Origin of the sequence: Haloferax denitrificans ATCC 35960 (genome assembly GCF_000337795.1) — an archaeon.
In the GTDB taxonomy this organism is placed as follows: domain Archaea; phylum Halobacteriota; class Halobacteria; order Halobacteriales; family Haloferacaceae; genus Haloferax; species Haloferax denitrificans.
Map to the genome: position 1 here is coordinate 276,726 of NZ_AOLP01000009.1, position 111,734 is coordinate 388,459.

The window sequence follows — 111,734 nt, forward strand, 5'->3', positions numbered from 1 at the left end:
AGGAGGTCGCTTCCGACGACGTCGTCGGCGTCGTAGCCGAACGCCGACTGGAACGCCCGGTTCACGTCGCGGACCGTGAGCGCGCCGCCCTCAACGTCGTAGGCGACGGCGGCGTCGGAGACGTGTTCGAACAGCGCCGTCGAGCGGTCGCGCTCGTCTCTGAGCCGCGACTCGGCGCGGATGCGCTCGGCCGTGACCGCGACGTGCGCCATGAGGAGTTCGGTCAGTTCGGCGTCCCGCTCGTCGAACGCGGCGGGCGTGAACGCGGTCGCCTGAAAGACGCCGATGTCGCCGATTGGCACGCTCAGAACGGCGCGGTACATCCGCTTGACCGGCCGCGCCTCGGGGTGGTCGCGCACGTCGTCGGTGATGTTCGTGGTCCCCGACAGGTACACCTCGGCCGCGATGCCGCCGTCGTCGAGCGGGACGCGCTCCGCGCCGTCGGCCGGGGCGTCGGACGAGATGGCCGTCGGGACGATGTGGCCGTCTTCGACGACGCCCACGTAGCTGATGTCGAACTCCAAGATGTCGTCCGTGATTTCGACGGTCCGCTCGAACAGCTCGTCGAGGCTCGTCGCCGCGGCCAGTTCGGTGGCCCCCCGGTGGAGCCGTTCTATCTGCTCGCGGCTCTGTCTGACGGCGGCCTCCGACTCGATGCGGCTTCGCGTCTCCGAGACGTACGACACGAGGAGTTCGGCCAGCGTGAGGTCGGTCTCGTCGTACGCGCCGACCTCGTTGGAGATGGCCTGAAACACCGCGTCGTCGCCCGCGGGCACGCTCAGCGCCGAGCGATACGCGGGGTCGTTGGGGTCGGCTTCCGGGTGGTCGCGCACGTCGTCCACGAGAAACGAGCGTCCGGTCCGGTAGGTCCGCCCGAGCAGGCCCGTCTCGTCGGATATCGGTCCCGTCCCGGCCAGACCGTCGTTGTTGGCGACGACGTAGAACCCCTCGCCGTCGTGGCGGAAAAACGAGGTGTTGTCGAATTCGAGGATGTCCTCGGTGAGTCCGATGGCGCGTTCGTACAGTTCCTCGACCGTCTCGGCGGCGATGAGCTCCGTCGTCCCCTCGTAGAGCCGTTTGAGGCGGTCCCACTCGGGGTCGTTCCTCGGCTCCGCCGCCCGCTCAGCGTCTTCGGCGTCCCCGCTTGCGCCCGCGTCGCCGCCGGACGCGAGCAACCAGCGGACCTGCGATTCGAGCGCGGCGCGGTCGCCGCGTCTGACGTAGGCGTCGAATCGGTCGGGACGGTCGACGGCCTCGGGCGGCACGTCGGTGTACAGCACCGTCGGCACGCCGTCGGGAACCTCCGCGTCGGGGTCCGCGACGACGACGCACGCGGCGTCGCTCGGACCTTTCTCGTCACTCGGTGACGCCACCGTGACCCCGTCGCCGAGGTCGATGCCGTCGAAGTCGTCGTCCACGAAAACCGTTGGGTCCGTCGCGTGCACGGCAGTCTCCCTATCGAACGACAACGAGAACTATAATCGTTGCGGCATGTTTTCAATGAGCAAGAACGCGCCGCGAGCGCTCCGATTCGGCGACGCGGCGCGTTGACCCCGCCGGATTACTCAGTTTAGCGACCAGAAGCCGTAGTTGAGCGCGGCGGCGAAGCACGTCCACAGGAGATAGGGGGCGAGGAGGCCCGCGGCGCGCCGGTCGACGGCGGCGAACTCGCGCATCGTCGCCAGAATCGCCGCGATGAGGACGACGATGACGGCGAGGCCGGCCGCGGGGGACTGCAGTCCGAAGAACGCCGCGGACCACGCGACGTTGACGACGAGGTGGCCGACGAAGACGGCGAGCGCCCGTTCGCGGCGGGGGTGGTCCCGTCGGGAGACGAGCCACGCGGCGACGCCCATCAGGGTGAAAAGCGTCACCCAGACCGGGCCGAACACCCAGTTCGGCGGGGCGAACCGCGGGCGGGCGAGCGTCGCGTACCACGACCCCACGGCGGTGACGGTGAAGACGCTCCCGAGCGCGCCCGCGAGTTGCGCGAGGACGACCCACGCGAGCAGTTCGACCGCCGGTCGCCGCCGGAGTGAAGCGAGTTCCATACCCCTCATTCGCTCGGGAGGGAAAAGAACGACGCGGCCCGTGCGGCCGAAATTGAGGGGAATCGGGCGTCTGCATCCATTTCCCGGAACTGTTTTACCCGACGGTAGACCAGAGTTTGGCAATGAGCGAACTCGAAGCGGAGTACCGCCTCGACTACTTCGAGGAGGAGGGCTTCTACCGGAAGCAATGCCCCGTGACGGGCGTCCACTTCTGGACACGAGACCCCGACCGCGAGACATGCGGCGAACCGCCGGCCGACGACTACACCTTCATCGACAACCCCGGCTTCGACGAGGAGTACACCCTCGAGGAGATGCGCGAGAAGTTCCTCTCGTTTTTCGAGGACCACGACCACGAGCGCATCGACCCCTACCCGGTCGCCGCGAACCGCTGGCGCGACGACGTGCTCTTGACGCAGGCTTCTATCTATGACTTCCAGCCGCTCGTCACGTCCGGCGAGACGCCGCCGCCGGCCAACCCGCTGACCGTCTCCCAGCCCTGTATCCGGATGCAGGACATCGACAACGTGGGCAAGACCGGCCGCCACACGATGGCGTTCGAGATGATGGCCCACCACGCGTTCAACGCCCGCGAGGAGGCCGGCGACAAGTACGCCTACGAGGGCGAGGTCTACTGGAAAGACGAGACGGTCCGCCTCTGCGACGAGTTCTTCGAGTCGCTCGGCGCGGACATCTCCGAAATCACCTACATCGAGGACCCGTGGGTCGGCGGCGGCAACGCCGGTCCCGCCTTCGAAGTCCTCTACCGCGGCGCTGAACTCGCCACCCTCGTCTTCATGTCGATGAAGCAGGACCCCGACGGCGAGTACGAACTCAAGGACGGCAACACCTACTCGCCGATGGACACCTACATCGTCGACACCGGCTACGGGCTCGAACGGTGGACGTGGGTGTCGCAGGGGACGCCGACGGTGTACGAGGCCGTCTACCCCGACATGATAGAGTTCCTGAAGGACAACGTCGGCATCGAGCACACCGACGAGGAGGAGGAACTCATCCACCGCGCGGCGAAGCTCTCGGGCCACCTCGACATCGACGAAATCGACGACCTCGCCACCGCGCGCGCCGGCGTCGCAGGCGAACTCGGCGTCGACGAGGCCGAACTCACCGCGTTGCTCCGCCCGCTCGAAGACATCTACGCCATCGCGGACCACTGCCGCACGCTCGCGTACATGTTCGGCGACGGCATCGTCCCCTCGAACGTCGGGACGGGCTACCTCGCCCGCATGGTCCTCCGGCGCACGAAACGCCTCGTGGACAACCTCGGCGTCGACGCCCCGCTCGACGAGCTCGTGGACATGCAGGCCGAGCGGCTGGACTACCAGAACCGCGACACCATCCGCGACATCGTCCGCAGTGAGGAGCGCAAGTACAGAAAGACGCTCGAACGCGGCTCCCGCAAGGTCCAACAGCTCGCCGACGACTACGCCGACAAGGACGAACCCATCCCGGTCGACGAACTCATCGAGCTGTACGACTCCCACGGCATCCAGCCCGACATGGTGCAGGAAATCGCCGAGGAGCGCGGCGCGACCGTCGACATCCCCGACGACTTCTACTCGCTCGTCGCCGACCGCCACGAGCAGGTCGACGGCGAGGACGAGGCCGAGGAGCGCGACGACCGCCTCGGCGACCTGCCGGCGACGGACAAGCTCTACTACGACGACCAGGAGCGCACCGAGTTCGAGGCCGTCGTCCTCGACGTGTTCGAGCGCGAGGAGGGCTACGACGTGGTCCTCGACCAGACGATGTTCTACCCCGAAGGCGGCGGCCAGCCCGCCGACCACGGCTCGCTCGCCACCGACGACACGACCGTCGAGGTGACCGACGTGCAGATCGTGGGCGACGTGGTGCTCCACCGCACCGACGAGGACCCCGGCAAGGGCGAGTTCGTCCGCGGCCAGCTCGACGCCGAGCGCCGCCGTCGGCTCATGCGCCACCACACGGCGACCCACGTCATCGGCCACGCCATCCGGACGGTCCTCGGCGACCACATCCGGCAGGCCGGCGCGTCGAAGGGCGTCGACCGCTCGCGGCTCGACGTGACCCACTACGAGCGCATCACCCGCGAGGAGGTAAAGCAGATAGAGCGCGTCGCCAACGAAATCGTGATGCGGAACATCCCGGTCAAACAGGAGTGGCCGGACCGCCGCGACGCCGAGAAGAAGTACGGCTTCGACCTCTATCAGGGCGGCATCCCCCCGGGCGAGCAGATTCGCCTCATTCACGTCGGCACCGACGTGCAGGCCTGCGGCGGCACCCACGTCAAGCGCACCGGTGACATCGGGGCCATCAAGGTGCTGACGACGGAGCCGGTTCAGGACGGCGTCGAGCGCGTCGTCTTCGCGGCGGGCGACGCGGCCATCGAGGCAACCCAGCGCACCGAGGACGCGCTGTACGGCGCGGCCGACGTGCTCGACGTGAACCCCACGGACGTGCCCGAGACGGCCGAGCGCTTCTTCACCGAGTGGAAAGAGCGCGGCAAGACCATCGACCGCCTGAAGACGGAGCTCGCCGAGGCGCGCGCCGCGGCCGGCGCGGACGAAATCGACATCGACGGCACGCCCGTCGTCGTCCAGCGCCTCGACGGCGACGCCGACGAGCTTCGCGCGACCGCCAACGCGCTGGTCGAGGAGGGCAAGGTCGCCGTCCTCGGCTCCGCCGCGGGCGGGAGCGCCCAGTTCGTCGTCGGCGTCCCCGACGACGTGGGCATCAACGCCGGGCAGGTCGTCGGCGAACTCGCCGGCAAGGTCGGCGGCGGCGGCGGCGGCCCCGCGGACTTCGCGCAGGGCGGCGGCCCCGACGTGGACGCGCTCGACGACGCGCTCGACGAGGCCCCCGACGTGCTCCGGACGGTCCTGAACGCCTGAGTCGGTCGCGCACCGACCCGCGTTCGCGGTTCGCTTTCGTGTTCGTTTTCGCGTTCGCATTCGCTTTTTCGTCGCCGAGACGGACGCCCTAAGTCGCTCGCCCGCCGAGCCTCCGGTATGCCCACGGCAGTCGCGGACGGGGTCGAACTGTACTACGACAGCGAGGGCGACGGCGAGACGGTCGCCTTCGTCGGCGACGCGGGCTACGGCGCGTGGCAGTGGGGCTGGCAACACGCCGCCGTCGCCGGCCCCTACGAGAGCCTCGTGACCGACCTCCGCGGGGCCGGCCGCTCCGACGCTCCCGCGGGACCGTACTCGGTCGAGACGCTGGTCTCCGACCTCGTGGCCGTCCTCGCGGACGCGAACGTCCGGAAAGCCCACCTCGTCGGGTTCGGTCTCGGCGGACTGGTCGCGCTGGAGGCCGCGCGGACGACGAACCGCGCCCGGAGCCTCACGCTCGTCGGCACCGCCGCCTCCGGGGAGGGCATCGACCCCGAACCGCTCTCTGCCGCGCCCGACGACCCGGCCGCGCTCCGCGAGTCGCTCGCGCCGGCGCTCTCCGAGGCGTTCCGCGCGGAACAGCCCGAGGTGGTCGACCAACTCGTCTCGTGGCGCGGACGCGAGGACGCCGACCCGGAGGCGTGGGCCGCGCAGGCCGCCGCCGTCGCCGACTACGACGCCGGCCCGCTGTACGAGGTGACGGTTCCGACGCTCGTGCTCCACGGCGACGACGACCCGGTCTGGCCGGTCGATGGCGGCCGCGCGCTGGCCGAGGGACTCCCGCGCGGCGAGTTCGAGTCGTTCGCGGGCGCGCGGCACCTCGTCACCGTCGAGCGGTCGCGGCTCGTCAACGACGCGCTCGTCTCCTTTCTCGAATCGGTCGGCGACGACTGAGCGTCGCTCCGGCGCGTTCGCCCCGCGTTCACCCCGTGTTCGCCGCCGCCGTCGCGCTCGCAGATGCCGGCAGTGAGCGGTCCGGGCGCAACTTCTTTAGAGCCCCGCCGATTGTCTCTCCACGATGACTCGCCCGCGACTCGCGTTCTTGGACGCCTCCCACGGCGATTCGAGCACGTCACGAAACTTCAGGCGCGAACTCGACGCCGACCTCGTCGAGTTCGACGTTACCGACGGCCGTCTCCCAGACCACTTCGACTACGACGGCGTCGTTATCAGCGGCTCGTCGTCGTCGGTCTACTGGGACGAGCCGTGGATTCGAAACCTCGTGTCGTGGGTCGCCGACGCCGACGAGCGCGGCGTCCCCCTCTTGGGCGTCTGTTTCGGCCATCAGGTCGTCGCGGCGGCCCTCGGCGGCACCGTCGAGGACATGGGCGAGTTCGAACTCGGCTACAACGAAATCGAGCGCACCCCCCTCGACGACGACGCCGACATCCTCGCCGGTCTCGACGAGCGATTCACCGTCTTCACCTCCCACGGCGACCGGGTGACCGAACTCCCGTCGGGCGCGGACCTCCTCGCCGAAAACGAGTTCGGCGTCCACGCGTTCCGCCGGAACCACGCCTTCGGGGTCCAGTTCCACCCCGAGTACGACACCGACACCGCCGAGACCATCGCCCGGCAGAAGGACTTCCTCCCCGACGAGCGGATTCAGTCGGTCGTCGACGGCATCACGCCGGAGAACTACGCCGCCGCCTGCGAGGCAAAGCGCCTGTTCGACAACTTCGTCGGCTACGTGAACCGGGCGAACGCGGGCGCGGTCGAATCGGCGGCCTGACGGCTCGACTGCCGTCCCGCGGTTCGGAGCCGTCTCTGAATCAGGACCGCCCCGTTTCCGTCTCCGGCTTTTCGACCGTCCGTCTCCGCGAACCTCGACCGAGCGAATCGCTTTTCACCGCGCCGAGCGCAGAAACCATCATGCTCGATTATCTGGAATTGGAGGGCGACCTGACCGGCGAAGAGAAACTCGTCCGCGACGAGGCCCGGCGCTTCGTCGACGAGCAGGTCAAACCCGACATCGGCGAGCACTACGAGGCCGGGACGTTCCCGACCGACCTCATCCCGAAGATGGGCGAACTCGGCTTCTACGCGCCCAACCTCGACGGCTACGGCCTCCCCGGTCTCGGCGAGCGCGCCTACGGCCTCCTGATGCAGGAACTCGAGGCCGGCGACTCCGGCCTCCGGTCGATGGCGAGCGTGCAGGGGTCGCTCGTCATCTACCCCATCCACGCCTACGGCTCCGACGAGCAGAAACAGCGGTGGCTCCCGAAGCTCGGGTCGGGCGAGGCGGTCGGCTGTTTCGGCCTGACCGAACCGCAACACGGTTCCGACCCGTCGGGGATGGAGACCCGCGCGGAACGCGACGCCGACAGCTACGTCCTCAACGGCTCGAAGACGTGGATTACGAACTCGCCCATCGCCGACGTGGCGGTCGTCTGGGCGCGCGACGTGTCGGCGGAGGGGTCGCCGGTCCGCGGGTTCCTCGTCGAGACCGACCGCGACGGGGTGACGACGAACAAAATCGAGGACAAGCTCTCGATGCGCGCGTCGGTCACGGGCGAAATCGGCCTCGACGACGTGCGGGTCCCCGAGGCGGACGTGCTTCCCGGCGTCGAGGGGATGAAGGGGCCGCTTTCGTGTCTCACGCAGGCGCGGTTCGGCATCGCGTGGGGCGTCGTCGGCGCGGCCCGCGACGCCTTCGAGGACGCCCGCCAGTACGCGAAGGACCGCGACCAGTTCGGCGGCCCCATCGCGCGCTTCCAACTCCAGCAGGGCAAGCTCGCGGAGATGGCGACCCAAATCACGAACGCGCAGTTGATGGCTCACCGCCTCGCCGACCTCAAAGAGCGCGGCGACCTGCGACACCAGCAGGTGTCGATGGCGAAGCGCCACAACGTCCGCGTCGCCCGCGAGGTGACCCGAACCGCCCGCGAGATGCTCGGCGGCAACGGCATCACGACGGACTACTCGCCGATGCGCCACATGGAGAACATCGAGACCGTCTACACCTACGAGGGGACCGACGACATCCACACGCTCGTCCTCGGCGCTGACCTGACGGGAATCGAAGCATTCGAGTAGGACTCGGGAGCGGACGCCCCCGGGGCGTTCGCGGTCGTGCGTGACGCATGACAACAGTACACATACATTTATGCCTCCCCGCCCATAGGTTACGATAGAGGCCCCACAATGACCACATCGGCCCAGGACCGTCCGACGGCGCTCGACCTCTCTCGCGAAGAGACGTGGGTCGTCCACGCCGCGTTGCTCGACGCCATCGAGCGGGCGGTCGATGCAGACGAAGAGCCGACGCCGGCCCCCGGCCTGCTCGCGCGGGTCGAGGCCGGCGACGAAGATTTCGACAGCGCCGAACTCGACTATCTCGTAGATGCCCTCCGTACGTATCGGACACAGGCGCCCGCCCGGGACGACCACCACATCTCGCGCGTCCTCGAACACATCGAGGCCGCGCGGGTTTAGTCGCCCGACCGACGTTCGCCCGCTGGTTTCCTTTCGCCGCCGAAGTTCCCGAGCGGCCGGCTTCTTCGGGCCCGTCGCCGACGCGTCCCGGTCGCCTCTCGGTGACCGGCCTCGCCCCGCCCCCCACGACCCTGCCTCCGTTCCCGCCTCGACCCCGATTCCGTCCCCGACTTCTCGCGTCGCCGATGCGGACGTTTTAGTACCCGGTGCGGCCAACGCCCGGCGATGGCTATCGACTCGAACTTCGACCAGAACCGGGAGCGAGCGGGCGAGGAAAACGGCGTCGCCGTCTGGGGACCCGTCGAACCGCCGGAGAAACTCGGCATCCACGGCACCCACGTCGCCGTCGACTACGACATCTGTCTCGCGGACGGCGCGTGTCTCGAAAACTGCCCCGTCGACGTGTTCACGTGGGTCGACACGCCGGACCATCCGGTGAGCGAGAAGAAGGTCGAACCGACCAACGAAGACCAGTGTATCGACTGTATGCTTTGTGTCGACATCTGTCCCGTCGACGCCATCGACGTGGACGCCTCGCGGCAGGCCTGACACGAAGACCAGACGTTATCTCTCCGCGCCGCGTCGCGTCGGCCATGGGTCTCATCCACACCGCCCTCGTCGTCTCGGACATCGACGCCACGCTCGACTTCTACGCCGACCTCGGTCTCGAACGGACCAACGAGTTCGAACTCGACGGCGTCCGGAACGTCTACGTCGGTAGCGACGACACCGACATGGAACTGCAGTTCAAGTACGACCCGACCTCGGCGGCGCGCGTCGAACCCGCCGGTATCGATCACGTCGCGGTCGAGGTCGCCGACGCCGACCGCGCGTTCGAGGACATCGTCGAGGCGCAGTCCCCGGAGGTCGTCAAGCCGCCGGTCGACATCGACCCGGCGAACGCCCGCGCGGCGTTCGTGAAGGACCCCGACGGCTACGTCGTCGAACTCGTCGCGCTCGAAGACTGAACTCCCGCGCCGCCGACCCGCCTCACACGCCGACTTTCGCCGACGCCGACGGGTCGACCGCCCGCCCGACTCGCCGCGGCGAACAGCTATTTGTTGCCAGAGCGTCAATACGAAGTCGCTATGTCCGAGGACGTAACCGCGCTGTTGAAGCGCGCCTATCAGGACGAGATCGAGACGGTGATGAACTACATGACGAACTCTATCGTCCTCGACGGCGTCCGGGCCGAGGAGATAAAGCAGTCCCTCCAGACCGACATCCAAGAGGAACTCACCCACGCGGAGCAACTCGGGAACCGACTGAAGCAACTCGACGAGAAACCGCCGGGCTCCGCGTCCTTCGAGGCACGCCAGCACGACCTCCAGCCGCCGGAGGACAGCACGGACGTGCTCGCCGTCATCAACGGCGTCCTCACGGCCGAGGAGGACGCCATCGAGACCTACCGCGCGCTCATCGACGCGGCGGAGGAGGCCAACGACCCCGTCACCGAGGACCTCGCCGTGACCATCCTCGCCGACGAGGAGGCCCACCGGACCGAGTTCCGCGGCTTCAAGAAAGAGTACGACCGCGAATAAGCCTACCAGCCCCCGACGCCGCAGACGCCGTCGTCACCGACGAGCGACCCGCCGCTCGCTGTCGTCCTCGCCCGTTGGTGACCCCAACGATTTTTCACTTTTTCAACGAATATGTCATGATAGATCCGTATCTAACAAACTATCATCTATTACAAAAATAGTACTCCCAGTTCTTCGAAATAGGGGTTTGTTTTTATCAATTCGTCGCTCGAACGACCGGTATGAGCACTGAACGCGGCAAGGGTACGGTCGCGGTGGTCGGCGGCGCCGGCGCAGTCGGGTCGAGCACGGCGTTCGCGCTGATGGAGAGCAGTCTCGTGGGCGAAATCATCCTCGTCGATATCGCCGAAGAGCGCGTCGAAGGCGAGGCGATGGACCTCAACCACGGGTCGTACTTCACGTCGCCGGTCCGCGTGCGGACGGGCGACTACGAGGACTGCTGGGACGCCGACGTGGTCATCGTCACCGCCGGCGCCAGCCAGAAACCGGACGAGACTCGCCTCGACCTGATGGAGCGGAACGCCGACATCTTCGCAGACATGATTCCGCAGATTACCGAGGGGCTGAACGACGACGCCGTGATGCTCATCGTCACCAACCCCGTCGACGTGCTGTCGTACGTCACGTGGAAGGTGTCGGACCTGCCGGCCGAGCGCGTCATCGGCTCGGGAACCGTCCTCGACACGTCGCGGTTCCGCCATTCGCTCAGCCGCGAGTTCGACCTCGACCCGGCGAACGTCCACGCCTACGTCGTCGGCGAGCACGGCGACAGCGAGGTGCTCGTCTGGAGTTCGGCGAACCTCGGCGGCATCCCGTTCGTGTCGTACGCCACCAGCCACGGCGTCGACGACGTCGACGCGCTCAAAGCCCGCGTCGAAGAGGAGGTGCGCGAGGCCGCCTACGAGATTATCGAACGCAAGGAGCGGACGAACTACGGCGTCGCGCGCTCGGTGGCCGCGACCACGGAACGCATCCTCGGCGACGACAACTCCATCCTCACCGTCTCGACGCTCGTCTCGGGCGAACACGGCATCGACGACGTCTACATGAGCCTCCCGTGTACCGTCAACCAAGGCGGCGTCCGCGACGTCCACGAGTTCGACCTCTCGGCGGACGAGACGGCGGCGCTCCGGGAGTCGGCGGACGTCATCCGCGAGTCCATCGAGCGGTTGGACCTACAGTAAAATAGCCGCGCCGCCGACTCAGTCGGCCGACGCGGGCGTCGTATCCGTGCCCGCTTCCGTCGCCGCGGCGGTCTTCGCGTCGAGCGCCTCAACGACGAGTTCGGCGATGTCAACGACGTCGATGTCCTCTTCGTAGTCGCCGGTCTTGCGGCCGTCTTCGTACATCGTCGCGCACATCGGGCAGGCGACGACGAACCGCTCGACGCCGCCGGTCGTGTCGTCCAGCGCCTCGCGCAGGCGCTCTTCGGACGGCTTCGACTCCTCTTCGTGGTCCATCCAGAGGCCGCCGCCGCCGCCGCCGCAACAGAACGACTGGTCGCGGTTGCGCGGCATCTCGGCGAGTTCGACGCCGGTCGCGCGGATGACCTCGCGGGGCGCTTCGTACTCGCCGTTGTAGCGGCCGAGGTGACACGGGTCGTGGTACGTCACCGTCTGGGCGGCGAGTTCGTCGCCCGCGAGACCGAGGCGGTCGTCGCCGACGAGGCGCTCGACCAGTTGGGTGTAGTGGTACACCGGGTAGTCGAACGAGTCGTCCATCTCCGGGTACTCGTTTTTGAACGTGTTGTACGAGTGCGGGTCGGTGCAGACGATTTTGTCGAACTCGCAGTCGGCCATCGCGGCGGCGTTGTCCTCGACGAGCATCTCGTAGAGTCCCTCCTCGCCGACGCGGCGCACGTCGTTGCCGTCGTGCCCTTCGTCCTCGTAGAGGATGCCGTAGGAGACGCCGGCTTCCTCGAAGATGCGGGCCAAAGAGCGGGCGACGGCGCGGTTGCGCTCGTCGTAGGAGGGGTAGTCGCCGACGTACCAGAGGAACTCGACCGATTCGTCGCGGGCGTCGGGCACCTCGAAGCCGAGGTCGTCGGTCCAGTCGGGCCGCTTGCGCTGGGGATCGCCGAAGGCGTTGCCGTTCTGGAAGATGTTCATCATCGCCTCCTGCACCGGCTCTTGCTGTTGGCCCGTCTCGGTGAGCCGGCGGTTCATCTCGGTGAAGTGCGTGAGGTGTTCGATATCGACCGGGCAGGCGTCCATGCAGGCCATGCAGGCCATGCAGGACTCCATCGACTCGGCGTCGACGACGGAGGTGCCGCCGTCGGCGACGATGTCGACGGAGTCGCCGCCGGCGTCGACCGACTCGCGGTAGGTCTTCAGGTCGAGAATCACGTCCCGCGGGTCGAGGTTGCGGCCGGAGGCCTTCGCCGGGCAGGCGTCGGTACAGCGGCCGCACTTCGTGCAGGCGTCCATGTCGAGCATCGCCTTCCACGAGAAGTCGTCTTCGGAGACGTAGCCGATTTCGTCCGGCGGCGTGTCCGCGGGCACCGCCGGGAGGCGCTTTCCGGCCTTCTCGTCTGCGGTGACGACGTTGGCGAAGGAGGTGAGCATGTGCAGGGGCTTGGCGTAGGGGACGGCGGCGACGAACGCCAAGGCGAGGAGCGCGTGGGACCACCAGCCGAACCAGTAGAGCGTCTGCGCGAGGCCCTGTCCCATGCCCGCGGTCTCGAACACGACGGCGACGAAGTAGCCGACGAAGCTCACCGTCTCGAAGTCGGGGAAGTCGGTGCCGACGATGCGGACGCCTTCGAGGACGTAGCCGCCGACGCCGAGGAAAAACAGCGTCCAGACGAACGCGGCGTCCTCGAAGCCGGTGTGTTTGCCCCACAGCCGCGGGTGTCGGACCCCGTAGCGCCGCCACAGCGCCATGCCGACGCCGACGACGAACGCGAGACCCATGAGGTCCATGACGAACGAGTACGAGAGGTAGAAGTCGCCGACGAAGAAGGAACTGCCCGTCACCCGCCGCCACACGTCGATGTCGATGGCGAGGATGGTCGTCCCGATGAGGAGCGTCAGGAAGCCCCACATGATAAACGCGTGCATCACGCCGGCGAACCGGTCGCGTTTGAACTGCTTTTCGTTGGAAAACACCACTTTCGCGGCCCGAACCGTCCGTCCCGGGAGGTCGGACAGCCGGTCGAACGGGTCTTCGCCGCCCCGCGCGTATCGCGCGAACCGCTCGTACACCCCGTAGAGGAAGACGAGCGACGCGATGACGGCCAGACCGTAGAAGAGCGCCTCGCCGACCGGACTAATCGTCCAGAACGTCTCCCGCGTAACATCCGCCTGTGCCGCAAAGTCCATAATCAATCACCGGAGAACGGCGGGTTAAATCTTGCCACCCGAGGCGTGTCGGTCGGCGGATTACGAGCGCCCCGGCGACCTCAGAACGCGAGGCTGGCGAGGAGCGCGGCGGCGAGGACGAGTCCGGGCGCGTCGCGCCGACCGAACCGAATCTCGGGGAGCGTCGGGTTCCACGCGAAACACCGCGCGCGGAGGGCGAGCGCGAGCGCGTCGGCCCGCGCGAACGACCGTCGGAGGCCGCCGGCGGCGACGAGCGAGAGCCGTTCGTCCAGCCGCCGCTCGCTCCCGAGGCGGGCCGCCTGCGCCTCGCGGACGCGAAGCAGGTCGCGGCGGACGAGGGGGAGAAACCGGAAGACGAGGGCGACGCCGACGCCGAGCGCGACGCCGAAGCGACCCGGCACGAGCCGCTGAATCGCCGCGCGGGACTCGCGCACGGGCGTCGTCCTGACGTACGCGGCCGCGACGAAGAAGACCAAGAGCACGCGGACGCTGGCGAGCGCCGGCTCGACGGCCGCCTCGGGGTCGAACCACGGCGCGCCGAGGCGGGCGGCCTCGACGACCGGGCCGAGCGCGAGGAACGGAATCGCATAGCGGAGGTCGCGGAGAGCCGCCACCGGCGACGCGTCGGCGGCGCGGAGACAGCCCGCGGCGACGACGCCGAGGGCGACGAGCCCGGCGGGCGTCGTATGTGCGAAGCCGGCCGCCGCGAAGGCGACCTGCACCGCGAGCTTGGTCCGCGGGTCGAGTCGGTGGGCGAGGCTGTCGCCCGGTTCGTAGGTCAACACGGCGGGCGAACGTCGAGGTCGGGGAGGCGGTCTGCGGCCTCGTCGGGCGCGGCGTCGAGGGCGACGTCGCCGTCGGCGAGGACGACCACGCGGTCGGCCAGTTCGGCCACGTCGCGCAGGTCGTGGGTGACGACGACGAGGCTCGTCCCCTCGGCGCGGAGGTCCCGGAGGCGCGCGAGCACGGAGCGCCGCGCGGGTTCGTCGAGGCCGGTGAACGGTTCGTCCAAGACGAGATGGTCGGGTCGCATCGCCAGCGCGCCGGCGATGGCGAGTCGCTCGACCTCGCCGCCGGAGAGGGCGTCGACGCGCTCGTCTTCCCGGCCGTCGAGGTTGACCGCGCCCAGCGACTCGCTGACGCGGCGGTCGATTTCGTCGCGGTCGAGGCCGAGGTTCTCCGGGCCGAACGCCACGTCAGCGCCGATTGTCGCGGCGACGAGTTGGTCCTCGGGGCGCTGGAACACCATCGCCACCGCGGTCCGGGCGGCGACGAGGTCGTCGGCGACGCTCCGTCCGTTGACCGAGACCGTCCCCTCGTCGGGGTCGAGCAGGCCGTTGAAGTGGCGGACGAGCGTGGTCTTGCCGGAGCCGTTCGCGCCCGCGACGATGACGCACTCGCCGTCGTCGATGGCGAGGTCGACGCCGTCGACCGCGACGGTGTCGCCGTACCGGTGGACGAGTCCCTCGACGCGAATCATCTACTGGGCGGCGATGGCGTCGGAGCGGACGATGCCGACCGCGGCGGCGATTTTGAACGCCTCGGCGGGGATGAACGCGGCGGAGGCCGTCCAGAACGCGGATTCGAGGCCGACGCGATTGACGTACGCGAAGCCGACCGTCCCGAAGGCGTAGACGACGACGGTGCCCGCGACCATCGCGCCGACGAGTCGGGCGGTGCGCACGCGGTGGTCGCCGACGCTGATGCCGCCGTGGACGACGAGGCCGACGACGGCCGCGGCGACGGGGTACGACCAGAGGTAGCCGGCGGTCGGTCCGACGAGGGGTGCGAGCCCGGCGGAGCCGCCGGCGAACACCGGCGCGCCGAGGCCGCCCGCGACGAGGTAGAGCGCGATGGAGCCGCCGCCCCAGACGGGACCGAGGAAGATGCCCGCGAGGAAGACGACGAGCACCTGCATCGTCACCGGAATCGGCGAGACGGGGTTCGGGAACGAGACGTAACCGCTCGCGCCCATGAGCGCCGCGAACAGGGCGGCGCGGGCGATGTTGCCGACGAGTTCGTCGCCGACGAGTTCGACTGACTCGCGTTCGGTTGCCATGCTCGTCGCTGTCTCGTAAACCCAGTTTAACTTATCGGTTTACGGAGTTCGCGGCCGGAGTGCCGGTTCGGGCCTCGTCGGTCGATTCGAGTCGTCTCGCCGGCGCTCGGGCGGCTCTCGGGTCAGCATCATTAAAGACGCTGGGCGTGCCATTCTCCGGGTATGGACGAGAAGACCGCCGAACTCCGCGACATCTTCATCGAGGCGACCGGCTCGGACACCGTGACCGAACAGCAGTCCGAGTCGCGCGGGTCGCTCGCCGACGTGGACGACCCCGAAGCGGTCCGCGAGGGCGTCCGCGACACCGTGGCGACGATGCGCGAGCGCTACGCGTTCGACACCGACCTCGACGACGACGCGCTCGTCGCGCTCGTCGTCGGCTACTTCGACGGCGACGCGGACGCCGACCTCGCGGTCGAACTCGACGCGTCGCCCGAGGCGGTTCGCACCGCCCGGTTCGACCTCCACCTCGTCCGCGACGCCGACCGCGAGTTCCCGTTCGACGCCGACCGATTCGACAACCTGCTCGTCGACGGCGCGGACGACGAGACCATCGCCGAAGCGCTCGACGTGCCCGCCGAGGTCGTCGCCGAGTGCCGCCCCGTCGCCGAGGCGGACATCCGTTCGAGTCGGGCCAACTACCGCTTCCGCGACGACTTCGCGGAGCTGTTGACCGACGACGACCTCTCGAACCGGATGGCCGAGGACGCCCGACGCGACGGCCTCCGCGAGGCGACAGAGGACATCGAGACCGACGTGTCACTGTAGCGGTCGGTCAGACGACGAAGGTTCTTAACCACTTGGGGACATACCCCTGTGCGATGGCGCAGGCCCCCCAGAACCGAGACCTGACGGAGCGGTTCATCGAGTTCTACCGAAACTACTACCGAGAGGAGATCGGGACGCTCGCACAGCAGTACCCGAAGGAAAAGCGGTCGCTGTACATCGATTACGACGACCTCTATCGGTTCGACGCGGAGCTCGCGGACGACTACATCACGAAGCCCGGCCAGTTCCAGGAGTACGCGGAGGAGGCCCTGCGCCTGTTCGACCTCCCCGCGGACGTGAAGCTCGGGCAGGCGCACGTCCGGATGCGCAACCTCCCCGAGGCGGTCGATATCCGGAACATCCGGGTCAACGACGACCACATCGGGACGCTCATCTCGGTGCAGGGCATCGTCCGCAAGGCGACCGACGTGCGCCCGAAAATCACGGAGGCCGCCTTCGAGTGCCAGCGCTGTGGGACGATGAGCTACATCCCGCAGGGCGACGGCGGCTTTCAGGAACCCCACGAGTGTCAGGGATGCGAGCGTCAGGGGCCGTTCCGCATCGACTTCGACCAGTCGAACTTCGTCGACTCCCAGAAACTGCGCGTTCAGGAGTCCCCCGAGGGCCTGCGCGGGGGCGAGACGCCGCAGTCGATCGACATCAACCTCTCTGACGACGTGACCGGCAAGGTCACCGCCGGCGACCACGTCACCGCCGTCGGCGTCCTCCACATCGAACAGCAGACCTCGGGCAACGAGAAGACGCCCGTCTTCGACTACTACATGGAGGGCATCTCGCTCACCATCGAAGACGAGGAGTTCGAGGACATGGAGATATCCGACGAGGACGTGGCCGAAATCGTCGAACTCTCGAACGACCCGGCCATCTACGAGAAGATGGTCGAGTCCGTCGCGCCCGCCATCTACGGCTACGAGCAAGAGAAGATGGCCATGATTCTCCAACTGTTCTCGGGCGTCACGAAACACCTGCCCGACGGGTCGCGGATTCGTGGCGACCTGCACATGCTGTTGATAGGGGACCCGGGTACCGGGAAGTGTGTCGACGGAGACACGCGAGTCACGCTCGCCGACGGGCGAGACGTGCCGATTCGAGAGTTGGTCGAATCGAACCTCGACGACCCGAAACCCATCGACGACGGCGTCTGGGACACCGCGGAGTTCACCGTCCCGTCGCTCGGCCCCGACGGAACGCTCACGCCGCGACAGGCGACGAAAGTCTGGAAGCGAGAGGCTCCGGACCGAATGCTCCGTATCCGGACGAACACCGGCCGCGAAATCGAGGTCACTCCCTCCCATCCGTTGTTCACCCGCACCGACGGGGTGACGACTGCGGTCAGGGCGGACGGCCTAACCGAAGGAGCGTTCCTCGCGGCACCGAACTCGCTTCCGGCGACGGGTCGGGACGAACTCGACGTCGACTTCCGGCGCTCGAAGTCTCACAACGCGATTCGACTCGAACTCCCAGACGAGTGGGAGCCTTGGCTCGCCCGGCTCATCGGCTACATCGTGGCTGAGGGGTACGTCGAACAGCGCGACGATGCGACCGGGTTCGTCTCCGTCACGAACAACGACCGCGAAGTGCTCGACGACGTGGCAGACGCGTTCGACCGCCTCGGCGTCAACCACTTCGAGCGGTCCTCGCACGAAGGAAAGCGCGCGCGTGAGGTCATCTGTGGGTCCGGCGAGCTCGTTAGCTTCCTCGAAAACCTCTCCCCGACGCTCTTGGCGGGCTCGGCCGAGCAACGAATCCCGGAGCAGATCATGTCTGCGAGCGCGGGCACCGGGCGGGCGTTCCTCCGCGCGCTCATCGAAGGCGAAGGCCACGTCTCGGCGAGTCAACGAGAGATAACGGTCGCCTCGATGAGCCGCGAACTCCTCGAAGACGTTCGAACGCTCCTGCTCACCGCTGGCATCCGGTCGCAACTGCGCCCCCGACACAACGGGAGCTACCGGCTCCGAATCAGCGGTGACGACTTCGAGACGTACGTCGACGAAATCGGATTCGTGACCGAACGGAAGTCGCTCGCAACCGCCGAATTCGTGGGAACGGACGGGAACACGAACACCGACTTGATTCCCGCCGGCGGAGAGCTTCGGGAACTCCGCGAGGAACTCGGGCTCACGCAGGCCGAATGCGGGCTTCCGCGGTCGACGTACCAGCACTACGAACGGGGCGACCGAACCCCGAGTCGCGGAAGCCTCTCCCGTGTCGTCTCGGCGTTCGAAGACGCACTACAGAGCCGAGACGGCGAGGGGGCACGAGCGGTCGCTGACGGGGGGCGCTCGGTTGTAGACCGCGTCTCTGAACTCCGGTCGCTCGTCGACGGCAACGTCGCTTGGGAGTGCATCGAGTCGATAGAGCGCGTCGAACCCGCCGAAGAGTGGGTGTACGACCTCGAAGTCGAAGGCACCCACAGCTACGTTTCCAACGGGCTCGTCTCGCACAACTCTCAGATGCTATCGTACATCCGCCACATCGCGCCCCGGTCGGTCTACACCTCCGGCAAGGGTTCGTCCTCGGCGGGTCTCACCGCCGCGGCCGTCCGCGACGACTTCGGCGACGGCCAGCAGTGGACGCTCGAAGCCGGCGCGCTCGTCCTCGCGGACAAGGGTATCGCGGCGGTCGACGAGTTGGACAAGATGCGGCCCGAGGACCGCTCTGCGATGCACGAGGGGCTCGAACAACAGCAGATTTCGGTCTCCAAGGCCGGCATCAACGCGACGCTCAAGTCGCGGTGTTCGCTCCTCGGCGCGGCGAACCCGAAGTACGGTCGCTTCGACCAGTACGAGCCGATCGGCGAGCAGATAGACCTCGAACCCGCGCTCATCTCCCGGTTCGACCTCATCTTCACGGTCACGGACGACCCCGACCCCGACGAGGACTCGAAGCTCGCGGACCACATCCTCAAGACCAACTACGCGGGCGAGCTGAACACCCAGCGGACGAACGTCGCCAACTCCGAGTTTACCGAACAGCAGGTCGACGCCGTCACCGACGAGGTCGCGCCCACCATCGACGCGGACCTGCTTCGCAAGTACATCGCCTACGCGAAGCGCACCTGCTACCCGACGATGACCGACGAGGCGAAGCAGGTCATCCGCGACTTCTACGTCGACTTCCGCGCCCGCGGTGCCGACGAGGACGCGCCCGTCCCCGTGACCGCCCGGAAGCTCGAAGCGCTCGTCCGCCTCGGCGAGGCCTCGGCCCGCGTCCGCCTCTCGGACAAGGTGACCCGCGAGGACGCAGAGCGCGTCACGGGAATCGTCGAGTCCTGTCTGCGCGACATCGGCATGGACCCCGAGACCGGCGAGTTCGACGCCGACATCGTCGAGACGGGTCGGTCGAAGACCCAGCGCGACCGCATCAAGAACCTGCTCGAACTCATCCGCACCATGCAGGAAGAGTACGAGGAGGGCGCGCCCCACGAGGAGGTCCTCGAACGCGCCAACAGCGAGCTGAACATGGACGAGAAGACGGTCAACGACCAGCTTGACAAGCTCAAGATGAAAGGCGACATCTACGAGCCCCGCGGCGACGTGTACCGCGCGACGTAGACATTCCTCGCCCGAGTCTTGGCCGATGGCGTCGATGTCAACCGGTCTGGGGGCCTGTGGACGGTCTCGATTCTCCCCTCTCACAAGCACCGTGATAGTCAAAACTGCAAAATCTATGAAATCACTCGCCGGAAATCTATCGTCGCCGAATTCTTAGAGGGGCCTCCGGAGGAGCAGTCAGAGCAATCTCTCTTTGATCACAACCCCTACTTCAGATCGAGACGGTTACACTCTCCTCGCTTCGAGTACACCGATGGGGTGTATCCGCAACATAAGGCTCGAACAGGGGTGTAGCCAGCTATCGCCCGTGGTGCTGTCGTGAAACGCTCGCCAGACACCCGTTTCGAGACGTCGACGTGAACCCGAATACTGGCTCAAACAGCGCTGAAAACTCTATCTACGACGATTTCAACCACTGGCAATTCGCTCTGATTCTCTGTCAGTATCGGGTGATTATTCGAGGGGACAGCATATCTCTACATCCCCGATACACCCCACCTACGTCGTGGTGTACCGGCAATACGGACTCTTGGTACAGTACAGAATCCGGGTTGTGCAGGAATCCAAAATTCACTAACTCAGAGGCTCAAGGCCTATCGCGGATATTCATGGCCATGTAGACTATCCACGAACTCATTCGAACAGATGTTGAAGACGCCTTGTGAACGTCTTGTTGCGGATACACCCGTGCCCTGTATCGGTGATATAGTACACACTCAGTCTTCGAGTCAAACTTGAGATTTTATTGGCAGCCGACAGGGGTGTCGGCTGCCTGAAGCGGTCGAATTCGTATGAATCGACGAAAATCAAACAACGTACACCGGCGGATGGGCATCTACAAACAACTGAATGAGGTCCCCTCTCGATCGCGACTAGAGCGGTTTGAATCGACGTTTGAAACACGAGATGTGTGGGATGAATTCGTCAAATCACGGAACCCCAATTTCGATTCGAACGCGTATCGTGCAACGTTGCGGAAAGCAGGGTCGGCATTCACGTCGTACATAGAGTCACGGGGTCGACATCATGCATGTGCAAGACCGACCGACGTGGAAGCGTGGCTTGCAGAGTTAACGGAGACGCGGACGCTCAACACAGTCTACTCTGAATACTGGATTCGTGTTGAAGAGTTCTTCACTTGGCTGCAGCGGCATCCAGGATACCCACACGTGTATCATCCCGTGTGGATGGCGGCGGCGAGCTATCCCACAGCAAAGGCGCTGTGGGCGAGGAAGACTGGCACAATGACGTCAGGAGGTGCACCGCAATGACCGACGACTATGACTCGACGGGCGATGCACTTCGCGACGAAATTGGTGCCGCGTTCGAACGGGAACGTGATCCCCTGTCGGTATACGAGTCGACCTTCGAAGCACTGACGGTGGATCCATTTGAGGTATTCCTGAAATGTGGTCTCGAACCGGACGACCCTGCTCCCAGAACCACACAAGCATACCAGCAACTCATCGACGAGTGGACCCACCATATGTCCAGTGTGGGACGTCATCCGGCATGCCCGAGCGAGGACCATATCCTGCGGTACGTGGAGAACTGTCTCTCAACGCGAGAGCTGAAGCCCGTGACAATTCGGACACGGCTTCACCGACTCAATCGAGTGTATCGCTACTGGCAGGCCGATTCAGTGTTTCCGCACGACCCTGGCTACAATCCGTTCCAGTATGTATTCGCGACAACGGATTTGTCACAGCCTCCCTCGAAAGACCCACCGAGAATTTCGCCAACGCGCCTCGGTGAAATCGTCCGCACGATCACCGATGTCCGCGACCGTCTCATTGTCGTCTTGCAACTCAAACTGGGTCTGCGGGCGGGTGAGGTGAGTAACCTTCGACTGGCGAACCTCGCAGTTGACCACGAGGAACTGAACACAGCGTACCCTGGACTTGGGACAAATCCTGTCGTTGAGGACCTTTCCCAGGTGGTTTACATCCCGTCGAGATACGAAGAACAGGGGAATAAGTCACACCGAGCGCGACTCCTCCCACTAGACGACGAGGTGTACCAGTCACTCGTGCAGCACTTATTGGTACGACCAGATACGGGGAGTCAGTGGGTGTTTCAGAGTCATACGACAGCTTCGCAAATCACCCCTGAAGCTATCAACCGCGTGTGGACTAGCGTGTTCAGGCCAGAGTACGACGAGACCGATGTTCATCGAGCGGTGACGAGTCATTACGGGCGGCATCGATTTAGCACATACTGGCAAGTCGAGTGTGAAATCCCACGTGAGTTGGTTCAGTATATGCGTGGAGATCGAATTGAGAGTGCTGACCCGAATCGAGAGACGATTGACAGCTATATACATACATACTATGAGGATATCGAGACTGTATATCTAGAAAATATGTACTCGTTGGGGCTTTCAACCGAATTCTCGTTGTGATGCGGTTGAACTCTGGGTTAAAATCCAACAATCACCAGCGATCGAGACGCACGACCGCTCTCCCAAAATAGTCGACGCCGCGCGCGCTCAGCGACGGACGTACTCGCCGACCGAGCCGAGGACCCCGTCGGTGGCGGCCGCGGCATCGATTTCGACGTCGAGGAGGATTTCCGCGACTGCGCCGACGCCCGCCGCGAGCTCGGCGTCGTCGCGGCACGCCGGCACGTCGGCGATGCCGTCCGCCTCGGTTTCGGGGACGACGACGTCCGCGTCGTCGAGTTCGCCGAACGTGGAGACGACCGCGTCGACGTCGGTGCCGATGTCGGCGGCCCGCGCGCTGAGTCGACCGACGGCGTCGGCACCGCGGTCCGTGGCGGGCGCGACGAGCGCGACGCGGTCGCAGGCCGCGGCGGCGGCGACCGTCTGATTCGACGCGAGAAGCGGCGCGTCGACGAGGACGTGGTCGAAGCCGTCTGCGGCCTCGGCGATACGCCCCTCGAACGCCCGCGCGGCGTCGGGCGTCATCGCCCGCGCGAGTCGCTCGAACGGGGCCGCGGCCGGACAGACGGCGACGCGCCCCTCGGTGTCGGGGGCGAACGCGACCAACCCCGATTCGAGCGGCACGTCCGCGGCGTCGGTGACGAGCGCCGTCGCGTCGGGGTCGAGCGTCCCCGAGACGTAGTCCGAGAGTCCCTGCGTGGCGAACGCCGCGTCGAGGACGGCCACGTCGCGACCGTCGTCCGCGAGCGCCGCGGCGAGTTCGAGCGTCAGTCGGGTCGTCCCCGCGCCGCCGGTGGCCCCGACGAGCGCGGTGGTGGTGGGAATCGACATACCGCGAGTGGTCGGGTGCTCAGATTAATAGCTTCGGTCGCCCGCCGTCGGTGCCACCGAACGCGCGACTACGCCGCCCACTCGCCGTCGGTCGTCACCGGGTCCGCTCCCGGCGCGTCGTCCGTGCAGGCCCGGTAGAAACAGACCTTGTAGGTCCGCCCGACGAGCGTGGTGACCGTCGAGGCGACGGCCACGACGGCGATATCGACCGCCGACATCGGCGCTTGGAACGCCGTCACCGCGCCGGCGACGGTGGTCGCCCCGTCGAGGGTGACGAACCAGAGCACCGGCAGGTCGACGACCGAGGTCGCGACGGTCGCCACGACCGCGTAGCCGACGACCTGCCGGAAGTTCCCGAAGACGAAGTCGACGCTTCTGCTGAGCGACCCGCCCGCGGTCTTCCCGTCGAAGACGACGGCGGTGTCGAAGAAGGTGAAGACGTAGACGACGGCCATCAGGACCGCGAGCGCCGCTCCGCCGCCGGCGAGTTCGACGAGCGTGAGGCTCGCGGAGCCGTTCAGCACCGCGTTGAGTCGGTCGAAGCCGATGTAGCCGACGACGCCGCCGCCGACGACCATCGCGACGACCATGATGACGAGGCCGGAAAGGACGCTCGCACCGAGCAGGCTGACGTAGTAGCGCTGTGCCGCGGTGGACGCGCGCAGGTCGGTGTCAGTGCCGGGGCGCGCGCCGTCGATGGCGGTGTAGAACGCGCCGATGAGCGCCGGTGAGCCGAACAGGAGCAGAATCGTCCCGACCACACTGACGAGGCCGGAGGCGTTATTCAGCGCGCCCATGGCCCCGAACGCGAGGGCGAACGCGACGAGCACCGGCGTGTCGGTGACGACTTGGAGGGTCGTTCGAAACGATTGGAGGACTGTCACGACTGGCGGTACTCGGGCCGCCCTCATATGTGTTCATATCTACACGTTCGGTGGGAGAGAAGTCGCGTCGGCTGAACCGAAAGCGGTGCGTCAGCCCGAGATGGCCGCTTCGATGTCGTCCAGTTCCTCGTCGGAGAGGTCGGGTCGCTCGCCCGCGACGGCGTGGATGGGACTGCCGCCGTCGCCCTCGAACCGCGGGACGATGTGGACGTGGACGTGGTCGACTTCCTGGCCGGCGGCGGAGCCGTTGTTGATGCCGACGTTCGTCGCGTCGGCGTCGACCGCCGCCTCGACGCGTGGGACGAGGTCGTTCACGGCGGCGAAGAGGTCGGCCGCCGCGTCGGCCGGCACCTCGTCGAGGCGGGCGTGGTGCTCTTTCGGGACGACGAGCGTGTGGCCGGGCGCGAGCGGGTTGGCGTCGAGGAACGCGAGCGTGTGCTCGGTCTCGTGGACGATTCGGCCGGGGATGTCGCCGTCGACGATGGCGCAGAAGATGCAGTCGGACATACGTGAGGTGTCGATTGGCGGGAAAAAGAAAGTTCGCACCGGTCCGGAGTCGGTCGAGTCAGTTCCGCTCGGCGGACCGTTTGTGGTCGGCGTCGGTGTGCGCCTCGGTCGACACGGCGAGGTTAGGGGAGAATCGACTCCAAGTCGGCCAGATACTCGTCTAACTCGTAGCCGAGCCGGGAGAGCCACACGTCGCGGTAGGAGGGGTGTAAAAGCGGGACCACGGTGTAGCCGAACCGCTCGCTCTCGACGGGTTCGAGGACGGTATCGAGAAAGCCGTCCAGCGAGGCGTCGTCGAGCGCGAGGACGCTTTCGGTCGCGTGGCGGCCGGTCGGGACCACCACGTCGGGGTCGATGGCTTCGAGTTCGGAAACGAGGTGGTCGCGGCAGTTCGCCTTTTCGGCGGCCGTGGGCGCGCGGTTCGACCCCTCGCCGTCCGAGGGGAAGCACTTGACGGCGTTCGTGTAGAAGACGCCGGACTCGTAGCCGACGGCGGCCATCGTCTCGCGGATGCGGCGGCCCGAGTGCCGGGCGGTGTAGGACATCCCGGTCCAGTTGCCGCCCCGCCAGCGCTCGGCGTCGGGGTTGCCCGCGCCGGGCGCTTCGCCGACGACCATCACGGTCGCGTCAGCGGGGCCGACGCCCCACGAGATGCGGTTTCGGCACTCGACGAGCGCCGGACAGCGCGCGCAGTCGGGTTCGAGGACGAGCGTCTCGTCGGCGTCGGGAAACCGGGGGTCGGCGTCGGCCATCTACTCCGTAAGCGGGAGCACGATGCCGAAGATAATCGGCGAGAACAGCACCAGCGCGATGCCGAGCCACTCGGCGTCGAAAAACAGCGTGCGCTCCCAGCCGGGGATGGCACCGCCGCTCACGGCGAGGGCGACTTTCGCGCCGACAGCGCCGAACAGGAACAGCGCGAGCCCCAGTCCGAGGCCGGTCTTGGTCATCCGCGGGTAGTCGATGTTTCCGTAACGTCCCATAGTATCCCGAGATGCGGGGACCGGCAAAACCGTTTCGAGAGAGTGTGTGGTCTGCTACCGTTCGAGTTCGTCGACGAGAGCGGGCGCGACGGACACCTCGCTCACGTCGCGCTCGATGGTGTCGGTGCCGACGACGCGCTCGATACCGGCGCGCGCGAGTTTCGTGCGGGCGTTGCGAGCCAAAAGCGGGTGGACGGTCGCACAGAAGACGCGCTTTGCGCCGCCGTCGGCGAGGACGGTCACGGCCTCGCTCATGGTCGACCCGGTGGCGATGATGTCGTCGGTGATGACCACGTCGCGGCCCTCGAAGTCGGCGTCGCTCGGCGTGATTTCCACGTCGGTCCCGGAGTGGCGCACCTTCTCGAAGTAGTCGGTCTCGCCGTCGCCGTAGGCGTCGCGGACGGTTTCCGCGATGCCGATAGCTCCCGAGTCGGGCGACAGAAACAGCGGGTCGTCGAGTTCGGGGAGCGGTTCGGCGAGTCGCCCGGCGGCGTCGACGATGTCGACGGGCACGTCGAAGAACTCCGAGACGGCGTCCTCGTGGGGGTTGACGAGCACGACGCGGTCGGTCGTCGTGCTCACGGCGCGGGCGACCGCGCGGGCCGAAACCGGGTGGCCGGCCTCGAACGCCTTGTCCTGTCGGGCGTAGCCCATGTACGGGATGACCGTCGTGACCGCCGACGCGCCGGCCTCGCGGACGGCGTCCTGCAGTTGGAGCAGTTCGACGTAGGCGTCGTTGCTGGCGGTGCTGGCGACGATGGTGGCGGCGTCGGCGTCGAAACCGGGGACCGCGGCCAGCGTCTCGCCGTCGGGGAAGCGGTCGTACTCGACGGCCGCGAGCGACTCGCCGAGTTCGGAAGCGAGCGCGGCCGCGAGTGCCTGCGAGGATGCGCCGGGTACGAGCATACCCGTTCGTCTCTCGTGGGGGGTAAAACCGCTTTTCGTTGCGTTCAGCCGCGTCGCGTGTCAGCGCACCGCGACGCCGACCGTGTCCAATCCGAGCACCTGCGTCCGCCAGTCGTCCCCGGTCAGTCGGACGCAGAAGCTCCCCGCGTCGGTGACGGCGTAGGCGGCGCGGGCGTCGTGGGCGAGCGCGACGACCGTCTCGTCCAGCGGAATCGGCGCGGCCTCCCACGTCCCCGACTCGGCGTCGCGCGCGACGACGCCGTCCGGACCGACCGCGTGGGCGCGGCCGTCCGGCATCGACGCGACCGCCGAAAACGCCCCGTCGAGCGCGTCCATCCAGCCGTTGCCGAGCGCGTACAGCCCCGAGTCGGTCGCGGCGAGCGGGGTCCCCGAGTCGCCGCCGAGGCGGCCCGCGGGGTCGGACACGTCGTTCACGTCGTCGAGGCCGACGTGCGTGAGGCCGTCGTCGCCGATACGGTAGACGCCGTCGTCGGCCGCGACGAGGCTCCCGTCGAGGGCGCGGACCGCTCCGACCGCGCCGAGGTCGGTCCACCCGGACTCGTCGAAGCGGGCGACGCGACCCGCATCGTCGGCGGCGACGACGCGATTCCGGTGGAAGCCGACGGCCGTCGCGGGACCGAAGTCGAGTTCGTGGTAGTCGCCGCCCTGCACGAGCAACACGTCCTCGTCGGTGGCGACGGCGACTTCTCCGGGCGACCCGGCGGCGTCCCGCGCGGTACACCGGTGGTCGATGCGGAAGCCGCCGACGAGGTCGTCGGAGACGTCGACGGTCACGACCCCGACGCCCGCGGCGACGTACACCGTCTGCTTGTCGGACTTGTCCGCGTACACCCGCTTTTCGTCGATAGAGAGGTCGAAATCAGCCATCCGTTGGGCCGAGGTTCGCGGCGGGGTTCGGAAAGGATTGTGGTCGTTCCCGCGGCGCGACGACGGGCCGAACGGGCGCGTCGTTGAGAACTGAGATTACAGAAATTCCCGCACGTCGGAGTACCACATGTCGTGGTGGTCGAGTTCGCCGAGCGCCTCGGCCACGTCGACCGCGAGGACGTGCCAACAGCGCTCGCCCTCGTCGGGGTCGAGGTTGTACTGGGAGTCCTTGCAGGTACAGCCCCGGTCTTCGACCACGTACTCGTCGTCGTAGCCGACGACCACGTCGAAGTCGCGGTAGCGCTTCACCCGTCGCTCGGAGACGGCCTCGATGGCCGTGACGCCCCGGTCGCCGTGGGCGTCGACGATGGCCTGCACGATGGTCGGCGAGAGCCGCCCGGTCTCCGCGAGCGCCGCTCGCCAGTCGTCGGCCGGGTCCACGCCGGCGACTTCGTCGGTGGCGGTGAAAACGCATTCGATGCCGCGGGGTGGACCGACCGCCGAAATCGCGTCACAATCGCATCGTAATCGCGTCACAATCGCGTCGCACAACCGCGTCGCACAACCGCGTCGCACAATCGCATCGCAACCGGTTTCCGCCCGCGCGGGCGACTGCGGGTATGCACGTGAGCGAGGGAGGCGTCGAAATCGAGGTTCCCGACGCCCGCGACGGGGCGTCCGCGGGGACCGGCGACGATGTCTTCTACAACCCCACACAGGAGTTGAACCGGGACATCACCGCGGCCGTCCTCCGCTCCTTCCGCGAGCGCGAACCCCGAGCCGAGAGCTACCTCGACGCGATGGCCGCCTCGGGTATCCGGGGCGTCCGCGCCGCCGCCGAGGGCTACGACGTGACCTGCGCCGACCTCGACACCGACGCCGTCGAACTCGCCCAGTCGAACCTCGACCGCGCCGGCAACGGCGGCGAGGCGGTCCACCGCAACGCCAACGCCCTCATGTACGACTCCGTCTTCGACGTGGTCGACCTCGACCCCTTCGGCACGCCGATGCCCTTCGCCGACCCCGCGTTCGCCAACACCCGCGACCTCGTCTGCGTCACCGCCACGGACACCGCCCCGCTGTGCGGCGCACACCAGAAAAGCGGCATCCGGAAGTACGGCTGTCTCCCCCAGAACACCGACTACCACCCCGAGATGGGGCTTCGCACCCTCCTCGGCGCGATGGTCCGCACCGCCGCCCGCTACGACAAGGCCGCCGTCCCGATTCTCTCGCACGCGACGCGTCACTACGCGCGGGCGTATCTCGAACTCGACGAGCGGGCGACGAAGGCCGACGAACTCCTCGAATCCACCGGCTTCGTCTACCACTGCGAGGACTGCCTCCACCGCGAGGCCGAGCGCTCGCTCATCGCCCACCCGCCCGAGTCGTGCGCCAACTGCGACTCGACCCGGATTCTCGAAGCCGGTCCCATCTGGCTCGGTCCCGTCTCCGAGCCGGCGTTCGCCGAGGCCGTCCGCGACGAGGTGACCGAGGACTTCGGCACCGCGAAGCGCGCCCGCAAGCTCCTCGACACGCTCGCGGTCGAACTCGACACGCCGACCCACTTCGACCAGCACCGCCTGTGTAAGCTCTGGGGTCGGTCGGCATCGAAGATGGAGACGTTCCTCGAAACCCTCCGCGAGGCCGGCTACGACGCCACGCCCGCGCACTACCACGGCACCGCGTTCAAGACCGACGCGACGGTCGCTGAGATACGCGAGGCGACCGCCGCGCTCGACCCCGAAGCCTGACGAGGCAACGGCCAGCGGCCGTAACCGAGTCACGAGGCCGCGTCGGCGGGTAGCTTCTTTGCCTCCCGTGTCGTTTCCGTGATACGTGAGCGCCACGATTCGAACCGCCGTCCCCGTCGCACGGGCCGTCGTCGACACGATTCGGGAGAAGGAAATCTCGTTTCTCGCGGCCAGCATCTCGTACTACGCGCTCGTCTCGTTGATTCCGCTTCTCGTCCTCGGCGTCGTCGTCGCCACCGCGGTCGGCGGCGCGGAGTTGCAGGCCCAACTCCAGACGCTCGTCGAGCAGTACCTCGTCCCGACCGGGCAGGGCCTCGTCGAGGAGGCCCTCGCGGACCGAACCGGACAGGGAAGCGTCGGGGCGGTGAGCCTCGCGCTGACGGTCTGGGGGGCGCTGAAGCTCTTCCGCGGCCTCGACATCGCCTTCTCGCGCATCTACGGCTCGGAGGCTGGCGGCCTCCTCGACCAGCTCCGCGACGGCGCAATCGCCCTCGCCAGCATCGGCGTCGGCACCATCGGCGTCGCGGTGCTGACCGCGCTCCTCGGCCTGCTCGACGTGCCGTTCATCCAACTGCTCTCGCCGATTCTGTTGCTTCTCACGCTGTGTGCGGCGTTCTTCCCGCTGTACTACGTCTTTCCCGACGCCGACCTCTCACCGCGGCAGGTCGTTCCGGGAACCGTCTTCGCGGCCGTCGGCTGGACCGTCCTCGGGGTCGGCTTCGGTCTCTACGCGTCGGTGGCCGGCGCGTCGGTCGCGGGCGCGCTCGGGACGCTCCTGTTGCTCGTGACGTGGTTCTACTTTTCGGGGCTCATCCTGCTTTCGGGCGCGGTCGTCAACGCGGTCCTCGCGGGGGTCGGCGACGACGCGTCGCCCGCGGAACCGCGTGACCCGCCGGGGGGACCACCCGGAGTGGACCGGCAGGTACAACATACGGGAGACCGACATGACGCTCGTACGGATATGAGCGACGACCGAGGAGACACCGATGGGCCGCGGACGGACGACGCCGGCGACGCGGAGACCGGCGCGTCCGTCTCCCCGCGCGGCGCTCCCGACATCGAGGAGCTGGAATCGCAGGTCGAGGAACTCCGGGCCGACCTCGACGCGTTCGAGGACGACGTGACCGACCGGACGGTCGAAAAGCCCAAGCTCGAAGCCGAGTTGAAGCGCTACGTCCGCCGGCGGATGCGCCGCGGCAAGGCCCGCGGCTGGGGTCCCTACCTCGTGCTCGGCTACGGCGTCGTCCTCACGCTCGGCGCGTTCTACTACCTCCAGTCGGACCTCATCGCGGTCGTCGCCATGCTCATCATCTTCCTGTCGACGCTCGGGCTCTACGTCCTGTTCGTCATCTTCGGCATCGGCCTGAACGCGCTCGGCCTCCCCGGCCGCGCCGTCGACGCGGTCCGCGAACGCCGCGGCTGAGATGTTCCGGTTCGCACTCTCGCTTCAGACCCGCGGCTTCGGCGAGCTGGCGCTCGCGAACGCGCCGGACGCGCTGGTCTTCCTGTTCGGGCTCGCCACCCAACTCGGCGACCAGTGGTTCTACTTCGTCGCGTTCACGTCGCTGTACTGGCTCTGCCGCCCCCGAATCACGGCGCGACCGCGGCGGACCGCGGCCTCCTTCGTCGGCCTCGCGCTCGGGTCGCTGGCGCTCGTCACGGCGCTGAAAGTCGGCTTCGCCCTGCCGCGGCCGCCGACCGCGGCCGTCGCCGACGCGCCCGCGTGGCCGTCGCCGCTTTCGGACCTGTTCGTCTCGTTCACGACAGACGACGGCTTCGGCTTCCCGAGCGGGCACGCCCTCGGGACCACGGTCGTCTACGGGGCCGCCGTCTCGCTTCTCGACCTGTGGGACCGCCGCCGCCGACTCGTCGCCGCGGCGGTCGCCGTCGGCATCGTCTCGCTCTCGCGAATCTTCCTCGGCGTCCACTACGGCGTCGACGTCGTGGTCGGCGTCCTCCTCGGCCTCGGCTTCCTGAAGGCGGTCTTTCTCGTCGCCGGCGCGGACGACCCCGACGCGGCCGGCCACCTCGACCCGGCGCGCCTGTTCGCCATCGCGGCCGGCCTCAGCGTCCTCGCGCTCGCGGCGGTGTTCGCCACGGGCCTCTCCGGACACACCGAAAACGCCGCGGCGGCGCTCGGCGGGTCGCTCGGCGGCCTCGCCGGCTGGACGCGACTCGCCGACCACGAGTCACTGCCGACGCTGTCGCCGCCGGTCGCGCTCGTCGCGTTCCTCGGCGCGGGCGGCCTCTGGGTCGGCGTCGACGTGGTGGACGCCTCGGTCCCGGTGACGGTGCTCGCCACCGCGGCGGTGGTCGCCTTTATCCTCGTCGCGCCGCGGGCGTACGACCGGCTCGGACTCGGCGACGGGGCGTCCCTGCGGGCCGACTAAGGCCGCGTTTTCGGGCTGTTATCCGCGTTCGGCTCGCGTCGCTTCTGGTTTCTGTTTCTGCTTCTGGCCGACTGCGATACCGGGCGCTGTCGCTCTCCGACCAGCGGTCGCGAAAGAAAAATCGGTGTTGGGCGTGCGCGGCGCTTAGAACGTCTCGAGGTACCGGTCGAGCTCCCACTGGGAGACGTCGACGAGGTAGTCCTTGAACTCGGAGCGCTTGGCTTCGACGAACTTCTCGAAGACGTGGTCGCCCAGGGCGTCCTGGATGACTTCGTCCTCTTCGAGGGCGTCGACGGCGCCGCCGAGGTCCTTCGGGAGCGTCTCGATGCCGTACTCTTCGCGCTTTTCCTCGTCGAACTCGTAGATGTTCTCGCGGACCGGGTCGGGGCAGTCGAGGTCCTTCTCGACGCCGTCGAGACCGGCGTGGATGAGCGCGGCGAACGCGAGGTACGGGTTACAGGACGGGTCGGGGAAGCGGGCCTCGATACGCGAGGCGGCCGGCGTGCGGGCGGCCGGCTTGCGGATGAGCGCCGAGCGGTTGCGGTCGGACCACGCGATGTAGACCGGCGCTTCGTAGCCGGGGACGAGGCGCTTGTAGGAGTTGACCGTCGGGTCGGCGACCGCCGTGATTGCGGGCGCGTGGTCGAGGATGCCCGCGACGAAGCTCTTGGCCGTGTCGCTCAGGTCGAACTCGTCGTCGCCGTCGTGGAACGCGTTCTCGCCGTCCTGGAACAGCGAGATGTGGGTGTGCATGCCGGAGCCGTTGATGCGCGGGATGGGCTTGGGCATGAACGTCGCGTGGAGGTCGTGTTCGGCCGCGATGGCGCGGACGACGGACCGGAACGTCGCGACGTTGTCGGCCGTCGACAGCGCGTCGTCGTACGTGAAGTTAATCTCGTGTTGACCCTCGGCGACCTCGTGGTGCGAGGCTTCGATGTCGAAGCCCATGCTTTCGAGGCCGTAGATGATGTCGCGGCGCACGTCGGACGCGAGGTCCTTCGGCGCGAGGTCGAAGTAGCCGCCGGCGTCGTTCGTGACGGTCGTCGCGCGGCCGTTTTCGTCTTCTTCGAACAGGAAGAACTCCGGTTCGGGGGCGACGTTCACGTCATAGCCGAGGTCTTCGGCGCGGGCGATGGCGCGCTTGAGGACGCCACGCGGGTCGCCGCTGAAGGGCTCGCCGGTGGACGTGTTGAACACGTCACAGATGAGACGGCCTGCGGCGCTGTTTTCCTTCTTCCGCCACGGGAGGACGGCGAACGTCGACGGGTCGGGCTCGAGGCGCATGTCGGACTCCTGGATGCGCACGAAGCCGTCGATGGAGGAACCGTCGAAGTAGATGCCCTCCGTGAACGCCTTCTCGGCCTGCGAGGCCGGGATGGAGACGTTTTTGACCGTTCCGAGAATGTCGGTGAACTGCAGTCGGAGGAAGTCGACATTCTTCTCTTCGATCTCGTCGATGACCGACTGTGCCTCGTCGCTCAGGCCGCCGTCGGTGAGTGCGTTGTCTTCCGTCATTTTCCTGAACACGCGATTCGAACACCCGCACTATAAAGACCTTTCCGCTTAATGCAATTCCCCGCGGTGTGCCACAGAATTGGATATTCGTAAAATTCTAATGCCCTCGGACGGTCTCTGGATGTAATGACGTACGAAAACCTCGATGCGAAGCTCATCAACGCGCTCCTCGGTGACGGTCGAGCGAGCCTGCGAAGCCTCGCCGAAGAACTCGACGTGTCGGTGACGACCGTCTCGAATCACCTGCGAGACCTCGAAGACGAAGGCGTCATCGAGGGCTACACGCCGCGGGTGAACTACGACGCGCTCGGCTACGACGTGACCGCCGTCATCCAACTCAAAGTCGAGGGCTCCGCGCTCCCCGAAATCACAGAGCGCCTCCGCGCCGAAAAACAGATGATTTCGGTGTACGAGGTCACCGGCGACTACGACATCATCGCCATCGGCAAGTTCCGCGACACCGACGGCATGAACACGCAGATCAAGAAACTGCTCACCGACGCGGACATCCGCGAGTCCAACACGTCGGTCGTGCTCAACGCTGTCACCGAAAACGAGCAGTTCGACCTCGACCTCGAAGAGTAACGCCGTCAGACGATTCGCGTTTTTACGTCGCGCATCTCGGAGCCGCAGTAGGGACACCGATATCTCGTCTCGAAGCCGTCGGGCGTCGTCGTGGTCGCCGTTTCTATCTCGTGGACCGCCACGTCGCGTCCACACTCCCGGCACTGGACCGCTGGCATCGGTTCGTGTTCGTCGGCTATTCGAAATAAACCTACTGGGATATGTGTATTGTTGTCACACGCCTGTCTATAGTCGGAAGGGCACCGCTTCGACTGGAGAATCCGTGAGTGTCGCTCGATGTGGCCCGAGTTTCGCCCGCGGTTCCGCGCCGTTTTCGACGACCGCTCGAAGGCTCCCGTTTCGACTGGAAAACCCGACGACGCGAGTCGATTCACCGGTCGATAAACTGGAGCTGAAATGTTGCGAGTTGTCCGCTACCGGGCGGAGCCGCCGGGCGGGTCAGAACCCGTCTTCGAAGACGAACGTGCCGTCTCGCTGGACGACCTCGCCGTCGACCTCGATGACCGAGTCTTCGGACATATCGACGATCATGTCCACGTGCTCGGCGCTCTCGTTGAGTTCGTTGTCCGCGCCGACCGTCTCGGGGTACGCCGAGCCGACGGCCATGTGGACGGTGTCGCCCATCTTCTCGTCGAACAGCATGTTGTAGGTGAACTGGTCGATACTGCGGTTCATGCCGATGCCGAGTTCGCCGAGGTAGCGCGCGCCCTCGTCGGTATCGAACACGCCGTCTAAGACCTCCTCGTTGCCCTCGGCGGAGTAGTCGACGACCTCGCCGTCCTCGAAGCGGACGCGGACGCCGGAGACCTCGCGGCCCTGCCGGTACAGCGGCAGGTCGAAGTAGACCTCGCCGTTCACGGACTCTTTCACGGGCGCGGTGAACACCTCGCCGCCGGGGAGGTTGTGCTCGGCCGTGTCGTTGATGGCGGTGTTGCCGGCGATGCTCATCGTCACGTCGGTCTCGTCGCCCGATTTGATGCGGACTTCGTCGCCGTCGTTGAGGATGTCGACCAACTGCTGTTGGAGTTCGCCCTGCGCGTCCCAGTCGAGGGTGACGGCGTCGTAGACGAAGTTCTCGTAGGCCTCGGTGCTCATGCCCGCGAGCTGGGCGCTCCCCTTCGCGGGGTACTGGGTGAGACACCAGCGCTTCGAGAGCATCTCGCCCTGTACGGGCTTGTAGGCGCGCTTGTACGCGGCGTTCGTCTCGGGCGGCACGTCGCTCTGTTCGGTCGCGTTCGTCTCGCCGCGGACGCGGATGATGACGTCGGTCTCCTCGTAGAGCGCCAGCACGTGTTCGGGCGTCTCGTAGTCGTCGTCGCCGGCGCGGAGGAACGCGCGGGTGAATCGCGGGTTCGCGTCCATCGCGACGACGTTCGCGCCGCGGTCGCCGAGCAGTTCGTGGACGGCCGTGACGAGGTCCTCGGCCACCGAGGGCGCGGAGACGACGACGTTGTCGCCGGCCTCGACGCTCGTGGAGTGGTCGACGATAGTTTGTGCGTGCTCGCGGATGCGCGGGTCCATACCGCGTCGTGTGTGTCCCCGGGGCAAACACCTTTCGAAGCGCAAATATTGCGACCGCGACCGACAACGCCCCGCGGACCATCGTTTATTTCTCCGTCGGCGCGGTCTCTCCGCGCATGATAGACCTCCGAAGCGACACCGTCACGCTCCCGTCCGACGAGATGCGCGAGGCCGCCCGCGACGCCGCCGTCGGCGACGACGTGTACGGCGACGACCCGACCGTGAACGAACTCCAAGCGCGCGCCGCCGAACTCGTCGGCAAGGAGGCCGCGCTGTTCGTGCCGTCGGGGACGATGGGTAACCAAATCGCCGCCCGCGTCCACGCCGACCCCGGCCAAGAGGCGCTCGTGGACGAGAGGGCGCACGTCTACAAGTGGGAGGTCGGCGGCTTCGCCCAACTCTCGGGCCTGCAGGTCCGCGCCTACGACGCCGGCGAGCGCGCCGCGCCGACGCCCGCGCAGGTCCGCGACCACGCCCGCGAGGAGTCGCTTCACGTCGCCGGTACCGGCGTCCTGTGTCTCGAAAACACCCACAACGCCCGCGGCGGCGTCGCGGTTCCGAAAGCCGACATCGACGCCGCGGCCGACGCCGCCCGCGACCTCGGGATTCCGGTCCACCTCGACGGCGCCCGCCTGTTCAACGCCTGCGTCGCCCTCGACGAGGACCCGGCGGCGATGGTCGAGCGCGTCGACACGGTGATGTTCTGTCTCTCGAAGGGCCTCGGCGCGCCCGTCGGCTCGATGCTCGCCGGTCCCGAGGCGTTCATCGAGGAGGCCGTCCGCGTCAGAAAGCAGTTCGGCGGCGGCATGCGACAGGCCGGCATCATCGCCGCGCCGGGGCTCGTCGCGCTCGACAACGTCGACCGCCTCGCCGACGACCACGCGAACGCGACGGTCCTCGCCGAGGGTCTCGACGCCGTCTCCGGCCTCTCGGTGCCGACGCCCGACACGAACATCGTCGTCGTCGACTCCGAGGGCGCTGGGACGACGGCCGAGGCGTTCGTGGAGTTGTGCGACGAGGCAGGCGTTCTCGGCGGCACGTTCGGCGAGTACCACACCCGCTTTACGACGAACCTGAACGTCTCGCGCGAGGACGTAGAAGAGGCGGTCGAACTCGTCGCCGACGCGGTCGAATCGCGGTAAGTTGGGGGATGCCGCCGTCAGTCGCGGTCGGCCGCTGGCGTCCCACTCGGCTCCTTCGGCTATAGTTCGGGTTCGATGTAGACGAAGTGCACCCGGTCGTCGGCCGCCCTGAGTTCGGACTCGATTTCGGTGATGTGGTCGTCCAGTTCTTCGGTGTCGAGTTCGGGGTCGAAGCTCACGTCGAGGGCGACGAGCAGTTTCTCGGGGCCGACGTAGCTCGCGCGGAAGTGGTCGACGTGGACGACCCGCGGGTCGTTTTTGACGATGTCGCGGAGGGCCTGTTCCTCGTCCACGGGGACGCTCTCGCCGATGAGAAGCCGCTTGTTCTCCCACGCGAGCGCGATGGCGAAGCCCATGAGCAGTATCCCGATGAGGAGCGCCGCGGCGGCGTCGAACATCCCGTTGCCCGTGAGTTCGGTGAGGCCGATGCCGACGAGCGCGAGCACCGCGCCGGTGAGCGCGACGGTGTCTTCGGTGAACGCCGTGAGCGTCGTCACGTCGCTCGTCTGCCGGAAGGCCTCGACGAGGCCGCTCCACTCGTACTCCTCTATCTGCCGGCGGAGTTCGGCGTTCGCCTTCAGGAAGGCGTAGCTCTCGAAGGCGATTGCCCCGAGGAGGATGGCGACGTTGACCAACACGGGCTCGATTTCGAAGCCGAGCAGGACGAGCGCCTCGCCGCCCCCGCCGTGGCCGGGGTGCATGAGGGCGTCGTAGCCGTGTTTGGCCGACTCCCAGCCGGCGATGCCGAACAGCATCACGGAGACGAGAAACGAGTAGAAGAACTGCGATTTCCCGTGACCGAAGGGGTGTGACTGCGTCTCGCCGCGCTTGCTGTCGCGGATGCCGATGAGGAGGAACACCTGATTGCCGGTGTCGGAGATGGAGTGGTACGTTTCGGAGAGCATGGAGGGGCTCCCGGTCGCGAGGAAGCCGAGGAACTTGAGAATCGCAATCGCCCCGTTCGCGAAGAGCGCGGCGACGACGACGGACGTACTGCCTGCCATGTCGTGGGCCACTCCCCCCGCCCGGATAGAGCTACCGACGCAGAACCGGGACACCGCTCGCCGACAGCGGCGGTCCCCGACCGCTCTCGACCGCCCCCGACCGCCCCCGACCGACCCGACACAATAGTCGGTAGGTTTCAATCCCTCCGGCCCCTAGCCCGGCGCATGCTCGTCGTCGTCTCCGACACCCACAGCACGGACGGTCATCGACTGACTAACCGAACCCTCGACGCGGTCCGCGAGGCCGATCTCGTCGTCCACGCGGGCGACTTCATGCGCGAGTCCGTCCTCGACGCGTTCATCGACGAGGCCGACAGCTTCCTCGCGGTGTACGGCAACAACGACGGCTCCGAGATACGCGACCGGGTTCCCGCGGCGCGGAACGTCACCTACGGCGGCGTCGAGTTCGCGGTGACCCACACCCGCCGCGGCGGGAACACCGCGCTGTCGATGTTCGGCCGCGAGCGCGGCGCCGACGCGGTCATCTTCGGCCACAGCCACCGGCCGGGCTTCGACGGCACCGGGCCGATTCCGCTCCTCAACCCGGGGAGTCACGCCCAACCGCGGGGCAACCGCAAGGCCCACGCGGAACTGGAGGAACTACCGGACGGCGGACTTCGCGGGCGACTCGTCACGGTCGACGGCGACACCTTCGAGACGTTCCGTATCGTCCCCGACGAATAGCGGGGCGAGGTCCGGTGGAGGGCCGGAAGAATCAGCGGGAACAGACCCGAGCGGGTCTGCTGAGGGTAGTCCGAGGCCGCGCGGACGACGGGGTGAGGGGCAGGGGAACGGATGGTAGTCCCGTCGCCGTTGGGGGCCACGCGCGACCTCGTACTCACTCCTACGGGTGACGGTATCAAATACGCACCGTAAGCTCAAACAGCCGTTTTAGTCACGCAGTACGCCCACCGCGACCCACGCGAGAAGCACGGTCAGCCCGCCGAGGAAGAACAGCGTCCCCGGCGAGAGCGACCCGATTGCTCCCGCGAGCCCGTTCGACCCACTCGTGAGCTGTGCCGCGGTCTCCGTGGCTGTCTGTGCGACCGGCGTGTCCGGAACCGGCGTCGGCGTCGGCGTCGGCGTCGCGGCCGCGGTCTCCGTCGCGGTCCGCGCGGCCTCCGTCACCGTCGACTCGGCCGCGGTCCGGGTCGCTTCCGCGGTCTGCGCCGTCGAATCCGGCGTCGTGGTCACCTCGGCGATGCCGAATCCGCCGCCGCCGTCGGTCGTCGTCGCCGTCTCCGTGGCCGTCCGCGTCGCGGTCGATGTCCGCTCGGCCGTCGCGGTCGTGGTGGCCGCATCGGCCTGCGAGGTCGCGTTGAGGCCGCTTCCCGCCCCGCCGGCGCTCCCGCCGCTCTGGCCGGCTTCGGAACCGCCAGCGCCGTCCGCGCCGCCCGAGGCGCCGAAACCGAACGGGAGCACCGACCCGGTTCGGGCGAGTCGGTTCACGACGGCCGCGCCGATTCCGAGGACGCCGACGCCGCCGATGAGGCGCGTGAGCGCGCCCTTCAGCCCCTTCGTCTCGTCCTCGCGCCCGGCGACGACGACGAGCGCCCGGTCCGCGGGCGCGTACACGTTCATCTCGCGGCCCTTCTCGGAGTACCTCGTGTCTGCGACCTCGATGAGGTCGGCTTCCGAGAGGTTGCCGAGGTGGTACTGGACGTTCTGGAGGGACGTGTCGACTTCGGCGGCGAGGTCCGAGGGCGTCGCCGGCGACTCGTGGAGCGACGCGAGGACCGACCGGGCGGTCGACGAGGAGAGCGCGCCGAGCAGGTCGTCCGCCTCGTCGCTGTCGAGGCCGATGACCTTGGGGTCTCGGTCGCCCCGGTCGTCGTCCGGGTCGTCCGGGGTGGAGGGGATGAGGTCGGCCATCGAATCGGCGTTACTCGCCGCTTCCCATGAGTGTTCGTATTCTTTCACGACGCGTCGCCGAAATTGCTATACCTCGTGCCCGCCGAACCCACCCACATGACCGACCCTTTGGTCGTAGACGGCCTCGTCGACTTTCTCGCGGGGAATCCCGTGTTCGTCGGCCTGCTCGTCGCGTTGTTGCTCTTCGTTTTCTTCGGGTATCTCCTCGTCCGCCGGACGCTCCTCGGACTGAGCGAGGGCTACGACGAGGCCCGCCGCCGCTGATGGACGGGACAACAGCCGACGCCGACGACCGCCGGGGGGTTGCCCCGTGGTAGCCGCCGCGACGCTCGCCACGTTCGTCGTCGCCGCGCTCGCCAGCCTGTTCATGGCGTGGGCCATCGGCGCGGGGTCGTCGGGGTCGACGCCCTTCGCGCCCGCCGTCGGAGCCAACGCCATCTCGGTGATGCGCGCGGGCTTCATCGTCGGCCTGCTCGGCTTCGCCGGGGCGTTCCTGCAGGGCGCGAACGTCACCAACGCGGTCGGGACGGAACTCATCGGCGGCGTCACGCTGACCGCGGGGGCCGCGGTCGTCGCGCTCCTCACCGCGGCGGTGCTCGTCGCAATCGGCGTCTTCGCCGGCTACCCCATCGCCACCGCCTTCACCGTCACCGGCGCGGTCGTCGGCGTCGGCCTCGCCATGGGCGGCGACCCCGCGTGGGCGAAGTACCAACAAATCGTCTCGCTGTGGGTGCTCACGCCCTTCGTCGGCGGCGGCGCGTCGTACGCGACCGCCCGACTCCTCCGGGCAGAGGCCGTCTCCGAGCAGTGGACCGTCCCCGCGCTCGCCGGAATCGTCGGCCTGCTCGTCGCCAACATGGAGTTCGCGGGGGCTCGGCGGCGCGTCGGGGTCGGCCTCGGTCGCCCGTGCCGCCGCGGTCGAACTGACCGGGATGGCCGGCCTCGGGGAGACCGCCTGGTTCGTCGCCGCCTCGCTCCTCGTCGCGCTCGCCGCCGCCGCCGTGGTCGGCCGGTGGGTGACGACCGACAAGACCCGGGGCCAGCGGCGCTTCCTGCTCGTCCTCGGCGGCCTCGTGGCGTTCTCGGCCGGCGGCAGTCAGGTCGGCCTCGCCATCGGGCCGCTCGTCCCGCTTCTCGACGCGGTCACGGTCCCGCTTCCGGCGCTCCTCGTCGGCGGCGGACTGGGCCTCCTCGCGGGGTCGTGGACCGGCGCGCCGCGCATGATTAAGGCGCTCGCGCAGGACTACTCCTCGCTCGGGCCGCGGCGCTCCATCGCGGCGATGATTCCCTCGTTCGCCATCGCCCAGACCGCCGTCGCCCTCGGCGTCCCCGTCTCCTTTAACGAGATTATCGTCAGCGCCATCATCGGCTCCGGTTACGCCGCCGGCGGGTCGGGCGTCTCCGGGCGGAAGATGCTGTACACCGTCCTCGCGTGGGTCGGCTCGCTCGCCCTCGCGTTCGGACTGGGCTACGGCGTCTTTACGCTCGTGTCGAGCGTACTCGGTGTGTGAACGTCCGTGCGCTCCGCGTCGCGCTCGCTACCCTCGTGTCCGCGCTCTGGGCCGTCTTCGGCGTCTACCACGTCGGGATGGCGGTCGTGACCGGCATCTCGCTCCGCGGGTTCGCCTTCGGGACCGTCGGCCTCGGCGCGTTCGCGCTGGCGATTCGCTTCCGCGGACGGGCGCGACGCCTCGGCGACGGCACCGCCGACGCGACCGGTCTGGTGGTTCTCGCGCTGGCGTCGCTGGTGCTCGTGGTTCTCTCCTTTACGCTCCTCGGCTGAACCGCGGCGGACGACGGTCTGAAAACGAGTTGAGTCGGGTCTCGAACGAGACGAATCGGGTTCGGTCGGTCGTCGAGATGAAGTAGGTTTGGCGGTCGGCGCGAATCGGGTTCGTCGGATCGCGCCCGGTCAGGTGTCGGGTTCGACTTCCGCTTCCTCGTCGCCGCCGTTTTCGTCGTCGCCGTCGCCGTCGGCGGCTTCGATGCCCGCGTTGGTCTGGATGCGCGCTTTCATGATGCGCGTGTTGTCGACCTGCTCGATGCGGATGATGATGTCGTTGTAGCTGATTTCTTCGCCCTCCTCGACGAGGCGGCCGGCGCGGTTGAAGATGAAGCCGGCGAGCGTCTCGAACTCCTCGCCCTCGGGGAGTTCGATGTCGAGCATCTCGTTGACCTCGTCGATGTTGACCTCGCCGCGGACGAGGTAGGTGTTCTCGTCGACCTCCTCGAACGGCTCTTCTTCGTCGCCTTCGAGGATGTCGCCGACGATTTCCTCGACCATGTCTTCGAGGGTGATGAGACCCTCGGTGGTCCCGAACTCGTCGATGACGACGACCATCTGCATCCGCGTGTCCTGCATCTCGGCCATCAGTTCGTCGACGTTCTTCGACTCGGGGACGTGGAGCGTCGGCGAGACGATGTCGGCGATGCCGACGCCGCGTTCGCCGTAGTACTTCTCGCGGACGAGGTTCCGGATGTTGACGATGCCGATGATGTTGTCGAGGTTGCCGTCGTAGACGGGGACGCGCTCGTGGTCGGCCTGCACGCACGTCTCGATGGCCTCGTCGATGGTCGCGTCCTTCGGGACGGCGGTCATGTCGAGGCGGGGCGTCATGACCTCCTTGGCGATAGTCGAGTTGAAGCGGAAGATGCGGTCGAGCATCTCGCGTTCTTCCTCCTCGATGACGCCCTCGCGCTCGCCCGTCTCGATGAGGTTCTGAATCTCGTCGCGGGTGACGTACGTCGTCTCGATGGCGGTCTGCCCGCCGGTGACGCGGTTGACGAGGCGCGTCAGGTGGTCGAACAGGACGACGAGCGGGAGCAACAGTAACTCAGCGTACTTCAGGGGTCGCGCGATGCGGAGCGACCACGACTCGGTGTTCTCGACCGCGTAGGACTTCGGCGCGCTCTCGCCGAACAGGAGGACGAGCGTCGTGATACCGAACGTGGAGATGAGGACCGACTCGCCAGCGCCGAAGTCGAGGACGGCGAGGAGGCCGGTCGCCAAAGACGACATCGCGATGTTGACGATGTTGTTGCCCACGAGGATGGTCACGAGCAGGCGGTGCGGGTCTTCTTTGAGCGATTTGACCCGCTCCGCGCCGGGGATTCCCTCCTCGACCATCGAGTCGACACGGTGCTTCGCGAGTGAGAACATCGCGATCTCGGACGAGGAGAAGAACGCCGAGAGGGCGACGAGGACGACAATCGCGGCCACGCCGAGGACTGTGATCGTCGTGTCGTCCAGCGGGATATTCGAGACCTGTGCGGCCGCGAGCGTCGAGGCTGGAGGTAACTGTAGCGGCGGCAAACCCATGTAACGACACTGTCTTGCGCGGGACCGGAATTAAGAGTTGCCCTCGACACCGCCTCGTCGGGCGTCTCGTTCGCCCCCGTCGGGCCGGTCACGCTCCCGAGATTGCGGCGCGGATGCCCGCGAGCGAAGGGCTTAGGCGACGCTCTGCCCAACAGCCCCCCATGTCCGACGAGCAACCGGCGATTACGCTGTACCGACTGCAGGCGTGCCCGTACTGCGAGCGGGTCGTCCGCACGCTCGACGAGCAGGGGCTGGCCTACCAGTCGCGGTTCGTCGAGCCGATGCACTCCGACCGAAACGTCGTCAAGCGCGTCTCGGGCAAGCGCTCGGTCCCCGCCATCGTCGACGACAACACCGGCGTCACGATGTCCGAGTCGGCGAACATCGTCGAGTACCTCGAGAACACCTACGGGGAGGGAGCCTGATGCCGGAGTTCGACGTCGTCTCCCTGCCCGACCACGACGCCCCGTCCGTGGGCGACACCGCCCCGGACTTCACCCGCCCGCTCGTCAACGCGGAGTTCTGGGAGGACGCCTCGCTCTCGGACCTCACCGACGACGGGCCCGTCCTCCTCGTGTTCCACACGATGACGGGCGCGTTCCCCGCGACGTACGTCTGGAACGAGCTCCGCGACCGCGGCGTCCCGGAGGACGTACAGACGGTCGGCGTCTCCATCTCGTCGCCCTACGAGCACAAGTCGTTCCTCGAAGAACGCGGTGTGGACGCCCGCCTGTTTTCGGACCCCGCGGCCGGCGTCGCCGCCGACTACGACCTCGAACACGACCTCGACGGGATGGCCGGCGTCACCGAACACCGCCCCGCCGTGTTCCTCCTCGACGAGGACCGAACGGTCCTGTACCGCTGGGTCGCCGACGAGTGGCCGGACTTCCCGGACTACGAGGACATCGCCGACGCCCTCGCCGACCTGTAGCCGGACTCGTCTGCCGAACCGACGCGCGGGTCGGTCTCTCGACCCCGCCGCGCCGACCGCGCTCCCGTCCCCGCGCGGAATCGCCGTTTCGTCACGCTTTTTCGCCCGTTGCGCGTCGGTTCGAACATGAGCGACGACGACGTACAGCGTGCCGCCGCCGCCGTCCGCCGCGGCGAGGCGGTCGTCTACCCGACCGAGACGGTCTACGGCATGGGCGCGGACGCGACGAACGCCGACGCGGTCGAACGCGTCTTCGACATCAAGGGCCGCGACCGAGACAAACCGCTTTCCGCCGGCTTCCCCGACGTGGACGCCGCGCTGGAGTTCGTCGTCGCCGACGACCGCGAGGAGGCCTTTATGCGCCGGTTCCTCCCCGGCCCGGTGACGGTCGTCGTGGAGCGACGCGACAGCCTGCCGGACGCGCTCGTCGCCGGGAAAGACCGCGTCGGCGTCCGCGTCCCCGACCACGAACTCGCGCGCGCTCTCTTTCGGGCGGCCGGGACGCCCGTCACCGCGACCAGCGCCAACCGCTCCGGAACCGGGAGCATCACCCACCCCTCACAGCTCTCCGACGAGATTCGGGACGCGGTCGCCGTCGTCCTCGACGGCGGGACGACTCCCGGCACCGAAAGCACCGTCGTCGACCCCGGCCGCGGCGTCGTCCACCGCCGCGGCGCGATGGCCGACGACATCGAGGCGTGGCTAGACGAGCACGCCGCCGACGCGTAGCGTCCCTCTCGGCGACGACCCGTCACCGACCGAGTAGCGACGACAGCGACCACGTTTTCACGCCGCACCGCTCCCGGTAGGCACACGACTCGCACTTCGCGGAGTCGCGGAGCCGCGACGGGACGAAATCGAGGTTGCGAGCGACGCGGAGCGCCCGCCGATAGGCCGCCTTGTTCCCCGTCGTGAGCCTGACCGTCCGGACGACGCCGACCGCCGGGTACTCGACCAGCGCGCGCGACACCGACGCCTCGCGCTCCCACGCGAGCGCCTTCGCCAGCGCGACGGCTCTGACGCGCTGGGGTTCCCAGACGCCGCGCTCGGGCGGTTCGCCGGGCGAAACGAGGGAGGGAATCGGCGGTCGCTCGCCGTCGTCGTCTCCGTCGCCGTCCCCGTCGTCGGGCGGGCGAACGAGTTTGTGCGCGACGCCGCGGCAGTCCTTGCCCGCGAGGAGTTCGTCGCGGGCGACGGGGTCGGTGAGCGCGTCCCAGTCGTCGCGCTCGCGGAGTCGAGCGAGGTTCTGGCGGTACGTCGCGGGCGACACCGAAATCGGCCGCGCCGCGAGCGCGTCGTCGCTGGCGTCGAGCAGGTCGGGGTATTCGAAGGCGAGCGCGCGAACGCCGGCGACTGCGGCCGGCGGCGCTCGGTCGTCGTCGCGGCGGGCGTAGTAGAGCTGTCGCGGGCAGTACGCGGCGCGGGCGAGGTCGGACGCGGCGACGAGGGTGGACACGGACCGGCGTGGTCTCCTCATCGGCTAAGAGCGTTTGGACGTTTGGACGCGAGCGTTCGGCCGGCTCGTCGGCGGGCGTCGCCTCGAACCGCGACGGGTTCGCCGCCGTGCATGAATTAATACGGCCGCGTCCCTTGGCGTACTGACATGGCATCGACGCCCGCATCCTCCTCGTGGCTCCGGATGACGCGGCCCGAACTCGCCGTGTTCGTCTCCGGGGTCACGAGCATGGGGCTGGAGATTCTCGCCGGGCGGATGGTCGCTCCCGAGTTCGGTAGCAGTATCTACACGTGGGGGAGCATTATCGGGGTCTTCCTCGCGGCGCTGAGCCTCGGCTACCACCGGGGCGGACAGCAGGCCGAACGGGCGTCGAACGGCGCGCTCGCCCGCGTCTTCATCGGCACGGCGGCGTACATCGCGGGCGTCATCCTCCTCGGCGACCTGTTCATCCAGTCGACCGCCGGACTCCCCGTCCCGAGCCGGTTCGCGTCGCTCCCCGCCATCACGCTCCTGTTCGGGCCGCCGACCTACTTCCTCGGCTTCATCAGTCCCTACGCGGCGGAACTCTCCGGGCGGTCCGACGTGGGCGCGGCCTCGGGCCACGTCTACGCCGTCGGCACCGTCGGCAGTATCATCGGCGCGTTCGCTACTACCTACTTCCTCATCCCGTCTCTGAGCGTCACCAACATCGGGCTCGTCTTCGGACTCGTCTCGGTCGTGACGGCGCTCGCGCTCTCGCGCCCCGATATCGGCCGCGACGAAGCGGTCTGGAGCGTCGGCATCGCCGCCGTCCTCGTCCTCGCGTCGCTGACCGGCGGCATCGGTCTCGACTCCCGCGGCACGACCGTCTACCACACCCAGACCGCCTATCAGGAGCTTCGCGTCGCCGACGGCGGCGGGACGCGGACGCTCTACCTCGACGGCCAGCCCCACAGCGCGATGGACCTCGACGACCCGACGCGGCACGTCTTCGACTACACGTCGTACTTCCACGTCCCCTTTCTCCTGTCCGATGACATCGACCGGGTGCTGTTCGTCGGCGGCGGCGGATTCACCGGCCCGCGCGTGTTCTTAGAGAAGTACCCGAACGTGACCGTCGACGTGGTCGAACTCGACCCCGAGGTCGTCTCCGTCGCCGAGGAGTACTTCGGCGTCGAGGAGTCGCCACGGCTCAACGTCCACACGATGGACGGCCGGCAGTATCTCCGGGAGACGAATCGGACGTACGACCTTATCGTCCTCGACGCCTACCGGAAGGACAAGGTCCCGTTTCAGCTGACGACACAGGAGTTCATGCAACTCACCTCGGACCGCCTCGACGAGGACGGCGTCCTGTTCGCCAACGTCATCTCCGCGCCCAGCGGCCCGGCCTCGCAGTTCTACCGCGCGGAGTACAAGACGATGCGGTCGGTCTACCCGCAGGTGTACAGCTTCCCCACCGCGGGAAGCGTCGTCGTCCAGAACATCGAGGTGGTGGCGACGAAAGACGAGACGCTCGTGACCGCCGAGGAGCTACAGGCGCGCAACCAGCGACGCGACATCGGCATCGACCTCGCGGCCGAACTCACGTCCTACCGGAACGACGAACCCACCGACGACGTGCCGCTTCTCACCGACGACCGCGCGCCCGTCGACAGCCTCTTGGATCCGATGGTCGGCCAGCGCTACGTCATCCAGCGGACGAACGAGACCGAACAACGCGAGGCCGACAGGAACGCCACTACTCGGAGCGCGGTCACCGCCACGGCCCTGAGGGCGGCGTAGGCGATGGTCCACGACAGAATCCACGCAAGAGAACCGACCCACGACCGCGACCGCTGGACCGAAGGCGTCGTCGTGTCGGCCGCCGAACGCGACGGCCATTGGGTGGTCCGCGCGCGCCCGGCCGACGGCGACCGACCGTGTGACGAGACGGCCGAACGCGAGGACGGCGGCTCGGTCGAACTGGTCGTCACCTTCGCGCTCCGCGACCTGTTTCTCAGCCGACTCGATATCGACGCCGGCGAGTCGCCCGTCGGCTGTCGGTTCTGGTACCGAAAGAAGCGGCGGTAACTCCTCTGTCGCGCCCGTAAATTCGGCCCGACGGTCTGAAAAACGGGTCGGCCGGGGTTCGATACCGGTTAGCTCGTGGTTCCGAGGGCTTTCTCGTACACTCGCGCCCCGGCGACCGCGGCGGTTCCGAGCACCATGAGTAGAGCGCCGACCCCGAGGCGTTGGCCCGCGGCGACCGCGGCCGCGACCACGCCGGTCACGACTGCGAGGCCCGCGATGAACATGACCCCGCCGAGGATATCGAGCGGCTGGATTGACATCTCAGTCGAGAAGTTTCCCGCTCGTCGCAAAAGTCTTCCCGCCGCCGTCTCGTGGTTCTCGTTCCCGGTGTTTCCACGGCTTCCTCCCGCACACGACATGCAGGGCTCACGTGTTAGATTTGAGTCAAAATGGGACCGCCCGGATGTTGAACCAAGCCGAGACCTCACTCCGTTCGGTCTCGTCGGGTTCAAATCCGTTTTGGTCCATCCACCGCGAACTCGGTGTGCCTCGCACACGCTACGCGGTGCTCGGTAGGTGAGTTCGGGTAGAAGTGGGACCGCCCGGATTTGAACCGGGGTCACGGGCACCCAAGGCCCGAAGTATACCAGGCTAACCCACGGTCCCGCACATACGTCTCTCCCCGTCGCGGAGTAAAGGGTTTCGTTCCGCCCCGTCAGGTCAGGGGGAAGAAGTACGCGACGCCGATGGTCGTCACGACCCCGAGAAGCAACTGGAGCGGGCCGCCGACGCGGATGTAGTCCGTGAACTTGTAGCCGCCGGGACCGTAGACGAACAGGTTCGTCTGGTAGCCGACGGGGGTCATAAAGGCCGTCGACGCCGCGAACATGACCGCGAGGACGAACGAGAACGGGTCGGCGCCGAGCGTCGTCGCGGCCTCGATGGCGACCGGAATCATGAGCACGACGCTCGCGTTGTTCGAGATGACGTTCGTCAGGAGCGCGGTCACGAAGTAGAACACCCCGAGGACGGCGATGAGGGGGAGGAACTCGCCGCTCATCACGACCAGTTCGGCGAGGAGTTCGGCGGCCCCGGAGTTCTCCATCGCGATGCCGAGCGGGATGACGCCCGCGAGCAGGAAGATGACGTCCCACTGGACGGCGTCGTACAGCTCCGTCGGCCGGAGGCACTTCGTGGCGACCATGGCGAGCGCGCCGAGGAGCGCGGCGACGACGATGGGCAGGAAGTCGAGTGCGGCGAGCGCGACGACGCCGGCGACGATGCCGACGGCGACGGGAATCTTCGACTCGCGGTAGTCGTGGCGCTCGATTTCCTGGGCGACGATGAAGTTGCGGTTGTTGTCGAGGCGCTCGATGCTCTCGACGGTCGCCTGCACGAGAAGCGTGTCGCCGACGCGGAGCGGGAGTTTGTCCATCCGGCGGCGGATGAGTTCGCCGCCGCGGCGGAGCGCGAGCACGGTCGCGTCGTACCGCTGTCTGAAACTCGCCGAGGCGAGCGACTCGCCGACCAGCGCCGACCCCGGCGCGACGACGACCTCGACGAGGTTCTGGCCGCGGTCGGCGAGTTCGAGTTCGTCTTCGGTGACGGTCGCCGGAACGAGGTCGAGGCCCTCCACGTCGAGCAGTTCGACGAGCGTGTTGCGGTCGGTCCGGAGGGTGAACACGTCGCCCGGCTGAATCTCCTTCGGGCCGAGCGGTTCGAGGAAGACGCTCTCGCCGCGGATGAGTTGGAGGAGGTCCACGTCGAAATCCGTCTCGACGAGCGCCCGCTGGACCTGTTGGCCCACGAGCGGGGAGTCCTCGCGGACGACGACCTCGGTCAGGTACTCCGCCATCTCGAACTCCTCGGTGAGGTCCCGCCGCGGCTCGATGCGCGCCGGGGTGAGCCGCCGGCCGATTGTCATGAGGTAGACGATGCCGACGGCCATGACCACCGCACCGAGCGCGGTGAACTCGAACATCGTGAAGGGCGCTTCGCCCGTGATGCGCGAGTAGACGTCGCTGGCGAGGATGTTGGTCGACGTGCCGATGAGCGTCAGCATGCCGCCGAACATCGACGCGTACGACAGCGGTAAGAGGAGCTTCGAGGGTGAGGTCTGGCCGCGGTCGGCGAGGTCCGTCACCATCGGGAGCAAGATGGCGACCGCGGCGGTGTTGTTGATGAAGCCGGAGATGGGACCGACGACGCCGACGGTCGCGCCGAGTTGCCGGAGTTCGCTGTCGCCGGTGAACGTCGATATCTTCGCGCCGAGAAGCTGGATGATACCGGTCCGCTGGACGCCCTCGCTGAGGATGAACATCGCGAGGACGGTCAGCGTCGCCGTGTTGGCGAACCCCGAGAGGGCGTCGCCGGGGTAGGACTCGAAGAGGACGATGGGCGCGCCGAGCATCCCCGCCGAGGCGAGCGCCTCGGAGGCGGGCTGAATCAGCATCAGCGACACCATCACGCCGATGGCCGTCACGTCGACCGGAACGGGCTCGGTCGCGAAGAACGCCAGCGCGACGAGGATGACGGCGAAGACGACGAGGATGTCCGGCGTTATCGCTACCACGCGGTCATCGATGTATCGGCGGCCAAAAAGCGTGCGGGATTCGGAACCTCAGCCTCGGTCGAGCGCGCCGGTCGCTACCGGCCTTCCTCGTCGAGTTCGAGGTCGGCGACGATTTCGTACGGCGACGACCCCTTTCGGATGCCGTCGAGGATGGCGAACGCCTCCCTCGGCGAGAGGAACTGCCGGGTCACGGCGAGGCCGAGCGGCGTCGGGTCCAGCCCGTCGATGAAGCCCCACTCCAAGAGCTTGCCGACCGCGTGGGTCGTCGGCACCTCGCCGAGCATCCGGCTGTTGAGCGCCTTCGCCTTCTTGCCGGCGACGACGATGTTCGCCAGCGTCTCCTCGACCGCCGAGGACTGGTCGTACACCGTCCGGACCTCCTCCATTTCGCCTTTGAGGAGCTTGAACGCGACCTCGTCTTCGGTCATCTCCATCGTGTTGTGATAGCTGGCGTCGGGTTCGACGAGCAGGTAGACGACGCCCTTGTCGTGGTAGTCGGGGCGGCCGGCGCGGCCGAGCATCTGGCTGAACTCCTGTACGGAGAGCCACTCGATGCCCATCGCCAGCGTGTCGAAGATGACCTGCGACGCCGGGAAGTCGACACCGGCGGCGAGCGCGGCGGTCGTCACGACGGCCGCGAGGTCCTGATTGGCGAACTGTCGCTCGACGCGCTTTCTTTGGCCGTAGTCGAGGCCGGCGTGGTACGCCGCGGCGTTGTAGTCCATCTTCCGGGCGATTTCGTGACACCGCCGCCGGGAGTTGGTGAAGATGATGGTCTGGCCGCGGTAGCCCTTCGAGGACTTCGAGTCGAACGCCTGCCGCACGAGGCGGTTCTCGATGCGGGGCTTTTCCTGCCCGTCCGCGAAGGTGACGTGGCGCTCGATTGGGACCGGGCGGTCTTCGTACTCGACGAGGTTCGCCCGGAGGTTCTGTGCGAGCCACTTCGGGTTGCCGACGGTCGCGGAGAGGTAAATCCACTGCGCGCCGCCGTAGCCCTCGCGGCGCTTCGCGCGGGCCTCGCAGTAGTGTTTCAGGCGGGCTATCATCCCGTCGAGGCGGTGGCCGCGTTCCTCTTCTTTCAGCGTGTGGACCTCGTCGATGACGACCGTGCCGATGTCGCCGAGGTCCTTGCCCGTCCGGAGCGCGTGGTCGATGCCCTCGTAGGTGCCGACGATGACGTCGGCGTTCGGGTCGAAGCGGTTGCCGTCGTCGTTGATTCGGCTCGCGCCGACGCGGATGGTCACCTTGCCGAGGTGGCCGTATCGCTCCTTGAAGTCCTCGTGTTTCTGGTTGGCGAGCGCGACGAGCGGGACGAGAAACAGCATCTTCCCGTCGTCGTTCAGCATCCGGTTGATGCCGGCGAGTTCGCCGACGAGCGTCTTCCCGGTCGCCGTCGCGCTCACGACGAGCTGGTCGTCGCCGTCGAGCAGGCCGTTGTCGATGGCGAGGCTCTGGACGGGGAGCAGGGTGTCGAAGCGCTCTGTCAGCATCGACTTCAGGTTCGGGTGGAGGTCGAGCGTGCTCGTCTCGACCAGTTCCACGTCCTCCGTCGTCGCGCTGATGGTGTCGAACTTCGTCAGGTCGGGGTCCAACTCGCCCTGCAGGAGGTTCGTGATGCGGGTCAGGTCGCCCGTCTCGTACAGCAGTTCCTCCAAGCGCTCTTGGGCCGCCTGCGTGAGGCCGCCGGCGAAGGAGAGTTCTCCCTCCAGTTCTTGGACGGCGCAGTCGCGACAGATGTGCTCGTGTTCGGCCTTGATGGCCGTGTCGTCGGTGATGGGCGAGTAGCGGCCGTTGACGGCACAGCGGCGGCAGGTCCGCACCGTCAGCGCCTCGAGCTGGTAGCCGTCGAGCATCTCTTTCAGCTCGTCGCGGCCGTCTTTCGGCGTCTGTTGCGAGATGCGGATGCGGGCGGCCGACCGGGCGAGTTCGACGAACTGGCTCGGGTCGCGCGGCGAGTCCTCTCCCTTCCGCGTCACCAGAAAGCGCAGGGGTCGGGGCCCCGCGTTCGTCTCTTTGAGTTCGAGCTTGCCGCGGAGCACCCGCTTTCCGTCCCGGCGGGCGACGACGAGGTAGTCGTCTCCCGTCTGGTGGAGAAACAGCGTGTCGACGCGGGTGACCTGTTTAGACACGGTGCCTGCTACGGCGACGTGGTATTTCAGCGATTCGCCTGCGACCGCTCAGATTCGATAGCGACCCGCACGCGGCTTCGTACCGTGTCTCCTCGTTCCCGGCCCCCGAGGGCCACCGACGGCCGGCCGCGCTCAGGCGTCGGCGTCGCCGGCGAGTTCGATGGCGTCGTCGCCGTTGGGGACCGCACAGAGGAACGACCCCTCCTCGTCGGACTCGTTTCGGTACCAGTGGACGACGCCGGCGGGAATCAAAAGCGAGTCGCCGGCTTCGACCTCGTACTCCTCGTCGCCGATGCCGACGACGTATCGCCCCGACAGGACGTACTGCTCGTGTTCGACCTCGTTTGTGTGTCTCGGCACCGACGCGCCCGAATCGAGGACGAACCGCCGGATGGCGAAGTTCGGCGCGCCGTCGGCCTCGGAGACGAGGACGCCCTTCGACATCCCGTCGGCCGCGCCGACCGCCTCGTACTCGATGTCCGCGCTCCGCTTGACCACCGGCTCCGGTCGGGAATCGCTCATGTCTCCCCGTCGATTGCCCGCCCGCGTAAGCATTTCCCCGTCTCTCCGCCCTGACTACTTAAGGCCCCTCCGCGGCTACCTACGGGTATGCGAGGAATCCGCATCGGTAGCGTCTTTGGCATCCCGATAAAGTTGGACCTCACGTTCCTCATCGTTCTCCCGCTTTTCGCGTGGCTCATCGGATCGGACGTGGCGAATCTCGCGGTCATCGTCAACGACCTCTTCGGCGCGAGCATCGACGGCGCGGCCATCTCCGCGGGGTCGATGCAGTGGGTGCTCGGGAGCGCGGCCGCCATCGGCCTGTTCGCCGGCGTCCTACTCCACGAGTTCGGCCACTCGCTCGTCGCCATGCGCTACGGCTACGAAATCGAGTCCATCACGCTCTGGCTCTTCGGCGGCGTCGCCCGGTTCAAGGAGATACCCGAGGACTGGAAACAGGAGTTCACCATCGCCGTCGCCGGCCCGCTCGTCTCGGTCGCCATCGGCGTCGTCTCCTACGCCGGCTTCCTGTTGCTCCCCGCGTCGCAGGCCCCCGCGCAGTTCGTCCTCGGCTACCTCGCGCTGGTGAACGTCTCGCTCGCCGTGTTCAACATGCTCCCCGGCTTCCCGATGGACGGCGGGCGCGTCCTCCGGGCGCTCCTCGCGCGGAACCGCCCGCACGCGAAAGCGACGCAGATGGCCGCCGAGGTCGGCAAGGTGTTCGCGTTCCTGCTCGGCCTGTTCGGCCTCTTTTTCAACCTGTTTCTCGTCGCGCTCGCCTTCTTCATCTACATGGGCGCGTCCGGCGAGGCCCAACAGACCGTCCTCAAGGCGACGTTCCAAGACGTGGTCGTCCGCGACATCATGACCGGCCGCGAGAACCTCGACGTGGTCGACGAGAAGACCTCCGTCGCTGAACTCCTCGAACGCATGTTCGTCGAGCGCCACACGGGCTACCCGGTCCTCAGAAACGGCGACCTCGTCGGCATGGTCACCCTCGACGACGCCCGCGGCGTCAAGGAGGTCGAGCGCGACGCCTTCCGCGTCGACGACATCATGAGCGACGAACTGACGACCATCACCCCCGACGCCGACGCGATGGACGCCATCGCCCTCATGCAGGAGCGCGGCGTGGGCCGCCTCCCGGTCGTCGACGAGGCGGGCGAACTCGTCGGCCTCGTCTCCCGGTCGGACCTCGTCACCGCCTTCAACATCATCCGCAGTCGCGGGTCGCTCGACGCCATGCCCCGCGCCGACGCCAGTCTCGCACAACTCCGCTGACCAGCCAACCACCCGCTGGCTCGATTACTCGTCGCGGCCGCCAAGCCGTCCGTCGTCGTGGTCGGTTCTATCCCGTTTCTCGCCGTCCGTCTCCGCTTCGCGCGCCGCCATCACGGCCGCCTCGCTCTCGTAGAGGTCGACCGTCGCGTTCGACCGGAACCACGCCATCGCCTCGTCGAGCGCCGCCGGGTCGCCGCCGGTGAGTTTGATTCGCGTCGGCCCGCCGCTGTTGGGATAGCTCCCGACGCCGACGCCGAAGCGCTCGGCGACGACGCCGAGTTCGCGGGCGACGGCTCCCTCCGGCGCGTCGGCGTACACCACCCGCGACCGAACGTCGCCGGCGAACCGCTCGGCGACGGACTCGAACATCGGCTTCATCTCCGTGGGGATGCCCGGCAAGACGTAGACGTTCCCCGCCCGACAGCCGGGTGCGAGGCCCTCTTCGTTCGGAAGCACCTCGGCGTCGGCGGGCATCGAGGCATACCACTCGGGTTCGAGGTCGAAGTCGATGTCGGGCCGGCGTTCGAGAATCGCCGCGATGGTCGATTCGACCTGCCTTTCGGCCTCCTCGTTGACGACGAACGCCCGGTCGAGCCCGGCGGCGACGGCCTCCATCGTGATGTCGTCCGGCGTCCCGCCGAGGCCGCCGGTGACGAGGACCGCGTCGAAGGCGGCCGCCCAGTCGGCGACCGTCTCGGCGATGACCCCGTGGTCGTCGGGGACCGTCTGAATCCGCGCGACCGTCGCCCCGCCCTCGGTGAGCCGCCGAGCTAACCACGTCGCGTTCGTGTTCTCGATGTCCCCCGCGAGCAGTTCGTTGCCGACGGTGAGGATGGCGGCCTGCATGACTGGGCCGTATGACGCCCGGAAGAAAGACCTGCCCGTTTCCGGCGTTCCCTTCGGGTTGTCGGCGACGACGGTCGTCTCGACGTTTCCGGACGAACCGCTTCGCTCCCGGCGGTTCGAGCACCGGCTCGCGGAAAAGCGGGGTGAACCGACGACGACTCTGCGGAGCGACCGGTCAGCCCGTCGGTACCGTGGGGCCGACGGGGTCTTCGTTGTCCTCCGGGTCGCCGCGGTTGAGTATCGCGTCGCGGATGCGGTCGAACACCGAGTTGTCCGCGCGGAGTTGGGTTCTCATCCCACGATGAATGTTAGTGTGTGACACACTTGGGTCTGGTGGGCGATGCGCGGTGCTCCTCTCTCGATTGCGGCGCTCACCGGTCGAAATGTAAAGAAGAGGTCCAGGTGCGAGAATTGAACCTCACTCGCAACAAGTTGCTCGCCGATTCAATTCTCTCGGTTCGACTTCGCACATTCTCGTGAGTTCTCGCGGTGCTCGCTGACGCGAGCACACGCTCGAAAGAGTGAGAATGTGAAGAAGGTCCAGGTGCGAGAATTGAACCCGCGTCTCAGCCTCCACAAGGCTGAAGGATAGTCCACTACCCCAACCCGGACACGTTGCAACCCTTCCTAATCCGCTACGACTAAAATACGTTACGCTACGGTCCCGGAATGACAGTACGTAACAGAGGTCGCCCCCACCGACCGCCCGCGCCGGCGAGCGGGACGCTTTTGCCGCGGTGGCTCGAAGTCGCGGGTAGCAGTGGCTATCACGGACAAGATCTATCTCAAAAACCACCGCCAGATCGTCTCGCAACTGGATACGAACATCCCCAAGCGTGTCTTCAGCGGTGCGACCCTCGAAATCCTCTACTCCGGCGAGGGGCTCGCCAAGGTTGACGACGCCACCCGCGACCGCCTGCTCGACTTCGCGCAGGACTTCCTCGACTGCGAGAACTCAGACGACATCTACACCGGCTACCCCGAACGCCAGTTCATCGAGTACCTGCTCGAACTCCGCGCGCAGGGGCTCGGCCCCGACGCCATCGTGGACGTGATGAGCGACGACTACATGGTGTACGCCTACCCCGGCGACGTGCTCTCGTTTCTCGACGACTCGGTCCGGACGCTCGAATCCGTCGAGGCGCTCGCGGACGTGGAAGGCGACCGGGAGATGCAGGACGAGGCGCGGCGGGCGAAGCAGGACCTCGTCGGTCCTCGCTGAATGAATCGGGAAGAGAGAACGCCGCAGACAGACGGGAGAGACGCTTAGCCGAGGCGGAACGACGGCTCGTCGCCGGTATCGAGGTCCTCCAGTTGGATGACCTCCTCGACGTCGTCGTGGTCGGTTTCGACCTGCTCGCGCAGGTAGTTCACGTAGCCCTTGTGCTCTTCGAGCTGTTCGCGGAGGTGTTCGGCCTCCAGTTCGAGGCGCTCGTGCTCGCGGATGAAGCTCTTGGGGACCTCCACGGTCGGCGGGAACGACTCGTCTTCGCCCTCGCGCAGTTTTTCGAGTTCGTGTTTGGGGACGACCTGCACCTGACCGTCGTGGGCAACTAACGTGTCCACGTAGTCGCGGAAGACGGCGGACAGGGAGATGTCCCGCTCCTCGGCGATCTCCCGAAGGGTCTCGAACGCGTCTTCGTTGACGCGAAACGAGATGGTCTTGTTCTTGTTGCCCATGATATCTCTCGGTCCGTGGTGAGGCCACTTAATGGTTCGTCAGACGAGGGGTCTCGGGCGTCGTAATTCGTCGCAAAAAGGGGCGTGTGACGGTGGAAATCGGCCGTCAGTCGGTGTTCGAGGGCGTTCGCCGGCCGGTGTGCGTCCCGCTGACGCGCCGGGTCGCCGACGAGACGCGTCTGCTTACGCGCTCAGTTCGTCGGCCTGTTCGAGGCTTTCGAGCGCGGCGATGGCGGCGCGTTTGTACTCCTCGGGGTCGAGGTCGTAGTGCTCGCGGGCCATCCGCGCGTACTCGTCGCCCTCGTCGTCGAACGCCGCGATGCGGTCGAGCGTCTTGTCGGCGGTCTCCGTCACCCAGCGGTCGCGCGTGGCCGCGTCGACCTCGGTGATGGACTCGGGGCGGACGGAGACGTTGATACTGCCGTCGTCGGTCTCGTAGGTCCGCGGCTTGCCGACGACCGCGACGTAGGCGGGCGCGTCGAGGTCGCGGAGCGCGCTGGCGGCCTCGGGCTGGTACTGGCCGGCGTAGACGAAGAACGTCCCCGTCGGGTCGACGATGCGACCGCGCCAGTACTCGTTGTCCTCGCCGACGTCTTCCTTCTCGGTCAGCGTGCCGACGAGGAAGACGCGGTTGGCGCTTTCGCCGGTCGGGAGCAACAGATAGACGGGCGCGCGCTCGTCGTCTGACTCTTTGAACGTGTAACCGGCGTCGTTGAACTCCTGTGCGAAGACGCGCCGGGCGACCTCTCGGGTGGGGATTTCGTTGGAACTCATTTACATCGACCTCGCTTTGATGAGCAGTTCTTCTGCGTCCGCCGGCTCGCTCAGCCGCTCGACTTCGTTGGCGAGCACGTACCGACCCAGCGTCGGGCCGGTGACGCGGTAGTAGAACCCCACGAGGTCACCGCGCATCTCCTCTTCGACGATGGTGGTGTCGAGGGCGTCCATGGCCATCTGCTTCGCCTCGTCCAGTTCGATACCGGTCAGCTCCTCGGTCATCTCCCGGTTGAAGATGACCTCGTGGACCTCCTCGCCGTCGTCGACGACGGCCTTGATGCGGAGGTCGAACTCGCCTTCGACGCTGCCGTGTTCGGAACAGCGCCCGTTCTGGAGGACGCGCGTACAGCCCTCCTCGGGACAGCGCTTGATGAGGCCGCTTCCGGACTGGATGTCCACGAGCGCGCCCTCGACGCTGGTCGAGTCGTCGCCGACTTCGATTTCCTCGTCGAGTTCGGTGATGCTCGTCGTCCGGTTGAGCTTCACGGAGAAGTTGCCCTGGTACTCGTCTGTGACGACGTTGCCGAGCGCGTACGACTTCCCCTCTTCGAGTTCGGGGAGTTCGGACGTGGTGAAGGCGATGAACTTCATCCGCCCGGAGTCGTCGCCGAGCAGGCCGACCTGCGCGACGGACTCGCTCCGGGGTTCCCAGAGTTCGACGACCTTCGCGCGCACGTCGACCCACTTTTCGTCTTCGTCGATGTCGTTGAGCAGGGTCTGTTCGTTCCCGCCGGCGCCGCCGGCGAGCTCGTCGCGCTCGATACCGGCCTCGTCGAGGTAACTGTTGACGACGCTCCGCCGCGCTTCGTCGACGGGGACTCGGTACTCGCTGACGAGGCTCTCTAATCGTTCTTCGACTTCGTCCGCGGACACGTCTAGGTGGTCCGAGAACTGGTCGGCTATCTCAGCCGCGTGGGTTCGCAAATCAGTCATGGTCTACCTCGCCTCCACCTTGGTTTCCATTGGGAGGCATATCGAGGTTGGACGCGTACTCATATAAAAAGTTGCAAACGGCGCGGTGAAAGTGAACGTCGGCTCCGAGAGCGCGCCAGAACCGTCGCACCGAGCGAGGAATTGATAGCCACGGAGACGCATTCGACACCATGGACGACCGCCTCGAAAGCATCATTCGCAGTGCCGCTCGAAACGCCGGCAAGCGCTACGAGGAGGTCAAACGCGCCTATCGAGACGGCCGCGACTCGTCGCCGGCGCACTCGCTTCCGCGGGACGGCGAGGGCCGCGCGAAAATCGTCTGTCGCCGCCACGCCGAGCGCCGCGCCGTCGCCGTCGACGGGAGGGGCCGCCCCGCCTGCTTCGACGCCGACCACCCCGACTGTCGGGGCTGTGTCGAGGACATCCGCGAGGGGATAGTCGAGACGTGGTAGGCGAGATGGTCGGCGACGTGGTCGGAGCGGTGGGGTGACGACGTGGTACGGTTTTGAGGCTGTAGCGCCACCGGTCCGTATGGACCGACCACTCGTCGCGCTCGTCCTCGCCGGCGGCACCGGAACCCGCCTGTACCCCGCGAGCCGGAGCGACCGGCCCAAGCAGTTTCTCCCGCTCGGCGGCGACCGCTCCCTCCTCGCCGAGACCGTCGCCCGCGCCGGTTTCGCCGACCACGTCGTCGTCTCGACGCGCCCCGCGTTCGCCGACGACATCGCCGACCACGCGCCCGACGCCGAGGTCGTGGTCGAACCCGCGGCCAAGGACACCGGCCCGGCGCTCGTCTACGCGACCCACCGCATCGCCGAGCTGTACGACGACCCGGTCGTCGTCGTCCTCCCGAGCGACCACCACGTCGGCGACGGCTTCGCCGAGGCGATGGCCCGCGGCGCGCGCGTCGCCGCCGACACCGATTCCCTCGTCGCCTTCGGCGTCGAACCCACTCGCCCGGACGACGGCTACGGCTACATCGAACCCGGCGCGGACCGCGGCGACTACCGCGACCTCGCCGCGTTCCACGAGAAGCCCGACGCCGAGACGGCCGCCCGCTACGTCGACGAGGGCTACCTCTGGAACGCCGGGATGTTCGCGTGGACGCCCGAGGCGCTGTTTTCCGCCGCGCGCGACTCGCCGCTTTTTCCCCTCATCGACGCCCTCGACGACGGCGAAACGGACGCCGGTTTCGCGGCGGTCGAGGCCGTCAGCATCGACTACGCGGTGATGGAGCGCGCCGCCGACGCGGCGGTCGTCCCGGTCCACTTCGAGTGGGATGACCTCGGCTCGTGGGACGCCCTCGAACGAATCATCGACGGCGACGAAGACGGCAACGTCGCGCTCGGCGACGACCCGGTGTTCGTCGACGCCGCGGACAACGTCGTCGCCACCGACGGCGCGAGCGTCTCGCTCGTCGGCGTCTCCGACCTCGCGGTCGTCGCGTGGGACGACCGTGTGCTCGTCGTCCCGAAAGAAAAGGCACAGCAGGTCCGCGAGGTCGTCTCGCGGCTGAAGCGGAAAGAGATGTTCTGACCGAACGGTTCTTCTCCGCGTAGTTAAGCTGGACTGACAGGATGGGCGACCGTTACCTTCCGAACCGACGTCAGCGCGTCGAACAGTTACTGACGCAGTACGAGTGCCTCCAGAGCGAAAAACAGGACCTCATCGACCAACAGAGCAGGCGGATTCAGGGGCTGATGGCTGCCATCGCCGCCGTCATCGGCTACGCGCTCTACGCCGGCCACCTCGTGTATCTCGGGATGGTCCCGATTCTCATCGGTCTCGTGTTCGTCGAGGTGATTCTCACTCACAACCAGATGCTCTTCGTGGCGAAGCACCTCGCGGTCATCGAGGCGGCGCTCGCGGGGTCGTCGGACTCCCCGTTCAGACACGAACGCGTCCGCGGCGGCGTCTTCGGCGACGAGCGTGGGAGGGGAGGGCGGCTGTCGCTGGCCGACGTTCCGCACCTGTTTCAGCTCGCGCTCGGCGTCGTGGCCTACGGCTGTTTCGCCGTGATTTCGACGCGCCCCGTCGCGTGGGAACGCTACGGGGGCAACGTCCCGTCGGTCGCCGGTATCGACCTCAACGCCGGCCTCGTCGGCGCGGCGCTTCTCGTGTACTTCGCCGGCCTGCTCCTCGTGGGACTCTCGCACCTCGCGCTCAGGTCGCGGGTCCACGGGGACGTGGCGGCGTCGGTGTCGCCCTCAAAAATTGCGCCGTGACCGGCGGGGCGCGGCTCAGGCGCTCCGCAGTCGCCCGCCGTCGACCGGAACGCACGCCCCGGTGACGAAACTCGCGCGGTCGCTGGCGAGGAACGCGACCACGTCGCCGAGTTCCCGCGGGTCGCCCACGCGGCCCAGCGGAATCCCGTCGGACCACGAGTTCAGCCCCTCCTCGTAGGTGTCGTGGTCGCCGCGCTCGACGGCCGCCTCGACCAGTTCCTCGATGCGGCTCGTCTCGTGTGCGCCCGGCAGTACCGCGTTCACTCGCACGCTCGGCGCGAGTTCCCGCGACAGCGACTTCACGAGGCCGATGACGCCGCGGCGGACCGCGTTCGAGAGGATGAGGTCGTCGATGACCTCCCTGACAGAGGTGGAGGTGATGCAGGTAATCGTCCCCGCGTCGCTCGCTTCGAGATGCGGTCGCGCCGCCCGCACGGTCCAGACGGCGCTCATGACGAGCATGTCGAACGCGCCGTACCACTCCTGTTCGGTCAGGTCGGCGAACCCGCCCGGCGGCACGCCGCCGGCCGAGGTGACGACGTGGTCGACGCCGCCGAACTCCTCGACGGCCGCCTCGACGAGCGCCTCGACGTCTCCCTTGCTCGTGATGTCGGTCTCGACGCCGAGCACGTCGCCGTCGAGGTCGCCCAGTTCCGATTCGGTCGCCGCGAGGCGCTCGGGGTCGCGCCCGCAGACGACGACGTTCGCTCCTTCGTCGGCCAGCGCCGCGGCGCTCGCGCGCCCGAGGCCGGCCGAACTCGCCGTGACGACGACCGTGTCGCCGTCGAGTCCGAGGTCCATGCGAGAGGCGACGGCCGCCGCGAGCAAAAGCGTGGGCCTCGCGGCACGACGTGTGGCGAACCGAGGTTATCGGGTTCGCTTTCGTTTCGGGGCGCGATGGTCGGGACGGACGCCGCGGAACGCGGACGCGGGTTCAGACGCCGTCGGCGTGTCGGCGGACCCGGACGCGCCCGTCGCTCGTGACGCCGACGAAGAGCTGTTCTCGAACCTCGCGTCCCTCGACCGCGTCGCCGGCGGCGTCGGAGACGATTTTCATCAGGTCCGGCGCGGTCTGGTTCACCTTCACGCCCGAGGCGTCGCAGGCGTCGTACACCTGCTTGGGCACGTCGTAGAGGTCGCTTCCGGCGGGGACCTCGACGCGGACCGGCGCGGTGAGCGCGTCGACGAACGTCACCGTCTCGCGGGCCTTCTCGACGTTGGTGCGGGCGCTCGCCTCGATGCTGGAGACGTTCGCGCGCGAGGTGCCGAGGAAGTCGGCGATGGTCGACTGTCGGACCCCACGCTCGCGCAGTGCGAGCACCTCGGCTTGCCGCCGGGTGAGTACGCTCGTCTCCGGGTCGAACCCCGCCCTGTCGAGGAGTTGGTCTACGTCGGGGACCGTCTCGTCGTCGCGTCCGGCGTCGCTCATACCTCGGGGTTGGGCTCGGGGGTGAAAAAAGATACAGCAGGCTGACTGTCCACGGGACGCCGCCGACGCGTCGGCGTTACTCGCCCCAGAAGTTGTCTCGGCTCCCGAGCGCCTCGGGGCGCTTCGGGCCGTCGCGACCGCTCCCCGTCGATTTGGCGTCTGCCTCGGGCGCTTCGCCCGCCTCGCTCTCCTCGGCGTCGGGGTCCAGCGGCAGGCGCTCGACGATTTTCTTCGCGCGGGCGTGGCTCCCTTTCACCTGATCGATGCGGACGACGGCGCGCGCGTCCGGGAGGAGCCCGTCGACGAAGACGATAAATCCGTCTTCGGTCCGACCGACGCCGGCACCGCTCTCGTGGATGTCCTCGACGGTGACGATGACCTCCTCGCCCGGCTTGACCGGCTGTTGTTTGAGCTCGGAGATGGGTCGCTCGTAGTGGTCGCACCACTCCGCGCCCCCCCGGTCGCTGTAGTACTGACACCCCATGCCCGCGATTCGTTCTGAGAAGCTCGGGCAGTCGTCCGCGAGTGGACAGTCGGACATGCCGGGAGGTACACTAGGGGCACTCTAAACGCTTGCGGGTAGCCCGTCGCCCGCCGAAACGCTTTCCGTCGCGCGCTCGAACCCCGCGGTATGGCAGAACGCGTCCCCGAGTTCGCACTCCTCATCGGCGTCTTCCTCGGCCTCTCTGCGACCGTCTCCGCGGCGGTCCTCTCGGGGGCGCTGTTTCGCCCGCTTCTCTTCGGTGCCGTCGTCTGTTACCCCTTCGCCGCCTTCGGCGTCCTCCGGTCGGACGACCCCTCGGAGGCGTTGCCACCCCGGGTCGTTCTCGGCCTCGGCGCGGTCATCGGACTCCTGACCGCGGCGACCGCCGTCCTCGAACGCGCGACGGTCGAGCCGCTCGACGGGCTGTTCGCCGCCGTCGTGGTGTCGCTTCCCCCCGTCGCCTACGCGGTCCGCTTCGGCGCGGACGTGAACCCGCTTTCCCCGGTCGCGTCGCTCGCCTGCTGTGCGGTCGGCGGCGCGGCGTTCCTCGCGCTCGCGCCCCGCCTCGGGACGACGAGCGCGCTCCTCGGATTCGTCCTCGGACTCTCGGGGGCGCTCTACGCCGACGCCCGCGGCTTTCGACCGACCCATCGCCAACAGCGCGCCGGCGTCGCCGCGGGCGTGTTCGTCGGCGTCGCGGTCGCGGGCATCGGCGTCGCAATGCGTCTCCCTCTCGGACCGACCGCGGCCGCGGCCGTCGTCGCGGCGCTCACGCCGAGTCTGTTCGTCGCGCTCACGAGAACCCGGACACCGAACCGCCGCTATCGGTCGTGACGCTCGCGTGAACACCCGAATCGAAAAAGACTGAACTCGGGCAAGCGGCGTCCGCTCACTCCGCAAAAATCTGGACCAAAAAGACTGAATTTAGGCCAACGGCGTCCGCTCGACCACAGTACCGTCGTAGGTCGGGTACTGCTCGACGATTTCGCCGTCGTCGACGTCACCGTCTTCGATCATCTCTTCGAGGAGCCACCACGCGACCTCGACGTGGTTCGACTTGATGCTGTAGAACTCGTCGGGGACGCCGAGTTCGATGAAGCGCTCGGCGGGCGTGTAGGTCTTGCCGTAGACGAGCGTGCCGTCGTCGGTCACCTCGTCGAACGGGCGGCGGAGGTTGCGGGCCATGCGCTTCAGGCGGTTTCTGTGCTGGGCGGCGTCCTTGAACACGGAGGTACAGAAGTAGACGCGCTCGTGGTCGCCCATCTCGTCGAGGATGGCCTCCTTCGAGCCGTCGACAGCCGACATGTGGCCGTCCTGCAGTTCGTAGCCCTTCTCCTGCATCCGGCGGTAGTTGCCGTCGGACATCTCGAACTCGTTGATGTTGCAGAACTCCGCGGCCCCCTCGTCGAGGAACTCGAGGAACTCCCGCTCGGCGCGGATGCCCGGAATCTCGAACGCCGGGGTGAGGCCCTCCTCGCGGGCGATGTAGAGGATGTCCTCCCACTCGGTGCCGTGCATGTCGCCCCAGAGTTCGAGCGGCGGGTGGAAGCGAATCTCGTCGAGGCCGGCCTCCGCGAGGCGACGCATGTTCTCGCGGCCGCCCGGGATACCGGTGTAGAGGTGGATGTGGTGGTCCTCGCCGAACTCGTCTTTGAGAAGCGAGATGTACCGACAGGTCTTGTCGAGCGCCTCCTGCGGTTCGCCGCCGGTGATAGAAGAGCCGAGCGCGTCCATGCGCTTTGCCTCCTCGATGACGTCCGCGTCGGACTCGACTTTCCGCTCGTTCGCGTACACGTCCGTGACGTTCTTGCGATTCTCGCCGAGCGGGCAGTAGAAACAATCGCGCTGGTCGCAGTACCCGTAGACGAACAGCACCATCTTTCCGCCCATGGCGCACTGTTCGCATCCCTTCGAGATCATTCGATTACGGATGTCTACTTGGCGCATCGTCAAAAGGCGTCCGACTTCGGTCGATTGCCTGCGCGTTCCGCCGGTATGATTATTATTGTATGTGACTGACAATACGCTATGTCTCTCGGTTCCGTCGTTCGTGCTGAGCCCCCGGTGCGGGTTCTCCTCGTCGACGACGACCCCGAGACCGCCGCGAACACGGTATCGGCGCTCGACGAATGCGACAGCCTCGACGTCACGGCGGTCGCCGACCCGACCGCGGCGCTCGACGCGCACGCCGAGTCGCCGTTCGACTGTATCGTCACCGAGTTCGAGTTCGACGGCACCGCCGGCCTCGACACGCTCCTCCGCGTCCGCGAGTCGCCGAACCCGCCACCGGTGATTCTGTACACGCGGCTCGACTCCGAGGACGTGGTCGCCGAGGCGTTCGCCGCCGGGGTCTCCGACGTGGTCGACAAGCGGCCGGCCGACGCGCAGACCGCGGTGCTCGCCCACCGCGTCTCGAACGCGGTCGTCGCGGCCCGCCAGTCGACCGAACTCGGCGAACTGCACGCGTGGCTCCGGCTCATCGCCGACCAGTCGCTCGTCGGCCTGTACGTGATACGCGACGGCCGGGTCGAGTTCGTCAACGAGTACCTCTCGAACCTGCTCGGCTACGACACGGACGAGGTGGTCGGTCGACCCATCACCGACTTCGTCGTCGAGGAAGACCGCGCCATCGTCGACGAGAGCCTGCGAAACAGGTCCCACGGGAGCGTCGAATCGATGTCGTACACCGTCCGCGTCCGCAACTACGACGGCGAGCTGACCGCGCTGGAAATCACCGGCCAGCGGACGACGGTCGACGGCGAGCCGGTCGTCGTCGGGACCGCGATGGACGTCACGGCTCGACTGGAGTCCGAACGACTCCTCAGGCGCTCCGAGCGCCTCACCAGACAGATAATCTCGTCGCTCCCGGACATGGTGTTCATCTCGGAGCCGACCGAGCTCGACGTCGTCTACATCAACGACCAGTTCGAAGACGCCTGGGGTCGCGACGTGTCGCCCCTCTACGACGACCCGAGTTCGTTCCTCGACCTCATCCACGTCGACGACCGCGACCAACTGCGGCGGGCTGTCGACGAGATGTTCGCCGACATCCGAGACGGTTCCGTCGACGACCAGTACGAGTTCGAGTTCCGGTTCGTTCCCGAGGGGAGCGGAACCATCCGCTGGGCCACCGCCCGCGCGGTCCCGCTTCTCGACGAGAACGGCGACGTGACGAACATCCTCGGCGTGATTTCCGACCTCACGGAACGCATCAGCCACGAACGCGAACTCGCCCAGCAGAACGCCCGGCTCGACGCCTTCGCCCGCGTCCTCTCCCACGACATCCGCGGGCCGCTGGCGGTCGCACAGGGCCGACTCGAACTCGCCCGCGAACTCGACGACGACTCCCATCTCGACCACGTCGAGCGCGCCCACCGGCGCATCACCGACGTGGTCGAAGACGTCCTCTCTCTCGCCCGCGACGAGCACTCCGTCCTCGACGCGTCGACGGTCTCGCTGGCGGACTCCGCGGCCACGGCATGGGACATGTGTTCGTCGAACGCAGGCGACGTGCGCTGTGAAATCGGCGAGCTCCCCGTCGTCGACGCCGACGAGAGCCGGACGACGCGCCTCTTCGAGAACCTGTTTCGGAACGCGCTCCAGCACGCTCGGAACGACCGCGCCGACGCGACCGACCGCGGCGACGACTCCGAGCTCGTGATTCGCGTCGGCGCGCTCCCGTCGCGCCGCGGCTTCTTCGTCGAGGACAACGGTCCGGGCATCCCGTCGTCGATACGCGACCGCGTCTTCGACTCGGGCTTTTCGACGAAAGGCGGCGACGGAACCGGCCTCGGCCTCGACATCGTCCGCCAGATAGTCGACTCTCACGGCTGGATAATCCGCGTCGCCGACGGCGCGGCCGGCGCGCGCTTCGAGGTGCTTTTCGACCCCGTCGGGGAAGCCGGCGCGACCGTGTGACCGGCGGCGCACAGACGGACCGCGACCGCGCCGCGGGGATGCCCGCTTCTCCGCGAGACCGACGGACCGCGCCACCGCGGCCGCGCCCCCGAAAGCAGATATATCCCCGTGGCATAGGAGTCAACGATGCTCTTGGTCCTCTGTGTCGACCTCGACGACGACCTCGGCCGCAAGACGGGACTGTCGACGCCCGTCGTCGGCCGACAGCGCGTCGAGGACGCCGCGGTGGCGCTGGCCACCGCGGACCCGGAGGACTCCGACGTGAACGTCCTCTTTCAGGGCATTCAGGTCCACGACGAACTGCTCGAATCGGAGGACGAAGAAGTCGAGGTCGCGGCGGTCACCGGGTTGGAAGGGAGCGACGTGAAGGCGAACCGCGCCATCGGCGACGAGATAGACACCGTCCTCGCGAGCCTCTCGACCGGCGAGCCAGTCCACGCCATCGTCATCACCGACGGCGCACAGGACGAGTCCGTCCTCCCGGTCATCCGTTCGCGCGTCCCCATCGACGGGGTCCGCCGGGTCGTCGTCAGGCAAGCCCAGAACCTCGAATCGATGTACTACACGATGAAGCAGGTGCTCGCCGACCCCGAGACCCGCGGGACCATCCTCGTCCCGCTCGGCATCCTGCTTCTCATCTACCCCTTCGTCACCATCGCCAGCTTCTTCGACGTGCCCGGCGCGGTCGTCCTCGGCCTCATCTCGGCGTTGCTCGGGCTGTACACGCTGTTCCGCGGTCTCGGCCTCGAATCGGCCGTCGACGAGGCGGCCAACCGCGCGCGGAACGTCCTCTACGCCGGCCGCGTCACCATCATCACCTACGTCGCCGCCGCCGCGCTCCTCGTCGTCGGCGGCGTCCGCGGGGCGGAACTCCTCGAAACCGTCTCGGACAGCGTCGCGGGCGACCCCGCGCCGGGGCTCGTCCTCGCCACGCTCGTCCACGGCGCGGTCGAGTGGTTCGCCGCCGCCGGCATCACGAGCAGTCTCGGACAGGTGACAGACGAGTACCTCCACGACCGCTTCAAGTGGCGGTATCTCAACGCGCCGTTCTACGTGTTCGCCATCGCCATCGTGCTGTACGCGCTGTCCGGTTTCTTCCTTCCGGAGGGCGTCGCCGGGGTCCGGAAGTTCTACCTCCCCGGCCTCGCCGTCGCGCTCACGGTCGGCACGCTCCTCGGCGTGCTGAGCACGCTGACGTTCGCGGTGGCCGAGTCCCGGTATCCGACCGGCTCCGACGGCGAAAGCGAGCAACCGGCGTAATCAGTCGCGGGCGGTCGCGCCGCTCGGTGTGTTCTGTGGGTTTTCTGCGTCGTCAGTTCGGAACTCGAACCAGACTCGTCAGCTCTCGCGGACGATGACGAACTCCGCGAGGTCGCGGAGATACTCCAGCGGCTCGGAGTCCTCGACGCCCGAGGCGTCGAGGGCCGAAAGCGCCTCGTCGGCCTGCTGGCGGGCCCGGCGGTTCGCCTCCTCGGGGGTCAGGTCCGTCACCTGCACGAGCGACGGCCGGCCCATCTCGGCGTCCTGCCCCGTCGGCTTGCCGAGTTCTTCCGCGTCCGCGGTGGCGTCGAGCACGTCGTCGCGAATCTGGAAGGCGACGCCGACGCGGGCCGCGTAGTCGCCGAACGCCTCGACGACGTGGGCGTCGCCGCCCGCGGCGACCGCGCCGAGTTCGGCCGCGGCGCGGAACAGCGCGCCCGTCTTTCGGTGGGCGAGTTGCATGTACTCGGCCTCGTTGGAGGGGACCGCGACCAGTTCGGTCGCCTCGCCCTCGCCGAGTTCGACCATCGACTCGGCGACGATGCGGGTGGCGCGGTCGGACGACGACAGGAGGGCGAACGCCTCGCCGAGCAGGCCGTCGGAGGCGATGATGGCCGGCCCGTAGCCGTACTCGGCCCACGCGCTCGGCGTGCCGCGGCGGATGTCGGACCGGTCGATGATGTCGTCGACGACGAGCGAGGCGTTGTGGACGAGTTCGACGCCGACCGCGAAGTCGACGGCGTCCTCGGGGGTGCCACCGACGGCCTCGCAGGCGAGGATGGTCACGGCGGGGCGGACGCGCTTGCCCCCCGCGAGAGCGACGTGGTCGAGTTGGTCGGCGAGTTCCGACGGCTCGACCGCCGAGACGACCTCCTCGAGGCGGTCGTTTACCATCGTGACCCGGCGCTCCAGGTATTCCATTGTCGGTTCGTAGGGTTGGGTAGGGAAGTACGTACCGGATTTGGAGAAACCGAGAGCGGGAGCGGTCGTTCGCGGCCGTTTCTGACCGAAAATAGAGGACGTGATTCCCGCTGTGCGGTGCCTAGTCAGTGACCTCGCGCGCGAGGATGAGCAGTTGCGTCCCGCCGAACTGCTGTTCGACTCGTTCGACCCGAAAAATCTGGACCAAAAACCGCTGGGCGCTTACTCGAACTGCTCGATAAGCTCCGGCACCACATCGAAGAGGTCGCCGACGATGCCGTAGTCGGCGATGTCGAAGATGGGCGCGTCGGGGTCGGTGTTGATGGCGACGATGTTCTCGGCACCTTTCATCCCGGCGACGTGCTGAACGGCCCCGGAGATGCCGATTGCGATGTAGAACTTCGGCGTGACGACCTTCCCGGACTGGCCGACCTGCCGGTCCTTCGGGAGCCAGCCGTTGTCGACGATGGGCCGCGACGACGACAGCGTCGCGCCGAGCGCGTCGGCGAGCCTTTCGACGAGTTCGATGTTCTCTTCTTCTTCGATGCCGCGGCCGACGGAGACGAGCACGTCGGCGTCGGTGATGTCCACGTCGCCGCTTCCGACCTCCTCGAAGCCGGTCACGCGCGAGCGCACCTGAGACTCGTCGAGGTCGAACGAGAACGCCTCGACGGCGGGCTCGCCCGGCTCCTCGGCGGCGTCCCACTCGCCGGGGCGGACGGTGACCGCGGCGCGGTCGGCGTCGACCTCGACGGTCGATTCGACCTTCGAGGCGTACATCTCGCGGGTGACGACGAGGCCGCCGTCGTTCTCAAGCCCGATGGCGTCGGTCACGAGCGGGAGGTCGAGGCGCTCTGCGACCGCGGGGGCGTAGTCGAGGCCGTTGACCGTGTTGCCCATGAGGACGTACGTGGGGTCGAGTGCCTCGTACAGGGCCGCGACGGCCTGCACGGACACGTCGTGGTTGAACTCGTCGCCCTCGGCGACGGTGTGAATCGCGTCCACGCCGGCGAGCGAGAGTTCTTCGGCGAAGGCGTCCACGTCGCCGCCGACGACCGCGAGGTGGAGGTCGCCGCCGGTGTCGCCGACGAGGTCGGCCCCGGCGGTCACGAGTTCGAACGACACGTCGCGGAGGCTCCCGCGGCGGTGCTCGACGACGGCGAGCACGTCGCTCATTGCGCGCCCACCCCCTTCTCGCGGAGGACGGTCGCAAGTTCGGCGGCCTGCTCCCCGGCGTCGCCCTCGAAGTAGGTCGCGTCGGACTCGGTCTCCGGCTCGTACACGTCGGTCAGGACGAGGTCGGACTCGACCGCCGCGGCGTCGAGGCCGAGGTCGGAGAGCGCAAGCGGCTTGATTTCCTTCGACTGAGCCTGTCGAATCCCGCGCAGGCTCGCGTAGCGCGGCTCGTTGATACCCGTCTGGATGGTGAGCACCGCGGGGAGGTCCACCTCGGTGAGCTCCTCCACGCCGCCTTCGAGTTCGCGGCGGACGTTCGCCACGCCGCCCTCGGCGTCGAGGTCGAGCGCGTTCACGACCGCGGCCCACTCGAAGCCGATGGCCGAGGCGAGCGAGACGCCGGTCGCGCCGAAGCTGTCGTCGTTCGCCTGCACGCCCGTCAGGACGAGGTCGGGGTCCTCGTCCTCGACGACCGCCGAGAGGAGGCGCGTCTTCGCGCCCACGTCGAGCAGGTCCACGCCGTCGAGCGCGTCGTCCCACACGCGGACCGCGCGGTCGACCCCCTTGGCGAGCGCCATGCGGATGGTCTCTTCGGACCGCTCGGGGCCGATGGTGACGGCGACGACCTCCACGTCGTCGTCGCTCTCCTCGGCGATTTGGACGGCTTCCTCGACCGCGTACTCGTCCCACTCGTTGAGGTCGTAGTCGAGGTACCGTTCCGCCACGCGGAGCCCGTCGAGCTCGAAGTCTTCTTCGACCTCGGCGACCTCCTTGACGGTTACGAGAATTTTCATCAACGTTCACTACCGACCGGGGCAAATAAACGTTTTCGCACCGCGGCCACCGGCGCCCCCGTCGTCCGATTACACCTCGTCTTCGTCACGCCTCGTCTTCGTCCTCGTCGGGCAGTGAGATGAGGTTCTCACGGCCGAGGCGGAGCTTTTCGACGCGCCCCTCGTCGGCCATCGCCGACAGGAGCTGTGAGACCTTGGCGTCGGACCAGCCGGTCTCCTTGACGATGTTCGCCTGCTTCATCCGCCCGCCGCTCCGCTCCAAGAGGAGTTCGACCCGCTCTTCGTCCGAGAGCAGGTCGAGGTCGACGTCGTCGGGCTCTTCGGCGGGCGCGGGCTCGTCGTCGGTCGGCTCCTGTGCCGACTCCTGTCGCGGCTCGGGCGGCGTCGTCGCTGTCGACGTTCCGTCGGGAGTCCCCCTGCCCGGTTCCCGCCGAGTGAACAGGACGACGCCCGCCACGAGCACCGCGAGGACGACCGCACCGCCGCCGACGAGCGTCCACGGAATCGCGCTGTCCGTGCCCGTCGAGACGTACGTGACGGTCAACTGGTCGATCGATTCGAAGGTCCGCGGCCCCTCGACGACGACGGCGTTGTTTTCGAGCGGCAGGTTCGTGTCGCTGACGGCGTAGCCCGGCGGCGTCTGAATCGTGAGGTTCTGATTCGACCGAAGCGACGTGAGCCACGTCTCGTCGTCACCGGCCGACAGCGCGTCGCCGAGGCGCAGTCCCTCGTCGGTCTGTTCGAGGAAGTTGGTCCACGTGAACGTCAACACGAGGACGCCGGTCCCGTTTTCGACGTAGCCCGTCGTCGTCGCGTTCTGAACCGTCATCGACCGGCCGGTCTGCTCGGCGGCCGTCTGACTGATGCGTCCGAAGAACGCCGCGTCTGGACCGGTGTCGGCGGTCCCCTGCTCGTACTCCTGTGCGTACTCTTCGAACGCCGCGGTCTCGTTTTGCGTGTCGAGCTCGTAGCGCATCTCGACCCGCCAGTCCGCAGAGCGGTCGGCACGCAGTTGAATCGATATCTCCGTCTGCGGCGACCGGTCGAGATTCGTCTGCTGGGCGACGAGCGACGAGCGACCGAGACTGGGTATTTCTTCCGCGCCCGCGCGCGAGCCGGCGTCTCCGACGACCGTGTCCGCGCTCTGCGTGCCGGCAGCAGCCGCGTCTGTGGCCGCCACCGGCGCTGTGACGCCGGCGACGATGGTGAGGAGGGCGACGATGAGGGCGGCGCTCCGCATACGTAAATCCGTTTCATCCGGCGATGAAAACGCTTTCCATCGATTCAACAGTGTCAGACGCCGTCGAGATGCGTCCCTCGATGTCGGCGACGGCGACCGCGTCAAGAGGGTCATTTTAGTACTGCCCCCGTGTACCCTCACGGCGATGAAAGCCCTCCCGCTCGTCGTCGTCATGCTTCTCGTGGCGTCGCCGGTGCTCGGCGCGGCCGGTCCCGCCGACGGGTCGACCCACTCGATGGCTCCCGATGAAGCGGAGCCCGCACAGGTCGAGTCGCCGTCCAACGAGACGATTCACGTCCTCGACATTCCGTCGTCGGAGCTGGCCCGGGCGACGGTCGAGGCCCATCACGTCGACCTCGGCCCGTCCCTCGATTTCTCCGCCCTCGGGGCCGGCGGCCGGATTCAGACGGGCGCGTCAATCGAGCGCATCGAGTCCGCGACCGACGACAGCACCCGGCAACAGCTCATCCTCGACGAGCTCAACACCATCGAACAGCGGGCGATTGCGCTCCAGAGCGCACAGCGCTCCGCCATCGAGCGGTTCAACGCTGACGACATCACCGCGCGAGACCTCCTCATCGAACTCGCGCGAATCGACGCCGAGGCGCGGGCGCTCGACGACCGGCGGGTCGCCCTCCGCGAAATCACGAGCGAGACGCCGGACTTCTCGATTAGCTCCGGGCGGCTCGCGGCGCTCGAACGCGAACTCGACACGTTCACCGGCCCCGTTCGGACGCACGCCGTCTCGGTCGTGACCGGCCAGTCCGACGCCGCGCGGTTCTCCGTGCGGACGAGCGAGACCGGGTTCGTCCTCAGCGTCGTCGCCGACGGCGAGTACGTCCGCGAGGCCTACCGCGCCGACCTCCGCAACCGCGACCGGAACACGGTCTCCTACGAGGAGGCGCTCGACATCGTCGCGGAGAACTACCCGACGATATACTCGAACCGCGCCGCGCAGAACGGGACCAACGTCATCAGTGCCGGCGACAGTCACCGCGTGCAGATCAACTACCGGGACGGGCAGTTGACCGCGTACGTCGACTCCGGAACCGGGCGAGTGTTCAAGGAGTCCCAGACGCGCCCCCTCGAATCGATTGCGACCCGCGACAGCGCGAGCGGGGTCAGAGACGGGCTGGCGCTCAGCGTCGACCGGACCTACCCCGGTGGACCGCTTCGCATCCAGTTGAACGAAAGCGAAACGGGCGACCCGGTAGACGCGAACGTCACGATCGGCCTCGAAGCCAGCCAGGAGAGCACGCTCTTGGGTCACACCGGTTCGGACGGGACTATCTGGACCGTCTCGCCGTCGGCGTCCTACACCGTCACGGTCATCAGAGGTAACTCGGCGGTCGTGCTCACCACCTCGCCGACGCCCATGCCCTACCTCGCGGGGAACGCGACCGCCGCGGAAAACGACACGTCTCCGACGGTCACGTCGACGCCGACCGAGTCGACCGGAACCGGGTCGACCGAGTCGGCCGATTCCGTCTCGACGGTCTCGCAGGCCGGCCCGCCCGCCCCGCCCGGCGGCGGCTGACCGGAGCTTCTTATCCGATGACGGGGCCACCCCGTCTCGATGCCTCGCCAGTTCCGCACCTCGACTCGCGGCTCGTCCGTGCTCCTCGGGAGCGTGCTCCTCGTCGGTCTCGTGGTCGTCGTCGCGGCCGCCGTCGGCGCGGCGGCGTTCGACGCGGCCGACTCCGCGCCGTCACCGACGCGACCGACGGCGCTGTCGCTGTCCGTCTCGGGTGACACGCTGTCGCTGGTTCACGAGGGCGGCGCGCCGCTGGACGTGGATTCGCTCGCGGTTCGAATCTCGGTTGACGGAGCGCCGCTCGCGCACCAACCGCCCGTGCCGTTCTTCTCGGCCAGCGGCTTCCGACCCGGGCCGACCGGCCCGTTCAACGCCGCCGCCGACTCACGGTGGACCGTCGGCGAGACGGCGACGCTCGAACTCGCGGGGACGAACGACCCGGACATCGTGCCGGGTGCGACGGTGACCGTTCGCGTCTTCGACGGCGACACGCCGGTCGCGACGCTCGAAGCGAGAGCGTCGTAAATCGGCCGCGGCGAAAACGAGCGTCCGAGTCGACCTCGGCGCGGTTGGGGCTTACTCCTCCGGCACGCGCGCGATAGTCACGATGGCCCGCGGGCTACCGGGTTGGCGCTGGAGGATGTGGTGTTCGATGTCGACGAAGCCGGCGGCCTCGAACATCCGGTCGGCCTCCTCCTCGTCGTAGAACAGCATGATGGCGTCCGCCAGCTTCTGGAAGACGCCGGACTTCGGGTCGTCGGGGCCGACGACGAGCACCTTGTTCCCCGGTTTCACCACGCGGCGGAACTCCTCGAGCGCGGTGACCGGGTTCGGCCAGTACTCGATGGAGCCGGACGACCAGATGACGTCGAAGGCGTCGTCCGCGAAGGGGAGCCGCTCGGCGTCCCCGCGGTAGAACCGGACCTCGTCGTTCTTGCCGAACTTCTCCCACGCCTTCTGCATCTGGTGGATGCTCTGGTCGAGGCCGTGGACGTCGTCGGTGTAGCGGAGCAGTCCCTCGGTTCCGAAGCCGGTGCCACAGCCCACGTCGAGGACGCGGTCGCCCTGCTGGATGTCGAGCATCTCCAGCGCCTCGTCGCGCATCTCCTCGTTCCAGATGAACGGGTTCACCCGGTCGTACACCTTCGAGAGGTACTTGTAGAACAGGCGGGCCCGCGCTTTGTTTTCGAGGACTCCCATCGCGCCGGGATTAGGACTCGCCGATGATAACGGTGCGGATTCGCCGCGCCGGTCGGCGTTCGAGGGGGGTGAATCGCGGCGTTCCCCGAGCGACTGTCACAGACTTTCCGCAAACACCTTATACAGCGCTTGTGCAACGTTCCTGTGATACGAGTATGCCGAGACAAGAGGTTCTCGAACGAATCAAAACGGCCGAGCAGGAGGCCGACGACATCGTTGAAGAGGCCGAGGCCGAACGTGAGGAGCTCGTCGCGGAGGCGCGTGAGGAAGCCGATGAGATTCGCTCCGAGGCCGAAGAAGAGGCCGCAGAGCTCGAATCCGAGCGTCTACAGGAGGGACGCACGGAGATAGAGACGGAGCGGGAACGCATCCTCGAAGAAGGCGAGGACGCCCGCGACGAACTGGTTGCCGAGGCGGAAGACCACATCGACGACGCGGTCGAGTTCGCCATCGGCAAATTCGAGGAGGCGGTGGATGCTCAGACCTGAGCAGATGAGCAAGGTCTCGGTGACCGGTTCCAGGGGCGTCATGCCCGAGGTCATCGAGGCCGTCCACGACCTCCGACTGCTGCACGTCACCGAATACGACGGCTCGTGGCAGGAGGAGTTCGGATTCGAGACGGGGTCGCCCATCGAAGGCGCCGAAAGCGCCTCCGATAAGCTCGTCACCGTCCGCTCGCTCAAGAGCATCCTCGGGGTCGAAGACACCGACTCCGGCCGACAGCGCATCGTCCCCGACGACGCGCTCGGCGAGCCCCTCGAAGAGATCCAAGCCGAGGTCAACGAACTGGACGACCGCCGCGCCGAGCTCGAAAACGAGCTTCGCGCGGTGGACGAAGAAATCGACGCGATGGAGCCGTTCGTCGACCTCGGACTCGACCTCGACCTGCTTTCGGGGTACGAGACCCTGCAGGTCGTCGTCGGACAGGGGAAGGTCGACCCCGTCGAGCGCGCCGTCGTCGACGCCGACGACATCAGCGCCTACGAGATCTTCTCGGGCGAGCGCACGCACGCCGTCTTCGGTCGACCGGTCGATGGCGCCGACGAGATGGCGCTCGCCGACGCGCTGGTCGGCGTCGAGTTCGCCACGCTCGAAGTCCCGGACGCCTCGGGAAGCCCCGAAGAGCACATCCGCGACCTCGAACAGCAGAAACGCGAAGTCGAGTCGAAGCTCGAGACCGTCGAGTCCGAGCTCCACGACATCGCCGTCGAGGAGGGCGAGTTCCTCCTCGCCGCCGAAGAGCGCCTCGCAATCGACGTCCAGAAGACGGAAGCGCCGCTTTCGTTCGCGACGACGGAGAACGCCTTCGTCGCCGAGGGCTGGATTCCCAGCGAGCGCTACAACACGTTTGCCGGAACGCTCAAAGACGAGGTCGGCGAGCACGTCGCCGTCGAAGAGCTCGAACGCGCCGAGTTCTCGCGTGACGGGCACGACCACGCGCGCGAGGACGTCGCCGAGAGCGGCGGTACGGTCGCCGCCACCGACGGCGGCACGGTCTCGATGGCCAACGACGACCCGCCGGTCGTCCAGAAGAACAGCGGCGCGGTCAAGCCGTTCGAACTCCTCGTGCAGGCGGTCAACCGCCCGAGCTACTACGAGTTCGACCCGACCATCATCCTGTTCCTGACGTTCCCGACGTTCTTCGGGTTCATGATCGGTGACTTCGGGTACGGTGTCATCTACACCGCCATCGGCTTCTTCCTCTACTCGAAGTTCGACGACGGCGCGCTCAAGAGCATGGGTGGCGTCACCATCGCCGCGGGGCTGTTCACGACGTTGTTCGGCATCCTCTACGGCGAGATATTCGGCTTCCACCTCATCACCCAGTACTTCTGGGAAGGCATGCTCGGGCTGTCGCACCCGCCCATCGAGAAGGGACTGTCGCCGGCCACCGCTGAGTGGGCCCTCGGTTGGCTCACCGTGAGCGTCGCCGTCGGTATCATCCACGTCAACGTGGGCTACGTTTTCGACTTCTTCGAGAACTACCAGCTCCACGGTCCGAAGGACGCGGTCCTCGAAAGCGGTTCGTGGATCCTCATGCTGAACGGCCTGTGGATCTGGATCTTCAGCGACGCGCTCGGTGGCGTGCCGCCGGAGTTCCTGTTCACCACGTTCGCGGCTGACGGGCTCATCCCGCTCGGCTTCTCCGGCTTCTCGTTCATCGTCGGCTGGGGTGGCTTCGGGCTGTACATCCTCGGCGCGGTGCTCCTCGGGATGGGCGAACTGGCCGAACTCGTCGAGTTCGCCGCCCCGCTTTCGAACGTCCTGTCGTACACGCGTCTCGGCGCGGTCCTCATCGCGAAGGCGTCGATGGCGTTCGCCGTCAACCTGCTCGTCTTCGGCGTGTTCGTCACGGGCGAAGGGAGCGAGGCGGAGTGGCACTTCGGCCTCGGCCACATGTACCACGTCGGTGACATGTACCACGGCCACGAGGTGACCGACGTCCTGTTCGGCGGCATCTTCCACTCGGGTGCCGCGGGCGTCGTGGGCGGACTGCTCGTCCTCGTCGTCGGTCACTTGGTCGTCCTCGCGCTCGGCGTCACGAGCGCCGGCCTGCAGGCCGTGCGTCTCGAGTACGTCGAGTTCTTCAACAAGTTCTTCGAGGGCGGCGGCCGCGCGTACAACCCGTTCGGCTACGACCGCGAGTTCACGACCGAAGACTAACGCTCGTCGCCGATTCTTTTTTGACTATTGTCCGCTCGGAGCGACTGCTTTTGCAATGACGACGATTCCGCCGTCGTAGACAGACCGCTCCAGACGTTTTGGGAACCTTTATGATACGGCTGACGCCACATGCAGACGTTCGGAGACGACAATCCGGTACTCAGGAACACACAATGATTGAAGCAATCGAACCCCTCATGACTGCACTGCAGAGTGAAGCCGCTTCCTCGCCCGCTATCACCGCCGACGCCGCGGCGGCCCTCTCCGTCGGTATCGCCGCCTTCGCCGCAGGCTACGCGGAGCGTGGCATCGGTTCCGCCGCGATGGGTGCCATCGCGGAAGACGAGGACCTCTTCGTCAACGGGCTGGTCCTTACGGTTCTCCCCGAGACCCTCGTTATCCTCGCACTGGTCGTTGTCTTCGCGGCCTAAGCACCCCCTCTCTTTCCCATTATGAGTTTGGACAACGTCGTTGAGGACATCCGAGACGAAGCCCGCGCACGCGCAGAGGACATCAGGCAGGACGGCCAGGAACAGGCAGACGACATCGTCGCCGAGGCCGAGGCCGACGCCGAAGAACTCCTCGAATCGCGGAAGGCGGACGTCGAGCAACAGCTCGAACGGGAGCGCGAACAGGCGCTCTCCAGCGCGAAGCTCGAAGCCAAGCAGGCTCGACTCAGCGCCCGTCGTGACGTGCTCCAGCGCGTCCGCGAGCAGGTCGAACACGAACTCGCCGAGCTGGAAGGCGACCGCCGCGAGGAGCTGACCCGCTCGCTTCTCGACGCGGCGTCGGTCGAGTTCGAAGACGAAGACGAGGTCTTCGTCCACGGCCGCGCCGACGACGAGGAGTTGCTTTCGAGCATCCTCGAAGACTACGACGGCTACGAGTTCGCCGGCGAGCGCGACTGCCTCGGTGGCGTCGTGGTCGAGGGCTCGAACTCGCGCGTCCGGGTGAACAACACCTTCGACTCGGTCCTCGACACAGTCTGGGAGGACAACCTGAAGGAAGTGAGTGCGCGACTGTTCGACGACCAATGAGCACTACAGGCGGCTCGAATCCCGAATACGTCATCGCTCGTGTTCGAGCGCGACGTAGTGCCCTGTTCGGCGACGAGGAGTACCGCAAACTGGTCCGCATGGGACCGGCCGAAATCGCTCGGTTCATGGAGGAATCGGAGTACGAGACCGAGGTCAACGCGCTCGGGAGCCGTTTTTCCGGCGTCGACCTCATCGAGTACGCGCTGAACCGGAATCTGGCGAAGCAGTTCAACGATATCCTCGACTGGGCAGACGGCCGCCTCTACGACCTCATCGCGCGGTACCTTCGCAAGTTCGACGCGTGGAACGTGAAGACGATTATCCGCGGCGTCTACTCCGGCGCGCCACGGGATGAGGTCGAATCCGACCTCATCCGTGCCGGCGAGTTCGACGACCGACTCATCTCGCGGCTTCTCGACGCGGGCGAGATGGAGGAGGTCGTCGACCTCCTCTCCGGTACCATCTTCGGAGACGGCCTCGCGGCCGCCTACGAGGAGTTCGAGGACGTCGGCGTCCTCGTCCCGCTGGAGAACGCGGTCGACCGCGCCTTCTACGAGCAGTTGCTCGACGGCCTGGTCGTCGGCGAAGAGGCAAAGCAGTACCGCGAGTTCCTCGAAGCCGAAATCGACTTCCGAAACGCCCGCAACGCGCTCCGCATCGCCCGAAGCGGTGCCGACCTCGACCCCGTCGACTACTTCATCGAGGGCGGCACGCTGTTCCGCGCGTCGGAGCTCGCGTCGCTGGCGGCCAGTCCGGACGAACTGGTGTCGAAGATTCGTGACAGCCGGTACGGCGACCGCCTCTCGACGGCCCTTTCGGACCTCGAAGAGGCCGACAGCCTCATCGGCTTCGAGCGCGCCCTCGACGCGGCGCTCTTGGAGTACGCGGACACGCTCGGTTACGTGTTCCCGCTTTCTGTCACGCCAATCGTCTCGTACATCCTCGCCAAGGAGCGCGAGGTCGACAACATCCGGGCCATCGCCCGCGGCCGCGAAGCCGGGCTGGACCCCGATGCAATAGAAGCGGAGCTGGTCATCCTATGAGCCAGGAAATCGCAGTTATCGGCAGTCCGGACTTCACCACGGGATTCCGGCTTGCGGGCGTCCGCAAGTTCGAGAACGTCCCGGACGAAGCGAAGGACGACGAACTCGACGAGGCCGTGACGCGGACGCTGGAGGACGAGGACGTCGGCATCATCGTGATGCACGAAGACGACCTCGACCACCTCTCGCGCAACGCGCGGCAGTCGGTCGAGCGAAGCATCGAGCCGACGCTCGTGACGCTCGGCGGTTCCGGCGGCGCGAGCGGCCTCCGTGACCAGATCAAGAGAGCAATCGGTATCGATCTGATGGACGAATAACCAAACATGAGTCAGGCAACACAAGATTCCGTTCGCGAGGACGGTGTCATCGCAAGCGTGAGTGGTCCGGTCGTGACCGCCCGTGGCCTCGACGCCCGCATGAACGACGTCGTCTACGTCGGCGACGAAGGGCTGATGGGCGAGGTCATCGAAATCGAGGGCGACATCACGACTATTCAGGTGTACGAAGAGACCTCCGGCGTCGGCCCCGGCGAACCCGTCGAGAGTACGGGCGAACCGCTGACCGTCGACCTCGGTCCCGGGATGATGGACGCCATCTACGACGGCGTTCAGCGCCCCCTGGACGTGCTGGAGGAGAAGATGAACTCGGCGTTCCTCGACCGCGGTGTCGACGCGCCGGGTATCGACCTCGAAAAGAAGTGGGAGTTCGAACCCACCGTCTCCGTTGGCGACGAGGTCGCCTCCGGCGACGTCGTGGGCACGGTCCCCGAGACCGTGACCATCGAACACAAGGTCATGGTCCCGCCGGACTTCGAGGGCGGCGAGGTCGTCGCCATCGAGGACGGCGAGTTCTCCGTCACCGAGACGGTCGCCGAACTCGACAACGGCGAGGAGATCACGATGCACCAGGAGTGGCCGGTGCGTCAGGCTCGCCCCGCCGCCGAGAAGAAGACCCCGCGCGAACCGCTCGTGTCGGGACAGCGCATCCTCGACGGGCTGTTCCCCATCGCGAAGGGCGGTACGGCCGCGATTCCGGGACCGTTCGGCTCCGGAAAGACCGTCACGCAACACCAGCTCGCCAAGTGGGCCGACGCGGACATCGTCGTCTACGTCGGCTGTGGCGAGCGCGGTAACGAGATGACCGAGGTCATCGAGGACTTCCCGGAACTCGACGACCCGAAGACTGGCAACCCGCTCATGGCCCGGACGTGCCTCATCGCGAACACGTCCAACATGCCCGTGGCGGCCCGCGAGTCCTGTATCTACACCGGCATCACCATCGCGGAGTACTACCGCGACATGGGATACGACGTTGCGCTCATGGCCGACTCCACCTCCCGGTGGGCCGAGGCCATGCGCGAGATTTCGTCGCGTCTCGAAGAGATGCCCGGCGAAGAGGGGTACCCCGCGTACCTCGCCGCGCGTCTCTCCGAGTTCTACGAGCGCGCCGGCTACTTCACGACCGTCAACGGCGAGGAAGGCTCCGTCTCCGTCATCGGCGCGGTTTCGCCGCCGGGCGGCGACTTCTCCGAGCCGGTCACGCAGAACACCCTGCGTATCGTCAAGACGTTCTGGGCGCTCGACGCGGACCTCGCAGAGCGCCGTCACTTCCCGGCGATTAACTGGAACGAGTCGTACTCGCTCTACCAAGAGCAGCTCGACCCGTGGTTCGTCGAGAACGTCGAGGACGACTGGGCCGAAGAGCGCCAGTGGGCCGTCGACGTGCTCGACGAGGAGAACGAACTGCAGGAAATCGTTCAGCTCGTCGGTAAGGACGCCCTGCCGGAGGACCAGCAGTTGACCCTCGAAATCGCTCGCTACCTCCGCGAGGCGTACCTCCAGCAGAACGCGTTCCACCCGACGGACACGTACTGCTCCCCCGAGAAGACGTACGGAATCCTCACCGCCATCCACGCGTTCAACGACGAGGCGTTCAAGGCGCTCGAAGCCGGCGTCCCCGTCGAAGAGATTCAGGCCATCGAGGCGGCTCCCCGGCTGAACCGCATCGGTGTGCAGGAAGACTGGGAGGCGTACATCGAGGACCTCAAAGCAGAGATCACCGAGCAGCTCCGCGAGCTGTACTGAGACCATGAAGGAATACCAGACCATCACCGAAATCAGCGGCCCGCTGGTGTTCGCCGAGGTCGACGAGCCGATCGGTTACGACGAAATCGTCGAAATCGAGACGCCCCAAGGCGAGACCAAGCGCGGACAGGTCCTCGAATCCTCCGAGGGCCTCGTCGCGATTCAGGTGTTCGAAGGCACGACCGGTATCGACAGGAACGCGTCCGTCAGGTTCCTCGGCGAGACCCTCAAGATGCCCGTGACCGAGGACCTCCTCGGGCGCGTGCTCGACGGGTCCGGCCAGCCAATCGACGGCGGCCCCGAGATCGTCCCCGACGAGCGTCGGGACATCGTCGGCGCGGCAATCAACCCCTACTCCCGCGAGTACCCCGAGGAGTTCATCCAGACGGGCGTCTCCGCCATCGACGGCATGAACACCCTCGTCCGCGGCCAGAAGCTCCCCATCTTCTCCGCGTCGGGGCTTCCCCACAACAACCTCGCGCTCCAGATCGCCCGTCAGGCGACGGTGCCCGAGGACGAAGACAGCGGCGAAGAATCGGAGTTCGCAGTTGTCTTCGGCGCGATGGGTATCACGCAGGAAGAGGCCAACGAGTTCATGGAGGACTTCGAGCGCACGGGCGCACTCGAGCGCTCCGTCGTCTTCACGAACCTCGCGGACGACCCCGCAGTCGAGCGGACGGTCACGCCGCGACTCGCGCTGACGACCGCCGAGTACCTCGCGTTCGACAAGGACTACCACGTCCTCGTCATCCTGACCGACATGACCAACTACTGCGAGGCGCTCCGCGAGATCGGCGCGGCTCGCGAAGAGGTCCCCGGTCGCCGTGGTTACCCGGGTTACATGTACACCGACCTTGCACAGCTCTACGAGCGTGCGGGTCGTATCGAGGGACGCGAAGGGTCTGTCACGCAGATTCCCATCCTCACGATGCCGGGTGACGACGACACGCACCCGATTCCTGACCTGACCGGCTACATCACGGAAGGCCAGATCTACATCGACCGCGACCTCAACTCGCAGGGCATCCGCCCGCCGATCAACCCGCTTCCGTCGCTGTCGCGTCTCATGGACGACGGTATCGGCGAGGGCCTCACCCGCGAGGACCACGCCGACGTCTCCGACCAGATGTACGCGGCGTACGCGGAGGGTGAAGACCTGCGCGACCTCGTGAACATCGTCGGCCGCGAGGCGCTGTCGGAGCGCGACAACAAGTACCTCGACTTCGCCGAGCGCTTCGAAGCCGAGTTCGTCAATCAGGGCTTCGACACGGACCGGTCCATCGAGGACACCCTCGACATCGGCTGGGACCTCCTGTCGATGCTCCCGAAGTCCGAGCTCAACCGCATCGACGAAGAGCTCATCGAGGACTACTACCGCGAAGACGCCGAGTCGGTCGAAGCGGAAGCCTAGACCGCGGCGAACGCCGCGTTCGTCCCTCGGTTCGATTCTCCTCTTCTATTCGCGCCCCGAATCCTCCGAGCCGCGCGGCCGCGCGTCGCCCGCGAGAACTTCCTTACGTCTCGGCCACGACGACTCCGCATGGACGCCACTTCGTCTCCCGCCCGCGTCCTCGCGGTCGTCGGCCCCGCCGTCGACCGGGAGCGAGTCGTGGACGCACTCTCGCCGCTTTCGGTGTCGGTCGCCGGGTCCGCCGAGGCCGTGGTTCGACGCGCCGAGGCCGAACGGGTCGACTGCGTCGTGCTCGCGACCGACCACCTCGCGGACATCGAGGCGGTCCACGGTGCAATCGCGGTCCCGCTCGTCGTCGTCGTCCCGCCCGACGGCGACCTCTCGGCGGCGGCCGCCCGCGACGCCGGCGCGGCCGACGTGGTCCCGGTCGTCGATTCGAACCTCTTCGAGCGACTCCCCGAGCGCGTCGAGAGCGCCGTCGCGTGGCGTCGCCGCGGCGCGGCGGCCGCGAGCAAGATAACGGAGGACCTGAAGGAACAGGCGATAGACGAGGCCCCCGTCGGTATCACCGTCGCCGACTGCTCGTTGCCCGACCGACCGCTCGTCTACGTCAACGAGGCGTTCGAGACGATGACCGGCTACTCGGCCGACGCGGCGCTGGGGCGGAACTGCCGATATCTTCAGGGACCGAACACCGACCCCGAGCGCGTCGCCGAGCTCCGCCGCGCCATCGAGGCCGAGGAGTCGGCGTCGGTCGAACTGCTGAACTACCGCGCGAACGGCGAGACGTTCTGGAACCGGGTCGACGTCGCGCCGCTGAGCGGGCCGGACGGCGAGGTGACCCACTACGTCGGCTTCCAGACCGATATCACGGAGCGCGTGCGCGCCGAGGCGGCCGCCGAGCGGTACGCCGCGAGAGTCGACGAGGAGCGCGCGCGCCTCCAGACGCTCGTCGAGCACATCGAGGGGCTGTTGGCTGACGTGACGAGCGCGCTCGTCCGCGCCGAGAGCAGACGGGAGCTCGAAGCCGCCGTCTGCGACCGGGTCACCGCCGCCGGCTCGTTCGACTGCGCGTGGGTCGGTCACTGCGACCTCTCGCCGGCGGTCATCGTCCCGAACGAGCGGGCCGGAACCGACGCGGGATTCCTCGACGACCTCGAAATCGACCGGTCTGACCCCGACGACCCAACCGCTCGCGCCGCCCAGACGCGGACCGTCCAGTCGGCGGCGGTCGGCGAGGAGGGTGCCGACGCCGAGACGGTCGTTCCGTTCGACTCGGCCATCGCGGTTCCGCTGGTCCACCGCGACACGCTCTACGGCGTGTTGACCGTCTACACCGACGCCGCGGAACTCGACGACGAAGTACGGGTGGTGTTCGGGACGCTCGGGCGGGCGGTCGGCGCGGCCATCGACGCCTTCGAGAGCCGGCGGTCGTTGCTGTCCGACGAGCGGCTCGAACTCGAAATCGAGGTGCGCGACGAGACGCAACCGCTTGTCCGACTCGCCGTCGCGGGGGAGTGCGCGCTCGACTACGAGGGCGCGGTTTCTCACGACGACGGGACGCTCAGCCTGTTCGTCTCGACGGACCCTCCGACAGACGGACTCGCAGACGATAAGTTCGAATCGCCCGGCGTGGCCGGCGTGACCCGTCTCCCCCGCGGCGACGGCGTCGGGCTCTACGAGGTCGTCTTCGACGCGGGGTCGCTGACGCACCTCGTTGCCGACGCGGGCGGGCGGCTTCGCGGCCTCGAAGCCGACCGCGACGGCTGTCGGTTCACCGCGGTCGTCCCGGACCGCGGCGCGGGGCGGGCGCTACTCGACGACCTCTCGGCGGCGGCCGCCGGCGTCGAACTCCGGGCGGTCAGAGAGCGGTCGGCCCCGCCGCGGACGGGGCGGGGGTTCGCCGCCGACGTGAACGCGGCGCTCACCGACAGACAGCAGACCGCGCTCCAGCTCGCGCATCTCGGCGGCTTCTTCGAGTGGCCCCACGCCGTGACCGGCGACGAGCTCGCGGCGGCGATGGACGTCTCGCGGGCGACGTTTCACCAGCACCTCCGCGCGGCTCAGCGAAAGCTCGTCGCCGGCTTTTTCGAGGAGGGGACGCGGTAGCGCCGCGCCGACCGTCGGGAGGCGGCTCGACGGCCCGGTGCTATCAGCGGACCGAGCGTTCCGACCGATTTCGGGCGGTCCGGCCGGCCAGACAGTAAAAGATTAACACCCCAGGCGAACAACCCCCGGCAACGATGGCCGAAGACGTCAAGCCGACCCGCAAGAACTTGATGGCGATCGAAGATCGCATCGAACTCTCCGAGCGGGGCCACGACACGCTCGAACAGAAGCGTGACGGGCTCATCATGGAGTTCATGGACATCCTCGACCAGGCCCAGGACGTGCGGGCCAATCTCAATCAGGACTACGAGCGCGCGCAGAACAAAATCAACATGGCCCGCGCCATGGAGGGCGACGTGGCGGTCCGCGGCGCGGCCGCCGCGCTGAAGGAGTACCCCGAAATCACGACGCAGTCGAAGAACATCATGGGCGTCGTCGTCCCGCAGATCGAGTCCTCGCGCGTGAAAAAGAGCCTCGACCAGCGCGGCTACGGCCTGCTCGGCTCCTCGGCCCGCATCGACGAGGCCGCCGACGCCTACGAGGAGCTCCTCGAATCCATCATCCTCGCCGCGGAGGTCGAGACGGCGATGAAGAAGATGCTCGAAGAGATCGAGACGACGAAGCGCCGCGTCAACGCGCTCGAGTTCAAACTGCTCCCGGAGCTCTACGAGAACCAGGAGTACATCGAGCAGAAGCTCGAAGAACAGGAGCGCGAGGAGATTTTCCGCCTGAAGAAGATCAAGGCGAAGAAGGAAGAAGAAGAAAAGGAAGAACGCGCCGCGGAGAAGGCGGCCGCTGAAGCGGAAGCGGCGACGGCTGACTGACCGGACTCGCCCGGTTTCTCTCTCGATTCCGTTTTCTCTCGGTCGGGTCTCCGACCGCTTTTCATCGCACCGGCGCGTAGGGACTCCCATGTCCTGTCCCGACTGCGACGGCGAACTCGCCGTCTTCGCGGTGCCCGAACCGCTCGAATCCCACGCCCCCGAGGCGGCGCTGACCGTCGGACTGTGCGCCGACTGCCTCGGACTCTACCCGACCGACGAGCCGGTGACGGAGGGTGATTCGCGGCCGCTCGCGGACGCGCTCCCCGAGGGTGACTCGGGTGCGGCGGTCGCGCTCCTCGTCGGTATGCTCGACTCGCTGGCGCTCAACCGCGCCGGCATCGTCGACTGCGTCGAGTTCGCCGAGCAGTCGGGGACCGACGTGCATCTCACCATCGACCGGCTCCAGCGGGCGGCGACAGACCCGCACTTCGACGTCGCCCGTCGGCAGAGTCAGTTGGACGCGTTCCTCTGAGTCCCGTCGCTCTGTGCCGTCGAAACCGTGGCGTGAAGACGCCGAGGAGGAGGTCGCTTAGACGCCGGTGGAGTACCGGAGGATGCCGGCGATGCCGCCGAACGCGTCGTAGAGCTGTTCGCCTTTCTCGAAGTCGGTGCTGATGAACTTCGTCTCGGTGCCGCGCTGGTCCGCGAGGTCCATGAGCCACTCGATGACGTCCTCGCGTTCTTTCAGTTCGGCCTCCGAGCCGCCTTCGCACTCGTGGGTGGGCGTGTCGCGACGGTGGTCGACGAGTTCGTACTCCTCTTGGCCGTCGCAGTCGTAGATGGCGATGTCCTTTCGGAGGTCCTCGGAGATGAGGAGGCGGTCGACCGACCCCATCACGAGGTTCTTCCGGGTCGCCTCGAACCCGTAGGTGGACTCGTTGCCGCGGTGGAGCTTCTCGAAGAACTCCTCCATCTGCTTTTTGTCCTTGATGACCTCCTGGTCGGCCAGCGCGTCCTGCCCGGCGTCGACGAGGTCGTAGAGGCCGGACTCGTCGGTGTAGGCCACGTCGAACTTCCCGACGACGAGGTCCTGCAGTTCGTGGTGGAGGTAGTCGCCGTCGAGGAACTCGTCTTTCGTCGGCGAGGGACCGCCCACGAGGATGCCGTCCATCTCGTGTCGCTTGGGGACGAACAGGTCGTTGGCCATGCCGGCGACCTCCTGATAGAAGTTGTCGATGGCTTCGAGGCGGAGGCGGGCGAAACGCTGGGCGGACTGACCACCTTTGCGCTGTTTGCCGGGGACGAGCGACGAGGCGCTCTTGACCGGCTCGACGCGCTTGCCCTTGAGCCAGCCGACGTTGGCCTCGCGGCGGTCGAGGACGATGAGGCCGAACAGGCCCTTGTCCATGAGCATGTCCTCGAGCGGCCCGGTGAGGAAGTTCGAGTCGCAGTGGTACCGGAACGACTGAATCGGCTCCGGCGGGCTTTCGAGCACCTTGGTGACCATCGTCGTCTGGCCGCCGCCGGCGTCGACCGCGCCGGAGAACATCACGATGCCGTTGTCCGGCGGGAAGTTCCCGTAGTACCGGAGCCGGTCTTTGATGCTCGTCAGGGCGTCTTGGACGTTCGTTCGCGTCTGCTTCGATTTGATGTTAGACGCTTCGCTGTGCTCCGTGATGACGTGTTCGACCACGTCGGAAATCTGCTTGTCTTCGGGGATGTAGATGGTGACGAGCTGAGTTCCCGACCCTTCGTACTCTCGCAGGTCCTCGATGACCTTCTTGAATTCGTACTTTCGGCGGTCTTCGCTCGCCTCCTCGGCGTCGCTACTCATCACTCCACCTAGTCCCTCCAGCGGCTAAGTAACCTTTGACTGGGCACGCGCCGCGGTATCTCGCCGCACGAGGGGCCGTACGACACGACTGCGGAGACGGGCGCGGTCGGAGAACATTTATGTGGCTGTCACGGGTGGACTTCGACGTTGGAATTATGGCCCGGGTGTACGCAGTTGCCAGCGCGAAAGGCGGGGTTGGAAAGACGACGACCACGGCCAACCTCGGGACGACGCTCGCGATGGCCGGTCACGACGTCGTCGTCGTCGACGGTGACCTCGGGATGCCGAATCTCGCCGGCGCGCTCGGCGTCGACCCCGACGGGGCGACGCTCCACGACGTGTTGACAGGCGAGGCGGCGGTCGAGGCGGCCGTCTACGACGGACCGGCGGGACTCTCGGTGGTCCCCGGCTCGAACGCCCTCGAAGCGTTCGCGACGGCGAACGTGCGGGAACTCGACGCCGTCATCTCGGCGCTCGAAGCCACCCACGACATCGTCATCATCGACACCGGCGCGGGGCTGAGCGACGACACCTTCGTCCCGCTGAAGCTCGCCGACGAGGTCGTCTTGGTCTCCACGACGGAGCGCGAGGCGCTCGGCGACACCGAAAAGACCCGACAGCTCGGCGACCGCATCGGCGCTGACATCGTCGGCGTCGTCCTCACGCGGGTCGACCAGTCGAACCCGAACGCCGAGGTGGTCGCCTCGCTCCTCGACGCCGGGGTCATCGCCGTCGTCCCGGAGGACCCGGCCATCCGCGAGGCGCTCAACACGCAGATTCCGGTCGTCGCCCGCTCGCCCGACAGCATCGCCGCCGCGGGCTACCGCGCGCTCGCCGAGGCGCTCACCGGCCAGCCGGTCCCGATTCCGGACGCCCCGGCCGAGGAAGCCGAGGCGGACGAGGCGGACGAGTCGGAAGCGGACGCGGCCGACGGCGAAGCCGCCGAGTCGGAGACGGACGAACACGTCTCGGTCGTGCAGGCCGACGCCGACCCCGCAGACCCCGCGGGCGAGTCGGCGTCGACTCCGACTCCCGAGGCAGACCCCGGATTTTGGACCCCGGACCCCGCCCCTGAACAGGTGTCTGCCCCCGAGGCCGCCCCCGACGACGTCGCCGCCGCGGTCGCGGACGAAGACCGGGTCACGGCGGAACCGGAGGCCGAATCCGAACCGGAGGCCGAATCCGAACCGGAAGCTGAATCCGAACCGGAAGCGGAAGCCGAGGTCGAACCGGAACCCGAACCCGAATCCGAAACGGAACCGGAACCCGAACTGGACCCCGAATCCGAGGAACGACCGGAAGCTGACTCCGGTTCCGACGACGAGTTCGCGACCGACGACGACCTCGCCGCGTCGGTCCCGTTCTCCGGTGGCTCCGTCGCGGACCCCGACCCCGCCGACCCCGCTGAGGACGACGCGGCGGGCGATGCGGTGGACGCGCCGGCCGATCCGCTGGCCGCCGACGCGAGCGACGACCCGCTGGCCGCCGACGCGAGCGACGACTCGGTGGTCGCCGCCCCCGAGCCGGCCGGCGACGACGAACCGGCCGGCGACGACGAACCCGACACCGACCCGCTGGCGGCGGACCTCGAAGCGGTCACCCGCGGGACTTCGACGGCCGACGAGGAGTCGGTCGGCGACGCCGACAGCGAACCCGTCTCGGATATCGACGCCACTCCCGGTCCGGATGTCGACGCCGACGCCGGCTCGACGGGTGCGGACCCGCTCGCGGAAGGGGCGGCCGAACCCGACTCGGGAGACGACGCGCCCGCCCGCTCGGACTCGGACGAGCCGACCGAGGCGGCGGAACCGGAGACGGACGCTCCCGAGGCGGCCGAACCGCTCGTCGCCGAGGCCGAGCCGAGCGCGTCCGGGACCGACGCCGAAGCGGACGCGGACGACGAGGCCGACGACGGCGACGAGGAGGGCGTCTACACCACCTCGCTCGTCGAGGAGGTCGAGTCGTTCGACGACGACGGCGACGAGAAGAAAAAGGGCTTTTTCAGACGCTTCCTCGGCTAAACGGGAAGGCCTTTTACTCGCGTCTGCGGAATGGCCTCTATGGCAGAATCTGAGTCCGTTCCCTTCTGGTGGATAGTGCTGTTTCTCGTCCTTGCGCTCGGCAGTGGTGCCGCCGTCGTCTTCTCGGTCGGCGGGTCGCTCATCTCCGGGACCGCGGCGCTCCCGCTTTTCTTCTGAATCGCTCGAAAAAAGCCGTCGCCGAAGAACTCGCTTAGCCCGCGGTCACATCGACTCGGGCGCTTCCACGCCCACGATGGAGAGCGCGTTCGCCACCGCGTTCCGCGAGGCCTCGACGAGCGCGAGTCGGGCCGCGCCGACCTCCTCGTCGGCGTCGAGCACGGGGCACTCGCGGTAGAAGGTGTTGAACACCTCGGCGAGTTCGCGGGCGAACGTCGCCACGGTGTGCGGTTCGAGGTCGTCGGCCGCGGTCTCGACGACCGCGGGGAACCGCGCGATGGTCGCCAGCAGGTCGCGCTCGGCGTCGGTCGTCAGCACGGCGGGGTCGGCCTCGCTCGCGTCGAGGCCGGCGGCGGCCGCCTCGTCGGCGATGCCGCAACAGCGCGCGTGGACGTACTGGATGTACGGCGCGGACTGGGCCTCGAAGTTGAGCGCCTGGTCCCACTCGAAGGTGATGGTCTTCGTGGGCTGTTTGGAGACGATGTCGTAGCGGACCGCGCCGATGCCGACCTGCCGGGCGATGCGGTCGATGTCGGACTCGTCGAGGTCGTCGTCGCGGGTGCGGCCTTCGAGGCGGGTCTCGACCTCGTCGCGGGCGCGGTCGATGGCCTCGTCGAGGAGGTCGTCGAGCATGACGCCCGTCCCCTTGCGGGTGGACATCGTCTCGCCGCCGGGGAGGTTGACCCACGAGTAGATGACGTTCTCCAGTTTGTTCACGTCGTTGCCGAGGATGTCGAGCGCGGCGCGGAGCTGGCCGGACTGGAGCTTGTGGTCCTCGCCGAGGACGGTCACGGCGCGGTCGTAGTTGTCGAACTTCCACTCGTGGTGAGCGAGGTCGCGCGTCGTGTACAGCGAGGTGTCGTCCGACCGGAGGAACACGAGGTTCTTCTCGAAGCCGTAGTCGTCGAGTTCGAGTTGCCACGCGTCTTCCTCGTAGACGGCGTGGTCGGTCTCCTTGAGGCGCTCCGCGAGGTCGCGGGTGCTCCCGTCGAACATGAACCGCGTCTCCTTGACGAACTCGTCGAACTCCGCGGGGAGGCGTTCGAGACACTCGCGCATGCCGCCGAGCACCTGGTCGACCACGGTCTCGACGCGGGCGTACGTCTCCTCGTCGCCCTCCTCGATGCCCTGGAGAATCTCGGTGATTTCGGCTTCGGCCCGTTCGACCTCCTCGGGGTCGGCCGCTTCGAGGAAGGCGTTGCCCTTGCGGTAGTAGCGGACGAGGTCGTACTCGACGCGCTCCCGCGCGGGTTCGCCTTCGAGGTCGTCCTCGTCGAACGTCTCGTAGGCCCACGTGAAGACGGCCATCTGGCGGCCGGCGTCGTTCACGTAGTAGTGGCGCTCGACGTCGTTGCCGGCGAAGTCGAGCAGGTTGGCGACGGCGTCGCCGATGACCGGGTTGCGGGTGCGGCCGACGTGGACCGGGCCGGTCGGGTTCGCGCTCGTGTGCTCGACGACGACGCTGTCGCCGGTCGCGGGCAGGCGACCGTACGCCTCGTCGGTCGCGGCCGATTCGAGGGTGTCGTCGTAGTAGGCGTCCGAGACGTGGAAGTTGACGTACGGGCCCTGGGTGTCGACCGCGGCGAGGTAGTCGTAGCCCTCGGCGGAGAGCTCCTCGGCGATGTCGACGGCGATTTTCGGCGGCGGCGCGCCGACGACCCCGGCGAGTCGGAAGGCGACGCTGGAGGCGAGCGTCGCGGGTACGTCCTCCGGCGGCTCCTCGACCCCGAGGTCGTCGGTGGGCAGGTCGAGCGACGAAAGCGCCGCGGAGAGCGCCGTCTCGACCTCCTCACGGAACTGTCTGAACATGTACGCGGATTCTCGATAGGCGGCTAAAGGCCTTTCCGAACCGTCCGAGCGACCGCGGACCACGACAGGAAGGACGTTCGTTTCCCCCGGTTCTGGGGGCGGTGTTAGCGCCAACCGCACCGATACCTTACCAGTTAGGTAATAGTGGTATATCGTACGCGGACGACTGTCAAACCACGGGCGGCGACCCGCCGCTCTCACCACCCACCCATGAGTCAATGCAACCACTGCGATGCGTTCGTGTCGAACAACTTCGTCCGCGTCTTCGGCGACGAGGACGGCAACGTCTACGCGTGTCCCAGTTGCTCGGCGAACGCGGGTATCTCACAGGTCAGCACCGAGCGGCGAGCGTCGTCTCTCTGAGGTCGCCGTTCGGTCGTCGACCCCGACGGATTCGGACGCGCGGAATCGCACCCACGGCGTCACGCCGTCACTCCCCCCACAGCGCCCCCTGCCGTCCCTCGCCGTCCCACGCGCTTCCGGCCCGTTCCACTTTGCCCCAACTCGGCCCGACGCGCCCCGATTCGGTCCCGGTCTATCGTCCCCGACCGCGGACCGCTCCCCCGGCCATGAGCCGCACCCCGTCGATTTCAGCGGCTGACGCCCGCTCGTGGAATCGCGCGGTACGACCGCGCTTCCCCCGGAACGACCCCTTCTCGCCGCGGTAGACTGACCGACGGACTTACCCGTCCGCGATTGGAACTATCGCGTATCTGCGGGCCCCCGCCTCGCCACCTCACTTCTCGCCACCCATCTCATTTCTGGAATGCATTCCACTTACGATACGCTTATGGGGCGCGCGTTCGAAGCCGAGGGTATGTCAGAATCGGCAGTCGCCGCGGCGGTCGGGTACGACGAGTTGGCCACGCTCAAGCTCGTCGCGCTCGACGGCGGGCGCTCCGGCCCGGTCAAGCTCTCCTGTTCCGGCGTCGCGAATCGGCTCGACGTGTCGAACCAGACGGCCTCGCGCCGCCTCCAACGCCTCGAAGAGGCCGACTTCGTCGACCGCGAGGTCGTCGCCGACGGCCAGTGGATAACCATCACCGACGCGGGCGAGTCCGCGCTCAGACAGGAGTACGCCGACTACCGGCGCATCTTCGAGACGCCTTCCGTGGTCGTCCTCGACGGCGAGGTCACCGGGGGAATGGGCGAGGGTCGCCACTACATCTCGCTTTCGGGGTACATGAAGCAGTTCAAAGACCGACTCGGCTACGAGCCGTTCCCCGGCACGCTGAACGTCCGCCTCGGCGACGACGCGGTCCGCGCCCGCGCCGGGATGACCGCCCTCGACGCGGTCCCGATAGACGGCTGGGAGGACGACGAACGAACCTTCGGCCCGGCGACGTGCTACGCCGCCTCCGTCGCGGTCGGCGACGAGTCCTACGAGCCGGTCCACATCATCGTCCCCGAGCGGACCCACCACGACGAGTCGCAACTGGAGATAATCGCGCCCGACAAGCTCCGCGACGAACTCGACCTCGACGACGGCGACGCGGTCACGGTCCGCGTCGAGGAGGCGGCGTACGAATGAGCCGAACTGCCGAATCCACCGGCGACTTCGACGCCGTCTCGCGCGTCCTCGACGCCTTCCGCGCCGGCGAGCCGGTGCTCATCCACGACTTCGACGACCGCGAGGGCGAGACTGACCTCGTCTACCCCGCGGGTGCGGTCGGCCCCGCCGACGTGGCCCGGATGCGCAACGACGCCGGCGGCCTCGTCTGCGTCGCCCTCCCGAACGACGTCTCAGAGACCCTCGGGCTCCCGTTTATGGACGACGTGCTCGACCACCCGGCCGCGTCGTCGCACGACCTCGCGTACGACTCGCGGTCGTCGTTTTCCTTCACCGTGAACCACCGCGACTCCTTCACCGGCATCACCGACCGCGACCGCGCGGTGACCATCTCCCGACTCGCGCCCGTCGCCGAGGCCACCCGTGCCGGCGAGTACGACGCCGACGATTTCGGCGGCGAGTTCCGCGCGCCCGGCCACGTCCACCTGCTCCGCGGCGCGCCGAACCTGCTTTCGGACCGGCAGGGCCACACTGAACTCGGCCTCGCCTTGGCCGACGAGGCGGGCATCCCGCCCGCGGTCGTCGTCTGCGAGATGCTCGACGACGAGACCGGCGCGGCGCTCCCGAAGGACGCCGCCCGCGACTACGCCGACCGACACGGTTTCGCCTTCGTCGACGGCGACGGCCTCATCGACGAACTCGTCTGAGCGACCGAAGGGGTCGCCGGTCGCCCCGATTTATCTTCTCACGCGCGCCCGTCGCGCCACGACCACGTCGGCTCCCAGCCCAGCAGTCGCTCCGCCTTCTCGGTCGAGACGAGCGCCTCGTGGCCCGAAAGCGGCCCTTTGGTCTCCGCGCCGGGGTAGACCTCGCTGGCGAGCGTCGCCGACTCGACGGTCGTCGAGGTGTCGGCGGCCGCGGCCCAGAACACCTCGTGGCCCGCGAAGTCCGCTTCGAGCGCCCGGCGGACGAGCCGCGCCGCGTCCTCCCGACCCAGATACGCAAAGAGCGTGTTGCGCGCGGTGTGGAAGTGCCCGGCGTCCCGCAGTCCCGACAGCGAGCGGTCGGCCTCGGCGAACGTCTGTCTCGCCTCCTTTTCGCTCGGCATCCACGGGAACCGGAGGCTGGCGACCGCCTCCGGGGCGTCGTCGCGGCGGACGACCCCCGCGGCGGTCTGTTCGGCGACGTACTTCCCGAGGCCGTAGGGGTTCGAGGGCGTCGCGCGGTGGGTCTCGTCCACCGGGAGGAAGTCGATTCGGGCCGGGTCGGGTTCGAAGCTCCCGCCGATGGCGCTCATGCTGGAGGCGACGACCACGCGGTCGATGCCGAGCGCGGCGGCGACTTCGAGGACGACGTAGGTCGATTGGACGTTGCTCTCGAAGACGCGGTGGCCGGGGTCGTTCGTCGGCGTCGAGATGGCTCCGAGGTGGACGATGGCGTCGGCGTCGACGTCGCTGAGCGCCGCGGTGAGGTCGCCCGGGTCGAGCGCGCTCACGCGGTAGTCGTGGTCCGCGAGCGACGACTCGCTGTGCCGCGAGAGATTCGTGACGGTGTAGCCGCTCGCGCGGAGGTGGGCGACGACGGTCGGCCCGAGATTCCCGGTCCCGCCCGTGACGGCGACGGATTCGAGGCTCATACCTCGTCATGGCGGCCCGCGAACAAAACCGCCGGGGGCGGCGGTAGTCGGGTCGTCATGATTTTAGAGGGGGGCCGCCGAAGGCCACTACATGGGATTTGACGAGATGGATGTCTCGACGATCTGGATGAGTGGAGAATATACGGACTGGGAGGACGCGACGGTGCACGTCCTCACCCACGGTCTCCACTACGGAACGGGCGTCTTTGAGGGGGTCCGCGCTTACGACACCGACCGCGGCCCGGCCATCTTCCGCTGGGAGGAACACCTCGAACGGCTCTACAACTCCACGAAGCCCTACGACATGGAGATTCCGTACACGCGCGAGGAACTCACCGAGGCGACGCTGGAGGTCATCCGCCGCAACGACCTCGACGGCGGCTACATCCGCCCCATCGCCTTCTACGGCTACGACTCGCTCGGCGTCAGCCCCAAGGACAACCCGACCGAGGTCGCCATCGCGGCGTGGCCGTGGGGCACCTACCTCGGCGAGGACGCGCTCGAAAACGGCGTCGACGTGATGGTCTCGTCGTGGCGCAAGCACGCCTCCAGCCAGATTCCGACGAACGCGAAGACGACCGGGCTGTACGTGAACTCCATGCTCGCGGGCGAGGAAGCCCGCCGCAACGGTTACGTCGAGGCTATCGTCCTGAACAAGGAGGGCAACGTCGCCGAGGGCCCCGGCGAGAACATCTTCATGGTCCGCGACGGGAAGCTCTACACCCCCGGTCTCTCCCAGAGCATCCTCGACGGCATCACCCGCGACACCGTCATCACGCTCGCCCGCGAGCGCGGCTACGAGGTCGACGACAGCGCGACTATCAGCCGCGGCGAACTCAACACGGCCGACGAGCTGTTCTTCACGGGGAGCGCCGCCGAAGTGACCCCCATCCGCAAGGTCGACAACGTCGTCATCGGCGAGGGCACCCGCGGCCCGGTCACGGAGGAACTCCAGACCGCCTTCTTCGACCTCGTGGAGCGCCGCACCGACGACCACGAAGAGTGGTTCACCTACGTCGACGAGCAGTAGCCGTAGACGCCCGCGAACACGAGCGGTCTTTTTGTCGCAGTCCTTCCGCGAGCCGAGAGCGACGACCGCCGGCGCGGGGCGCGAGCCTCACTCGTCGGCGACGACCCGCCCGTCGCCGGACTCCTCGGTCACTTCGATGTCGAATTCGTCGACGCCTTCCTGTTCGGCGAACCCGGCCGAGAGGACGCGCGTGAGGGCTTCTTCGACCTTTTCACCGGTTTCTTCGATATCTTCGGGGTCGACCTCCATCACGAACCCGGTGGTGATGTTCGGCGCGGTCGGCATGAAGATAATCTCCCTCCCGTCTTTCGTCGTCTTCCCCGTCTTGAACGCGGTCATGCGGATGCCCGGCCACGTCTCCAGACGGACCGGCTTCTGGAGGTCTTCGGTGCCGGTGAGCGCGGTTTCGACCGCGAGCTTAGAAGCGTTGTAGACGATTCGGACGAGCGGGACCTTGTTCATCGCCGCGTCGATGCCCGATTCGAGCACGCGGCCGACGGTGGTCCGCATGAGATAGCCCACCGAGAGGACGAGAAGGAGAAAGATGATGATCGCAATGAAGAACCCGAGCACCTGCGATTCGGTGGTCGGCTCCTGCCCCGGCTCTAACAGGACCGTCGAAACGAACGGTAACTGTGTGATGCCATTGTAAAATATCGAAAATATGTAGATGATGACGATGAGCGGGACGAGGACCACGAGGCCGCTGGCGAAATCGCGTCTCCACGAGGACATTGATATCGGGTATGTGAACCCGCGGACATAAGGGGATTTCTAGTGGGGGACGAGAGCCACGCGCCGCGTTCCGGCGCTCGCTCAGACGCCGACGACGGCGCGGAGCGCGAACAGGGCGTTTTCCTTGCGCTCGCGGACCCGTCGGTAGAAGTAGGAGAACCACTTGTCGCCGTAGGGCGCGTACTGCCACACCTCGACGCCGTCGGCGGCGAGTTCGCGCTGGGCGTCCTCGCGCACGCCCATGAGCATCTGCACCTCGTAGTCGCGGTCGTACTCCGCGCCGAGGTCCCGGGCGTAGGCTATCATCTCGGGGTCGTGGCTCCCGACGGCGATGCCGCCGTCGTACTCCCGGAACAGGTACGCCAGAAGCTCCTTGTACGCCTCGTTGACCGCCGATTTCTGCTTGTGGGCGACCGCGGCGGGCTCGTCGTACGCACCCTTGACGAGGCGAATCTTCCCCGGCACGTCGGCGAGGCGTTCGAGGTCGTCTGGCGTGCGCTTGAGGTTCGCCTGCACGCACAGCCCCATCCCGCCGTCGAACTCGCGGGCGAGCTCCTCGAAGGCGTCGAGGGTCACGTCGGTCGTCTCGTGGTCCTCCATGTCGCACCACAGGAAGACCCCGTGTTCGTCGGCCGCCTCAGCGATGCGCCGGTAGTTCTCCTCGAACACGCGGTCGCCCGCGTCGAGGCCGATTTGCGAGGGCTTGACCGACACGCAGGCGTCGATGCCGGTCGAGGCGATGTCCTCGACGAGCCGGACGTACGCCGCCGCGTCCTCGTCCGCGGGGGCGCGCTCGTCGTAGTGCTCCCCGAGGAGGTTGAGGATGACCGCCACGCCGTCGTCGTTCATCCGTCGGGCGTGGTCGAGCGCTCCCGCCGCGGACTCTCCGGCGACGAACCTGCTCGCGATGGGCGGAATCATAATGAACGATTGCGACCGTCAGCTATTGAGGGTTATCATCGATTCGGACGCGAAATCGAACGACTCCGGCGCTTCGAGCGGCGACGAACCGTCGGAACTTACATTCCTCGCCGCGGACGGGTCGGTATGGTCGTCTCTCTCGTCGCCACCGCCTTCTGGGCGATGTTGCCCGCGTACGTGCCGAACAACGCCGCCGTCCTCGCGGGCGGCGGTCGCCCCATCGACGGGGGGCGCACGTGGGGCGGCCGGCGCGTCCTCGGGGACGGAAAGACGTGGCGCGGCACCGCCGCCGGGACGCTGGCCGGGACGCTCCTCGCCGTCGTCCTCAACGCCGTCGGGCCCGCGGTCTCGGGCGCGCTCGGCGTCGCGCTCCCGACGTTCCCGCTCGCCGCCGGGTTCGGTCTCGCGCTCGGCGCGATGCTCGGCGACATCGGCGCGTCGTTCGTCAAGCGCCGGTCGGGCCGCGAGCGCGGGGCCGCCTTCCCCGGACTCGACCAACTCGACTTCGTCGTCGGCGCGCTCGCGCTCGCGTTCGTCGCCGCCCCCGGCTGGTTCGCGGCGACGTTCACCCTGCCCGTGCTCGCGGTCGTGCTCGTGATGACGCCCGTGCTTCACGTCGTCACCAACGTCGGCGCGTACCTGCTGGGGCTGAAAAACGAGCCCTGGTGACCCACTTTTTTCTGCGTCGGGGTCGCCTCCGGTGACCCGCTCCTTGAGAAACCTGAAGGAAAAAAGGCCGCGAGACTCGGCCTTCGGCCTCGCTCGCGGTACAGTAACAGAACGATTGCTGAACCGGTTCAACCGGACCTCGCCACGTCAGTTCTCCACGAAATGTCGAATATCGCCGGCAACGTCTCCTTCCTGTTCCTCAGGAACTCCTGCAAACCAGCTAAGCACCCGGTCTTCCTGTTTCTGTGTCTTCTCAATAACTACATCATCAGATACTGAAACACGAAAGACCACGTTGTGCATCGTGGTGCGTCCGTCGTCCGCGTCCGCGGATTGAAACTCGATACAGCGGACGAACTCAACCTTCTCTAAGACGACTGAGGTATCGAGAAGTGACTCGGTTTCCCGTCGAGCCACAGCCAGCCAGTCTTTGCCGTGTTCCGCAGGTGGTCCGGGTCGGAGAACGAATTCATCTCTTCTCTCACAGGTAGGATGATATATCTCTCGGGTACGGCCGACTATTTGTGCCGCTCACCCCGAACCAACCCGCTTAAGCGCCTCCCTGAACCCTCTCGAAACAAGATGGCGAACACAGCACTCATCGAGGCGCTCCGAGCCGCCGACGCGGTCCAGTTCGGCGAGTTCGAGCTCTCTCACGGCGGCACGTCGAGCTACTACGTGGACAAGTACCTCTTCGAGACCGACCCCCGGTGTCTGAAGCTCATCGCCGAGGCGTTCGCGGAGCGCGTCGCGGACGACGACAAACTGGCCGGCGTCGCGCTCGGCGCGGTCCCGCTCGTGGCCGCGACCGCGGTCGAGACGAACAAGCCGTACGTCATCGCCCGGAAGAAGGCGAAGGAGTACGGCACGGCCAAGCGAATCGAAGGCGCACTGGAGGAGGGCGAGGAGGTCGTCGTCCTCGAAGACATCGCGACGACGGGCCAGAGCGCCGTCGACGCCGTGGAGGCGCTCCGCGAGGCGGGCGCGGTCGTCGACCGCGTCATCGTCGTCGTGGACCGACAGGAGGGCGCGGCGGAACTGCTGGCCGACCACGACATCGAACTGGAGTCGCTTCTCACCGCCGAGGACCTGTTGGCTGACGCCGACCGCTAATACGCCAATACACGCTTGTGACTAATTCACTCGGAATCGGTAATCGAAGTATTCATTTTTGTGCAAGTACGAAGGCGGAGGCATGAACAGAGCAGAGAAGGCCGCACTCCAGTTACAGGCTGTCTCCGTGCTCCGGATGCTCAAAGAGACCCGGACGTACGACGAGCTGGCCGAACTCACGGGACTGCCGGCCGGCGACCTCAACCGCTACGTCAACGGGCACGTCCTGCCCGGGGTCGAACGCGCCCGCGAGGTCGTCGAGGGCGTCGGCCGCGACGCGCTCGCCGACGAACTCGAAGCCCGCGTCCGATTCGACGACGAGGGCTACGTCGACAACTCCGGCGTCGTCTTCGACCAGTCGTTCCTCGACCTCGTCGCGCCCGTCGCGGCGAACACGCTGAACCTCGAACGGCCCGACGTGATTCTGACCGCGGCGACAGACGGCATCACCCTCGGCGCGGCGATGGCGAGCTACTTCGGCGCGCGCCTCGCGTACGCGAAGAAGTCGAAAGAGACCGCAGTCGAGGACTTCATCGAATCCCGTCAGCGCCTCGCGTCCGGCATCGAACTCACCTACTACCTCCCCGCCAGCGCCATCGACGACGGCGAGCGCGTCCTCGTCGTGGACGACCTCATCCGCTCGGGCGAGACCCAGGAACTCCTCTTGGACATCGCCTTGCAGGCCGACGCCGACATCGCCGGCGTCTTCGCGCTCATCGCCGTCGGCGACGAGGGGACGAACCGCGCCCGCGAACTCACCGACGCGCCGGTCGGCGCGCTGAGCAGTTTCGACTGACGCCTCGCGACCGCGCCGATACACTGTTCTGAACTACTTAGTTCGATTACACGTGGTGTGAAAATGGGCACTTCTGTGCCGTTCGTTCACGCCGAACGAGTCGTTTAACCCACGTTTGTGGGTAAATTTCTTCGTCAGGATGGTAATGCTTATGTGTGGAATCATGGGTATGCTTAGTCGTGCATCATGGGGCTCTCTGAAACCCTCGCAAACTACTTCGACGTGCATAAACACGGGTCCACGGTCAGGACCGAGATTCTCGCGGGCTTGACGACGTTCCTCACGATGTCGTACATCGTGGTCGTCAACCCCTCGCTTCTCACAGACCAACCGTACATCGAGGGCGTCGACGGCATCGCCATCGCCGGCTACACGCCGGGTGAGGTCCAGTCGATGCTCGCCGTCGTCACCATCCTCGCGGCCGCCATCGCGACCACGGTGATGGCGTTCTACGCCAATCGGCCCTTCGCGCAAGCGCCGGGGCTCGGTCTGAACGCCTTCTTCGCGTTCACCGTCGTCGGCGCGCTGGGCGTCCCGTGGCAGACGGCGCTCGCGGCCGTCTTCGTCGAGGGTATCATCTTCATCGCGCTCACCGCCGTCGGCGCGCGCGAAGCCATCATCAAAGTGTTCCCCGAACCGGTCAAGATGGCCGTCGGGACCGGTATCGGGCTGTTCTTAGCGATTATCGGGTTGCAGGCGATGGGCATCGTCGTCGACGACACCGCGACGCTCGTCACGATGGGGAACCTCGCGTCGAACCCCATCGCCATCGTCTCCATCGTCGGCCTGTTCTTCACGTTCGCCCTCTACGCGGCGAACGTCCCCGGCTCTATCATCATCGGCATCATCGGCACGTCGGTTCTCGGCTGGGGTCTCACCGCCTCGGGCCTCGTCTCGGCTGAGGCCGGCCTCGTCGCCGGTTCCTCGGCGGCGACCTACGACATCACGCCGCTGGCCGGCGCGTTCATCTCCGGCTTCGGCAACGTCGAGGCGTTCAGCTTCGCCCTCATCGTCATCACGTTCTTCTTCGTCGACTTCTTCGACACCGCCGGCACGCTCGTCGGCGTCGGTCAGGCCGGGGGCTTCCTCGACGAGGACGGCGACCTCCCCGACATCGACAAGCCGCTCATGGCCGACGCGGTCGGCACCACCGCGGGCGCGATGCTCGGCACCTCGACGGTCACGACGTACATCGAGTCCGCCACCGGCGTCGAGGAGGGCGGGCGCACGGGCCTCACCGCGCTCGTCGTCGCACTCCTCTTTCTCGCGTCGCTCGCAATCGTCCCGCTCGCGACGGCCATCCCGCAGTACGCCTCCCACATCGCGCTCGTCGTCATCGGCGTCGTCATGCTCCGCAACGTCGTCGACATCGAGTGGGACGACCTGACCTTTACCATCCCCGCCGGCATGACCATCCTCGTCATGCCGTTCACGTACTCCATCGCCTACGGCATCGCGGCGGGCATCGTCTCGTACCCGCTCGTGAAGGTCGCCGCCGGCGAGTACGACGAGGTCAGCGCCGGCCAGTGGGCGCTCGCCGTCGCGTTCGTTCTCTACTTCGTCGTCCGCACCTCGGGGATGTTGCAAGCGCAGGTCTAATCACGTTCGACGACCCTCTCGCCGTACTGATTTTCTCACGGCCCGACGGGATTCATAAAGTATTGGACAGACGCGGTTCTAAGTCACTCCGTATGAACGTGCCTACCGACCGGCTCGCCCTCCGGGGAGCCGTGTTTCTCCTCATCATCGGCCTTCTCGCGCCCTCTGCGGTCTCCGCGTTGACGTACGACCCCTCCCAGCAGACGAGCCTCGAACCCGGGACCGTCACCAGCCCCGCCAACGGCTCGACGCTGGTGAGCGTCCAAGGCTACACCTTCCAGGGCAACACGAACCCGAAGAAGCCCGCTCGGGTCGTCTCGGTCGGCGAGCGCGGGAGCCTCCAGTGGACGTACGACGACTCGTCCAACGGGAACGCGTGGTTCTTCGACGTCGACCCGCTTCCGAACGGGAACCTGCTGGTCTCGTCGCCCCGCGGGACCGACACCGTCGTCTTCGAACTCGACCCGGACACCCGCGAACGGGTCTGGGAACAGCGGTTCGACATGGAAGACACCCACGACGTCGACGCCTTCGGCGAGGACGAACTCCTCATCGCCAACATGCGCGAGTGGAACGACTCCGCCGGCGTCAGCGAGGACCGAATCGTCGTGTACAACCGGACCACCGACGAAATCACGTGGGAGTGGTACTTCAAGAACCACTTCCCCGCCGACACCGACGGCGGCTACAACGCCGACTGGAGCCACGTCAACGACGTGGACTACATCGGCGACGGTCGGCTCCTGTTGTCGCCGCGGAACTTCGACCAGGCCATCGTCGTCGACATGGAGTCGAAAGAAATCGTCGAGCGGCTCGGCACCGACGACGACCACGACGTGCTCAACGAACAGCACAACCCCGACTGGTTGGTCAGCGAGAACGGCACGCCGACCGTGCTCGTCGCCGACAGCGGGAACAACCGCGTCGTCGAGTACGCGAAAGAAGACGGCGAGTGGGTCCGAACGTGGTCCGTCGGGTCGAACACGCTCAGTTGGCCGCGCGACGCCGACCGACTCCCCAACGGGAACACGCTCGTCGTCGACACGCTCAACCACCGCGTGATTGAAATCACGCCGACCGGCGAGGTCGTCTGGGAGTACTACGCGACGTGGGGACCGTACGACGCCGAGCGCGTCGCCCACGGCGACGAGTCCTCCGGGCCGACGATTCGGGACCTCAACGCCAGCGGGTCGTACCCAATCACGGGGAGCGCGAACCTCACCGCGGGCGGAAACGAGAGCGTCGGCTTCGTCGCGCGGGTCGAATCGACGTTCGCCGGGACGCCGCTCGAAGCGCCGATGAGCGGGCTTTCGACCCGACTGTCGCACGTCCTCCCGTGGCTCCGCCCGGTCTGGATGACGCCGTGGGACCTCTTTTCGGCGGCGTGCGCCGTCGGCGTCGGTCTCACCGCGACCGGCGGCGAACTCTATCTGATGCGCCGGCGGCTCCTCGACGCGCTCCGCGGGCTGTTCGAGTCGTAGAGTCGTAACCGCCCGCGACCCGCGGCGCTCCCGTCGGGGTCGTGTGGCGCGATTGCATAAGACCATGGCACTCATTAGCCGCGGCTCCATACCTCGGCGTGATGTCCGACCTCATCCTCTACGAACTGCAAGGCTGTCCGTACTGCGCGAAGGTGAAAGACAAACTCGCCGAACTCGACCTCGAATACGAGTCGCAGATGGTCCCCAGCGCCCACGCCGAGCGCACGGAGGTCGAAGCGGTAAGCGGCCAGACCGGCGTCCCCGTCCTCGTCGACGAGGAACACGGCATCGAGGGGATGGCCGAGAGCGACGATATCGTCGACTACCTCGAAGAGACCTACGGCTCGGCGGCGTAATCCCGTCCGCTCTGTCCGGCCCGTCCCGCGGTGAGCGTCACGCTCCCGCCTACCGTTCTCGTTTTCGACCGAGAGCCGCCTCGTAGCTCGCGCGGAGCGCCGCCGAGAGTTCGGCGACCCGACTCGGTTCGATATCGACGGTCGTCCACGACCCGACGACGCGACCGTTCGCCTCGAACGGCAGGACGCGGTGGCGCTCCGCAACCGCGGCTCGCGACGCGGCCGGAAGCGAGGTAAACGAGAGCCCCTGTTCCGAGACGACGGCGAAGAGCGTCCCGTTCGCCCGGAACGACGGACAGCCGAAAAGCACCGTCCGCTCGACCGCCGGCCACGCGGCGGCCTCGCGCCACACCGCGGCCGCCAGCGTCTCGACGGCGGCCCGCGACGCTTCGCTCGCCCCACCGTCCCCGTTCGGCCCCCGCGCGTTCGACATAGCAACTGCTACGCTGGCAACGACGATAACGATAGTCACAACGCCGCACGAGAGCCGGTCGCGACCCCTGCGGTTAGCTCTCTGCGGGGTCGCGGGTTCGCTCGCGAATCAGGTCGCGAATCTCGTCTGGGTCGTCGATGGCGGCGAGTTCCTCACAGCTGACGATGCCGGTGCCGTCGACCGACTCGCGCTTCTGCTGTTCCTCGACGAAGTACACCGAGCGGGTCCGCGTGATTTCGCCGAGCGACGACATGATTTGGGCGCGCTTTTCGGCGCTTCGGGTAAAGGGCGAGTGTCCGGTGAGGACGTTCGTCTCCTTTCTGCGCCCGGCGTCCTCGCTGACGGCCTTGAACGGCGCGCGGGCGGTCGGGTGGACGGTGAAGCCGGCGCGCGTCAGCACTGACAGGACGTGTTCGTCGTCGGGGTCCACGTCGGGGTCGTCGGGCGTCGGCTCGGCGTCGCGCACGTCCTCCGCGCCCGTGAGCACGTCGACCGGGTTCGAGAAGGGGCGGTCGAACAGCTCTTCGAGGTGAATCGCCACCTCGATGCTCGCGTTCATGCCGTTTTCGTACTTCGAGACGGTGCGCCGCGAGACGCCGAGTTCGGTCGCGAGCTGTCCGAGGCTCCAGCCGCGTTCTTGCCGCTCTTCGGCGAGTATGTCGCCGTCGAGGCTCACGTACAGCCCGCCGGGGGCGGCGTAGATGAGCGGGGGAACCTCCTCGACGAACAGGTCCATGGCGGTGTCGGGGTTCAACACCGGCACGCCGTGGCGGAAGTAGACGACGCCGGGTTTGAGGTCCTCGTCTCGGGTCCGAAGCCCGACGACCAACGGCGTGGCGTCGAGGTACGAGCCGAGGCGCCGCATCTCGGAGCCGGTGACGCCGTCGAACGCGTCGATGTTCCCCAGTATTTTGAGGAGCAACAGGTCCTCGCCCCTCCGAGCGGCGAGGTCGAAGCTCTTCGGCCGGATGGCGATGCGGTCGCTCACGACGAAGCCCGCGTCTTGGAGCATCGCGGCGACATTACCAACCAGCGCTGACCGGGACATAGGGGGCAATAAGCGATTCGGCCCATAAAGCGTTTTCCCCGATACCGCCGCCCTCGCCGTGGTATCTCCGTTCTCGATGCCGCATTTATATAGTTGCGACCGACCCGAAAGGCGTTACTGCGCCCTCCGGCAATCTCCGCCGATGACCGTCATCGGCCTCGACGACACCGACTCCCGCACGCTCGGGATGTGTACGACCTATCTGGCGACGCTCGTCGCCGAGGCAGTCGAGGCCCGCGGTGGAACTGTCGAGCGGCGGCTCCTCGTCCGCCTGAACCCCGCGGTCGAACACAAGACCCGCGGGAACGCGGCGCTGGCGATTCACACCGACCTCCCCGCGGGCGCGGCGTTCGACCTCGCCCGCGAGGAACTCGACCGCTGGGCCGTCCTCGACGACGACCGAACCAGCCCGGGCGTCGTCGTCGCGCCGGGGTCTGCCGACACGGTTTCGACCGCCGTCGCCGAGTTCGCCCGCGACGCCGTCCGCGACTTCCACGACCCCGACGCCGCGGTCACTCTCGCCGAGCGCTCCGGGTTCCTGACCGAGGGCTGGCACGGCGGTCGCGGCCGCATCGGCGCGCTCGCGGCCGTCGGCGCGTGGGCCGCCTTCGACGAGTGGACCTACGAACACATCTCCTACCGCGAGTTCCACCGCTGTGGGACGCCCCGCGAGGTGGATTTCGACTCCGTCTTCGACGCCGCCGACGCGGCGTACCCCGAGGCGTGGGACACGGTGGACCGCGAGGAGGGCGAGGCCGTCTGCGTGCCGAACGCGCCGGGGCCGATTCTCCACGGCATCCGCGGCGACGACGCCGACACCGTCCGCGAGGTCGCCGCCGCCATCGACTCGGAACCCGTCGACCGCTCGGCGACGTTTCTCACGAATCAGGGGACCGACGCGCACCTCCGGGACGGCGCGGTCTCGGACCTCCGCGACGGCCGCGCCTACCGCGTCGCCGGCACCGTCGTCTCCGAACCGGAGACGCGCCCCGGCGGCCACGTCTTTTTCGACCTCGAAGCCGACGGCTCTGTGGTCCCCGTCGCCGCCTTCGAGCCGACGAAGCGGTTCCGAAACCGGGTGCGGGCGCTCCGCGTCGGCGACGCCCTCACCGCCTGCGGCGAGGTCGGCGACGGGACGCTCAAACTGGAGAAGTTCGCGGTCCGCGACCTCGTGCGGACGGAGCCCGCGACGCCCGTCTGTCCCGACTGCGGGCGGACGATGAAAAGCGCCGGGAGAAATCAGGGGTATCGGTGCCGCGACTGCGGGACCGACGCGCCCGGGAAAGTCGAGCGAGCGGTCGACCGCGACCTCGAACCCGGCTGGTACGAGGTGCCGCCGTGCGCCCGCCGGCACATCGCCAAGCCGCTGGTCCGCGGGGGCTTCGACGCGGCGACGCACCCCGAACGCTGAGGCCGCGGGTCGTGCCTTCGGCGCTCAGTCTTGGACGACCAGCACGTTCGTGTTCTCACGGCGGTCGACGAACGACTCCCCGGCGGGCGGCTTCACGTCCACGACGAGCGTTCCGTCCTCGCGGTTCGCGCCGAGTTCGGCATCGACCTGAACGGTCGCAGACCCGCCGTCACCGCTCTTCGCCGTCGCCACGCCGTCGATTTCGGCGGTTCCGGATTTCACGATGACCGTCGCGCCCTCGACGGGGTTGCCCTCGTGGTCGACGACGGTGAAGTCCAGCGCTTGCTCGCCCGGGCCGACCACGTCCGGCGTCGGCTTCACGTCGAGTTCCGAGGTGGCGAGACCCTGCACCCCGGAGAGCATGTTGAGCATGACGCTCATGCTGGCGACGCCGACCACGAGGGCGACGACGAGGCGAACTGGGAGACCTTCGATAGCGCGCGTGTCTGACCGGAACATATCGAGCATGGGCCGTCTGGCCGCGGGTTCGTATATAAACCCTCGTCCGGGGGTTCAAGTCGCATCGCGCGACCAGTGAGCGCCATGCACGTCATCGGCCGCGACTCTGACGACGAAGGCCCGATCTGTCGGTTCGGATGCTACCGCGCCCGCGACGGGAGCGACGGCGCGGCCGTCGGCCTCGACGTGAACCGCCCGCACGCGGCTGTCGTCGTCGGCAAGCGCGGGAGCGGGAAGTCCCACACGCTCGGCGTCGTGGCCGAGGGACTGGCACGCGCTGGGGGCGTCGCGCCGGTCGTGATAGACCCGATGGGCGTCTTCGGCGGCCTCGCCGAATCGCCGATAGACGCGACGGTTCACGACGCGCCGAGCGTCCGCGCCGACGCGCTCCCGCCGAGCGCGTGGCCGGACCTGCTCGGACTCGACCCGACCGCCCCCGCCGGGTCGCTCGTGTGGCGACTCGCGGCCGAGGAAGACTCGCTCCTGGCGATGCGCGGGGCCGTCGCCGACGCCGACGCCGCGCCCGAGGCGCGCAGAGCCGCGGCGAATCACCTCGCGCTCGCCGACTCGTGGGACGTGTTCTCCCCCGACGGCCTCGACCCGCGGTCGCTCTGCGGCCCCGCGCCCGACGTACTCGACCTCTCCGGTCTGGACGCGACCCCCGCGAACGCCGTCGCCCGCGTCGTCGCCCGCGGCCTCTACGACGCCCGCGTCGCGGGTTCTGTCTCCCGCATCCCGTGGTTGCTTCTCGACGAGGCCCACGCGTTCGCCGGCGGACTCGCCGAGCCGGCGCTTCGAACGATTCTCACGCGCGGGCGAGCCCCCGGCGTCGGCGTCGTCCTCGCGACCCAGCGCCCCTCGGCGCTCCCCGAGGTCGCCGTCTCGCAGGCCGACCTTCGGGTCGTCCACCGGCTCACCGCCGGCCCCGACGTGTCGGCGATGGCCGCCGCCGACCCGACGTACTTCGACGAATCGCTCCGCGCTCGGCTCCCGCGGGAACGCGGCTGTGCGCTCGTCGTCGACGACACCACGGAGACCGTCCACGACGTGCGAGTCCGACCCCGAGAGACCCCCGACGGCGGCGCGACACCGAGGGCGGTCCCCGAGCGCGAGCGTTCCGAAACCGTGGAGTAGTCTGGACGGAGAAGTGCCGTATGGACCGCTCGGAACTGGCGCTTGTCGCCCTCGGCGGCTTCGCCGGCGCGACACTGCGCTACGCCGTCTCCGTCGCGATTCCCGGCGCGGCCGGCACGCTCGCGGTGAACGTCCTCGGGAGCTTCCTCCTCGGGACGTTCATCACGTCTGTCTCCTCCCGCCGGGCGCAGTTGTTCTTCGGGACCGGACTGCTCTCGTCGCTCACGACGTACAGCACGTTCGCCGTCCAGACCGCGTCGCTGTCGCCGATGGGCGGCGCGCTCAACGTCGGCGCGAACTACGTGCTCGGCTTCGCCGCCGCCGCGCTCGGCCTCGCGTTCGGAGGGCGGCGATGACCCTCTCGCTTCTCTCGGCCGCCCTCGTCGGCGTCGGCGGGATGGCCGGCGCTGTCTCCCGGCACACCGTCGACCAGCGAGTCGTCGGCAAGTGGAGCACCGTCACGGTGAACGTTCTCGGGAGCGTCGCGCTGGGCTTTCTCGCCACCGCACCCGTCGGCGACGCGGCCGCGACGCTCGCCGGAACCGGCTTCTGCGGGGCCTTCACGACTTTTTCGTCGTTCGCGGTCGGCGTCGCGGAACTCGCCGAAACGGGCGACTACGACACGGCGGCGCGGTATGCGTTCGGGACGTTGCTGGCGGCGTTGGTCGGGGTTGCGATTGGTGGGGCAGTGGGCGGGTTGGTCGGCTGAGTGCGGAGCGCGGCGCTCGGTCGGGGGTTCGCCGAAACGTACGCCCGAGACGGGAGTTCACCGAACAGCGTGAGGTGAACTCAGGAACTCTCGTGAGTGAACGATGTGAACGAACGGGTGTGACGGGATTTGAACCCCGGTCGCTCCGCTCGCTGACGCTCGCTTCGCTCCTTGGTTCAAATCCCTCTGTCTGGCGGTTACAGCACGTAGGGGTCGCGACGCGACAAGACGCGTCGCTTGGCTTGTAACGTTCGGAAAAGCGCCCGAGGCGGGATTTGAACCCGCGTCACGACCGTGACAGGGTCGTATGATGGGCCACTACACCACCCGGGCTTACTGAAGTGAGTTTGCGGTACGGAGAGCGCCCGAGGCGGGATTTGAACCCGCGTCACGACCGTGACAGGGTCGTATGATGGGCCACTACACCACCCGGGCCCTCCGTCTGCACTCATTCGTAGCCGAGGTTTATAGATAAGACTTACCATCTGGGTTGCCCTTGGCCCGCGGTACCGCGATTCCCGCCCCGAAGACATTTATACCACGATACCCCATGCCAAGGTGTGACGATTCGCGCATCTCCGGTGCGTGACCTCCGATAGCGTCGCCTTTCTTCGACGCAGTTGGCAAGTGTTAAATGGGTGCGTCCCAAAATCAGCCGTAGTATCCCGTGACAGCTTCTTCCAGCACCCAGCAGCACCATACATGGTAGACGTAAGCCAACACAAACTGGTTCCGGAACACACGAAACTCGACGACGAGGCCGTCGAGGACGTGTTACAGGAGTACAACGTCGAGAAGACGAACCTCCCGAAGATCAAGCTGAAGGACCCGGCGCTCCCCGAGGACGCAGAGCCCGGCGACGTCATCAAGATCGTTCGGAACTCTCGAACGACAGACAAAGCAGTCGTATACCGACTGGTGATTGAATGAACCGACAAGCGCGACGCGAGGTCTCTCGCAAGTACTTCTCCGAAGAACGGCTCGCTGAACACCACTTCCGCTCGTTTAACGCGTTCCTCGAACGCGGCATGATGGACGTCGTCGAGGAAAAGGCGACCATCGAGACCGACATCGGCGACAAGGAGGGCGAGGAACCCGTCTACGTCGAACTCGGTGGCGTCCGCGTGGAGACGCCCCGCGTCCGCGAGGCCGACGGCTCCGAGGAACTGCTCTTCCCGCAGGAAGCGCGCCTGCGCAACATCACCTACTCCGCCCCCGTGTTCATGGAGATGTCCATCGTCCGCGGCGGCGAGGAAGAAGAGGAAGTCGTCGTCGACACCGCGGAGACGAAGGTCGGCCGGATGCCCATCATGGTCGGCTCCTCGAAGTGCAACATCGCGGAGCTCTCCGACGAGGACCTCGTCGAAATCGGCGAGGACCCCGTCGACCCCGGCGGCTACTTCATCGTCAACGGCTCCGAGCGCGTGCTCATGACCTCGGAGGACCTGGCGCCGAACAAGATTCTCGCCGAGTACGACACGAAGTACGGCGACGAGATTCAGGTCGCAAAGACGTTCAGCCAGCGTCGCGGCTACCGCGCGCTCGTGCTCTGTGAGCGCAACCGCGAGGGACTCCTCGAAGTGTCGTTCCCCTCGGTCTCCGGGAGCGTCAACTTCGTGACGCTCGTCCGCGCGCTCGGCCTCGAATCCGACGAGGAAATCGTCCACCGCGTCTCCGACGACCCGGAGATTGTGAAGTTCATGCTCGAAAACCTCGAAGAGGCCGAGGTGCAGACCCAAGAGCAGGCCATCGAGGCGCTCGGCAAGCGCGTCGCCGGCGGGCAGGGCAAGAACTACCAGCTCAAGCGCGCCAACTACGTCATCGACCGCTACCTGCTTCCGCACCTCCACGAGGAGGGCGCAGAAGAAGAGGAAGTGCGCATGAACAAGGCGTACTACCTCTGTCGCATGGCCGAGGCGTGTTTCGAACTCGCACTCCAGCGCCGCGACTCCGACGACAAGGACCACTACGCCAACAAGCGCCTGAAGGTCTCCGGCGACCTCATGAAGGACCTCTTCCGGACGGCGCTCAACAAGCTGGCGCGCGACGTGAAGTACCAGCTCGAACGCGCTAACATGCGGAACCGGAACCTGACGGTCAACACCGTCGTCCGGTCCGACGTGCTCACCGAGCGGCTCGAACACCCCATCGCGACGGGCAACTGGGTCGGCGGCCGCTCCGGCGTCTCCCAGCTCGTCGACCGCACCGACTACATGGGTGTGCTGTCGCACCTTCGCCGCCTCCGGAGTCCGCTGTCGCGGTCACAGCCGCACTTCGAGGCGCGCGACCTGCACGCGACCCAGTGGGGTCGCATCTGTCCCTCCGAGACCCCCGAGGGACCGAACTGCGGTCTGGTGAAGAACTTCGCGCAGGCGATGGAGCTCTCCCAGAACGTCGAGGACGAACAGTCGCTGAAACGAGAACTCGCGTCGATGGGTGTCGAGGGTATCCCCGGCATCGACAGCGTCGACGCCACACCCGCGGACGACTAACATGGCTCAGGCACAGCGAGAAGCGAAAGTATACGTCAACGGTAGTCTCGTCGGGACCCACCCGGACCCCAACCAACTCGCGGCACAGATTCGAGAGGCGCGCCGTCGCGGCGACGTGAGCCAGATGGTGAACGTCTCCGTCAAAGAGCGCACCCGCGAAGTCATCATCAACGCCGACGCGGGCCGCGCCCGCCGTCCGCTCATCGTCGTCGAAGACGGCGAGCCGCTCCTCGACGACGACCACGTCGAGGCGCTCGACAACGACGACCTCGACTTCGACGACCTCGTCGAGCGCGGGCTCGTCGAGTTCATCGACGCCGAGGAGGAAGAAGACATCTACGTCGCGGTCGACGAGGACGAACTCAACGAGGACCACACGCACCTCGAAATCGACCCACAGCTCATCTTCGGCATCGGTGCCGGGATGATTCCGTACCCGGAGCACAACGCCTCGCCCCGCATTACGATGGGTGCAGGGATGATGAAGCAGTCCCTCGGGCTCCCCGCGGCGAACTACCGCATCCGCCCGGACACCCGCCAGCACCTCATGCACTACCCGCAGCTCTCGATGGTCAAGACGCAGACCACGGAGCAGATCGGGTTCGACGAGCGACCGGCGGCCCAGAACTTCGTCGTGGCCGTCATGTCCTACGAGGGCTTCAACATCGAGGACGCGCTCGTCATGAACAAGGGCTCCGTCGAGCGCGCGCTCGCCCGCTCGCACTTCTTCCGCACCTACGAGGGCGAAGAGCGCCGCTACCCCGGCGGTCAGGAAGACCGCTTCGAGATTCCGTCGCAGGACGTGCGCGGCGCGCGCGGTGAAGACGCCTACTCGCACCTCGACGAGGACGGCCTCGTCAACCCCGAGACGGTCGTCGACGAGAACTCCGTCCTGCTCGGCAAGACCTCGCCGCCGCGGTTCCTCGAGGAACCCGACGACATGGCCGGTCTCTCGCCGCAGAAGCGCCGCGAGACCTCCGTCACGATGCGCTCGGGCGAATCCGGCGTCGTGGACACGGTCACGCTCATGGAGGGCGAAGACGGCTCGAAGCTCGCCAAGGTGTCCGTCCGCGACCAGCGCGTTCCGGAACTCGGCGACAAGTTCGCGTCCCGTCACGGACAGAAGGGCGTCGTGGGCCACCTGGCACCCCAGGAGGACATGCCCTTCACCGCCGACGGCGTCGTTCCCGACCTCGTGCTCAACCCGCACGCCCTGCCGTCGCGCATGACGGTCGGCCACGTGCTGGAGATGCTCGGCGGGAAGGTCGGCGCGCTCGAAGGCCGACGCGTCGACGGAACCGCCTTCCAGGGCGAAAACGAAGAGGAACTCCGCTCGGCGCTCGAAGAGCGCGGGTTCATGTCCTCCGGCAAGGAGGTCATGTACTCCGGCGTCACCGGCGAGAAGATCGAGGCCGAAATCTTCGTCGGCATCATCTTCTACCACAAGCTGTACCACATGGTGAGCAACAAACTGCACGCCCGCTCGCGCGGTCCCGTGCAGGTGCTCACCCGCCAGCCGACGGAGGGTCGCGCCCGCGAGGGTGGCCTCCGTCTCGGGGAGATGGAGCGCGACACCGTCATCGGTCACGGTGCCGCGATGGTGCTTCAGGAGCGCCTCCTCGACTCCTCCGACAAGGAGAAGGTCTACATCTCCGCCGACACCGGCATGGTCGCCGTCGAGGACCGCGACCAGCGCCGCATCTACGACCCGGTCACCGGCGACGAGGACAACATCCACGAAATCGAGATCAGCTACGCGTTCAAACTGCTTCTCGACGAGATGGTCGCGCTCGGCGTCCGCCCGCGAATCGAACTGAAGGACGCGGTCTAA

Annotated in this window: 112 protein-coding genes, 4 tRNA genes and 1 pseudogene (1 of these 117 only partly in view); 66 read left to right on the plus strand and 51 right to left on the minus strand. The window is 67.3% G+C overall.

Annotation, left to right across the window (positions count from 1 at the left end; genetic code table 11):
- Both C438_RS08500 and C438_RS08505 read right to left on the minus strand, forming a co-directional pair.
- Positions 1-1,418, minus strand: partial view of a GAF domain-containing protein gene (locus C438_RS08500; protein WP_004968952.1) — the 5' portion only. 853 nt of this gene lie to the left of the window's left edge; only the first 1,418 of its 2,271 coding nucleotides appear in the window; its start codon is at positions 1,416-1,418; its stop codon lies beyond the left edge, outside the window.
- Between the two features lie 147 nt (positions 1,419-1,565).
- Positions 1,566-2,051, minus strand: a complete 486-nt coding sequence (locus C438_RS08505) for a TspO/MBR family protein (RefSeq protein WP_004968953.1) — start codon at positions 2,049-2,051, stop codon at positions 1,566-1,568.
- 122 nt (positions 2,052-2,173) lie between these two features.
- On the opposite strand from C438_RS08505, the gene alaS reads away from it, so the two are divergent.
- From alaS to C438_RS08550, 9 genes are all read left to right on the plus strand, one after another.
- Complete coding sequence (gene alaS, locus C438_RS08510; protein ID WP_004968954.1) at positions 2,174-4,942, plus strand: alanine--tRNA ligase; 2,769 nt, start codon at positions 2,174-2,176, stop codon at positions 4,940-4,942.
- A 117-nt stretch (positions 4,943-5,059) separates the two neighbouring features.
- Positions 5,060-5,836: an alpha/beta fold hydrolase gene (locus C438_RS08515; protein ID WP_004968955.1), complete on the plus strand. Its 777-nt coding sequence runs from the start codon at positions 5,060-5,062 to the stop codon at positions 5,834-5,836.
- A 124-nt stretch (positions 5,837-5,960) separates the two neighbouring features.
- Entirely contained in the window at positions 5,961-6,674 is a 714-nt protein-coding gene (locus C438_RS08520; RefSeq protein ID WP_004968956.1) for a type 1 glutamine amidotransferase, read from the plus strand.
- 140 nt (positions 6,675-6,814) lie between these two features.
- Positions 6,815-7,978 carry an acyl-CoA dehydrogenase family protein gene (locus tag C438_RS08525; RefSeq protein WP_004968957.1) on the plus strand — a complete coding sequence of 388 codons (1,164 nt, stop codon included), beginning with the start codon at positions 6,815-6,817 and terminating at the stop codon, positions 7,976-7,978.
- Positions 7,979-8,086: 108 nt separating this feature from the next.
- Positions 8,087-8,377 (plus strand): DUF7853 family protein, encoded by a 291-nt coding sequence (locus C438_RS08530; RefSeq protein ID WP_004968958.1) that lies wholly within the window; start codon positions 8,087-8,089, stop codon positions 8,375-8,377.
- Positions 8,378-8,602: 225 nt separating this feature from the next.
- A complete protein-coding gene (locus C438_RS08535) occupies positions 8,603-8,926 on the plus strand; it encodes a 4Fe-4S dicluster domain-containing protein (RefSeq protein ID WP_004045325.1) in 324 nt (107 codons plus the stop codon).
- Positions 8,927-8,970: 44 nt separating this feature from the next.
- A complete protein-coding gene (locus C438_RS08540) occupies positions 8,971-9,345 on the plus strand; it encodes a VOC family protein (RefSeq protein WP_004065539.1) in 375 nt (124 codons plus the stop codon).
- A 120-nt stretch (positions 9,346-9,465) separates the two neighbouring features.
- Complete coding sequence (locus tag C438_RS08545; protein WP_004968959.1) at positions 9,466-9,918, plus strand: ferritin-like domain-containing protein; 453 nt, start codon at positions 9,466-9,468, stop codon at positions 9,916-9,918.
- A gap of 221 nt (positions 9,919-10,139) precedes the next feature.
- Positions 10,140-11,102 (plus strand): L-lactate dehydrogenase, encoded by a 963-nt coding sequence (locus C438_RS08550; protein ID WP_004968960.1) that lies wholly within the window; start codon positions 10,140-10,142, stop codon positions 11,100-11,102.
- Between the two features lie 18 nt (positions 11,103-11,120).
- On the opposite strand, the gene C438_RS08555 is transcribed toward C438_RS08550, so the two are convergent.
- From C438_RS08555 to C438_RS08570, 4 genes are all read right to left on the minus strand, one after another.
- Positions 11,121-13,238 carry a (Fe-S)-binding protein gene (locus C438_RS08555; protein ID WP_004968961.1) on the minus strand — a complete coding sequence of 706 codons (2,118 nt, stop codon included), beginning with the start codon at positions 13,236-13,238 and terminating at the stop codon, positions 11,121-11,123.
- Positions 13,239-13,318: 80 nt separating this feature from the next.
- Complete coding sequence (locus C438_RS08560; RefSeq protein ID WP_004968962.1) at positions 13,319-14,023, minus strand: energy-coupling factor transporter transmembrane component T family protein; 705 nt, start codon at positions 14,021-14,023, stop codon at positions 13,319-13,321.
- Entirely contained in the window at positions 14,017-14,718 is a 702-nt protein-coding gene (locus tag C438_RS08565; RefSeq protein ID WP_004968963.1) for an energy-coupling factor ABC transporter ATP-binding protein, read from the minus strand. Before C438_RS08565 ends, C438_RS08560 begins: the two co-directional genes overlap by 7 nt.
- Complete coding sequence (locus C438_RS08570; protein WP_004968964.1) at positions 14,719-15,297, minus strand: biotin transporter BioY; 579 nt, start codon at positions 15,295-15,297, stop codon at positions 14,719-14,721.
- A gap of 162 nt (positions 15,298-15,459) precedes the next feature.
- Here C438_RS08570 and C438_RS08575 point away from each other — a divergent pair, with 162 nt between their 5' ends.
- The 3 genes from C438_RS08575 to C438_RS08585 all read left to right on the plus strand — a co-directional run bounded on the left by C438_RS08575 (position 15,460) and on the right by C438_RS08585 (position 22,041).
- A complete protein-coding gene (locus C438_RS08575; RefSeq protein ID WP_004968965.1) occupies positions 15,460-16,065 on the plus strand; it encodes a hypothetical protein in 606 nt (201 codons plus the stop codon).
- Between the two features lie 53 nt (positions 16,066-16,118).
- Positions 16,119-19,640 (plus strand): LAGLIDADG family homing endonuclease, encoded by a 3,522-nt coding sequence (locus tag C438_RS08580; RefSeq protein ID WP_004968966.1) that lies wholly within the window; start codon positions 16,119-16,121, stop codon positions 19,638-19,640.
- 1,267 nt (positions 19,641-20,907) lie between these two features.
- Positions 20,908-22,041, plus strand: a complete 1,134-nt coding sequence (locus C438_RS08585; RefSeq protein ID WP_004968967.1) for a tyrosine-type recombinase/integrase — start codon at positions 20,908-20,910, stop codon at positions 22,039-22,041.
- Between the two features lie 87 nt (positions 22,042-22,128).
- Here the strand turns inward: C438_RS08585 and C438_RS08590 are convergent, their stop codons facing one another.
- The 8 genes from C438_RS08590 to C438_RS08625 form a co-directional block, all read right to left on the minus strand.
- Positions 22,129-22,872 carry a cell division inhibitor gene (locus C438_RS08590; protein WP_004968968.1) on the minus strand — a complete coding sequence of 248 codons (744 nt, stop codon included), beginning with the start codon at positions 22,870-22,872 and terminating at the stop codon, positions 22,129-22,131.
- A 68-nt stretch (positions 22,873-22,940) separates the two neighbouring features.
- Positions 22,941-23,756, minus strand: coding sequence for a DUF7847 domain-containing protein (locus C438_RS08595; RefSeq protein WP_004968969.1), 816 nt, complete (start codon positions 23,754-23,756; stop codon positions 22,941-22,943).
- A gap of 90 nt (positions 23,757-23,846) precedes the next feature.
- On the minus strand, positions 23,847-24,263 hold the full coding sequence (locus C438_RS08600; protein WP_004968970.1) for an HIT family protein: 417 nt from the start codon (positions 24,261-24,263) through the stop codon (positions 23,847-23,849).
- Between the two features lie 122 nt (positions 24,264-24,385).
- Entirely contained in the window at positions 24,386-25,015 is a 630-nt protein-coding gene (locus tag C438_RS08605) for a uracil-DNA glycosylase (RefSeq protein WP_004968971.1), read from the minus strand.
- A complete protein-coding gene (locus C438_RS08610; protein ID WP_049917893.1) occupies positions 25,016-25,246 on the minus strand; it encodes a DUF7860 family protein in 231 nt (76 codons plus the stop codon). It abuts the gene before it with no gap.
- A gap of 54 nt (positions 25,247-25,300) precedes the next feature.
- The gene (locus tag C438_RS08615; RefSeq protein ID WP_004968973.1) at positions 25,301-26,152 is read right to left on the minus strand and encodes a ribose-phosphate diphosphokinase; all 852 of its coding nucleotides are present in this window, start codon (positions 26,150-26,152) and stop codon (positions 25,301-25,303) included.
- Positions 26,153-26,212: 60 nt separating this feature from the next.
- Complete coding sequence (locus C438_RS08620) at positions 26,213-27,040, minus strand: HVO_0234 family beta-propeller protein (RefSeq protein WP_004968974.1); 828 nt, start codon at positions 27,038-27,040, stop codon at positions 26,213-26,215.
- 96 nt (positions 27,041-27,136) lie between these two features.
- Entirely contained in the window at positions 27,137-27,481 is a 345-nt protein-coding gene (locus C438_RS08625; RefSeq protein ID WP_004968975.1) for an SWIM zinc finger family protein, read from the minus strand.
- 179 nt (positions 27,482-27,660) lie between these two features.
- Between C438_RS08625 and C438_RS08630 the strand changes: the two genes are divergently transcribed.
- The 3 genes from C438_RS08630 (at position 27,661) to C438_RS08640 (ending at position 31,181) form a co-directional block, all read left to right on the plus strand.
- The gene (locus C438_RS08630; RefSeq protein ID WP_004968976.1) at positions 27,661-28,791 is read left to right on the plus strand and encodes a tRNA (guanine(26)-N(2))-dimethyltransferase; all 1,131 of its coding nucleotides are present in this window, start codon (positions 27,661-27,663) and stop codon (positions 28,789-28,791) included.
- Between the two features lie 85 nt (positions 28,792-28,876).
- Positions 28,877-30,214, plus strand: a complete 1,338-nt coding sequence (locus C438_RS08635) for a YihY/virulence factor BrkB family protein (protein WP_004968977.1) — start codon at positions 28,877-28,879, stop codon at positions 30,212-30,214.
- Position 30,215: 1 nt separating this feature from the next.
- On the plus strand, positions 30,216-31,181 hold the full coding sequence (locus C438_RS08640; protein ID WP_004968978.1) for a phosphatase PAP2 family protein: 966 nt from the start codon (positions 30,216-30,218) through the stop codon (positions 31,179-31,181).
- Positions 31,182-31,325: 144 nt separating this feature from the next.
- Here the strand turns inward: C438_RS08640 and glnA are convergent, their stop codons facing one another.
- Positions 31,326-32,696: a type I glutamate--ammonia ligase gene (gene glnA / locus C438_RS08645; RefSeq protein WP_004968979.1), complete on the minus strand. Its 1,371-nt coding sequence runs from the start codon at positions 32,694-32,696 to the stop codon at positions 31,326-31,328.
- Between the two features lie 126 nt (positions 32,697-32,822).
- Between glnA and lrp the strand changes: the two genes are divergently transcribed.
- The gene (gene lrp / locus C438_RS08650; RefSeq protein ID WP_004045355.1) at positions 32,823-33,281 is read left to right on the plus strand and encodes an HTH-type transcriptional regulator Lrp; all 459 of its coding nucleotides are present in this window, start codon (positions 32,823-32,825) and stop codon (positions 33,279-33,281) included.
- 5 nt (positions 33,282-33,286) lie between these two features.
- On the opposite strand, the gene C438_RS19680 is transcribed toward lrp, so the two are convergent.
- Entirely contained in the window at positions 33,287-33,439 is a 153-nt protein-coding gene (locus C438_RS19680; RefSeq protein ID WP_004968980.1) for a hypothetical protein, read from the minus strand.
- A 280-nt stretch (positions 33,440-33,719) separates the two neighbouring features.
- Positions 33,720-34,802 (minus strand): aminopeptidase, encoded by a 1,083-nt coding sequence (locus C438_RS08655; protein WP_004968981.1) that lies wholly within the window; start codon positions 34,800-34,802, stop codon positions 33,720-33,722.
- 116 nt (positions 34,803-34,918) lie between these two features.
- Between C438_RS08655 and C438_RS08660 the strand changes: the two genes are divergently transcribed.
- On the plus strand, positions 34,919-35,944 hold the full coding sequence (locus C438_RS08660) for a threonine aldolase family protein (RefSeq protein WP_004968982.1): 1,026 nt from the start codon (positions 34,919-34,921) through the stop codon (positions 35,942-35,944).
- 59 nt (positions 35,945-36,003) lie between these two features.
- On the opposite strand, the gene C438_RS08665 is transcribed toward C438_RS08660, so the two are convergent.
- Positions 36,004-36,948, minus strand: a complete 945-nt coding sequence (locus tag C438_RS08665) for a cation diffusion facilitator family transporter (protein ID WP_004968983.1) — start codon at positions 36,946-36,948, stop codon at positions 36,004-36,006.
- A 165-nt stretch (positions 36,949-37,113) separates the two neighbouring features.
- Here C438_RS08665 and C438_RS08670 point away from each other — a divergent pair, with 165 nt between their 5' ends.
- Complete coding sequence (locus C438_RS08670; RefSeq protein ID WP_004968984.1) at positions 37,114-37,632, plus strand: metallophosphoesterase; 519 nt, start codon at positions 37,114-37,116, stop codon at positions 37,630-37,632.
- Between the two features lie 207 nt (positions 37,633-37,839).
- Here the strand turns inward: C438_RS08670 and C438_RS08675 are convergent, their stop codons facing one another.
- Positions 37,840-38,820 (minus strand): ArsR/SmtB family transcription factor, encoded by a 981-nt coding sequence (locus C438_RS08675; protein WP_004968985.1) that lies wholly within the window; start codon positions 38,818-38,820, stop codon positions 37,840-37,842.
- 75 nt (positions 38,821-38,895) lie between these two features.
- Between C438_RS08675 and C438_RS19865 the strand changes: the two genes are divergently transcribed.
- The 3 genes and pseudogenes from C438_RS19865 to C438_RS08685 all read left to right on the plus strand — a co-directional run bounded on the left by C438_RS19865 (position 38,896) and on the right by C438_RS08685 (position 40,603).
- A complete protein-coding gene (locus tag C438_RS19865; RefSeq protein ID WP_007275486.1) occupies positions 38,896-39,084 on the plus strand; it encodes a DUF7859 family protein in 189 nt (62 codons plus the stop codon).
- 46 nt (positions 39,085-39,130) lie between these two features.
- A pseudogene (locus C438_RS08680) lies at positions 39,131-40,331 on the plus strand (anion permease).
- Positions 40,328-40,603 (plus strand): hypothetical protein, encoded by a 276-nt coding sequence (locus tag C438_RS08685; protein WP_004968987.1) that lies wholly within the window; start codon positions 40,328-40,330, stop codon positions 40,601-40,603. Before C438_RS08680 ends, C438_RS08685 begins: the two are co-directional and overlap by 4 nt.
- A 129-nt stretch (positions 40,604-40,732) precedes the next feature.
- On the opposite strand, the gene C438_RS08690 is transcribed toward C438_RS08685, so the two are convergent.
- Positions 40,733-42,139, minus strand: a complete 1,407-nt coding sequence (locus C438_RS08690; RefSeq protein ID WP_049917894.1) for a hemolysin family protein — start codon at positions 42,137-42,139, stop codon at positions 40,733-40,735.
- Between the two features lie 161 nt (positions 42,140-42,300).
- Between C438_RS08690 and C438_RS08695 the strand changes: the two genes are divergently transcribed.
- The 3 genes from C438_RS08695 (at position 42,301) to C438_RS08705 (ending at position 43,799) form a co-directional block, all read left to right on the plus strand.
- Positions 42,301-42,564 carry a glutaredoxin family protein gene (locus C438_RS08695; protein ID WP_004968989.1) on the plus strand — a complete coding sequence of 88 codons (264 nt, stop codon included), beginning with the start codon at positions 42,301-42,303 and terminating at the stop codon, positions 42,562-42,564.
- Entirely contained in the window at positions 42,564-43,070 is a 507-nt protein-coding gene (locus C438_RS08700; RefSeq protein WP_004968990.1) for a redoxin domain-containing protein, read from the plus strand. Before C438_RS08695 ends, C438_RS08700 begins: the two co-directional genes overlap by 1 nt.
- Before the next feature lie 126 nt (positions 43,071-43,196).
- Positions 43,197-43,799, plus strand: a complete 603-nt coding sequence (locus tag C438_RS08705) for an L-threonylcarbamoyladenylate synthase (protein ID WP_004968991.1) — start codon at positions 43,197-43,199, stop codon at positions 43,797-43,799.
- A 22-nt stretch (positions 43,800-43,821) separates the two neighbouring features.
- On the opposite strand, the gene C438_RS08710 is transcribed toward C438_RS08705, so the two are convergent.
- Entirely contained in the window at positions 43,822-44,526 is a 705-nt protein-coding gene (locus tag C438_RS08710) for a CRISPR-associated protein Cas4 (protein WP_004968992.1), read from the minus strand.
- A gap of 147 nt (positions 44,527-44,673) precedes the next feature.
- Here C438_RS08710 and C438_RS08715 point away from each other — a divergent pair, with 147 nt between their 5' ends.
- Both C438_RS08715 and C438_RS08720 read left to right on the plus strand, forming a co-directional pair.
- Positions 44,674-46,290 carry a spermidine synthase gene (locus C438_RS08715; RefSeq protein WP_049917895.1) on the plus strand — a complete coding sequence of 539 codons (1,617 nt, stop codon included), beginning with the start codon at positions 44,674-44,676 and terminating at the stop codon, positions 46,288-46,290.
- Positions 46,291-46,293: 3 nt separating this feature from the next.
- A complete protein-coding gene (locus C438_RS08720) occupies positions 46,294-46,578 on the plus strand; it encodes a DUF7861 family protein (protein WP_004968994.1) in 285 nt (94 codons plus the stop codon).
- A 68-nt stretch (positions 46,579-46,646) separates the two neighbouring features.
- On the opposite strand, the gene C438_RS08725 is transcribed toward C438_RS08720, so the two are convergent.
- From C438_RS08725 to C438_RS08745, 5 genes are all read right to left on the minus strand, one after another.
- Positions 46,647-46,838 (minus strand): hypothetical protein, encoded by a 192-nt coding sequence (locus tag C438_RS08725; protein ID WP_004968995.1) that lies wholly within the window; start codon positions 46,836-46,838, stop codon positions 46,647-46,649.
- Between the two features lie 273 nt (positions 46,839-47,111).
- A tRNA-Pro gene (locus C438_RS08730) sits at positions 47,112-47,184 on the minus strand.
- Positions 47,185-47,233: 49 nt separating this feature from the next.
- Positions 47,234-49,090: an SLC13 family permease gene (locus C438_RS08735; protein ID WP_004968996.1), complete on the minus strand. Its 1,857-nt coding sequence runs from the start codon at positions 49,088-49,090 to the stop codon at positions 47,234-47,236.
- 74 nt (positions 49,091-49,164) lie between these two features.
- A complete protein-coding gene (locus C438_RS08740) occupies positions 49,165-51,219 on the minus strand; it encodes a DEAD/DEAH box helicase (RefSeq protein ID WP_004968997.1) in 2,055 nt (684 codons plus the stop codon).
- A 132-nt stretch (positions 51,220-51,351) separates the two neighbouring features.
- Positions 51,352-51,741, minus strand: coding sequence for a cupin domain-containing protein (locus C438_RS08745; protein ID WP_004968998.1), 390 nt, complete (start codon positions 51,739-51,741; stop codon positions 51,352-51,354).
- Positions 51,742-51,828: 87 nt separating this feature from the next.
- Between C438_RS08745 and C438_RS08750 the strand changes: the two genes are divergently transcribed.
- The gene (locus C438_RS08750; RefSeq protein ID WP_004968999.1) at positions 51,829-53,001 is read left to right on the plus strand and encodes a M50 family metallopeptidase; all 1,173 of its coding nucleotides are present in this window, start codon (positions 51,829-51,831) and stop codon (positions 52,999-53,001) included.
- 24 nt (positions 53,002-53,025) lie between these two features.
- On the opposite strand, the gene C438_RS08755 is transcribed toward C438_RS08750, so the two are convergent.
- Both C438_RS08755 and C438_RS08760 read right to left on the minus strand, forming a co-directional pair.
- Entirely contained in the window at positions 53,026-53,847 is an 822-nt protein-coding gene (locus C438_RS08755) for a competence/damage-inducible protein A (protein ID WP_004969000.1), read from the minus strand.
- 538 nt (positions 53,848-54,385) lie between these two features.
- Positions 54,386-54,458: transfer RNA gene (locus C438_RS08760), tRNA-His, on the minus strand.
- A gap of 149 nt (positions 54,459-54,607) precedes the next feature.
- Here C438_RS08760 and C438_RS08765 point away from each other — a divergent pair.
- Positions 54,608-55,069: a DUF5814 domain-containing protein gene (locus C438_RS08765; protein ID WP_004065429.1), complete on the plus strand. Its 462-nt coding sequence runs from the start codon at positions 54,608-54,610 to the stop codon at positions 55,067-55,069.
- A gap of 44 nt (positions 55,070-55,113) precedes the next feature.
- On the opposite strand, the gene C438_RS08770 is transcribed toward C438_RS08765, so the two are convergent.
- The 3 genes from C438_RS08770 to C438_RS08780 form a co-directional block, all read right to left on the minus strand.
- A complete protein-coding gene (locus C438_RS08770; protein ID WP_004969001.1) occupies positions 55,114-55,527 on the minus strand; it encodes a ribbon-helix-helix protein, CopG family in 414 nt (137 codons plus the stop codon).
- 183 nt (positions 55,528-55,710) lie between these two features.
- Entirely contained in the window at positions 55,711-56,301 is a 591-nt protein-coding gene (locus C438_RS08775; RefSeq protein ID WP_004969002.1) for an RPA family protein, read from the minus strand.
- Positions 56,302-57,237 carry a replication factor A gene (locus tag C438_RS08780; protein ID WP_004969003.1) on the minus strand — a complete coding sequence of 312 codons (936 nt, stop codon included), beginning with the start codon at positions 57,235-57,237 and terminating at the stop codon, positions 56,302-56,304.
- A gap of 170 nt (positions 57,238-57,407) precedes the next feature.
- On the opposite strand from C438_RS08780, the gene C438_RS08785 reads away from it, so the two are divergent.
- From C438_RS08785 to C438_RS08795, 3 genes are all read left to right on the plus strand, one after another.
- Positions 57,408-57,689: a DUF7091 family protein gene (locus tag C438_RS08785; protein ID WP_004969004.1), complete on the plus strand. Its 282-nt coding sequence runs from the start codon at positions 57,408-57,410 to the stop codon at positions 57,687-57,689.
- A 79-nt stretch (positions 57,690-57,768) separates the two neighbouring features.
- Entirely contained in the window at positions 57,769-58,773 is a 1,005-nt protein-coding gene (locus C438_RS08790; RefSeq protein ID WP_004969005.1) for a mannose-1-phosphate guanylyltransferase, read from the plus strand.
- Between the two features lie 41 nt (positions 58,774-58,814).
- The gene (locus C438_RS08795; protein WP_004969006.1) at positions 58,815-59,462 is read left to right on the plus strand and encodes a hypothetical protein; all 648 of its coding nucleotides are present in this window, start codon (positions 58,815-58,817) and stop codon (positions 59,460-59,462) included.
- A 15-nt stretch (positions 59,463-59,477) separates the two neighbouring features.
- On the opposite strand, the gene C438_RS08800 is transcribed toward C438_RS08795, so the two are convergent.
- From C438_RS08800 to C438_RS08810, 3 genes are all read right to left on the minus strand, one after another.
- Complete coding sequence (locus C438_RS08800) at positions 59,478-60,263, minus strand: SDR family oxidoreductase (protein WP_004969007.1); 786 nt, start codon at positions 60,261-60,263, stop codon at positions 59,478-59,480.
- A gap of 133 nt (positions 60,264-60,396) precedes the next feature.
- A complete protein-coding gene (locus C438_RS08805; protein ID WP_004969008.1) occupies positions 60,397-60,891 on the minus strand; it encodes a Tfx family DNA-binding protein in 495 nt (164 codons plus the stop codon).
- Between the two features lie 76 nt (positions 60,892-60,967).
- Positions 60,968-61,432: a TRAM domain-containing protein gene (locus C438_RS08810; RefSeq protein WP_004969009.1), complete on the minus strand. Its 465-nt coding sequence runs from the start codon at positions 61,430-61,432 to the stop codon at positions 60,968-60,970.
- A 90-nt stretch (positions 61,433-61,522) separates the two neighbouring features.
- Here C438_RS08810 and C438_RS08815 point away from each other — a divergent pair, with 90 nt between their 5' ends.
- Positions 61,523-62,209, plus strand: coding sequence for a hypothetical protein (locus C438_RS08815; protein WP_004969010.1), 687 nt, complete (start codon positions 61,523-61,525; stop codon positions 62,207-62,209).
- Positions 62,210-62,299: 90 nt separating this feature from the next.
- Here C438_RS08815 and C438_RS08820 read toward each other — a convergent pair whose 3' ends face one another.
- On the minus strand, positions 62,300-63,295 hold the full coding sequence (locus C438_RS08820; protein WP_049917897.1) for a radical SAM protein: 996 nt from the start codon (positions 63,293-63,295) through the stop codon (positions 62,300-62,302).
- A 108-nt stretch (positions 63,296-63,403) separates the two neighbouring features.
- Between C438_RS08820 and C438_RS08825 the strand changes: the two genes are divergently transcribed.
- Together C438_RS08825 and C438_RS08830 are read left to right on the plus strand one after the other, a co-directional pair.
- Positions 63,404-65,293, plus strand: a complete 1,890-nt coding sequence (locus C438_RS08825) for a PAS domain S-box protein (protein WP_049917899.1) — start codon at positions 63,404-63,406, stop codon at positions 65,291-65,293.
- A 126-nt stretch (positions 65,294-65,419) separates the two neighbouring features.
- Positions 65,420-66,553 (plus strand): DUF373 family protein, encoded by a 1,134-nt coding sequence (locus C438_RS08830; RefSeq protein WP_004969013.1) that lies wholly within the window; start codon positions 65,420-65,422, stop codon positions 66,551-66,553.
- Positions 66,554-66,631: 78 nt separating this feature from the next.
- Here C438_RS08830 and C438_RS08835 read toward each other — a convergent pair whose 3' ends face one another.
- The 4 genes from C438_RS08835 to C438_RS08850 form a co-directional block, all read right to left on the minus strand.
- Positions 66,632-67,474 (minus strand): polyprenyl synthetase family protein, encoded by an 843-nt coding sequence (locus C438_RS08835; RefSeq protein WP_004969014.1) that lies wholly within the window; start codon positions 67,472-67,474, stop codon positions 66,632-66,634.
- Between the two features lie 222 nt (positions 67,475-67,696).
- The gene (locus C438_RS08840) at positions 67,697-68,650 is read right to left on the minus strand and encodes an electron transfer flavoprotein subunit alpha/FixB family protein (protein ID WP_004969015.1); all 954 of its coding nucleotides are present in this window, start codon (positions 68,648-68,650) and stop codon (positions 67,697-67,699) included.
- A complete protein-coding gene (locus tag C438_RS08845; RefSeq protein WP_004969016.1) occupies positions 68,647-69,444 on the minus strand; it encodes an electron transfer flavoprotein subunit beta/FixA family protein in 798 nt (265 codons plus the stop codon). Before C438_RS08845 ends, C438_RS08840 begins: the two co-directional genes overlap by 4 nt.
- An 85-nt stretch (positions 69,445-69,529) precedes the next feature.
- The gene (locus C438_RS08850) at positions 69,530-70,684 is read right to left on the minus strand and encodes a helix-turn-helix transcriptional regulator (protein WP_004969017.1); all 1,155 of its coding nucleotides are present in this window, start codon (positions 70,682-70,684) and stop codon (positions 69,530-69,532) included.
- 145 nt (positions 70,685-70,829) lie between these two features.
- Here C438_RS08850 and C438_RS08855 point away from each other — a divergent pair, with 145 nt between their 5' ends.
- Together C438_RS08855 and C438_RS08860 are read left to right on the plus strand one after the other, a co-directional pair.
- Positions 70,830-72,221 carry a DUF7094 domain-containing protein gene (locus C438_RS08855; protein ID WP_004969018.1) on the plus strand — a complete coding sequence of 464 codons (1,392 nt, stop codon included), beginning with the start codon at positions 70,830-70,832 and terminating at the stop codon, positions 72,219-72,221.
- 39 nt (positions 72,222-72,260) lie between these two features.
- Positions 72,261-72,743, plus strand: coding sequence for a type IV pilin (locus C438_RS08860; protein WP_049917901.1), 483 nt, complete (start codon positions 72,261-72,263; stop codon positions 72,741-72,743).
- A gap of 51 nt (positions 72,744-72,794) precedes the next feature.
- On the opposite strand, the gene C438_RS08865 is transcribed toward C438_RS08860, so the two are convergent.
- Complete coding sequence (locus tag C438_RS08865; RefSeq protein ID WP_004969020.1) at positions 72,795-73,418, minus strand: methyltransferase domain-containing protein; 624 nt, start codon at positions 73,416-73,418, stop codon at positions 72,795-72,797.
- Between the two features lie 155 nt (positions 73,419-73,573).
- Here C438_RS08865 and ahaH point away from each other — a divergent pair, with 155 nt between their 5' ends.
- The 11 genes from ahaH (at position 73,574) to C438_RS08920 (ending at position 85,062) form a co-directional block, all read left to right on the plus strand.
- Positions 73,574-73,906 (plus strand): ATP synthase archaeal subunit H, encoded by a 333-nt coding sequence (gene ahaH, locus C438_RS08870; protein ID WP_004969021.1) that lies wholly within the window; start codon positions 73,574-73,576, stop codon positions 73,904-73,906.
- Positions 73,893-76,082 (plus strand): V-type ATP synthase subunit I, encoded by a 2,190-nt coding sequence (locus C438_RS08875; RefSeq protein WP_049917903.1) that lies wholly within the window; start codon positions 73,893-73,895, stop codon positions 76,080-76,082. The genes ahaH and C438_RS08875 overlap by 14 nt, the downstream gene beginning before the upstream one ends.
- Before the next feature lie 173 nt (positions 76,083-76,255).
- Positions 76,256-76,513: a F0F1 ATP synthase subunit C gene (locus C438_RS08880; RefSeq protein ID WP_007275011.1), complete on the plus strand. Its 258-nt coding sequence runs from the start codon at positions 76,256-76,258 to the stop codon at positions 76,511-76,513.
- 21 nt (positions 76,514-76,534) lie between these two features.
- Positions 76,535-77,119 (plus strand): V-type ATP synthase subunit E, encoded by a 585-nt coding sequence (locus tag C438_RS08885; protein ID WP_004969024.1) that lies wholly within the window; start codon positions 76,535-76,537, stop codon positions 77,117-77,119.
- Complete coding sequence (locus C438_RS08890; protein ID WP_004969025.1) at positions 77,116-78,162, plus strand: V-type ATP synthase subunit C; 1,047 nt, start codon at positions 77,116-77,118, stop codon at positions 78,160-78,162. The genes C438_RS08885 and C438_RS08890 overlap by 4 nt, the downstream gene beginning before the upstream one ends.
- Complete coding sequence (locus tag C438_RS08895; protein WP_004044608.1) at positions 78,159-78,479, plus strand: V-type ATP synthase subunit F; 321 nt, start codon at positions 78,159-78,161, stop codon at positions 78,477-78,479. Before C438_RS08890 ends, C438_RS08895 begins: the two co-directional genes overlap by 4 nt.
- Positions 78,480-78,485: 6 nt before the next feature.
- Positions 78,486-80,246 (plus strand): ATP synthase subunit A, encoded by a 1,761-nt coding sequence (locus C438_RS08900; protein WP_004969026.1) that lies wholly within the window; start codon positions 78,486-78,488, stop codon positions 80,244-80,246.
- 4 nt (positions 80,247-80,250) lie between these two features.
- Positions 80,251-81,657: an ATP synthase subunit B gene (locus C438_RS08905; protein WP_004969027.1), complete on the plus strand. Its 1,407-nt coding sequence runs from the start codon at positions 80,251-80,253 to the stop codon at positions 81,655-81,657.
- A gap of 129 nt (positions 81,658-81,786) precedes the next feature.
- Positions 81,787-83,766 carry a bacterio-opsin activator domain-containing protein gene (locus C438_RS08910; RefSeq protein WP_004969028.1) on the plus strand — a complete coding sequence of 660 codons (1,980 nt, stop codon included), beginning with the start codon at positions 81,787-81,789 and terminating at the stop codon, positions 83,764-83,766.
- A 134-nt stretch (positions 83,767-83,900) separates the two neighbouring features.
- A complete protein-coding gene (locus tag C438_RS08915; RefSeq protein ID WP_004969029.1) occupies positions 83,901-84,590 on the plus strand; it encodes a V-type ATP synthase subunit D in 690 nt (229 codons plus the stop codon).
- 88 nt (positions 84,591-84,678) lie between these two features.
- On the plus strand, positions 84,679-85,062 hold the full coding sequence (locus C438_RS08920) for a DUF6276 family protein (protein WP_004969030.1): 384 nt from the start codon (positions 84,679-84,681) through the stop codon (positions 85,060-85,062).
- A gap of 57 nt (positions 85,063-85,119) precedes the next feature.
- Here C438_RS08920 and prf1 read toward each other — a convergent pair whose 3' ends face one another.
- Positions 85,120-86,364, minus strand: a complete 1,245-nt coding sequence (prf1, locus tag C438_RS08925; protein ID WP_004969031.1) for a peptide chain release factor aRF-1 — start codon at positions 86,362-86,364, stop codon at positions 85,120-85,122.
- A 155-nt stretch (positions 86,365-86,519) separates the two neighbouring features.
- Here prf1 and minD point away from each other — a divergent pair, with 155 nt between their 5' ends.
- Positions 86,520-88,385: a cell division ATPase MinD gene (gene minD, locus C438_RS08930; RefSeq protein ID WP_004969032.1), complete on the plus strand. Its 1,866-nt coding sequence runs from the start codon at positions 86,520-86,522 to the stop codon at positions 88,383-88,385.
- Positions 88,386-88,424: 39 nt separating this feature from the next.
- Positions 88,425-88,562, plus strand: coding sequence for a hypothetical protein (locus C438_RS19685; protein ID WP_004969033.1), 138 nt, complete (start codon positions 88,425-88,427; stop codon positions 88,560-88,562).
- A 45-nt stretch (positions 88,563-88,607) separates the two neighbouring features.
- Here the strand turns inward: C438_RS19685 and argS are convergent, their stop codons facing one another.
- Positions 88,608-90,371, minus strand: a complete 1,764-nt coding sequence (argS, locus tag C438_RS08935; RefSeq protein ID WP_004969034.1) for an arginine--tRNA ligase — start codon at positions 90,369-90,371, stop codon at positions 88,608-88,610.
- A gap of 210 nt (positions 90,372-90,581) precedes the next feature.
- Between argS and C438_RS20085 the strand changes: the two genes are divergently transcribed.
- The 3 genes from C438_RS20085 (at position 90,582) to ribB (ending at position 92,588) form a co-directional block, all read left to right on the plus strand.
- Positions 90,582-90,734, plus strand: coding sequence for a DUF7563 family protein (locus C438_RS20085; protein WP_198526076.1), 153 nt, complete (start codon positions 90,582-90,584; stop codon positions 90,732-90,734).
- Between the two features lie 427 nt (positions 90,735-91,161).
- Positions 91,162-91,902 carry a DUF120 domain-containing protein gene (locus C438_RS08940; protein WP_004969036.1) on the plus strand — a complete coding sequence of 247 codons (741 nt, stop codon included), beginning with the start codon at positions 91,162-91,164 and terminating at the stop codon, positions 91,900-91,902.
- Entirely contained in the window at positions 91,899-92,588 is a 690-nt protein-coding gene (gene ribB, locus C438_RS08945) for a 3,4-dihydroxy-2-butanone-4-phosphate synthase (RefSeq protein ID WP_004969038.1), read from the plus strand. Before C438_RS08940 ends, ribB begins: the two co-directional genes overlap by 4 nt.
- Positions 92,589-92,626: 38 nt before the next feature.
- On the opposite strand, the gene C438_RS08950 is transcribed toward ribB, so the two are convergent.
- Entirely contained in the window at positions 92,627-93,517 is an 891-nt protein-coding gene (locus C438_RS08950) for an NAD-dependent epimerase/dehydratase family protein (protein WP_004969040.1), read from the minus strand.
- A 91-nt stretch (positions 93,518-93,608) separates the two neighbouring features.
- On the opposite strand from C438_RS08950, the gene C438_RS08955 reads away from it, so the two are divergent.
- A complete protein-coding gene (locus C438_RS08955; protein WP_004969041.1) occupies positions 93,609-94,547 on the plus strand; it encodes a branched-chain amino acid transaminase in 939 nt (312 codons plus the stop codon).
- Positions 94,548-94,634: 87 nt separating this feature from the next.
- On the opposite strand, the gene C438_RS08960 is transcribed toward C438_RS08955, so the two are convergent.
- On the minus strand, positions 94,635-95,282 hold the full coding sequence (locus C438_RS08960) for a DUF502 domain-containing protein (RefSeq protein ID WP_004969042.1): 648 nt from the start codon (positions 95,280-95,282) through the stop codon (positions 94,635-94,637).
- A gap of 81 nt (positions 95,283-95,363) precedes the next feature.
- Entirely contained in the window at positions 95,364-96,203 is an 840-nt protein-coding gene (locus C438_RS08965) for a proline dehydrogenase family protein (RefSeq protein ID WP_004969043.1), read from the minus strand.
- 126 nt (positions 96,204-96,329) lie between these two features.
- Here C438_RS08965 and C438_RS08970 point away from each other — a divergent pair, with 126 nt between their 5' ends.
- Positions 96,330-96,872: a CDP-2,3-bis-(O-geranylgeranyl)-sn-glycerol synthase gene (locus tag C438_RS08970; RefSeq protein WP_004969044.1), complete on the plus strand. Its 543-nt coding sequence runs from the start codon at positions 96,330-96,332 to the stop codon at positions 96,870-96,872.
- Positions 96,873-97,019: 147 nt separating this feature from the next.
- On the opposite strand, the gene C438_RS19505 is transcribed toward C438_RS08970, so the two are convergent.
- Complete coding sequence (locus tag C438_RS19505; RefSeq protein WP_160166864.1) at positions 97,020-97,175, minus strand: hypothetical protein; 156 nt, start codon at positions 97,173-97,175, stop codon at positions 97,020-97,022.
- 279 nt (positions 97,176-97,454) lie between these two features.
- Between C438_RS19505 and pyrE the strand changes: the two genes are divergently transcribed.
- The 5 genes from pyrE to C438_RS08995 all read left to right on the plus strand — a co-directional run bounded on the left by pyrE (position 97,455) and on the right by C438_RS08995 (position 102,217).
- A complete protein-coding gene (gene pyrE, locus C438_RS08975; RefSeq protein WP_004969045.1) occupies positions 97,455-97,985 on the plus strand; it encodes an orotate phosphoribosyltransferase in 531 nt (176 codons plus the stop codon).
- Between the two features lie 82 nt (positions 97,986-98,067).
- A complete protein-coding gene (locus tag C438_RS08980) occupies positions 98,068-98,781 on the plus strand; it encodes a phosphoribosyltransferase family protein (protein WP_004969046.1) in 714 nt (237 codons plus the stop codon).
- Positions 98,782-98,967: 186 nt separating this feature from the next.
- Positions 98,968-100,380 carry an NCS2 family permease gene (locus C438_RS08985; RefSeq protein WP_004969047.1) on the plus strand — a complete coding sequence of 471 codons (1,413 nt, stop codon included), beginning with the start codon at positions 98,968-98,970 and terminating at the stop codon, positions 100,378-100,380.
- A gap of 92 nt (positions 100,381-100,472) precedes the next feature.
- Positions 100,473-101,861, plus strand: a complete 1,389-nt coding sequence (locus C438_RS08990; protein WP_004969048.1) for an aryl-sulfate sulfotransferase — start codon at positions 100,473-100,475, stop codon at positions 101,859-101,861.
- A gap of 101 nt (positions 101,862-101,962) precedes the next feature.
- The gene (locus C438_RS08995; RefSeq protein ID WP_004969049.1) at positions 101,963-102,217 is read left to right on the plus strand and encodes a glutathione S-transferase N-terminal domain-containing protein; all 255 of its coding nucleotides are present in this window, start codon (positions 101,963-101,965) and stop codon (positions 102,215-102,217) included.
- A gap of 49 nt (positions 102,218-102,266) precedes the next feature.
- On the opposite strand, the gene C438_RS09000 is transcribed toward C438_RS08995, so the two are convergent.
- Together C438_RS09000 and C438_RS09005 are read right to left on the minus strand one after the other, a co-directional pair.
- Complete coding sequence (locus C438_RS09000) at positions 102,267-102,650, minus strand: MmcQ/YjbR family DNA-binding protein (RefSeq protein ID WP_004969050.1); 384 nt, start codon at positions 102,648-102,650, stop codon at positions 102,267-102,269.
- 73 nt (positions 102,651-102,723) lie between these two features.
- The gene (locus tag C438_RS09005; protein WP_004969051.1) at positions 102,724-103,698 is read right to left on the minus strand and encodes a transcriptional regulator; all 975 of its coding nucleotides are present in this window, start codon (positions 103,696-103,698) and stop codon (positions 102,724-102,726) included.
- 142 nt (positions 103,699-103,840) lie between these two features.
- On the opposite strand from C438_RS09005, the gene C438_RS09010 reads away from it, so the two are divergent.
- Entirely contained in the window at positions 103,841-105,109 is a 1,269-nt protein-coding gene (locus C438_RS09010; protein WP_004969052.1) for a tRNA(Ile)(2)-agmatinylcytidine synthase, read from the plus strand.
- Between the two features lie 24 nt (positions 105,110-105,133).
- Here the strand turns inward: C438_RS09010 and C438_RS09015 are convergent, their stop codons facing one another.
- On the minus strand, positions 105,134-105,577 hold the full coding sequence (locus tag C438_RS09015; protein WP_004969053.1) for a DUF7382 domain-containing protein: 444 nt from the start codon (positions 105,575-105,577) through the stop codon (positions 105,134-105,136).
- Between the two features lie 75 nt (positions 105,578-105,652).
- Here C438_RS09015 and C438_RS09020 point away from each other — a divergent pair, with 75 nt between their 5' ends.
- The 3 genes from C438_RS09020 to C438_RS09030 are packed head-to-tail and all read left to right on the plus strand — an operon-like array spanning position 105,653 to position 107,411.
- On the plus strand, positions 105,653-106,702 hold the full coding sequence (locus C438_RS09020; protein WP_004969054.1) for an ATP-binding protein: 1,050 nt from the start codon (positions 105,653-105,655) through the stop codon (positions 106,700-106,702).
- 20 nt (positions 106,703-106,722) lie between these two features.
- A complete protein-coding gene (locus C438_RS09025) occupies positions 106,723-107,058 on the plus strand; it encodes a CrcB family protein (RefSeq protein ID WP_004969055.1) in 336 nt (111 codons plus the stop codon).
- Positions 107,055-107,411: a fluoride efflux transporter FluC gene (locus C438_RS09030; RefSeq protein WP_004969056.1), complete on the plus strand. Its 357-nt coding sequence runs from the start codon at positions 107,055-107,057 to the stop codon at positions 107,409-107,411. Before C438_RS09025 ends, C438_RS09030 begins: the two co-directional genes overlap by 4 nt.
- Positions 107,412-107,671: 260 nt before the next feature.
- On the opposite strand, the gene C438_RS09035 is transcribed toward C438_RS09030, so the two are convergent.
- Both C438_RS09035 and C438_RS09040 read right to left on the minus strand, forming a co-directional pair.
- Positions 107,672-107,744 (minus strand) — tRNA-Asp (locus C438_RS09035).
- A 29-nt stretch (positions 107,745-107,773) separates the two neighbouring features.
- Positions 107,774-107,846: transfer RNA gene (locus tag C438_RS09040), tRNA-Asp, on the minus strand.
- 267 nt (positions 107,847-108,113) lie between these two features.
- Here C438_RS09040 and C438_RS09045 point away from each other — a divergent pair.
- The 3 genes from C438_RS09045 to rpoB are packed head-to-tail and all read left to right on the plus strand — an operon-like array spanning position 108,114 to position 111,734.
- Positions 108,114-108,341 (plus strand): DNA-directed RNA polymerase subunit H, encoded by a 228-nt coding sequence (locus C438_RS09045; RefSeq protein ID WP_004044577.1) that lies wholly within the window; start codon positions 108,114-108,116, stop codon positions 108,339-108,341.
- The gene (locus tag C438_RS09050; protein WP_004969057.1) at positions 108,338-109,903 is read left to right on the plus strand and encodes a DNA-directed RNA polymerase subunit B''; all 1,566 of its coding nucleotides are present in this window, start codon (positions 108,338-108,340) and stop codon (positions 109,901-109,903) included. Before C438_RS09045 ends, C438_RS09050 begins: the two co-directional genes overlap by 4 nt.
- A 1-nt stretch (position 109,904) precedes the next feature.
- The gene (gene rpoB / locus C438_RS09055; protein ID WP_004969058.1) at positions 109,905-111,734 is read left to right on the plus strand and encodes a DNA-directed RNA polymerase subunit B; all 1,830 of its coding nucleotides are present in this window, start codon (positions 109,905-109,907) and stop codon (positions 111,732-111,734) included.

Coding starts and splice junctions, on each gene's coding strand:
- ribB (WP_004969038.1), top strand. CDS start 91,899: ATGAGCCGAACTGCCGAATCCACCGGCGACTTCGACGCCGTCTCGCGC.
- C438_RS08775 (WP_004969002.1), bottom strand. CDS start 56,301: ATGAGTTCCAACGAAATCCCCACCCGAGAGGTCGCCCGGCGCGTCTTC.
- C438_RS08990 (WP_004969048.1), top strand. CDS start 100,473: ATGAACGTGCCTACCGACCGGCTCGCCCTCCGGGGAGCCGTGTTTCTC.
- C438_RS08715 (WP_049917895.1), top strand. CDS start 44,674: ATGGCATCGACGCCCGCATCCTCCTCGTGGCTCCGGATGACGCGGCCC.
- C438_RS08565 (WP_004968963.1), bottom strand. CDS start 14,718: ATGATTCGCGTCGAGGGACTCGTCCACCGGTACGGCGACACCGTCGCG.
- C438_RS08955 (WP_004969041.1), top strand. CDS start 93,609: ATGGGATTTGACGAGATGGATGTCTCGACGATCTGGATGAGTGGAGAA.
- C438_RS08840 (WP_004969015.1), bottom strand. CDS start 68,650: ATGAGCGACGTGCTCGCCGTCGTCGAGCACCGCCGCGGGAGCCTCCGC.
- C438_RS08675 (WP_004968985.1), bottom strand. CDS start 38,820: ATGGCCGACCTCATCCCCTCCACCCCGGACGACCCGGACGACGACCGG.
- C438_RS08535 (WP_004045325.1), top strand. CDS start 8,603: ATGGCTATCGACTCGAACTTCGACCAGAACCGGGAGCGAGCGGGCGAG.
- C438_RS08585 (WP_004968967.1), top strand. CDS start 20,908: ATGACCGACGACTATGACTCGACGGGCGATGCACTTCGCGACGAAATT.
- C438_RS08750 (WP_004968999.1), top strand. CDS start 51,829: ATGCGAGGAATCCGCATCGGTAGCGTCTTTGGCATCCCGATAAAGTTG.
- C438_RS19685 (WP_004969033.1), top strand. CDS start 88,425: ATGGCAGAATCTGAGTCCGTTCCCTTCTGGTGGATAGTGCTGTTTCTC.
- C438_RS08660 (WP_004968982.1), top strand. CDS start 34,919: ATGATAGACCTCCGAAGCGACACCGTCACGCTCCCGTCCGACGAGATG.
- C438_RS08950 (WP_004969040.1), bottom strand. CDS start 93,517: ATGAGCCTCGAATCCGTCGCCGTCACGGGCGGGACCGGGAATCTCGGG.
- C438_RS08570 (WP_004968964.1), bottom strand. CDS start 15,297: ATGGCAACCGAACGCGAGTCAGTCGAACTCGTCGGCGACGAACTCGTC.
- rpoB (WP_004969058.1), top strand. CDS start 109,905: ATGGCTCAGGCACAGCGAGAAGCGAAAGTATACGTCAACGGTAGTCTC.
- C438_RS09010 (WP_004969052.1), top strand. CDS start 103,841: ATGACCGTCATCGGCCTCGACGACACCGACTCCCGCACGCTCGGGATG.
- C438_RS08855 (WP_004969018.1), top strand. CDS start 70,830: ATGAAAGCCCTCCCGCTCGTCGTCGTCATGCTTCTCGTGGCGTCGCCG.
- prf1 (WP_004969031.1), bottom strand. CDS start 86,364: ATGAGTAGCGACGCCGAGGAGGCGAGCGAAGACCGCCGAAAGTACGAA.
- C438_RS08835 (WP_004969014.1), bottom strand. CDS start 67,474: ATGGAATACCTGGAGCGCCGGGTCACGATGGTAAACGACCGCCTCGAG.
- C438_RS08550 (WP_004968960.1), top strand. CDS start 10,140: ATGAGCACTGAACGCGGCAAGGGTACGGTCGCGGTGGTCGGCGGCGCC.
- C438_RS08970 (WP_004969044.1), top strand. CDS start 96,330: ATGGTCGTCTCTCTCGTCGCCACCGCCTTCTGGGCGATGTTGCCCGCG.
- C438_RS09020 (WP_004969054.1), top strand. CDS start 105,653: ATGCACGTCATCGGCCGCGACTCTGACGACGAAGGCCCGATCTGTCGG.
- C438_RS08605 (WP_004968971.1), bottom strand. CDS start 25,015: ATGGCCGACGCCGACCCCCGGTTTCCCGACGCCGACGAGACGCTCGTC.
- C438_RS09000 (WP_004969050.1), bottom strand. CDS start 102,650: ATGTCGAACGCGCGGGGGCCGAACGGGGACGGTGGGGCGAGCGAAGCG.
- C438_RS09045 (WP_004044577.1), top strand. CDS start 108,114: ATGGTAGACGTAAGCCAACACAAACTGGTTCCGGAACACACGAAACTC.
- C438_RS08845 (WP_004969016.1), bottom strand. CDS start 69,444: ATGAAAATTCTCGTAACCGTCAAGGAGGTCGCCGAGGTCGAAGAAGAC.
- C438_RS08525 (WP_004968957.1), top strand. CDS start 6,815: ATGCTCGATTATCTGGAATTGGAGGGCGACCTGACCGGCGAAGAGAAA.
- C438_RS08630 (WP_004968976.1), top strand. CDS start 27,661: ATGCACGTGAGCGAGGGAGGCGTCGAAATCGAGGTTCCCGACGCCCGC.
- C438_RS08965 (WP_004969043.1), bottom strand. CDS start 96,203: ATGATTCCGCCCATCGCGAGCAGGTTCGTCGCCGGAGAGTCCGCGGCG.
- C438_RS08875 (WP_049917903.1), top strand. CDS start 73,893: ATGCTCAGACCTGAGCAGATGAGCAAGGTCTCGGTGACCGGTTCCAGG.
- C438_RS08800 (WP_004969007.1), bottom strand. CDS start 60,263: ATGGACCTCGGACTCGACGGCGACACGGTCGTCGTCACGGCGAGTTCG.
- C438_RS08815 (WP_004969010.1), top strand. CDS start 61,523: ATGGCAGAACGCGTCCCCGAGTTCGCACTCCTCATCGGCGTCTTCCTC.
- ahaH (WP_004969021.1), top strand. CDS start 73,574: ATGCCGAGACAAGAGGTTCTCGAACGAATCAAAACGGCCGAGCAGGAG.
- C438_RS20085 (WP_198526076.1), top strand. CDS start 90,582: ATGAGTCAATGCAACCACTGCGATGCGTTCGTGTCGAACAACTTCGTC.
- C438_RS08505 (WP_004968953.1), bottom strand. CDS start 2,051: ATGGAACTCGCTTCACTCCGGCGGCGACCGGCGGTCGAACTGCTCGCG.
- pyrE (WP_004969045.1), top strand. CDS start 97,455: ATGGCGAACACAGCACTCATCGAGGCGCTCCGAGCCGCCGACGCGGTC.
- C438_RS08545 (WP_004968959.1), top strand. CDS start 9,466: ATGTCCGAGGACGTAACCGCGCTGTTGAAGCGCGCCTATCAGGACGAG.
- C438_RS08780 (WP_004969003.1), bottom strand. CDS start 57,237: ATGACTGATTTGCGAACCCACGCGGCTGAGATAGCCGACCAGTTCTCG.
- C438_RS08520 (WP_004968956.1), top strand. CDS start 5,961: ATGACTCGCCCGCGACTCGCGTTCTTGGACGCCTCCCACGGCGATTCG.
- C438_RS08695 (WP_004968989.1), top strand. CDS start 42,301: ATGTCCGACGAGCAACCGGCGATTACGCTGTACCGACTGCAGGCGTGC.
- C438_RS08665 (WP_004968983.1), bottom strand. CDS start 36,948: ATGGCAGGCAGTACGTCCGTCGTCGTCGCCGCGCTCTTCGCGAACGGG.
- C438_RS08670 (WP_004968984.1), top strand. CDS start 37,114: ATGCTCGTCGTCGTCTCCGACACCCACAGCACGGACGGTCATCGACTG.
- C438_RS08895 (WP_004044608.1), top strand. CDS start 78,159: ATGAGCCAGGAAATCGCAGTTATCGGCAGTCCGGACTTCACCACGGGA.
- C438_RS08980 (WP_004969046.1), top strand. CDS start 98,068: ATGAACAGAGCAGAGAAGGCCGCACTCCAGTTACAGGCTGTCTCCGTG.
- C438_RS08790 (WP_004969005.1), top strand. CDS start 57,769: ATGGACCGACCACTCGTCGCGCTCGTCCTCGCCGGCGGCACCGGAACC.
- C438_RS08880 (WP_007275011.1), top strand. CDS start 76,256: ATGATTGAAGCAATCGAACCCCTCATGACTGCACTGCAGAGTGAAGCC.
- C438_RS19680 (WP_004968980.1), bottom strand. CDS start 33,439: ATGCCAGCGGTCCAGTGCCGGGAGTGTGGACGCGACGTGGCGGTCCAC.
- C438_RS09005 (WP_004969051.1), bottom strand. CDS start 103,698: ATGTCCCGGTCAGCGCTGGTTGGTAATGTCGCCGCGATGCTCCAAGAC.
- C438_RS09050 (WP_004969057.1), top strand. CDS start 108,338: ATGAACCGACAAGCGCGACGCGAGGTCTCTCGCAAGTACTTCTCCGAA.
- C438_RS08620 (WP_004968974.1), bottom strand. CDS start 27,040: ATGGCTGATTTCGACCTCTCTATCGACGAAAAGCGGGTGTACGCGGAC.
- C438_RS08515 (WP_004968955.1), top strand. CDS start 5,060: ATGCCCACGGCAGTCGCGGACGGGGTCGAACTGTACTACGACAGCGAG.
- C438_RS08915 (WP_004969029.1), top strand. CDS start 83,901: ATGGCCGAAGACGTCAAGCCGACCCGCAAGAACTTGATGGCGATCGAA.
- C438_RS09030 (WP_004969056.1), top strand. CDS start 107,055: ATGACCCTCTCGCTTCTCTCGGCCGCCCTCGTCGGCGTCGGCGGGATG.
- C438_RS08985 (WP_004969047.1), top strand. CDS start 98,968: ATGGGGCTCTCTGAAACCCTCGCAAACTACTTCGACGTGCATAAACAC.
- C438_RS08940 (WP_004969036.1), top strand. CDS start 91,162: ATGGGGCGCGCGTTCGAAGCCGAGGGTATGTCAGAATCGGCAGTCGCC.
- C438_RS08960 (WP_004969042.1), bottom strand. CDS start 95,282: ATGTCCTCGTGGAGACGCGATTTCGCCAGCGGCCTCGTGGTCCTCGTC.
- C438_RS08705 (WP_004968991.1), top strand. CDS start 43,197: ATGAGCGACGACGACGTACAGCGTGCCGCCGCCGCCGTCCGCCGCGGC.
- C438_RS08865 (WP_004969020.1), bottom strand. CDS start 73,418: ATGGGAGTCCTCGAAAACAAAGCGCGGGCCCGCCTGTTCTACAAGTAC.
- C438_RS08700 (WP_004968990.1), top strand. CDS start 42,564: ATGCCGGAGTTCGACGTCGTCTCCCTGCCCGACCACGACGCCCCGTCC.
- C438_RS08910 (WP_004969028.1), top strand. CDS start 81,787: ATGGACGCCACTTCGTCTCCCGCCCGCGTCCTCGCGGTCGTCGGCCCC.
- C438_RS08540 (WP_004065539.1), top strand. CDS start 8,971: ATGGGTCTCATCCACACCGCCCTCGTCGTCTCGGACATCGACGCCACG.
- glnA (WP_004968979.1), bottom strand. CDS start 32,696: ATGACGGAAGACAACGCACTCACCGACGGCGGCCTGAGCGACGAGGCA.
- C438_RS08555 (WP_004968961.1), bottom strand. CDS start 13,238: ATGGACTTTGCGGCACAGGCGGATGTTACGCGGGAGACGTTCTGGACG.
- C438_RS08830 (WP_004969013.1), top strand. CDS start 65,420: ATGCTCTTGGTCCTCTGTGTCGACCTCGACGACGACCTCGGCCGCAAG.
- lrp (WP_004045355.1), top strand. CDS start 32,823: ATGACGTACGAAAACCTCGATGCGAAGCTCATCAACGCGCTCCTCGGT.
- C438_RS08920 (WP_004969030.1), top strand. CDS start 84,679: ATGTCCTGTCCCGACTGCGACGGCGAACTCGCCGTCTTCGCGGTGCCC.
- C438_RS08890 (WP_004969025.1), top strand. CDS start 77,116: ATGAGCACTACAGGCGGCTCGAATCCCGAATACGTCATCGCTCGTGTT.
- C438_RS08575 (WP_004968965.1), top strand. CDS start 15,460: ATGGACGAGAAGACCGCCGAACTCCGCGACATCTTCATCGAGGCGACC.
- C438_RS08745 (WP_004968998.1), bottom strand. CDS start 51,741: ATGAGCGATTCCCGACCGGAGCCGGTGGTCAAGCGGAGCGCGGACATC.
- C438_RS08580 (WP_004968966.1), top strand. CDS start 16,119: ATGGCGCAGGCCCCCCAGAACCGAGACCTGACGGAGCGGTTCATCGAG.
- C438_RS09015 (WP_004969053.1), bottom strand. CDS start 105,577: ATGCTCGATATGTTCCGGTCAGACACGCGCGCTATCGAAGGTCTCCCA.
- C438_RS08795 (WP_004969006.1), top strand. CDS start 58,815: ATGGGCGACCGTTACCTTCCGAACCGACGTCAGCGCGTCGAACAGTTA.
- C438_RS19505 (WP_160166864.1), bottom strand. CDS start 97,175: ATGCACAACGTGGTCTTTCGTGTTTCAGTATCTGATGATGTAGTTATT.
- C438_RS08755 (WP_004969000.1), bottom strand. CDS start 53,847: ATGCAGGCCGCCATCCTCACCGTCGGCAACGAACTGCTCGCGGGGGAC.
- C438_RS08900 (WP_004969026.1), top strand. CDS start 78,486: ATGAGTCAGGCAACACAAGATTCCGTTCGCGAGGACGGTGTCATCGCA.
- C438_RS08905 (WP_004969027.1), top strand. CDS start 80,251: ATGAAGGAATACCAGACCATCACCGAAATCAGCGGCCCGCTGGTGTTC.
- C438_RS08640 (WP_004968978.1), top strand. CDS start 30,216: ATGTTCCGGTTCGCACTCTCGCTTCAGACCCGCGGCTTCGGCGAGCTG.
- alaS (WP_004968954.1), top strand. CDS start 2,174: ATGAGCGAACTCGAAGCGGAGTACCGCCTCGACTACTTCGAGGAGGAG.
- C438_RS08725 (WP_004968995.1), bottom strand. CDS start 46,838: ATGTCAATCCAGCCGCTCGATATCCTCGGCGGGGTCATGTTCATCGCG.
- C438_RS08530 (WP_004968958.1), top strand. CDS start 8,087: ATGACCACATCGGCCCAGGACCGTCCGACGGCGCTCGACCTCTCTCGC.
- argS (WP_004969034.1), bottom strand. CDS start 90,371: ATGTTCAGACAGTTCCGTGAGGAGGTCGAGACGGCGCTCTCCGCGGCG.
- C438_RS08995 (WP_004969049.1), top strand. CDS start 101,963: ATGTCCGACCTCATCCTCTACGAACTGCAAGGCTGTCCGTACTGCGCG.
- C438_RS08590 (WP_004968968.1), bottom strand. CDS start 22,872: ATGTCGATTCCCACCACCACCGCGCTCGTCGGGGCCACCGGCGGCGCG.
- minD (WP_004969032.1), top strand. CDS start 86,520: ATGGCCCGGGTGTACGCAGTTGCCAGCGCGAAAGGCGGGGTTGGAAAG.
- C438_RS08615 (WP_004968973.1), bottom strand. CDS start 26,152: ATGCTCGTACCCGGCGCATCCTCGCAGGCACTCGCGGCCGCGCTCGCT.
- C438_RS08885 (WP_004969024.1), top strand. CDS start 76,535: ATGAGTTTGGACAACGTCGTTGAGGACATCCGAGACGAAGCCCGCGCA.
- C438_RS08805 (WP_004969008.1), bottom strand. CDS start 60,891: ATGAGCGACGCCGGACGCGACGACGAGACGGTCCCCGACGTAGACCAA.
- C438_RS08820 (WP_049917897.1), bottom strand. CDS start 63,295: ATGATCTCGAAGGGATGCGAACAGTGCGCCATGGGCGGAAAGATGGTG.
- C438_RS08825 (WP_049917899.1), top strand. CDS start 63,404: ATGTCTCTCGGTTCCGTCGTTCGTGCTGAGCCCCCGGTGCGGGTTCTC.
- C438_RS08655 (WP_004968981.1), bottom strand. CDS start 34,802: ATGGACCCGCGCATCCGCGAGCACGCACAAACTATCGTCGACCACTCC.
- C438_RS08690 (WP_049917894.1), bottom strand. CDS start 42,139: ATGGGTTTGCCGCCGCTACAGTTACCTCCAGCCTCGACGCTCGCGGCC.
- C438_RS08810 (WP_004969009.1), bottom strand. CDS start 61,432: ATGTCCGACTGTCCACTCGCGGACGACTGCCCGAGCTTCTCAGAACGA.
- C438_RS08860 (WP_049917901.1), top strand. CDS start 72,261: ATGCCTCGCCAGTTCCGCACCTCGACTCGCGGCTCGTCCGTGCTCCTC.
- C438_RS08720 (WP_004968994.1), top strand. CDS start 46,294: ATGGTCCACGACAGAATCCACGCAAGAGAACCGACCCACGACCGCGAC.
- C438_RS08785 (WP_004969004.1), top strand. CDS start 57,408: ATGGACGACCGCCTCGAAAGCATCATTCGCAGTGCCGCTCGAAACGCC.
- C438_RS08600 (WP_004968970.1), bottom strand. CDS start 24,263: ATGTCCGACTGCATCTTCTGCGCCATCGTCGACGGCGACATCCCCGGC.
- C438_RS08770 (WP_004969001.1), bottom strand. CDS start 55,527: ATGGGCAACAAGAACAAGACCATCTCGTTTCGCGTCAACGAAGACGCG.
- C438_RS08610 (WP_049917893.1), bottom strand. CDS start 25,246: ATGGGACGTTACGGAAACATCGACTACCCGCGGATGACCAAGACCGGC.
- C438_RS09025 (WP_004969055.1), top strand. CDS start 106,723: ATGGACCGCTCGGAACTGGCGCTTGTCGCCCTCGGCGGCTTCGCCGGC.
- C438_RS08850 (WP_004969017.1), bottom strand. CDS start 70,684: ATGCGGAGCGCCGCCCTCATCGTCGCCCTCCTCACCATCGTCGCCGGC.